The sequence below is a fragment of the Neorhizobium sp. NPDC001467 genome, from assembly GCF_050275975.1.
Classification (GTDB): domain Bacteria; phylum Pseudomonadota; class Alphaproteobacteria; order Rhizobiales; family Rhizobiaceae; genus Neorhizobium.
In genome coordinates, this window is sequence record NZ_JBNNPS010000004.1 from 115344 (window position 1) to 228650 (window position 113307).

Annotated in this window: 108 protein-coding genes (2 of these 108 running past the window's edge); 71 read left to right on the forward strand and 37 right to left on the reverse strand. The window is 61.1% G+C overall.

Translation table 11 applies throughout. The annotated features are described in order from the left end of the window. Positions 1-128: the 5' portion of a ubiquinone biosynthesis hydroxylase gene (locus ACQKKX_RS10865; protein ID WP_427570705.1), read on the reverse strand. 1087 nt of this gene lie to the left of the window's left edge; only the first 128 of its 1215 coding nucleotides appear in the window; its start codon is at positions 126-128; its stop codon lies beyond the left edge, outside the window. 80 nt (positions 129-208) lie between these two features. On the opposite strand from ACQKKX_RS10865, the gene tesB reads away from it, so the two are divergent. From tesB to ACQKKX_RS10895, 6 genes are all read left to right on the forward strand, one after another. Beyond that, positions 209-1096: an acyl-CoA thioesterase II gene (tesB, locus tag ACQKKX_RS10870; RefSeq protein WP_427570706.1), complete on the forward strand. Its 888-nt coding sequence runs from the start codon at positions 209-211 to the stop codon at positions 1094-1096. Positions 1097-1309: 213 nt separating this feature from the next. Next, positions 1310-1660 (forward strand): P-II family nitrogen regulator, encoded by a 351-nt coding sequence (locus tag ACQKKX_RS10875; protein WP_427570707.1) that lies wholly within the window; start codon positions 1310-1312, stop codon positions 1658-1660. Between the two features lie 28 nt (positions 1661-1688). Further along, positions 1689-3050 (forward strand): ammonium transporter, encoded by a 1362-nt coding sequence (locus tag ACQKKX_RS10880; protein WP_427570708.1) that lies wholly within the window; start codon positions 1689-1691, stop codon positions 3048-3050. A gap of 231 nt (positions 3051-3281) precedes the next feature. Next, positions 3282-5912 carry a DNA translocase FtsK 4TM domain-containing protein gene (locus ACQKKX_RS10885; protein WP_427570709.1) on the forward strand — a complete coding sequence of 877 codons (2631 nt, stop codon included), beginning with the start codon at positions 3282-3284 and terminating at the stop codon, positions 5910-5912. A 73-nt stretch (positions 5913-5985) separates the two neighbouring features. Next, positions 5986-6630, forward strand: coding sequence for an outer membrane lipoprotein carrier protein LolA (locus ACQKKX_RS10890; protein WP_427570710.1), 645 nt, complete (start codon positions 5986-5988; stop codon positions 6628-6630). A 109-nt stretch (positions 6631-6739) separates the two neighbouring features. Continuing rightward, positions 6740-7540, forward strand: coding sequence for an exodeoxyribonuclease III (locus tag ACQKKX_RS10895; RefSeq protein ID WP_427570711.1), 801 nt, complete (start codon positions 6740-6742; stop codon positions 7538-7540). A 208-nt stretch (positions 7541-7748) separates the two neighbouring features. Here the strand turns inward: ACQKKX_RS10895 and ACQKKX_RS10900 are convergent, their stop codons facing one another. Next, on the reverse strand, positions 7749-8204 hold the full coding sequence (locus ACQKKX_RS10900; RefSeq protein WP_427570712.1) for a cyclic nucleotide-binding domain-containing protein: 456 nt from the start codon (positions 8202-8204) through the stop codon (positions 7749-7751). Positions 8205-8217: 13 nt separating this feature from the next. Next, entirely contained in the window at positions 8218-8901 is a 684-nt protein-coding gene (locus ACQKKX_RS10905; protein ID WP_427570713.1) for a response regulator transcription factor, read from the reverse strand. A gap of 137 nt (positions 8902-9038) precedes the next feature. On the opposite strand from ACQKKX_RS10905, the gene ACQKKX_RS10910 reads away from it, so the two are divergent. Then, positions 9039-9587 (forward strand): L,D-transpeptidase family protein, encoded by a 549-nt coding sequence (locus tag ACQKKX_RS10910; RefSeq protein ID WP_427570714.1) that lies wholly within the window; start codon positions 9039-9041, stop codon positions 9585-9587. 89 nt (positions 9588-9676) lie between these two features. Here the strand turns inward: ACQKKX_RS10910 and leuC are convergent, their stop codons facing one another. The 8 genes from leuC to ffh form a co-directional block, all read right to left on the reverse strand. After that, entirely contained in the window at positions 9677-11083 is a 1407-nt protein-coding gene (gene leuC / locus ACQKKX_RS10915; protein ID WP_427570715.1) for a 3-isopropylmalate dehydratase large subunit, read from the reverse strand. A gap of 388 nt (positions 11084-11471) precedes the next feature. Beyond that, a complete protein-coding gene (locus tag ACQKKX_RS10920) occupies positions 11472-12293 on the reverse strand; it encodes a BA14K family protein (RefSeq protein ID WP_427570716.1) in 822 nt (273 codons plus the stop codon). Between the two features lie 208 nt (positions 12294-12501). After that, a complete protein-coding gene (rplS, locus tag ACQKKX_RS10925; RefSeq protein WP_427570717.1) occupies positions 12502-13044 on the reverse strand; it encodes a 50S ribosomal protein L19 in 543 nt (180 codons plus the stop codon). A gap of 254 nt (positions 13045-13298) precedes the next feature. Next, positions 13299-13973, reverse strand: coding sequence for a tRNA (guanosine(37)-N1)-methyltransferase TrmD (trmD, locus tag ACQKKX_RS10930; RefSeq protein WP_427570718.1), 675 nt, complete (start codon positions 13971-13973; stop codon positions 13299-13301). A 3-nt stretch (positions 13974-13976) separates the two neighbouring features. Next, on the reverse strand, positions 13977-14540 hold the full coding sequence (gene rimM / locus ACQKKX_RS10935) for a ribosome maturation factor RimM (RefSeq protein ID WP_427570719.1): 564 nt from the start codon (positions 14538-14540) through the stop codon (positions 13977-13979). A gap of 152 nt (positions 14541-14692) precedes the next feature. Then, positions 14693-15073, reverse strand: coding sequence for a 30S ribosomal protein S16 (gene rpsP, locus ACQKKX_RS10940; protein ID WP_112728913.1), 381 nt, complete (start codon positions 15071-15073; stop codon positions 14693-14695). A gap of 55 nt (positions 15074-15128) precedes the next feature. Further along, a complete protein-coding gene (locus ACQKKX_RS10945; RefSeq protein ID WP_427570720.1) occupies positions 15129-15446 on the reverse strand; it encodes a chorismate mutase in 318 nt (105 codons plus the stop codon). A 14-nt stretch (positions 15447-15460) separates the two neighbouring features. Further along, complete coding sequence (gene ffh / locus ACQKKX_RS10950; protein WP_427570721.1) at positions 15461-17044, reverse strand: signal recognition particle protein; 1584 nt, start codon at positions 17042-17044, stop codon at positions 15461-15463. A 309-nt stretch (positions 17045-17353) separates the two neighbouring features. On the opposite strand from ffh, the gene ACQKKX_RS10955 reads away from it, so the two are divergent. The 11 genes from ACQKKX_RS10955 to ACQKKX_RS11005 all read left to right on the forward strand — a co-directional run bounded on the left by ACQKKX_RS10955 (position 17354) and on the right by ACQKKX_RS11005 (position 26144). After that, positions 17354-17599, forward strand: coding sequence for a type II toxin-antitoxin system VapB family antitoxin (locus tag ACQKKX_RS10955; RefSeq protein WP_427570722.1), 246 nt, complete (start codon positions 17354-17356; stop codon positions 17597-17599). Next, positions 17599-17793, forward strand: coding sequence for a hypothetical protein (locus ACQKKX_RS10960; RefSeq protein WP_427570723.1), 195 nt, complete (start codon positions 17599-17601; stop codon positions 17791-17793). Before ACQKKX_RS10955 ends, ACQKKX_RS10960 begins: the two co-directional genes overlap by 1 nt. Beyond that, positions 17790-18035 (forward strand): hypothetical protein, encoded by a 246-nt coding sequence (locus ACQKKX_RS10965; RefSeq protein ID WP_427570724.1) that lies wholly within the window; start codon positions 17790-17792, stop codon positions 18033-18035. The genes ACQKKX_RS10960 and ACQKKX_RS10965 overlap by 4 nt, the downstream gene beginning before the upstream one ends. Positions 18036-18072: 37 nt before the next feature. Continuing rightward, positions 18073-19167 (forward strand): MBL fold metallo-hydrolase, encoded by a 1095-nt coding sequence (locus ACQKKX_RS10970; protein ID WP_427570725.1) that lies wholly within the window; start codon positions 18073-18075, stop codon positions 19165-19167. Between the two features lie 52 nt (positions 19168-19219). Further along, complete coding sequence (locus ACQKKX_RS10975; protein WP_427570726.1) at positions 19220-19807, forward strand: biliverdin-producing heme oxygenase; 588 nt, start codon at positions 19220-19222, stop codon at positions 19805-19807. Positions 19808-19900: 93 nt separating this feature from the next. After that, entirely contained in the window at positions 19901-20803 is a 903-nt protein-coding gene (gene dapF, locus ACQKKX_RS10980; protein WP_427570727.1) for a diaminopimelate epimerase, read from the forward strand. Beyond that, positions 20800-22086 (forward strand): tRNA (N(6)-L-threonylcarbamoyladenosine(37)-C(2))-methylthiotransferase MtaB, encoded by a 1287-nt coding sequence (gene mtaB, locus ACQKKX_RS10985; RefSeq protein WP_427570728.1) that lies wholly within the window; start codon positions 20800-20802, stop codon positions 22084-22086. The genes dapF and mtaB overlap by 4 nt, the downstream gene beginning before the upstream one ends. 15 nt (positions 22087-22101) lie before the next feature. Further along, positions 22102-23547 carry a signal recognition particle-docking protein FtsY gene (gene ftsY, locus ACQKKX_RS10990; RefSeq protein WP_427570895.1) on the forward strand — a complete coding sequence of 482 codons (1446 nt, stop codon included), beginning with the start codon at positions 22102-22104 and terminating at the stop codon, positions 23545-23547. Positions 23548-23616: 69 nt separating this feature from the next. Then, positions 23617-24264, forward strand: a complete 648-nt coding sequence (locus ACQKKX_RS10995; protein ID WP_427570729.1) for a septation protein A — start codon at positions 23617-23619, stop codon at positions 24262-24264. Between the two features lie 23 nt (positions 24265-24287). Then, a complete protein-coding gene (locus ACQKKX_RS11000) occupies positions 24288-24848 on the forward strand; it encodes a DUF2585 domain-containing protein (RefSeq protein WP_427570896.1) in 561 nt (186 codons plus the stop codon). 108 nt (positions 24849-24956) lie between these two features. Then, positions 24957-26144, forward strand: a complete 1188-nt coding sequence (locus ACQKKX_RS11005) for a GGDEF domain-containing protein (RefSeq protein ID WP_427570730.1) — start codon at positions 24957-24959, stop codon at positions 26142-26144. Positions 26145-26166: 22 nt separating this feature from the next. Here ACQKKX_RS11005 and ACQKKX_RS11010 read toward each other — a convergent pair whose 3' ends face one another. The 5 genes from ACQKKX_RS11010 to ccmA form a co-directional block, all read right to left on the reverse strand. Next, entirely contained in the window at positions 26167-26784 is a 618-nt protein-coding gene (locus tag ACQKKX_RS11010; RefSeq protein ID WP_427570731.1) for a DsbE family thiol:disulfide interchange protein, read from the reverse strand. Then, positions 26781-26954, reverse strand: a complete 174-nt coding sequence (gene ccmD, locus ACQKKX_RS11015) for a heme exporter protein CcmD (protein WP_427570732.1) — start codon at positions 26952-26954, stop codon at positions 26781-26783. Before ccmD ends, ACQKKX_RS11010 begins: the two co-directional genes overlap by 4 nt. Before the next feature lies 1 nt (position 26955). Further along, on the reverse strand, positions 26956-27729 hold the full coding sequence (locus tag ACQKKX_RS11020) for a heme ABC transporter permease (RefSeq protein WP_427570733.1): 774 nt from the start codon (positions 27727-27729) through the stop codon (positions 26956-26958). A 41-nt stretch (positions 27730-27770) separates the two neighbouring features. Then, positions 27771-28430, reverse strand: coding sequence for a heme exporter protein CcmB (gene ccmB / locus ACQKKX_RS11025; RefSeq protein WP_427570734.1), 660 nt, complete (start codon positions 28428-28430; stop codon positions 27771-27773). Positions 28431-28611: 181 nt separating this feature from the next. Then, complete coding sequence (gene ccmA, locus ACQKKX_RS11030; protein ID WP_427570735.1) at positions 28612-29256, reverse strand: heme ABC exporter ATP-binding protein CcmA; 645 nt, start codon at positions 29254-29256, stop codon at positions 28612-28614. 270 nt (positions 29257-29526) lie between these two features. Here ccmA and acnA point away from each other — a divergent pair, with 270 nt between their 5' ends. The 4 genes from acnA (at position 29527) to ACQKKX_RS11050 (ending at position 34700) form a co-directional block, all read left to right on the forward strand. Then, on the forward strand, positions 29527-32220 hold the full coding sequence (gene acnA, locus ACQKKX_RS11035) for an aconitate hydratase AcnA (RefSeq protein WP_427570736.1): 2694 nt from the start codon (positions 29527-29529) through the stop codon (positions 32218-32220). 89 nt (positions 32221-32309) lie between these two features. Further along, positions 32310-33047 (forward strand): TSUP family transporter, encoded by a 738-nt coding sequence (locus ACQKKX_RS11040; protein WP_427570737.1) that lies wholly within the window; start codon positions 32310-32312, stop codon positions 33045-33047. 191 nt (positions 33048-33238) lie between these two features. Continuing rightward, positions 33239-33988, forward strand: coding sequence for a DUF1223 domain-containing protein (locus ACQKKX_RS11045; protein WP_427570738.1), 750 nt, complete (start codon positions 33239-33241; stop codon positions 33986-33988). A gap of 322 nt (positions 33989-34310) precedes the next feature. After that, entirely contained in the window at positions 34311-34700 is a 390-nt protein-coding gene (locus ACQKKX_RS11050; RefSeq protein ID WP_427570739.1) for a DUF2794 domain-containing protein, read from the forward strand. A 15-nt stretch (positions 34701-34715) separates the two neighbouring features. Here ACQKKX_RS11050 and ACQKKX_RS11055 read toward each other — a convergent pair whose 3' ends face one another. The 4 genes from ACQKKX_RS11055 to ACQKKX_RS11070 form a co-directional block, all read right to left on the reverse strand. Beyond that, on the reverse strand, positions 34716-35273 hold the full coding sequence (locus tag ACQKKX_RS11055; RefSeq protein WP_427570740.1) for an N-acetyltransferase family protein: 558 nt from the start codon (positions 35271-35273) through the stop codon (positions 34716-34718). A 106-nt stretch (positions 35274-35379) separates the two neighbouring features. After that, positions 35380-36114: a Bax inhibitor-1/YccA family protein gene (locus ACQKKX_RS11060; RefSeq protein ID WP_427570741.1), complete on the reverse strand. Its 735-nt coding sequence runs from the start codon at positions 36112-36114 to the stop codon at positions 35380-35382. Between the two features lie 177 nt (positions 36115-36291). After that, on the reverse strand, positions 36292-38838 hold the full coding sequence (locus ACQKKX_RS11065) for an ABC transporter permease (protein ID WP_427570742.1): 2547 nt from the start codon (positions 38836-38838) through the stop codon (positions 36292-36294). Continuing rightward, positions 38835-39545, reverse strand: coding sequence for an ABC transporter ATP-binding protein (locus ACQKKX_RS11070; RefSeq protein ID WP_427570743.1), 711 nt, complete (start codon positions 39543-39545; stop codon positions 38835-38837). The genes ACQKKX_RS11065 and ACQKKX_RS11070 overlap by 4 nt, the downstream gene beginning before the upstream one ends. 91 nt (positions 39546-39636) lie before the next feature. Between ACQKKX_RS11070 and ACQKKX_RS11075 the strand changes: the two genes are divergently transcribed. From ACQKKX_RS11075 to ACQKKX_RS11090, 4 genes are all read left to right on the forward strand, one after another. Beyond that, the gene (locus tag ACQKKX_RS11075) at positions 39637-40299 is read left to right on the forward strand and encodes an arylesterase (RefSeq protein ID WP_427570897.1); all 663 of its coding nucleotides are present in this window, start codon (positions 39637-39639) and stop codon (positions 40297-40299) included. 66 nt (positions 40300-40365) lie between these two features. Continuing rightward, on the forward strand, positions 40366-40953 hold the full coding sequence (thpR, locus tag ACQKKX_RS11080) for an RNA 2',3'-cyclic phosphodiesterase (RefSeq protein ID WP_427570744.1): 588 nt from the start codon (positions 40366-40368) through the stop codon (positions 40951-40953). A gap of 26 nt (positions 40954-40979) precedes the next feature. Beyond that, positions 40980-41279, forward strand: a complete 300-nt coding sequence (locus ACQKKX_RS11085) for a 4a-hydroxytetrahydrobiopterin dehydratase (RefSeq protein WP_427570745.1) — start codon at positions 40980-40982, stop codon at positions 41277-41279. A 62-nt stretch (positions 41280-41341) separates the two neighbouring features. Further along, complete coding sequence (locus tag ACQKKX_RS11090) at positions 41342-41746, forward strand: YkvA family protein (RefSeq protein ID WP_427570746.1); 405 nt, start codon at positions 41342-41344, stop codon at positions 41744-41746. A 146-nt stretch (positions 41747-41892) separates the two neighbouring features. On the opposite strand, the gene ACQKKX_RS11095 is transcribed toward ACQKKX_RS11090, so the two are convergent. After that, entirely contained in the window at positions 41893-42471 is a 579-nt protein-coding gene (locus ACQKKX_RS11095) for a sigma-70 family RNA polymerase sigma factor (protein WP_427570747.1), read from the reverse strand. Between the two features lie 325 nt (positions 42472-42796). Here ACQKKX_RS11095 and ACQKKX_RS11100 point away from each other — a divergent pair, with 325 nt between their 5' ends. Both ACQKKX_RS11100 and rlmN read left to right on the forward strand, forming a co-directional pair. After that, the gene (locus ACQKKX_RS11100) at positions 42797-43300 is read left to right on the forward strand and encodes an invasion associated locus B family protein (RefSeq protein ID WP_427570748.1); all 504 of its coding nucleotides are present in this window, start codon (positions 42797-42799) and stop codon (positions 43298-43300) included. A gap of 218 nt (positions 43301-43518) precedes the next feature. Beyond that, complete coding sequence (gene rlmN, locus ACQKKX_RS11105) at positions 43519-44763, forward strand: 23S rRNA (adenine(2503)-C(2))-methyltransferase RlmN (protein WP_427570749.1); 1245 nt, start codon at positions 43519-43521, stop codon at positions 44761-44763. 57 nt (positions 44764-44820) lie between these two features. Here the strand turns inward: rlmN and ACQKKX_RS11110 are convergent, their stop codons facing one another. Together ACQKKX_RS11110 and ACQKKX_RS11115 are read right to left on the reverse strand one after the other, a co-directional pair. Further along, complete coding sequence (locus tag ACQKKX_RS11110; RefSeq protein ID WP_427570750.1) at positions 44821-45462, reverse strand: LysE family translocator; 642 nt, start codon at positions 45460-45462, stop codon at positions 44821-44823. A gap of 66 nt (positions 45463-45528) precedes the next feature. Further along, a complete protein-coding gene (locus ACQKKX_RS11115) occupies positions 45529-46386 on the reverse strand; it encodes an SDR family NAD(P)-dependent oxidoreductase (protein WP_427570751.1) in 858 nt (285 codons plus the stop codon). 175 nt (positions 46387-46561) lie between these two features. Here ACQKKX_RS11115 and ACQKKX_RS11120 point away from each other — a divergent pair, with 175 nt between their 5' ends. Then, positions 46562-47779: an argininosuccinate synthase gene (locus ACQKKX_RS11120; RefSeq protein ID WP_427570752.1), complete on the forward strand. Its 1218-nt coding sequence runs from the start codon at positions 46562-46564 to the stop codon at positions 47777-47779. 97 nt (positions 47780-47876) lie between these two features. Here ACQKKX_RS11120 and ACQKKX_RS11125 read toward each other — a convergent pair whose 3' ends face one another. After that, positions 47877-48335, reverse strand: a complete 459-nt coding sequence (locus ACQKKX_RS11125; RefSeq protein ID WP_427570753.1) for a MarR family winged helix-turn-helix transcriptional regulator — start codon at positions 48333-48335, stop codon at positions 47877-47879. Positions 48336-48523: 188 nt separating this feature from the next. On the opposite strand from ACQKKX_RS11125, the gene ACQKKX_RS11130 reads away from it, so the two are divergent. The 7 genes from ACQKKX_RS11130 (at position 48524) to ppa (ending at position 58091) form a co-directional block, all read left to right on the forward strand. Then, entirely contained in the window at positions 48524-50614 is a 2091-nt protein-coding gene (locus ACQKKX_RS11130) for a M3 family metallopeptidase (RefSeq protein WP_427570754.1), read from the forward strand. A 113-nt stretch (positions 50615-50727) separates the two neighbouring features. Continuing rightward, entirely contained in the window at positions 50728-51843 is a 1116-nt protein-coding gene (locus tag ACQKKX_RS11135; protein ID WP_427570755.1) for an ABC transporter ATP-binding protein, read from the forward strand. Beyond that, a complete protein-coding gene (locus ACQKKX_RS11140; protein WP_427570756.1) occupies positions 51836-52795 on the forward strand; it encodes an ABC transporter substrate-binding protein in 960 nt (319 codons plus the stop codon). Before ACQKKX_RS11135 ends, ACQKKX_RS11140 begins: the two co-directional genes overlap by 8 nt. 306 nt (positions 52796-53101) lie before the next feature. After that, positions 53102-54781, forward strand: a complete 1680-nt coding sequence (locus ACQKKX_RS11145) for an ABC transporter permease (protein ID WP_427570757.1) — start codon at positions 53102-53104, stop codon at positions 54779-54781. 122 nt (positions 54782-54903) lie between these two features. Then, a complete protein-coding gene (gene typA, locus ACQKKX_RS11150) occupies positions 54904-56727 on the forward strand; it encodes a translational GTPase TypA (protein ID WP_427570758.1) in 1824 nt (607 codons plus the stop codon). Between the two features lie 200 nt (positions 56728-56927). After that, positions 56928-57434, forward strand: coding sequence for an N-acetyltransferase family protein (locus tag ACQKKX_RS11155; protein WP_427570759.1), 507 nt, complete (start codon positions 56928-56930; stop codon positions 57432-57434). A 123-nt stretch (positions 57435-57557) separates the two neighbouring features. Continuing rightward, positions 57558-58091 (forward strand): inorganic diphosphatase, encoded by a 534-nt coding sequence (gene ppa / locus ACQKKX_RS11160; RefSeq protein WP_427570760.1) that lies wholly within the window; start codon positions 57558-57560, stop codon positions 58089-58091. 179 nt (positions 58092-58270) lie between these two features. On the opposite strand, the gene ACQKKX_RS11165 is transcribed toward ppa, so the two are convergent. After that, positions 58271-58615 carry a YggT family protein gene (locus ACQKKX_RS11165; RefSeq protein ID WP_427570761.1) on the reverse strand — a complete coding sequence of 115 codons (345 nt, stop codon included), beginning with the start codon at positions 58613-58615 and terminating at the stop codon, positions 58271-58273. A 115-nt stretch (positions 58616-58730) separates the two neighbouring features. Between ACQKKX_RS11165 and ACQKKX_RS11170 the strand changes: the two genes are divergently transcribed. Next, positions 58731-59975: an MFS transporter gene (locus ACQKKX_RS11170; protein WP_427570762.1), complete on the forward strand. Its 1245-nt coding sequence runs from the start codon at positions 58731-58733 to the stop codon at positions 59973-59975. 267 nt (positions 59976-60242) lie between these two features. On the opposite strand, the gene ACQKKX_RS11175 is transcribed toward ACQKKX_RS11170, so the two are convergent. The 5 genes from ACQKKX_RS11175 to hemC form a co-directional block, all read right to left on the reverse strand. Next, a complete protein-coding gene (locus ACQKKX_RS11175; RefSeq protein WP_427570763.1) occupies positions 60243-60734 on the reverse strand; it encodes a TerB family tellurite resistance protein in 492 nt (163 codons plus the stop codon). Continuing rightward, positions 60734-62407, reverse strand: a complete 1674-nt coding sequence (locus ACQKKX_RS11180; protein WP_427570764.1) for a heme biosynthesis HemY N-terminal domain-containing protein — start codon at positions 62405-62407, stop codon at positions 60734-60736. Before ACQKKX_RS11180 ends, ACQKKX_RS11175 begins: the two co-directional genes overlap by 1 nt. 9 nt (positions 62408-62416) lie before the next feature. Beyond that, positions 62417-63961: a mitofilin family membrane protein gene (locus ACQKKX_RS11185; RefSeq protein ID WP_427570765.1), complete on the reverse strand. Its 1545-nt coding sequence runs from the start codon at positions 63959-63961 to the stop codon at positions 62417-62419. 208 nt (positions 63962-64169) lie between these two features. Beyond that, complete coding sequence (locus ACQKKX_RS11190) at positions 64170-64868, reverse strand: uroporphyrinogen-III synthase (RefSeq protein WP_427570766.1); 699 nt, start codon at positions 64866-64868, stop codon at positions 64170-64172. A 3-nt stretch (positions 64869-64871) separates the two neighbouring features. Continuing rightward, complete coding sequence (gene hemC / locus ACQKKX_RS11195) at positions 64872-65801, reverse strand: hydroxymethylbilane synthase (protein ID WP_427570767.1); 930 nt, start codon at positions 65799-65801, stop codon at positions 64872-64874. 73 nt (positions 65802-65874) lie between these two features. Between hemC and tsaD the strand changes: the two genes are divergently transcribed. The 5 genes from tsaD to ACQKKX_RS11220 are packed head-to-tail and all read left to right on the forward strand — an operon-like array spanning position 65875 to position 69386. Further along, positions 65875-66969, forward strand: coding sequence for a tRNA (adenosine(37)-N6)-threonylcarbamoyltransferase complex transferase subunit TsaD (gene tsaD / locus ACQKKX_RS11200; protein WP_427570768.1), 1095 nt, complete (start codon positions 65875-65877; stop codon positions 66967-66969). Then, entirely contained in the window at positions 66966-67955 is a 990-nt protein-coding gene (locus ACQKKX_RS11205) for an NAD(P)H-dependent glycerol-3-phosphate dehydrogenase (protein WP_427570769.1), read from the forward strand. Before tsaD ends, ACQKKX_RS11205 begins: the two co-directional genes overlap by 4 nt. 23 nt (positions 67956-67978) lie before the next feature. Beyond that, the gene (locus ACQKKX_RS11210) at positions 67979-68275 is read left to right on the forward strand and encodes a YciI family protein (RefSeq protein ID WP_427570770.1); all 297 of its coding nucleotides are present in this window, start codon (positions 67979-67981) and stop codon (positions 68273-68275) included. A 6-nt stretch (positions 68276-68281) separates the two neighbouring features. Continuing rightward, positions 68282-68722 carry an EVE domain-containing protein gene (locus ACQKKX_RS11215; protein ID WP_427570771.1) on the forward strand — a complete coding sequence of 147 codons (441 nt, stop codon included), beginning with the start codon at positions 68282-68284 and terminating at the stop codon, positions 68720-68722. A gap of 19 nt (positions 68723-68741) precedes the next feature. Continuing rightward, positions 68742-69386 carry a class I SAM-dependent methyltransferase gene (locus tag ACQKKX_RS11220; RefSeq protein WP_427570772.1) on the forward strand — a complete coding sequence of 215 codons (645 nt, stop codon included), beginning with the start codon at positions 68742-68744 and terminating at the stop codon, positions 69384-69386. A gap of 18 nt (positions 69387-69404) precedes the next feature. On the opposite strand, the gene ACQKKX_RS11225 is transcribed toward ACQKKX_RS11220, so the two are convergent. Next, positions 69405-69782 (reverse strand): hypothetical protein, encoded by a 378-nt coding sequence (locus tag ACQKKX_RS11225; RefSeq protein WP_427570773.1) that lies wholly within the window; start codon positions 69780-69782, stop codon positions 69405-69407. A gap of 304 nt (positions 69783-70086) precedes the next feature. Here ACQKKX_RS11225 and sdhC point away from each other — a divergent pair, with 304 nt between their 5' ends. From sdhC to lpdA, 13 genes are all read left to right on the forward strand, one after another. After that, positions 70087-70476, forward strand: a complete 390-nt coding sequence (sdhC, locus tag ACQKKX_RS11230; protein WP_427570774.1) for a succinate dehydrogenase, cytochrome b556 subunit — start codon at positions 70087-70089, stop codon at positions 70474-70476. 11 nt (positions 70477-70487) lie between these two features. Then, entirely contained in the window at positions 70488-70868 is a 381-nt protein-coding gene (gene sdhD / locus ACQKKX_RS11235) for a succinate dehydrogenase, hydrophobic membrane anchor protein (protein WP_427570775.1), read from the forward strand. Positions 70869-70874: 6 nt separating this feature from the next. After that, on the forward strand, positions 70875-72743 hold the full coding sequence (sdhA, locus tag ACQKKX_RS11240) for a succinate dehydrogenase flavoprotein subunit (RefSeq protein ID WP_427570776.1): 1869 nt from the start codon (positions 70875-70877) through the stop codon (positions 72741-72743). An 18-nt stretch (positions 72744-72761) separates the two neighbouring features. After that, positions 72762-73541 carry a succinate dehydrogenase iron-sulfur subunit gene (locus ACQKKX_RS11245; protein ID WP_427570777.1) on the forward strand — a complete coding sequence of 260 codons (780 nt, stop codon included), beginning with the start codon at positions 72762-72764 and terminating at the stop codon, positions 73539-73541. 199 nt (positions 73542-73740) lie between these two features. Then, a complete protein-coding gene (locus ACQKKX_RS11250; protein WP_427570898.1) occupies positions 73741-74265 on the forward strand; it encodes a protease inhibitor Inh/omp19 family protein in 525 nt (174 codons plus the stop codon). A gap of 32 nt (positions 74266-74297) precedes the next feature. After that, the gene (gene zapE / locus ACQKKX_RS11255) at positions 74298-75461 is read left to right on the forward strand and encodes a cell division protein ZapE (protein WP_427570778.1); all 1164 of its coding nucleotides are present in this window, start codon (positions 74298-74300) and stop codon (positions 75459-75461) included. A 175-nt stretch (positions 75462-75636) separates the two neighbouring features. After that, a complete protein-coding gene (gene mdh, locus ACQKKX_RS11260; RefSeq protein WP_427570779.1) occupies positions 75637-76599 on the forward strand; it encodes a malate dehydrogenase in 963 nt (320 codons plus the stop codon). A 21-nt stretch (positions 76600-76620) separates the two neighbouring features. Next, positions 76621-77814, forward strand: coding sequence for an ADP-forming succinate--CoA ligase subunit beta (sucC, locus tag ACQKKX_RS11265; protein WP_427570780.1), 1194 nt, complete (start codon positions 76621-76623; stop codon positions 77812-77814). A 17-nt stretch (positions 77815-77831) separates the two neighbouring features. After that, entirely contained in the window at positions 77832-78734 is a 903-nt protein-coding gene (gene sucD / locus ACQKKX_RS11270) for a succinate--CoA ligase subunit alpha (RefSeq protein WP_427570781.1), read from the forward strand. 212 nt (positions 78735-78946) lie between these two features. Further along, entirely contained in the window at positions 78947-81949 is a 3003-nt protein-coding gene (locus ACQKKX_RS11275; RefSeq protein WP_427570782.1) for a 2-oxoglutarate dehydrogenase E1 component, read from the forward strand. A 62-nt stretch (positions 81950-82011) separates the two neighbouring features. After that, positions 82012-83262, forward strand: a complete 1251-nt coding sequence (gene odhB, locus ACQKKX_RS11280; protein ID WP_427570783.1) for a 2-oxoglutarate dehydrogenase complex dihydrolipoyllysine-residue succinyltransferase — start codon at positions 82012-82014, stop codon at positions 83260-83262. Positions 83263-83289: 27 nt separating this feature from the next. Continuing rightward, on the forward strand, positions 83290-83703 hold the full coding sequence (locus tag ACQKKX_RS11285) for an MAPEG family protein (protein ID WP_427570784.1): 414 nt from the start codon (positions 83290-83292) through the stop codon (positions 83701-83703). A 31-nt stretch (positions 83704-83734) separates the two neighbouring features. Beyond that, positions 83735-85141: a dihydrolipoyl dehydrogenase gene (gene lpdA, locus ACQKKX_RS11290; protein ID WP_427570785.1), complete on the forward strand. Its 1407-nt coding sequence runs from the start codon at positions 83735-83737 to the stop codon at positions 85139-85141. 66 nt (positions 85142-85207) lie between these two features. Here lpdA and ACQKKX_RS11295 read toward each other — a convergent pair whose 3' ends face one another. The 3 genes from ACQKKX_RS11295 to ACQKKX_RS11305 all read right to left on the reverse strand — a co-directional run bounded on the left by ACQKKX_RS11295 (position 85208) and on the right by ACQKKX_RS11305 (position 89436). Then, positions 85208-87202: a BCCT family transporter gene (locus ACQKKX_RS11295; RefSeq protein ID WP_427570786.1), complete on the reverse strand. Its 1995-nt coding sequence runs from the start codon at positions 87200-87202 to the stop codon at positions 85208-85210. Between the two features lie 112 nt (positions 87203-87314). Then, on the reverse strand, positions 87315-88424 hold the full coding sequence (locus ACQKKX_RS11300; protein ID WP_427570787.1) for a TraB/GumN family protein: 1110 nt from the start codon (positions 88422-88424) through the stop codon (positions 87315-87317). 76 nt (positions 88425-88500) lie between these two features. Beyond that, complete coding sequence (locus ACQKKX_RS11305) at positions 88501-89436, reverse strand: tyrosine recombinase XerC (RefSeq protein ID WP_427570788.1); 936 nt, start codon at positions 89434-89436, stop codon at positions 88501-88503. Between the two features lie 134 nt (positions 89437-89570). Between ACQKKX_RS11305 and ACQKKX_RS11310 the strand changes: the two genes are divergently transcribed. From ACQKKX_RS11310 to ACQKKX_RS11385, 16 genes are all read left to right on the forward strand, one after another. Next, positions 89571-90497 (forward strand): GNAT family N-acetyltransferase, encoded by a 927-nt coding sequence (locus ACQKKX_RS11310; protein ID WP_427570789.1) that lies wholly within the window; start codon positions 89571-89573, stop codon positions 90495-90497. 101 nt (positions 90498-90598) lie between these two features. Further along, positions 90599-92821 carry a primosomal protein N' gene (locus ACQKKX_RS11315; RefSeq protein ID WP_427570790.1) on the forward strand — a complete coding sequence of 741 codons (2223 nt, stop codon included), beginning with the start codon at positions 90599-90601 and terminating at the stop codon, positions 92819-92821. A 58-nt stretch (positions 92822-92879) separates the two neighbouring features. Next, on the forward strand, positions 92880-93263 hold the full coding sequence (locus tag ACQKKX_RS11320; protein ID WP_427570791.1) for a DUF4345 domain-containing protein: 384 nt from the start codon (positions 92880-92882) through the stop codon (positions 93261-93263). A gap of 261 nt (positions 93264-93524) precedes the next feature. Beyond that, the gene (locus tag ACQKKX_RS11325) at positions 93525-94091 is read left to right on the forward strand and encodes a F0F1 ATP synthase subunit delta (protein ID WP_427570899.1); all 567 of its coding nucleotides are present in this window, start codon (positions 93525-93527) and stop codon (positions 94089-94091) included. Continuing rightward, entirely contained in the window at positions 94091-95620 is a 1530-nt protein-coding gene (gene atpA, locus ACQKKX_RS11330) for a F0F1 ATP synthase subunit alpha (protein WP_427570792.1), read from the forward strand. Before ACQKKX_RS11325 ends, atpA begins: the two co-directional genes overlap by 1 nt. A gap of 30 nt (positions 95621-95650) precedes the next feature. Next, positions 95651-96532, forward strand: coding sequence for a F0F1 ATP synthase subunit gamma (locus tag ACQKKX_RS11335; protein WP_427570793.1), 882 nt, complete (start codon positions 95651-95653; stop codon positions 96530-96532). A 23-nt stretch (positions 96533-96555) separates the two neighbouring features. Then, positions 96556-98013, forward strand: a complete 1458-nt coding sequence (atpD, locus tag ACQKKX_RS11340) for a F0F1 ATP synthase subunit beta (RefSeq protein WP_427570794.1) — start codon at positions 96556-96558, stop codon at positions 98011-98013. An 80-nt stretch (positions 98014-98093) separates the two neighbouring features. Then, positions 98094-98501: a F0F1 ATP synthase subunit epsilon gene (locus ACQKKX_RS11345; RefSeq protein WP_427570795.1), complete on the forward strand. Its 408-nt coding sequence runs from the start codon at positions 98094-98096 to the stop codon at positions 98499-98501. Positions 98502-98740: 239 nt separating this feature from the next. Beyond that, a complete protein-coding gene (locus ACQKKX_RS11350; RefSeq protein ID WP_427570796.1) occupies positions 98741-99634 on the forward strand; it encodes a LysR family transcriptional regulator in 894 nt (297 codons plus the stop codon). 158 nt (positions 99635-99792) lie between these two features. Then, positions 99793-100266 carry a formate dehydrogenase subunit gamma gene (locus ACQKKX_RS11355; protein ID WP_427570900.1) on the forward strand — a complete coding sequence of 158 codons (474 nt, stop codon included), beginning with the start codon at positions 99793-99795 and terminating at the stop codon, positions 100264-100266. Next, positions 100263-101819, forward strand: coding sequence for a formate dehydrogenase beta subunit (locus tag ACQKKX_RS11360; RefSeq protein ID WP_427570797.1), 1557 nt, complete (start codon positions 100263-100265; stop codon positions 101817-101819). Before ACQKKX_RS11355 ends, ACQKKX_RS11360 begins: the two co-directional genes overlap by 4 nt. Further along, on the forward strand, positions 101816-102031 hold the full coding sequence (locus ACQKKX_RS11365; protein ID WP_427570798.1) for a DUF4287 domain-containing protein: 216 nt from the start codon (positions 101816-101818) through the stop codon (positions 102029-102031). The genes ACQKKX_RS11360 and ACQKKX_RS11365 overlap by 4 nt, the downstream gene beginning before the upstream one ends. 11 nt (positions 102032-102042) lie before the next feature. Then, positions 102043-104922: a formate dehydrogenase subunit alpha gene (fdhF, locus tag ACQKKX_RS11370; RefSeq protein WP_427570799.1), complete on the forward strand. Its 2880-nt coding sequence runs from the start codon at positions 102043-102045 to the stop codon at positions 104920-104922. Between the two features lie 170 nt (positions 104923-105092). Then, positions 105093-105914 (forward strand): formate dehydrogenase accessory sulfurtransferase FdhD, encoded by an 822-nt coding sequence (gene fdhD, locus ACQKKX_RS11375; RefSeq protein ID WP_427570901.1) that lies wholly within the window; start codon positions 105093-105095, stop codon positions 105912-105914. Continuing rightward, on the forward strand, positions 105907-106197 hold the full coding sequence (locus ACQKKX_RS11380; protein WP_427570800.1) for a formate dehydrogenase subunit delta: 291 nt from the start codon (positions 105907-105909) through the stop codon (positions 106195-106197). Before fdhD ends, ACQKKX_RS11380 begins: the two co-directional genes overlap by 8 nt. Before the next feature lie 74 nt (positions 106198-106271). Then, entirely contained in the window at positions 106272-107930 is a 1659-nt protein-coding gene (locus ACQKKX_RS11385; RefSeq protein ID WP_427570801.1) for an OFA family MFS transporter, read from the forward strand. A 91-nt stretch (positions 107931-108021) separates the two neighbouring features. Here ACQKKX_RS11385 and ACQKKX_RS11390 read toward each other — a convergent pair whose 3' ends face one another. The 3 genes from ACQKKX_RS11390 to ACQKKX_RS11400 form a co-directional block, all read right to left on the reverse strand. Continuing rightward, positions 108022-109797 (reverse strand): methyl-accepting chemotaxis protein, encoded by a 1776-nt coding sequence (locus ACQKKX_RS11390; protein WP_427570802.1) that lies wholly within the window; start codon positions 109795-109797, stop codon positions 108022-108024. Positions 109798-110032: 235 nt separating this feature from the next. Next, on the reverse strand, positions 110033-110503 hold the full coding sequence (locus ACQKKX_RS11395) for a chemotaxis protein CheW (protein WP_427570902.1): 471 nt from the start codon (positions 110501-110503) through the stop codon (positions 110033-110035). A gap of 223 nt (positions 110504-110726) precedes the next feature. Next, positions 110727-113307, reverse strand: the 3' portion of a protein-coding gene (locus ACQKKX_RS11400) for a translocation/assembly module TamB domain-containing protein (protein ID WP_427570803.1). Its footprint extends 3842 nt past the window's final position; the window shows 2581 of its 6423 coding nt (coding positions 3843-6423); the start codon falls outside the window, past its right edge; its stop codon occupies positions 110727-110729.

Consider the following 113307-nt stretch of genomic DNA (forward strand, 5'->3'; position numbering starts at 1 on the left):
TCCTTCTCCCAAACGCCCGCGGGGGCGGCCTCGATCACCTCGACCGCAAGGTGCGGCGCTGCCTGCTTGATGGCCACCGCTGCGCTGAGGCCCACATAACCGCCCCCGACGATCAGCACATCCAGCATATCAGGCTCCGTTCTCTATTGCGTTGGATGGTCTATATAGAGCATGCCATACCGGCTTCCTATCACCGGGACCCATCAAAATGCCGCATGCCGAAGAAACAACCCGCTCCGCTATGGAAGGCCTTCTGGCCACGCTCGATCTCGAAAAGCTCGAGGAGAATCTCTTTCGCGGCAAGAGCCCGAAGGTCGGCTGGCAGCGGGTGTTTGGCGGCCAGGTGATCGCTCAGGCGCTGGTCGCGGCGCAACGCACCGTCGATGCAAATCGTTTCACCCATTCGCTGCACGCCTATTTCCTGCGACCCGGCGACCCGGCGGTACCGATCGTCTATCAGGTGGAGCGCCTGCGCGATGGCTCGAGCTTCACCACCCGCAGCGTCGTTGCGGTCCAGCATGGTCGGCCGATCTTCACGATGACGGCGTCTTTTCAGGTGGAGGAGCCGGGTTTCGACCATCAGACGGCCATGCCGAACGTGCCGCCGCCGGAACAGTTGCTCGGCGAGGCGGAATTTCAGGCCCAACTTTTGGCGCATGCGCCTGAAACGATCCGTCGTTACTGGGGCCAGAAACGCCCGGTCGAATTTCGTCCCGTTTCGCTGCGCCATTACATGACACGGGAAAAACTGGATCCGGAACAGCAGATCTGGGTCCGGACCACCGGTTCGGTGCCAGCCGAGCGCGGTGTGCAGGCGGCTGTGCTGGCCTATCTCTCGGACATGACCCTCCTCGATACCTCGCTTTACGCCCATGGTGCGACGATTTTCGACCCGAGCATACAAGCCGCCAGCATCGATCACGCCATGTGGTTCCACCGCGCGGTCGATTTCGATGACTGGCTGCTCTACACTCAGGATAGCCCGAATGCCTGCGGTGCTCGCGGAATGACGCGGGGCAGCCTTTTTACGCGTTCCGGCGCCCTGGTTGCCTCCGTCGCGCAAGAGGGTCTGATTCGCAAACGGGCAGATGACTAATTTGTAGTCTTTTTCGGAACTCAGGTGAAATAATGTGCATTTATTTCACCTGCCCGTTCTCTCGCGCGTGAAGTTCGTTAATTTTCTGTATCTGGAGCAATGACTTAGTCGTCGCTCACAAACTGGCACGCGCCTTGAATGGTGTGTGGCAGTCGATGAGCCTGATCAGCCCGTCGATCAGGGAACTCCGGCTTTTGAGCCGAGAAACGAAGGATGGGAAACCACATGAAAATCGTGATGGCCATTATCAAGCCGTTCAAGCTGGATGAGGTGCGCGAAGCACTCACGGCTGTCGGTATCCAAGGCCTGACCGTTACCGAAGTCAAAGGTTACGGGCGCCAGAAGGGACATACCGAAATCTATCGCGGCACCGAATATGCCGTCAGCTTCCTGCCGAAGCTGAAGATCGAAATCGCGGTCGCTGCCGATCTGGTCGAAAAAGCTGTCGAAGCCATCGCCACATCTGCCAAGACGGGTCAGATCGGCGACGGCAAGATCTTTGTCTATTCCATCGAGCAGGCCGTGCGCATCCGTACCGGCGAAACCAGCACCGAAGCACTTTAAGCAGGGCGGACAGGGGAGTTTTCCAGCTATGTCATTTATGAAGTTTTCTACCCTTGCGCGTGCGTTCGGTGCCGCATTGGCGCTTCTCGCGCCGGCTGTCGCTTTTGCTCAGGAAGCTGCAGCACCCGCCGCTGAAGCCGCTGCCGCTACGCCGGTTCCGGACAAGGCTGATACCGCCTTCATGTTCATTGCGACGCTGCTCGTATTCTTCATGATCATGCCGGGCATCGCGCTGTTCTATGGCGGCCTCGTGCGTATCAAGAACATGCTGTCCGTGCTCATGCAGTGCACAGTCGTTGCAGCGGCCGTCATGCTGATATGGGTCACCTACGGTTACTCCTTCGCCTTTGGCGGCAGCACGTCTGCCTTCTGGGGCGGCACGGCAAAGATGTTCCTCTCGGGCGTCACGGTTGATTCCACGGCTGCCACCTTCACCGACGGCGTCGTCATTCCGGAGTTCATCTTCGTGATGTTCCAGATGACATTCGCGGCCCTGACCCCCGCGCTGATCGTCGGCGCCTTTGCCGAACGCATCAAGTTCTCGGCTGCGGTTCTGTTCTGCATCCTGTGGGTTACCTTCGTGTATTTCCCGATCGCCCACATGGTCTGGGATTCGAACGGCCTGATCTTCGGCTGGGGCGCGCTTGATTTCGCCGGCGGTACCGTCGTTCACATCAATGCCGGTCTCGCCGGCCTTATCGGCGCGATCATGGTCGGCAAGCGTACCGGCTTCGGCAAGGACATGATGGCGCCGCATTCGATGACGCTGACGCTCGTTGGTGCCGCCATGCTGTGGTTTGGCTGGTTCGGGTTCAATGCCGGCTCCAACCTCGAAGCTTCCGGCGGCGCGATGCTCGCCACCGTCAACACCTTCGTGGCCACCGCCGCCGCCATTCTGTCGTGGTGCGTCGTGGAAGCCTTCACGCGCGGCAAGGCATCGCTGCTGGGTGCCGTTTCGGGCATGATCGCCGGTCTCGTCGCCATCACGCCTGCTGCCGGCATTGCCGGCCCGATGGGCGCCATCGTCATGGGCCTCATCGTTTCGCCGCTGTGCTACTTCTTCGTCGCCGTCGTGAAGAACAAGTTCGGTTACGACGACACGGCTGACGTCTTTGGCGTCCACGGCATCGGTGGTCTGTTCGGCGCGCTTGCCACCGGCATCTTCGCCTCCTCGTCGCTCGGCGGCATCGGTTATGCCGATGGCGTCACCATGGGTGGGCAGTTCATGACGCAGCTCTACGCCGTCCTCGTCACCATCGCATGGTGCGGTATCGGCTCCGTCATCCTCTACAAGATCGTCGATCTCGTCGTCGGTCTGCGCGTGACGGTCGAAGCCGAACGCGAAGGCCTCGACCTCGCATCGCATGGCGAAGCCGCCTACCACAACTGATCTCCGGGAAGCGCGTCGAGCTGACCAGCCGCGCCCTCCCACGGGGACAAAAAACGGAGAAAGGCCCGGAAACACCGCGTTCCGGGCCGTTTTTATGCGGTAAATATTGCCCTTACGGGTGTGGTTAAAGTTGCGTTAACCTGCTTTCGTTAGCCTGTTCTCATCTGGGCGCTTTGCGTGTCGAGCCGCCGATTCGACCGCATGCGCAAAACTGGTTACAGGCTGGTGGTAATGAGCAGAAGCAATTCGGCAGCCATGGCGCATCGCTCGACGCGCGTCGTGCTGACCGCCTTCGTCATGCGTCAGGTTCTGGCGCTTCTCGGGTTCGGGATGTTTATCGGGCTGGCGCTCGCCATCGCCGCGCTGGCGACGTGGAACGTTGCCGATCCGAGTTTCTCTTATGCGACGGATAACCAGCCCAGCAACCTTCTTGGTGCTGGCGGTGCAGCATTTGCCGATCTCATGATGCAGTTTCTGGGGCTTGCCAGCGTACTGGCTCTGCTGCCGGTTCTTGCCTGGGCCATGGCGCTCATCACCGGTCGTTCGATCGATCGTGTGCCCACCCGCATCGCCGCCTGGCTGGGCGCTGCGCTGGCCGGCGCCGCCACGCTCGGCTGTTTTCCGGCGCCGCTCACCTGGCCGATCCCCAACGGTATCGGTGGCGTGCTCGGTGACATGATGCTGCGTTTCCCAGCGCTTTTCGTTGGCGCCTATCCGACCGGCATGCTCGCCACCGTGCTGGGCTGCCTGTTTGCGCTGCCGACGGCATGGCTGCTGTTCTTTTCCTCCGGCCTGATCGGTCACCGAGACACCATCGAAATCGATGAGGACGATGTGCCTGCGCCACCGCGCCGAAATGCCGTGCAGGACGATGACGAGGAGGACGAAGGTGGTTTCGGCAGCTTCCTCGCTTTCGGTGCGCTTGCCCATTACTGGTACACCGCTCAGGCGCAGGTTCGCCGTATTTTCGGTATCAAGGCGCGTGCACGCACAAGCCATTATGAGCAGCCTTACGATTTCAATGAGGACGAATTCGGCGGTCTGAACGAGCCGGTACGTGCCAAGGCGATGAACCGCGGCGATCGGCGGGAGCCATCCATGGATGGCGGCGAATTCGCCAACCGCACCATGGCGCGCCGCGCCATGTCGGCACCGCCGCTGTCGCATGACGAAGATGAAGGCGATGTCGATGTGCGTCGCCCGGCCGGCATTCTCCCGGACGATGATGATTTCATCTCGGCTCCGCGCAGTCGCGGCAGTTCGCGCGTCACGCCGGCTGCCGCTCCGCCGAAGCCGGGCGCTCGTGTCGGCCGCGAGGCGCAGTCCTCCTTCATCGATCCCGAAGGGTTCCAGCTGCCCTCCGTCCACCTGCTGACCGAACCAAAGGCCGTCGCCCGCGATGCCACCCTGTCGGCCGACGCGCTGGAGCAGAATGCCCGCATGCTCGAAGGCGTGCTGGAAGACTTTGGCGTCAAGGGCGAGATCATCCATGTTCGCCCTGGCCCGGTCGTGACGCTCTACGAACTGGAGCCTGCTCCCGGCATCAAGTCGTCGCGTGTCATCGGTCTGGCCGACGATATCGCCCGCTCGATGAGCGCGATCGCCGCCCGTGTCGCCGTCGTACCCGGCCGCAATGCGATCGGTATCGAACTGCCGAATTCCACCCGTGAAACCGTCTATCTGCGCGAGATGATCGGCAGCCGCGATTTCGAGGGTAGCAAGGCCAAGCTCGCCATGGCGCTCGGCAAGACGATCGGCGGCGAACCGGTCATCGCCGATCTCGCCAAAATGCCGCATCTTCTCGTCGCCGGCACCACCGGTTCGGGCAAGTCGGTTGCCATCAACACCATGATCCTCTCGCTGCTTTACCGGCACAGCCCCGAAAAATGCCGCCTGATCATGATCGATCCAAAAATGCTGGAACTGTCGATCTATGACGGCATCCCGCATCTTTTGTCGCCGGTCGTCACCGATCCGAAAAAGGCAGTCGTTGCGCTCAAATGGACCGTCCGCGAGATGGAAGAGCGCTACAAGAAGATGTCGAAGATCGGCGTCCGTAACATCGACGGCTTCAATACCCGTGTCGAACAGGCGCTTGCGAAGGGCGAAGTGCTGACCCGCACCGTGCAGACCGGCTTCGATCGCCAGACCGGCGAGGCGATGTACGAGACGGAAGAGTTCGATCTGAAGCCGCTGCCCTATATCGTCGTCGTCATCGACGAAATGGCCGATCTGATGATGGTCGCCGGCAAGGATATCGAAGGCGCCGTCCAGCGTCTGGCGCAGATGGCGCGTGCCGCCGGTATCCATGTCATCATGGCGACGCAGCGCCCGTCGGTCGATGTCATCACCGGCACGATCAAGGCCAATTTCCCGACCCGCATTTCCTTCCAGGTCACCTCGAAGATCGACAGCCGCACCATATTGGGCGAACAGGGTGCCGAACAGCTGCTTGGCATGGGGGATATGCTCTATATGGCGGGTGGCGGCCGCATCCAGCGCGTCCACGGTCCGTTCGTGTCGGATAACGAAGTCGAGGAAATCGTCTCCTACTTGAAAAGCCAGGGTGCGCCCCAATATCTCGATGCAATTACGGCAGACGACGAGGATGACGACGAAGGCGGCCCGGCCGGCACGTCCAATCTCTCGGATTCGGACGACCCTTACGACCAGGCAGTGGCCATCGTGCTGCGAGATGGCAAGGCATCGACGTCCTACATCCAGCGTCGGCTGGGCATCGGTTACAACCGTGCTGCATCGCTGATCGAGCGGATGGAGCAGGAAGGTTTGATCGGTCCGGCCAACCATGCCGGCAAACGCGAAATACTGGTGCCGACGGAGAACGACATTCTCGATCGGTAACCGCGCTGTGAAGAGGCGTGGCCACGAAGCCGCCGCCTTTGACGGTGAGGAAGAGACCGAAGGAGAATAGTGAATGACACAGAAGACCATGCCGCAGATCCTGACGCCTTCCATCAGCCGCCGTGGTTTTGTTACCGGCGTCACGGCCATGGCGCTCAGCAGTTTTGCTGGCCTGCCGGCACTGGCGCAAGGCACGGCTTCGGCACAAAAAATTGCGGACCATTTCTCTTCCGTCAAAACCATGATGGGCGAGTTCGTACAGTTCGGCCCACGCGGCGAGCAGACTGGCGGGAAATTCTTCATCGAACGTCCGGGAAAACTGCGCTTCAATTTCGAGGATCCGTCGCCGATCCGCGTCATTGCCGACGGCAAGAATGTCGTCATCGGCAATCTCAAGCTCAAGACCTGGGACATCTATCCTCTGTCCAAGACGCCGCTCAGCCTGCTTTTGTCCGACAGGATCGACCTGCAGAACCAGACGGTGCGCGACGTCAAGGAAGAGTCCGATCTGATCACCATTGTTCTTGGCAACAAGAGCATCTTTGGCGACAGCACCATCACCATGATGTTCGACCCGAAGACCTACGATCTGCGCCAGTGGACCATTACTGATCTCCAGAACAAGGAGACCTCGGTGATGATCTACAACGTCAAGAACGGCACCCAGTTCGATGATAAGGTGTTCGAGATCGACTATCAGGCAGTTCACCGCCGATAAGCCGCATACGGCTCACGAAAATTCTCAAGGTCGCCGGTTTGGCGGCCTTTCTGCTTTTCAGGGCAGCGGAAATTGCCTAGATGCCTGAGCATCAGCAGGGAGCCGCCGCATGTCATTTTCCATCACCACCTGGAACATCAATTCCGTGCGGCTGCGCATGCCGATCGTCGAACAGTTCATTGTCCGCCATCAGCCAGACATTCTCTGTCTGCAGGAGATCAAGTGCCAGGAGCCGGAGTTTCCGCTGGCTGCGCTCAAGGCGCTCGGTTACGAGCATATCATTATCCACGGCCAGAAGGGCTATCACGGCGTGGCGATCGCCTCGCGCATTCCGCTTTCCGAAGATCATCGCCAGAACTACTGCAATGTCGGTGATGCCCGCCATATCTCGGCGATCTTCGAGCGGGGTTCGCGCCGCATCCGGCTGCACAATTTCTACGTTCCAGCGGGCGGTGACGAGCCTGATCGCAGCATCAACCCCAAATTCGGCCACAAGCTGGATTTTCTGGAGGAGATGAAGGTGTTGAAAGCCAATATGCCGGGCATTTCCTCCATTCTCGTCGGTGATCTCAATATCGCGCCGCTGGAACACGATGTCTGGTCGCATAAGCAGCTTCTCAAAATCGTCAGCCACACGCCGATCGAGACCGATGGGATGAAGGAGGTCATCGCTAAAGGCGGTTGGCTGGACCTGATGCGCCAGTACACGCCGGAGCCGGAAAAGATCTACACCTGGTGGAGCTACCGCGCCAAGGATTGGCAGGCCGCCAACAAGGGCCGTCGCCTCGACCACATCTGGTCGTCGCCGGAGCTTGGCCCGTTCCTGGACAAGATCGAGGTGCTGAAAGAAGCCCGCGGCTGGAACCAGCCGTCGGACCACGTGCCGGTGACGGCTACGTTCAAGTTTTGATGAAAAGGCCGCGGTTATGCCGGCTTAGAGCTCGTTGGCAAAACTCCAATTCAGCTTTTTGGTCATCCTAGGGCTTGTCCCTGGGATCTAATCACGTCGCTGATATCAAGACATTGCATATCCTCGGAACAGGCCCGAGGATGACGACAGAGGGGGACAGGACCCTCATTGATGGCCGGATCCGATTTTGCTGCCGGGCTCTCCTATCCTACTGGAACCGGTTTTCCATGGCGGCGGCCGCCTGGGCCATGCGCATGAGATTATCGCGGATGCGCGCCTGCAGTAGCTGCGCCGCACGTGGATACTCCTCCAGCAGGCGGTGAAACAGCGTGCGCGTGACCTTCAGAACATCGCTGTCTTGAAGCGCCACAGCCGTATATTTGCGCTCGACCATGGTGATCAGCGCCAGTTCGGATAGCAGCGTACCGGCGCTTACCTCCTTTTCGACCAGCACATGGCCGTCGCGTCCGAGCGTCGAGAGCTGAAACCGACCGCTCGCCACCACGAATGCGCATTCCGCCGGTGCATGTTCGCGAAACAGCACCTGTCCCGGGTTGATTGCGCGCTTTTCGGCGCCGAAGGCGATCAGCCGCAACTGGTCGCTATCCATGTCGGAAAACAATGGCACCTGCGACAGCAGGCGGATATCGTCGGCAAGTGCCATCGTGACAACGTCCTTACGGTACGATCTTGTAGCCGCCGTTTTCCGTCACGAGGATTTCCGCGTTGGACGGATCGCGCTCGATTTTCTGACGCAGGCGGTAGACATGGGTTTCCAGAGTATGGGTGGTGACACCCGAGTTATAACCCCAGACCTCTTCCAGAAGCACGTCGCGCGTGACCACTTTCTGGCCTGCCCGGTAAAGATAGCGGATGATCGCGGCTTCCTTTTCGGTAAGGCGGATCTTCTTGCCGTCGTCGGCGGTCAGCAGTTTCTGGCTCGGCTTGAACACGTAGGGACCGACTGTGAAAGTCGCATCCTCGCTCTGCTCGTACTGCCGCAGCTGGCCACGAATACGGGCAAGCAGGACTGCGAAGCGGAATGGCTTGGTAACATAGTCGTTGGCGCCGGCTTCCAGGCCGAGAATCGTATCGGAATCGGTATCATGGCCGGTGAGCATGATGATCGGCGCCTTGAAACCGCCCTTGCGCAGCAGCTTCACCGCCTCGCGCCCGTCCATGTCCGGCAAGCCCACGTCCATGATCAGGAGGTCGACCTGCGCGGTCTTGGCGGTCTGCATCGCCTTGGTAGCGTTGCTCTCCTGCATGAGGTTGAATTCTTCGTAGAAGGACAGCTGCTCGACCAGCGTCTCGCGCAGATCGTTGTCGTCATCGACCAGAAGGATGGTGCGTGCTGCCATAGGGAACTTGCCTCTTTGTTGTCGCGTGCCGTCAGGGGGAAAGCGCACGCGGCCGACTGTTTCGGGCACCTGATGTAAGTGCTAACTTGCTATGGAATCAAATAAAACCACGGGCAAAGCAAAAACTTGTGAGGAAAATGCGCGCCAACGGGCAAAAGAAAAGGGCTTGCCGCACGATTGTCGTCCGGTCCTCTCCCGCAGATCGCACGCGCGCGCTTGTCCGCTTCGGCGCGGTCACGCTTCCAGCCGCCATCGGCCGGGCAGGGGCCACGGCCCTGAAGCGGGAAGGCGATGGTGCGACACCCATCGCCGCCATGTCGGTTCTTCATGGTTTCTTCCGCGGCGACCGCGTGCGGTCTCTGCTCACAGCCTTGCCGATGCGTCGCATCCGTCCCGACATGCTATGGTGCGATGATCCGCACCATCCCAGCTATAATCGTCTCGTCAAAGCGCCATTCCGGCGCCGCCATGAGGAGATGAGACGCGAGGACTGTCTCTACGACGTCTGTCTCGTGCTCGACTGGAATATTTCCGCGCGCAAGCGCAATCGCGGTTCGGCGATCTTCCTCCACCTCACTCGTCCCGGTTACCAGCCGACCGCCGGATGCGTTGCGGTGACGCTCACGGATATGCAGCGCCTCTTGCGCTTCATTCGCAGGCGGACGATCGTCAAGGTTGTCGGGTAGGGATGCCGCGGCATGCCGCGGTCACCAGTAGCTGGAAGAGAAAAAGGTGCCGGCTGGTGGCTGATTCACCCCCCCCGCCGGCACCGCGTTCAGGTCCAATCGCGGATATCAACGAAATGCCCGGCAATCGCCGCGGCGGCAGCCATGGCCGGCGAAACCAGATGCGTACGGCCCTTGTAACCCTGGCGACCCTCGAAATTGCGGTTCGAGGTGGAGGCGCAACGCTCATAGGGGTTCAGGCGGTCATCGTTCATGGCCAGGCACATCGAGCAACCCGGCTCGCGCCATTCGAAACCTGCATCCTTGAAGATTCGGTCGAGGCCTTCGGCTTCCGCCTGTTCCTTGACGAGACCGGAACCCGGCACGATCATGGCATTGACGGTGGTGGCCACCGTCTTGCCCTCGACCATGGCGGCGGCGGCCCGCAGGTCCTCGATACGACCGTTGGTGCAAGACCCTATGAAGACTCGGTCGACGGCAATATCCGTCATCTTCTGGCCGGGCTTCAGACCCATATATTCCAGCGCGCGCCATTTGGAGGCCCGCTTGGTTTCTTCCTGTATGTCGTCCGGATTGGGAACCGTGCCCTGGACCGAGATGACGTCTTCCGGCGAGGACCCCCAGGAGACGATGGGCGGCAGGTTGGCGCCGTCGAGCACGATCACCTTGTCGTAATGCGCGCCTTCATCGCTGTGCAGCGTCTTCCAGTAGTCGATCGCCATGTCGAGTGCCGCACCCTTTGGCGCACGCGGCTTGCCCTTGATATATTCAAAGGTGGTTTCGTCCGGGGCGATCAGGCCGGCGCGGGCGCCGCCTTCGATCGTCATGTTGCAGACCGTCATGCGGCCTTCCATGGAGAGCGAACGGATTGCCTCGCCGGCGAATTCGACCACATGGCCGGTGCCGCCGGCTGTGCCGATCTCGCCGATGATGGCGAGGATCACGTCCTTGGCGGTGACGCCGTCCGGCAGCTTGCCGTCGACACGCACCAGCATGTTCTTGGCCTTCTTCTGCGGCAGGGTCTGGGTGGCGAGCACATGCTCGACCTCGGACGTGCCGATGCCATGCGCCAGCGCTCCGAACGCGCCGTGCGTGGACGTGTGGCTGTCACCGCAGACGATCGTCATGCCGGGCAGGGTAAAGCCCTGTTCCGGGCCGACGATATGCACGATGCCCTGGCGGACATCTTTTTCCGAATAATATTCAACCCCGAAATCAGCGGCATTCTGGGCCAGCGCCTCCACCTGGATGCGGCTTTCCTCATTCTTGATGCCGAGATGGCGGTCGGCGGTGGTCGGCACGTTATGGTCGACGACGGCGAGCGTGCGGTCCGGGGCACGCACCTTGCGGCCGGCCAGGCGCAGGCCTTCGAAAGCCTGCGGCGACGTCACCTCGTGGACGAGATGACGGTCTATATAGAGAAGACAGGTTCCGTTTTCCTCCGATACGACATGGTCGTCCCAGATCTTGTCATAGAGGGTGCGCGGTGCGCTCATGGCTGACATCCACTTCGAATGGTCATGTTTTGGAAAGGGGAATGCGGGCGGTGAATACCGCCAAGCCGGGCATGTCGGCCCGGTCAGCTAAGTCGGCTGCAAAGCGCCCCGGAAACGCGCGCGAAGAAGCGGGCCGGCAGACGCTTATGGTCCTGCAGCACGATGATCTCTCTCGCAAGGCATCCGAATTTCGATCCCATGGGGTCTTATATAGCAGTTCGAATGAATATGGGCAATCGCTGGCTCGAGGGCGGGAAGCCACTTGTTGCGTGCAGAGAGAGGCGCGGGCGGCAAGATGGGAACCATCTCCGCCCTTGCCCGAGCCGCGGGAATGTCGTCGGGCTTCTGGATGCAGACAGCTGGCTCGCTGCAGCGGGGGTGCAAGTTGTCAGTAGCTGCTGTCGCGGGGCACGCATTGGCGACGCGGTCCGCCGTCATAGGGCTGATAGCTGTTGTCCTCGGCCCTGTAGGAGCGGTATTGCGCAAAGCACCAGGCGGTATCGACGCGACCGGAATCCGCGACCATCTGCGGTTCCCTTTCGGCTACCAGCTCGCCCGTCATGCTGTCGGATGCGATGTCCCGGCCCGAGTTGTCAGCGTCTGCGACACCTTGGTCGAAGGCCCTGGTTCCCACCGCATCGCTACTGCCCATGTCCGACGACGCATCTGCGATGGGCGCGGCTGCCTCATGCGGGGACTGGCACTGCTGGCGTCCCGGCGCATCGAAGGGCTGGTAGCTGTTGTCCTCGATCCGGTAGGAACGATAACGGGCAAAGCACCAGTCCACATGGGCTGCAGTCAATTGCACCGGGGCCGCGGCGGCGTCGTTCATGCTCTGCGCGACAGCCATCTGTATCGAGGCGTCATCGCTGTCCACGTTGCCCGCGTTACCTTGCGAGACTTCGCCATCCATGCCCGAACGTACCGGTGATACGGCATTGGCGGCGCTGGCGATTTCGCCACCCAAAGGCACGTCCTGCGCCGGCAGGTCGGCGCTCGCTACCAATGGCGGCAGGCGTTCCAGTTCCTGCGCATGGCGATCGATCACGACCGGCCGGTCGGTCCATAGCGGCGCATCCATATGGGCAAAACGATGGGGTTCGTAATCGTCTGTCACCAAGGAAGCCGCATAGCTCGCGCCGATGACGCCGGCTATGCCCATGGTCAGGCAGGCTGCGAGTTTGAGAGGTACGGCGATGATCGGCTTCACGGGGTTTGGCTCCGGCTTCTGCAGTCGTTCCAAGAATGCAGAAAAGTTGCAAGAGTTCCCTGCTGCCGGGCTTTCCGCAGTCCGTCCGGTCCACCGTGCCTGCGCAGGTTGAAAAAAGTTTCGACGGTGCAGGCGACCGGAACAACAGGCTTAAACAAAAAAAGGCGGCCCCCGGGACCGCCTTTTCATCATGCCTTATAGGCAATTCTCATTCGGCAGAGCCTTCAGCTGCCTTTGCAGCAGCTGCTTCTTCAGCAGCCTTGGCTTCAGCGGCTTCCTGAGCTGCCTTTTCGGCGGCCAGTGCCTGTGCTGCTGCTACCTTTTCGGCTTCCAGACGTGCCTTTTCCTCGGCAGCTGCAGCGCGTTCGGCTTCGTTCAGCTTGCGAGCGCGCGTACCGGTGTTTTCAACGATACGAGCCGACTTGCCGCGACGATCGCGCAGGTAGTACAGCTTGGCGCGACGGACCTTACCGCGGCGAACGATTTCGACGCCTTCGACCAGCGGCGAATAAACCGGGAATACGCGTTCGACGCCTTCACCGTAGGAAATCTTGCGAACCGTGAAGCTCTCGTTGATGCCGCCGCCCGAACGAGCGATGCAGACGCCTTCGTAAGCCTGTACACGGGTACGGGCGCCTTCGCGAACGCGGACGTTGACGCGAACGGTGTCGCCCGGAGCAAATTCCGGAAGCGTGCGCTGGGCTTCGATCTTGGCGGCCTGTTCGGCCTCAAGCTGCTGGATGATGTTCATCGATCAAACTCTCTCGTTTTTCTGAAACAGCCAGAGCGCTCAATGATCATCCCTTGGTCACGACCTTTTCGATCATGCCTCCGGATCAGCCTCTTGGGCAGAGCGGGTTCGCCATTCTTTGCTTGTCGGTTACGGGCGTTTGCCCATGTCCGAGCGCGCCAATACACCAAAGGAAGGCGTTTGTCATCCCGTTGGTTGCGTTTTTATGGCCCTATAGCAGTCTTATGCCTGCAAGCGGTCTGCGGCCGGCAGCCTCAGTCCAGCAGGTCCGGCCGTCGTTCCCTCGTCAGCTTGAGGGCCTGTTCCTGTCGCCATTTCTCGATGGCCGCATGGTTGCCCGAGGTCAGAACAGCCGGAATTTCCTGGCCCTCGAAAACCGGAGGGCGCGTGTAATGCGGGTGTTCCAGCATGCCCGTCTCGAAACTTTCATGCGTGCCGGACAGAACATTGCCCATCACGCCCGGCAGGATGCGCACGACGGCGTCAAGCAGGATCAGTGCCGCCGGCTCGCCGCCGGACAGAATATAGTCGCCGATCGATACTTCCTCGAGTTGGCGACCATCGATCACCCGCTGGTCGACACCTTCAAAACGGCCGCAGACGATGACTACGCCATCGCCGGCCGCCAGTTCGCGCACGCGCGCCTGGGTCAACGGTTTGCCACGCGGGCTCATCAGCAGGCGGGGGCGGCTGTCTGTCGCGACAGAGTCGATCGCCTTGGCCAGGATATCCGGTTTCAGCACCATGCCGGCGCCGCCGCCAGCCGGTGTGTCATCGACCGTGCGGTGCTTGTCCTCAGCAAAATCGCGGATCTGCACAGCCTCCACTGACCATTCGCCACGTGCGGCGGCCTTGCCGGCAAGCGACGTGCCGAGATGGCCCGGAAACATTTCGGGATAAAGCGTCAGGATGGTCGCACGAAAGGTCATTTATCAGTTGCCGCCGGGAAAGCCGTCCTGGCCCTTGCCCTCGTCCGGATCATCGATCAGGCCGGCTGCCATCGGATCGATGAGAATGCGGCCGTTTTCAAGGTCGATTTCCAGAACCGCGGCTTCCGAAAACGGGATCAGCGCCGGGCGCCGGCCCGGGCCCTTGAGCTCCAGCAGGTCGCCGGCGCCAAAATCGTGAACCGAGGTCACCTTGCCATAGCTCTTGCCGTCGGCGTCGACAGCCTCCAGTCCTTCAAGGTCGGCGTAATAGAACTCGTCTTCTTCCAACTCGTCGTCCGGCAGGTTGTCGCGGTCGATGAACAGTTCCAGCCCGTTGAGCGCCTCTGCCGCATTGCGATCGTTGATGCCGCGAAACCGTACGACGACGACATTCTTGGCCTCGCGCAGGTCGAGAATCTCGAACATGCGGCCATCGGCGCTATGAAGGTTGCCGTAATCACCGATCGCCATAGGATCTTCGGTAAAGGCGCGCACCCGCACCTCGCCGCGCAGGCCTTGGGCTGCGCCGATCGTGGCCATCAGGATTGGGTTTTCAAGCTTTGCCATACGGGCGTGCCGATCCTTCGTGTTGTTTCCGGTCTTTTACGGCGGCGTTACCTGTCGGGCAAGCGCCGTTATCATGTCGCTGAAACACCAACGAAAACGGGCGGCATGTTGCCATGCCACCCGTGATCTTCAGACCTTGCGATCGGAAAAGATTATTCAGCAGAAGCGGCCGCTTCGGCAGCAGCTGCCTTGGCGTCTTCGATCTTCTGAGCCTTTTCAGCAGCGCGCTCGGTTGCCTTCTTGCCCGGCTTTGCCTTTTCCGGGTTGTTCTTGGCTTCGCGGGTCGCGATGTTGGCGTCGGCCAGGAAGCGCAGAACGCGGTCGGTCGGCTGTGCACCGTTGGCGATCCAGTGCTGGATGCGCTCGGCGTTCAGTTCGATACGGGCCGGGTTGTCCTTGGCCAGCATCGGGTTCCAGGAACCGAGCTTCTCCAGGAAGCGGCCGTCACGCGGCGAACGGGCGTCAGCCAGAACGACGGTGTAGTAAGGACGCTTCTTGGAGCCACCGCGGGCCAGACGAATCTTCAGGGACATTTCACTTCTCCTAGGTTTGGGCCGCCATCCGGCGGGCCGTGTCTCAAAAACTTGGTTATGCAGTCTCTCTGGTGCCGCCATGTTCGGCGGCAATCGCTTCATGATGCCTGATGACTTCCTTGATGACGAAGTTCAGGAACTTTTCCGCGAAATCCGGGTCCAGATTGGCATCCTTCGCCAGTTGGCGAAGACGCTCGATCTGGAATTCTTCGCGCGCCGGGTCGGCGGGCGGCAGATCGTATCGAGCCTTCAGGTGGCCCACTTCCTTGGTGCAGCGAAAACGCTCGGCCAGCATATGCACCAGCGCGGCGTCGATATTGTCGATCGACTGGCGGTAGCTTAAAAGCTTTGCCTTTACTTGCGGGTCAACCATCTACGCGCTCCCTCTTATTTCTTCTTGCCCGGCAGGCCGGGCAGGCCGGGAAAACCACCGAGCCTCGGCAGGCCACCGCCGCCCAGACCCGGAAGACTACCTGGAAGTCCGCCCAGGCCACCCGGCAGGCCGCCGCCGGGCTTCAGGCCGGCAGCTTCGGCCTGCTTCTGCAAGGCTTCGAGCTGTTTCGGGTCGAGCTTGGAAAGGTCGGGCATACCGCCCATACCACCACCGAGGCCACCCATGCCCATCTTGGAGGCAAGGCCGCCCATCATCTGCTTCATCATGCCGCCCTTGCCCTTGCCGCCCATCATTTTCATCATGTCGGCCATCTGGCGGTGCATTTTCAGAAGCTTGTTGATGTCGGACGCATCGGTACCCGAACCGGCGGCGATACGCTTCTTGCGGGAATGTTTCAGCAAGTCCGGGTTGGCGCGCTCGGCCTTGGTCATCGAGCCGATGATGGCGATCATCCGGTCGAACGTCTTGTCGTTCATGCCGGTTGCGGCGAGCTTGTCCTTCATGCCGGCCATGCCCGGCATCATGCCCATGATACCGCCCATGCCGCCGAGCGATTTCATCTGTTTGAGCTGATCGGCGAGGTCGTTGAGGTCGAACTTGCCCTTGGCCATCTTGGCGGCCATGGCCGCCGCCTTTTCGGCGTCGATGTTTTCGGCAGCCTTTTCGACCAGCGAAACGATATCGCCCATGCCGAGAATGCGGTCGGCGATACGGCGGGGATGGAATTCCTCCATCTCCGTCATCTTTTCGCCGACACCGATCAGCTTGATCGGCTTGCCGGTGACGGCGCGCATCGAAAGCGCTGCACCACCACGGCCATCGCCGTCCATGCGGGTCAGGACGAGGCCGGTAATGCCGACGCGCTCGTCGAAATTGCGGGCGAGATTGACGGCGTCCTGACCGGTCAGGCTGTCGGCAACGAGCAGGATTTCATGCGGATTGGATTTTCGCTTGATCTCGGCCATTTCGGCCATCAGCGGTTCGTCGATATGGGTGCGGCCGGCGGTGTCGAGGATGACAACATCATGCCCGCCGAGCTTGGCTGCCTGAACGGCGCGTGCGGCAATATCGGTCGGCGACTGGCCGGCGATGATCGGCAGCGTGTCAACGCCTGTCTGTACGCCCAACTGGCGCAACTGTTCCTGAGCTGCCGGGCGACGCGTATCGAGCGACGCCATCAGCACCTTTTTCTTGTCGCGGTCGGTCAGCCGCTTGGCGATCTTGCCGGTGGTCGTGGTTTTACCCGAACCCTGCAGACCGACCATCATGATGACGACGGGAGCGGCAGCGTGCAGGCTGATGCCCACGCCTTCCGAACCCAGCATCTCGACCAGTTCGTCATGAACGATCTTGACGACCATCTGGCCGGGCTTGATCGACTTCAGAACCTCGGCGCCGACCGCCTTTTCACGCACCTTGTCGGTGAAGGCGCGAACCACTTCGAGTGCAACGTCGGCTTCCAGAAGCGCACGGCGAACCTCGCGCAGGGCTGCGGAAACATCCGCCTCGCTCAACGCGCCACGGCCGGTCAGTCCATTCAGAATGGAGCCAAGACGGTCCTGCAGGTTCTCAAACATCGCCACTTCCTTCTTCGTTTCCGGATGCCCGGAAACGTCGGGTCTCTGACTGCTGAAAACAAGACGCCGAGAGCGCGCAAAGCCAAAAAGCACCCGAGGGCGCAACGCGCTGTCGGGTGTTGACCTCCGGGCTCAGTGTGTCGGCCCCGGTCGGCGGCTCCAAGTCGTGACTTGTCAGCAGATCGACGGGCTTAAACAGCAAATAAGGCGATGAGTCAAGGTGTGGCGGAATTCGCGGCCGTTGCGCGTTTGAATATCCAATGTCACTATGAGGAATATTCCGTCGCTCCCCGTCAGGAGGGGAAATCCATGTCCCTTTATATTCTTGACCCCAAGGTCAACGAACTTGCGGATGAAGTCATGCGTCAACTCGGCACAAAGACGAAGACGGAAGCCGTACGGTATGCGCTGGAAAGCGTGTTGAAGCAGGCAGACGAGAAACTCTCTGTCGAAGAACGGGTACGGCGTATTCAAGACCGGGTGGCCGCAAGGATGGGGCCATTAGCGGTCGATTTCGATCAGGAAGCCTGTATGGATGAAATGTGGGAGGACTGATGTTTCTCGACGCCTCGGCTGTTGTCGCCATCATGACCCGCGCAAAAGATGCGGACCTACTGCTTTCCAAGGTCGCCGCAGGCCGCACCACAATCCATTATTCGTCGGTTACGATGTTTGAAGCCGTCATTGCAGTTGCCCGCAAGAATGCCATCAGCATTCATGGTAACAGCGACCGACGCCACTGCAGATGATCGAGGACGCTCGTGAGGATGTGATCGCCTTTATGCGAAGCATCGGCGCTGCCGAAATCGACCTTCCCATAGGCCTCCACAATATCGCACTCGATGCCGCAAAGACTTACGGACGTTCTGTCGGCCACCCGGCAAAGCTCAATTTAGGCGATTGCTTTACTTACGCCGCCGCGAAAACGCTCAAATCGCCGCTTCTTTTCGTCGGCGGGGATTTTGCGCAAACGGATATCGAAACCGCCTGACCCTCTCCTTGAAAACCCCGACCATCGGACTGATCTCATGAACCGCCGCAAGTTTTTCAAATGGACCGGTCTTGCTGCCATCGCCGCGCTTGCAGGCGGTGTGACGGTTAGGAGCGCCATGGCTGGCAACAGATATTACAGTGGTCCCGTCTCGGATCATTTCGACGGCACGCATTTCTTCAATCCGAATGGCGAAGAACCGGCCGGAATGCTCAATCTGGTGCGCTGGAAGCTCGGCAACGGCAACATTCCATGGCCTGACACCTTCGCCAGTCCGTTTCCGCAGGCCGTGCCGGAAACCCGTATCGATGGCGATCGTATTGTCGTCACCATGGTCGGCCATGCCTCGATGCTGATCCAGGTCGCGGGCCTCAACATCCTTACCGATCCTGTGTGGTCGGACCGCACCAGCCCGTTCTCATGGACTGGTCCGAAGCGCGTCAATCCGCCCGGCATCCGCATCGGTGATCTGCCGCCGATCGATATCGTGCTCGTCACCCATAATCATTACGACCATCTTGATCTCGAAACGCTGTGGGTGTTGCAGGGCCGCGACAAGCCGCATTTCATCACCCCGCTCGGTAATGACGTGATCATCCGCGCGCGCGTGCCTGAGGCCAGGATCACGGTGATGGATTGGGGCGGGAAGCAAACCGTCGCGCCCGGCGTCATCTTCCATTGCGAACCCTGCCATCACTGGTCGGCACGCGGTCTTGGCGATCGCCGCATGGCGCTGTGGGCCGCCTTCGTGCTCGAGACGCCGGCGGGGAAAATCTATCACATCGGTGATACCGGTTTTCATGGCGGCATCAATTATCGCGCGGCCCGGCAGAAGCATGGCGGCTTTCGTCTTGCCAACCTGCCGTTCGGCGCCTACGAGCCGCGCTGGTTCATGAAAGCGCAGCACCAGAACCCGGAAGAGGCCGTGGAGGGCATGCAGCTGTGCGGCGCATCCTTCGTCGCCGGTCACCACTGGGGCACGGTCAAGCTCACCAATGAAGGCATCGAGCAGCCGGTCGAAGCGCTGCATGCGGCGCTCGATGCTCGCAATCTTCCCCGCGCGCGTTTCCGCCCGATGCGGCCGGGCGAGGTTTTCGACGTTCCGGCTGTCGATCCCGGCCCCCGCACTTGACGAACCCCATGATGATTTGCTTGAAGCAAAACATGAGTAGAGGGGACAAGAAATGCTGATCGAACTCGAACTTCCGACTGAGGCCACCCGCATCCAGAGGCTGAAAGCACAGACGACGGGAACGCACGACACGCTGGACAAGCGCATCATGCGCGCCGAGCCGTTTGCAAGCCGCGAACGTTACGCGCTTTTTCTCGAGGTCCAGCACCATTTCCATGCCGATGTGGCGCCGCTCTATGCTTCTGCCGAGCTCAATGCCAAACTTCCGGGCCTTGCCGATCGCTGCCGTCTGCAGGCGCTACGTGACGATATCGTCGATCTCGGCGGCACCGCCGAAACGCTGGTCTCCACCACCGGGCGCCTGAGCCCGGCAGTAGCGCTTGGCTGGGTCTATGTCGCCGAAGGCTCAAATCTCGGCGCCGCCTTCCTGCGCAAGGAAGCCGCCAAGCTCGACCTGTCGGACGAATTTGGCGCCCGCCACCTCGCCGGTCACCCGGATGGCCGCGGCTTACACTGGCGCAATTTCGTCGCCGCCTATAATGGCCTGCCGCTGTCGGAGGCGGAAGAGATCGAGGTCGCAGAAGGCGCCAGGGCTGCATTCCGCCGCGTGCATGGGCTGGTGGAACGGATTTTCGGGTAACTGTCGAGCATTCGCCACACTGGTAATTCCCGTTGGTTTCGGCCATATACGCCTTGAAGATGAGGGGCGTAGGCCCGGGAGTGGACCAGCATCATGACGGGACAGGTCGAATTTGCGCGGATGAACGGGCTTGGCAACAAGATCCTTGTCGTCGACATGCGCGGCCGTCCCGACATGGTCACGCCGCAAGCCGCGATCGCGCTCAATGCCGATCCGGCCACCCAGTTCGACCAGATCATGGCTATCCATGATCCGAGGGCTGACGGCACCGATGCCTGGATCGATATCCTGAACTGCGATGGCACCAAGGCGCAGGCTTGCGGCAACGGCACGCGCTGCGTCGTGCAGGCATTGGCCGCCGAGACCGGCCGCAAGACATTCACCTTCCAGACGGTCGCCGGCATTCTGAATGCGCAGGAGCATGCGGACGGCACGATTTCCGTCGACATGGGCAAGCCGGTTTTCGCCTGGGACCGGATCCCGCTGGCGGAAGAGTTTTTCGACACGAGCCGTATCGAGCTGCAGATCGGTCCTATCGATGCGCCTGTGTTGCATTCGCCCTCCGCAATGTCGATGGGCAATCCGCATGCGATCTTCTGGGTCGATCGGGACCCGATGACCTTCGATCTCGAGCGGTTTGGCCCCATGCTGGAAAACCATCCCATGTTTCCGGAAAAGGCCAATATCACGCTGGCACAGGTCATCTCCGACAGTGCGCTGCGCACCCGGACCTGGGAGCGGGGCGCAGGCTTGACGCTTGCCTGCGGCTCGGCTGCCTGCGCCGCCGGCGTGTCGGCTGCCCGCACCGGCCGTACCGGCCGCACGGTAACGATTGATGTGGCGTCCGCACCGACGCGCCAGCCGCTGGTCATCGAGTGGCGCGAGGATGATCACGTCGTTATGACCGGTCCGGCCGAATGGGAATGGTCGGGCAAGGTCGATCCGGTCACCGGCGCCTTTGTCCGTGATGAGGAACCCACGGCGAGGGCAAATTGAGCGGCGTCGAGGTCATCACATTTGGTTGCCGGCTGAACACCTATGAATCGGAAGTGATGCGGGCCGAGGCTGAAAAGGCCGGGCTCAACAACGCCGTTCTGGTCAATACCTGCGCAGTGACGGGTGAGGCGGTGCGTCAGGCGCGCCAGACAATTCGCCGGGTGCGTCGCGAAAATCCCAATGCCCGTATCATCGTCACCGGCTGCGCCGCGCAGACGGAAAGCCAAACCTTTGCCGATATGGCCGAGGTCGACATGGTGCTCGGCAACGAGGAAAAGCTGACAGCCAAGTCTTATCGCGCCCTGCCGGATTTCGGGGTGTCGGCCGAGGAAAAGCTGCGCGTCAACGACATCATGAGCGTCAAGGCGACAGCGCCGCAGATGGTCCGCCATATCGACGGCCATGTACGCGCCTTCATTCAAGTGCAGAACGGCTGCGATCATCGCTGCACATTCTGCATCATCCCTTATGGTCGCGGCAATTCCCGCTCGGTGCCCATGGGGGCCGTGGTCGAACAGGCGCGAAAACTGACCGAAAGCGGTTATCGCGAAATCGTGCTGACAGGTGTCGATGCCACCAGCTACGGCGCCGATCTGCCGGGCAATCCGACGCTTGGTTATCTCGCTAAAACGCTGCTGAAGCAGGTCCCGGACATCCTGCGCCTGCGCCTGTCGTCGATCGACAGTATAGAGGCCGATAATCATCTCTGGGACCTGATCGCCGACGAACCACGTTTCATGCCGCATCTGCATCTGTCCCTGCAGCATGGCGACGATTTGATCCTGAAACGCATGAAGCGCCGCCACAGCCGTGCTGATGCCCTGGCGTTCACGCAGCAGGCCCGTCGTCTGCGCCCGGAGATCGCTTTCGGTGCGGATATGATCGCTGGATTCCCGACCGAGACGGAGGAGATGTTCGAAGGCGCGGCATCCCTTGCCGAAGAGGCCGGTATTTCCTTTCTACATGTGTTTCCCTATAGCCCGCGCCCCGGCACCCCGGCCGCACGCATGCCGCAGGTCGATCGTGCCCTGGTGAAGGATCGTGCGGCAAGGCTGCGCACCCGGGGGGAGGCGCTGCACCGTGCCCATCTCGACCGCATGGTCGGCACCGAGCAGACCATCATCGTCGAGAATAACGGCATGGCGCACACGGAAAACTTTTCGCTGGTCGCAGCACCCGCCCTTATTCCCCGCGACTTCAAGCGCGTTATGATAACGGGGCATAACGGCAAGCATCTCGACATGGCCGTCATGGCCGACGCTCGCCACGAGCGCGCGGCCTGACCGGAACGGATTTTGATAATGGTAAGCTTCATCAAACGCGTCTTCACCTTTGGCGACAGGCCGGTGGACCAACCGGCACCGCAAGACGCGCCGGATCAGGTAGCCGACGCCTCCGTGCAGGCCGAGCTGGAGCCGAAATCGCGCGACGAGGATCTGCCGGTTGCTGCCGATCCGGTGGCGCCGGTGGAGATGGATACCGCCGGCGGGCCGTCCGATGATGTGGTGGCGGCTGTTGGGGAAACTGCTGACGTCGAGGAAGAGCCCGCGGCGATCCTCCCCGGTGTTGAGGAAACGTCTGATCTCGGTGTCGTGCCTTTGTCCTTGCTGGAAGCTGAGGCTGCGGCGGAAACCGCCCCTGTCGTGGCACACGGGGGTGAGCCCACGCCCCCCGAGGCCAGCGATGAACAACCGGCAGCAACGACCGCCCTGAGCGAGAGCGAAGAGCTGGCCGAAGACGCTTCATCCACCGCTCACGTCCTCCCGAAAGGTTTCTCTACCGCCAAGCCGGAAGCCGAACCGGTTGCCATCGTCGCCAAGCCGAGCCTTACCTGGTTTCAACGCCTGCGCGCCGGCCTTGCCCGCACCTCGTCGCAGCTCACCGGCCAGATTTCCGCTCTTTTCACCAAGCGCAAGCTCGATGAGCAAACGCTGGAGGAACTGGAGGACCTGCTGATCCAGGCCGATCTGGGCGTCGAGACCGCCATGCGCATCGCCGATACGCTGTCGTCGGAACGGTATGGCAGGGATGTGACCGGCGAAGACGTATCGCGCATCATGTCCGCGGAGATCACAAAGGTTCTGACGCCGGTCGCCCAGCCGCTGCAGCTCGATCTCGATCACAAGCCGCATGTCATCCTCGTTGTCGGCGTCAACGGCACCGGCAAGACCACGACGATCGGCAAGCTGGCGGCAAAACTTTCCGGTTCCGGCTTGAAGGTCATGCTTGCCGCCGGCGACACGTTTCGCGCAGCCGCGATAGAGCAGCTGAAGATCTGGGCGGATCGGACCGGCTCGGAATTCATCGGCACGAAACTCGGCGCCGATGCCGCAGGCCTCGCCTATGACGCCTTCGAACAGGCACGCGCGAAAAAATCCGACGTGCTGATCATCGATACCGCCGGCCGCCTGCAGAACCGTACGGAGCTGATGGCGGAACTGGAAAAAATCGTGCGCGTCCTCAACAAGCTCGATCCCGATGCGCCGCATACCGTTTTGCAGACGCTCGATGCCACAACCGGCCAGAACGCCATGAACCAGGTCGAGATCTTCCGCAACGTCGCCGGCGTCAGCGGCCTGATCATGACCAAGCTCGATGGCACCGCGCGCGGCGGCATTCTTGTGGCCATCGCGGCCAAGCACAAGCTGCCGGTCTATTTCATCGGTGTCGGTGAGGGCGTCGACGATCTCGAACCCTTCGAGGCGCAGGATTTCGCCCATGCCATTGCCGGCCTGACGCATTGATGCCACGAAATGCGTGTTTGGCTTCGCCGGCACGCGCAAATTGAAATTCGTCACGAGAAGTTGGAGCCGATGCAGATCGAAAGCGACACCACGCCGACCAGGGAAGAAAAGCAGCATCCCGGCCTCAAGCTGGCGCTGGAAATCGGGCCTCTGCTGGTGTTCTTTTTCGGCAATTTGCGCGGCGAATGGCTGGCTGAAAAATTTCCGGCTCTGACGGTGATCGGCGGCCCGCTGCTTATCGCCACGGCGCTGTTCATGGTCGCCACCGTGTTGTCGCTGATCGTCTCGAAAATCGTCTTCAAGCACCTGCCGGTCATGCCCTTCGTCTCAGGCGTCGTGGTCATGGTGTTCGGCGGGTTGTCGATCTGGCTGCAGGACGAAACCTTCATCAAGATGAAGCCGACCATCGTCAACACGCTGTTCGGCGTCGTGCTGCTCAGTGGTCTGCTGTTCGGCAAGTCGCTGCTCGGCTACGTCTTCAATGCCGCCTTCCGGCTCGACGAGGAAGGCTGGAAGAAACTGACGCTGCGCTGGGGCATCTTCTTCATCGTCCTTGCAGTCATCAACGAGATCGTCTGGCGTAATTTTTCCGATCAGTTCTGGGTCAATTTCAAGGTCTGGGGCACGATGCCGATCACCATCGCCTTCACGCTGTCGCAGATGCCGCTTATCATGCGCCACACGATTGAGGAACCGGCAACGGGTAACGGCAAGTGACGGTAACGGGCGCGTCCGAACCGATGTGGCAGTCGCGGCGCTGGCTCTGGGGCGCACTTGTTCTATTCATCGCTCAGATCGTTGTCCTGTATGTCATGGGGCGTATCCCCATCTGCGAGTGCGGCTATGTCAAGCTGTTCGAACCGGGCGTGAATTCTCCTGGAAATTCGCAGCACATCGCTGACTGGTATACGCCGTCGCACATCATCCACGGGTTTCTGTTCTACGGCCTCGGCTGGCTGATCCTGCGCCGCGCGCCGTTGTCTGCCCGCCTGTCGTTCGCAGTGTTGATCGAGGCGGCCTGGGAAATTCTCGAAAACTCGCCGATCATCATCGACCGCTATCGCTCGGCCACGATGGCGCTCGGCTATAACGGCGACAGTATCCTGAATTCGGCGATGGACACGGTGGCGATGGCTGCGGGGTTTTTCATCGCCGCGCGTCTGCCGGTCTGGGCGACGCTGGCCCTTGCCATCGCTTTCGAGCTGCTCACAGGATATCTCATCCGCGACAACCTGACCTTGAACGTGCTGATGCTGGTCTGGCCGGTGGACGCGGTCCGGGAATGGCAATCCGCACTGTAAAACCTGACCGTTTCCAATGCCGGTCAAGTTTCGTTAACGGTCGCGGCATAGAGCGTAATCGCAGTTCGCGAAGGGGTTTGAGCCTTCGGGCCGCGTTGCGAGGACGAGATGGAACCCCAGGATAATTTTGCCTATCTTCTGCCCTTCATCTTCGTGACTTTCGGTATGGTCTTCATTGCCGTCGCACGGGTGGGCGACCGCAGCGCCTCCGCCTGGGGTTTGGGCTATATTGCTGCTGCGTCAGGTTTTGCGGCGCCCCTGCTCCTTGGGTTTCTGCCGGTGCAGGCCCAGGCCATCCTTTCCAATGCCTGTTTCCTGACTGCCTTCTATTTTTACGGCGATGCCCTTCTGTTGCGCTTTTGCCGGCCGCGTCTGCGTAAGTCGCGGATGACTCTGTGGGCGGCGGGCATGGCGCTGATCATCTATGCCGTGCTTGTGGCCAACAGCTTGCGCGGCGAGCTTTTCGTCGGCGACCTCTTCTGCCTGTTGCTGCTGGCACTGCCGCTTGCGAAAGTCCTGCGTCACCTTCACCGCGCGATCGACATCGCACTTTTCGGGATCGTCGGCCTGGTCTTTCTCGAAACCCTCGTCCGCCTCGTCGTCATGACGGCGATGACGAGCGATGGGGCCGATCTCGGATTTGAACGGTTTCTCGCCTCTGACTATGCTTTTGTCATGCAGGTCGGAGCCAGCCTTATAGGCTTCCTGATGGCGCTGACGGCGCTGGCTGCCTGCGTTCTCGACGTCATTGGCGGTCACCGCGATGCCGCGCATCGGGATCCTTTGACGAATGCGCTCAACCGACGCGGTTTCGAGCGGGCCGTTGCCGATTTGAAAGACGGCGGCGAGCGCGGCGTGGTCATCTGCAGCGATGTCGATCACTTCAAGCGCGTCAACGACGATTACGGCCATGCGGCCGGTGACCTCGTTATCACACGGCTGGTCGACCTGCTCCGGCGTCAGCTGCCGGATGGCGCGCTGGTCGCCCGCTTCGGCGGTGAGGAATTCGTCGTCTTTCTGCCCGGCATGTCGCTGACGGAAGGGGGTGTGCTGGCGGACGTCATCTGTCAGGCCTTTGCAGGCGGGCGCTGGGAAACGACGGGCATCCGTCGCCCGATCACCGCCAGCTTCGGCGTGTCCGCCGTGTCGCGCGATGACCGCTCGGTGCATGAGGCGATCAGGCGCGCAGATGCCTGTCTTTATGCGGCGAAGGAAGCCGGACGCAACCGTGTGGTGATCGAAGGCCGTGGACGGACCGAGCGGTCAACGGCGCTTCACGCCATATCGGCGGCCTGAACGCCCGGCGGGGACGTACCTTTCAGGATTTTCCCAGCGCCTTCTCCATGGCCGGCAACAGCCCGTTGGTCAGGCTCTGGCTGTCGAACGGACCGACCTTCTTGTACAGGATCGTGCCATCGGCGCCGACCAGATAGCTTTCCGGGATCCCGTAGACACCCCAATCGATCGCCGCCTTGCCGGCGGGATCGACCCCGATTGCCCGGTAGGGATTGCCGAGTTCGCCCAGGAACCGCAGCGCATTGTCGTTGCGGTCCTTGTAATTGATGCCGACAATGTTCAACCGCCCGTCCTCAGCGAGGCTTTTCAGGATCGGATGTTCCTGACGGCACGGCACGCACCATGAGGCGAAGACATTGACCAGCGTCAGCTTGCCCCTGACGGCATCCTCTGTCAGGGCCGGAAGGTTCGATCCTTGCAGTGGCGGCAGGGACAGTGTCGGTGCGCTTTGGCCGATCAGCGCAGAGGGAATGGCGGACACGTCGCGGCCGTTCACGTCCTGGTCGTACAGCATCTTGCCGGCAACGGCAGCGAAGCCGGCAAACACCGCAAGCGGGATCAATGCCAGCGCATAGCGACCGAGACCGCGGTGCTCCCCTCGCGCGTGATCGCGTTCTGGCAGTTGCGGGCCGCCGGTCATGTGCGGTCGCCCTTCGCCACAGGCGACGAGCGACGGCGAACGCCCGACGCTTCCAGTTCCGCAAGCTCCCTGGCGCGGGCGCGACCGTCCAGCCATACCCAGGCAATGAGGCAAAGGCTGACTAGCGCGGCTATGCCGTAGGACATGGCAATGTAGAATGCATGGGTCATGTCACGCACCCTCTTTTTCTGTTGATTGGCCGGCCATCCGGGCGGCCATGCGACGCTGTGCGGTGACCCGCCGCCGCCAGATTTCGTTGCGCATAGCCGCGATATGCAGGGTGAAAAACAGCATGGTAAAGGCAATGGCCATGGTCAGCAGCGGCCAGAGAAACGTCCTGTCGATCGTTGAGCCGCCCATTCGGACGACGCTCGCGGGCTGATGCAGCGTGTTCCACCAGTCGACCGAGAACTTGATGATGGGGATGTTGACGAAGCCGACGAGGATCAACACGGCCGAGACGCGTGCCGCCTTGCCCGGGTCGTCCATGGCGCGATTGAGCGCGATCAGGCCCAGATACATCAGGAACAGCACGAAGACGGAGGTGAGGCGTGCATCCCAGACCCACCATGTACCCCACATGGGCTTGCCCCAGAGCGAGCCGGTGGCAAGGGCGATGAGCGTGAAGGCGGCGCCGAGCGGGGCTGCCGCCTTGTGACTGACATCGGCCAGCGGATGGCGCCAGACCAGGGTGCCGATGGCCGAGGCCGCCATGACAGAATAACACATCATCGACAGCCACGCCGCCGGCACGTGCACATACATGATGCGTACCGTCAGGCCCTGCTGGTAATCGCCTTCGCCCGAAAAGCTCAGATAAAGACCGATCGCAAACAGAAGGGTGGTGATGGCCGCCATCCAGGGAAGAATACGTGAAGTCAGAGCCACAAACCGCGTCGGGTTTGCAAGATCTGTCAGCTTGGTCAAAACGGCTATCTGGGGCATGGGCTTTCTACTCGATGGCGCGGACGCAGCCTTGCTTCTAGTCAATCACCGGCGTTTCTCAATGCTAAGGCCGCCCCAAGCGGGCCGAGAACGGCAAAAAACATCGTGATCGCCACCAGTATCAGGAAGGGCGGCAGGAAGGGAGCAGGATCTTGTACGGCGGCATAGGATGCACTGACGCCGAAAATCAGCACCGGGATCGCCAGCGGCAGCACGAGAATGGAGACCAGCAGTCCGCCGCGGGGAAGGGCGACTGCCACGGCCGCGCCGACCGCGCCGATAAAGGTCAGGGCGGGCGTGCCGACGAGAAGCGTCAGCATGGTGGCGCCTATCGCCCTCTCTTCCATGTTCATGAACAGGCCGAGCAGAGGCGATGCCATTACCAGTGGCAGGCCGTTGCCGACCCAGTGCGCCAGGCACTTGACGAGCACCGTCAGCACCGGCGGTTGCTCCTGCATCAGCAAGAGATCGAGCGAACCGTCATCGCGATCGGTCTGGAACATGCGGTCGAGCCCGAGCAGCGACGACAGAAGCGCGCCGATCCATACGATGGCCGGACCGATGCGCGAAAGAAGGTTGAGGTCGGGTCCCACGCCGAAAGGGATAACGGCAACGACGGTGGTGAAGAACAATACGCCGATCAGCGCGCCGCCGCCGGCGCGCACGGAAAGTCTGAGGTCGCGAAGGAGGAGGGCGATCATGGGAACAAGCCTTGATGGGCAGGTTCAGTCGCTTCCTTCCTGCCCTTGATGGAGAAGATCGGCAGGAGACGCGACGTTTGACCTGGGCCGCTATCGGTGCTTGCGCGACCGACGAACCGCTCGACTCTTGGGGCAGAGGGAAGGGAGCTACGTTCTGCAGGGAGGGCAACGACGACGACGTTCACCAGACCGCCTCCATCGCACCGGCAAACCCGGTCATCTGCAATTCCTGTGTCCCTTCCAGTCCGAGCGGCTGGTGTGTCGCGGCAAGTAGAATGCCGCCCTTGCCCAAATGCATCCTTATCAGCGCCGTGAACACACTCTCCGCGCTCCCATCGAGCGCGGCGGTCGGCTCGTCGAGGATCCAGACCGGCCGGTAGGCCACCAGGAGTTTTGCAAAGGCCATCCGCCGCTGCTGACCCGCGGACAGATAACCGAAGGGCAGATGCACAATGTCGCCGAGCCCGACCGATTCGGCTGCCGCGCCGACCGACATTCCATGCCCGCCGTCAAAATCGCCCAGAAATTCCTTCCAGAAACCGAGATTTTCGCCAACTGATAGTTCCGCCTTCATTGCGTTGCGGTGGCCAAGATAATGACAGGCTTCGGCCGCCCGCATATCCGCGTCCGCGCCCTTCGATTGCCAGATGACACGCCCGCCATCCGGGCGCAGCAGGCCGGCAACCGTGCGCAGCAGCGTCGATTTGCCGGAGCCATTGCGGCCCGTCAGGATCAGGCTTTCGCCGGCGGTAAGTGAAAAGGAGATAGCTCTGAAGATCAGGTCTTCCCCGCGCCGGGCGCTCAGGCTTTCGGCTGTCAGCCGCATGATCGGGACTTTCGTTAAGTTTTTAATCATCTAGACGCAAAAAAATGTTTCTTGGCCTGCGTCAAAGTGTCTGGAACGCTTCTTAGAAATTATCTATAAGCATCGCAACCACGCCAGCGGCCGGCGTGATTTCCACCTAGCGCCGGACCTGAAGACAAACTCTTCTCGTGCGGACAGCGGAAATGGCCGTACCCGCATCCTATAGTGCATTCCAGTGCATAGGCGTCCGCACGCGCGTGTTGGCTCTTGATATCAGCGGGGTTACTTTCCGTGGCTAAATCTATCGACAGTTTCAATTGTCGCTCCGTCCTTACCGTAGGCGGTAAGGACTACGTCTATTACAGCCTGCCGAAGGCCGAAGCGAACGGCCTTGCCGGCGTTTCCAATCTGCCTTTCTCGATGAAGGTTCTTCTGGAAAACCTGCTGCGCTTCGAAGACGGCCAGTCCGTCACGAAAGAGCAGATCGTGTCGGTTGCCGAATGGCTGAACAATAAGGGCCTCACCGAGGCTGAAATCGCCTATCGTCCGGCGCGCGTGCTGATGCAGGACTTTACCGGCGTCCCGGCGGTTGTCGATCTCGCTGCCATGCGCGACGGCATCAAATCGCTCGGCGGCGATCCGGAAAAGATCAACCCGCTCGTGCCCGTCGACCTCGTCATCGACCACTCGGTCATTGTCGACGAATTCGGCACGCCGACTGCTTTCGCCAAAAACGTCGAACTGGAATACCAGCGCAATGGCGAGCGTTACCGCTTCCTCAAGTGGGGCCAGCAGGCGTTCAAGAATTTCCGCGTCGTTCCTCCGGGCACCGGCATCTGCCACCAGGTGAATTTCGAGTATCTTGGCCAGACCGTCTGGACCAACGAGGAAGACGGCGAAGTGACCGCTTACCCGGACACCTGCGTCGGCACCGATTCGCACACCACGATGATCAACGGTCTCGGCGTGCTCGGCTGGGGCGTTGGCGGCATCGAGGCGGAAGCGTCCATGCTTGGTCAGCCGGTTTCCATGCTTCTGCCGGAAGTCATCGGCTTCAAGCTGACCGGCAAGCTCAAGGAAGGCGTCACCGCCACCGACCTCGTGCTCACCGTCGTGCAGATGCTGCGCAAGAAGGGCGTCGTTTCCAAGTTCGTCGAATTCTTCGGACCTGGCATGGATAACATGCCGGTCGCAGACCGTGCCACGATCGGCAATATGGGCCCGGAATACGGCGCGACCTGCGGCTTCTTCCCGGTCGATGCCGAAACCGTCAACTATCTCAACATGTCCGGCCGCACGAAGGAGCGCATTGCGCTCGTCGAAGCCTATTCGAAGGCGCAAGGCATGTGGCGCGACAATGACGGTTCCAACCTTGTCTTCACCGACACGCTGGAACTCGACCTCGGCGACGTCGTGCCGTCCATGGCCGGCCCGAAGCGTCCGGAAGGCCGTATTCCGCTGGAAAACATCGCCTCCGGTTTCGCCGGTTCGATGGACGCCGACTACAAGAAGCCCGGCCAGCTCGACAACCGTTACCCGGTCGAAGGCACCGACTTCGATCTCGGTCATGGCGACGTGGCGATTGCCGCCATCACGTCCTGCACCAACACGTCGAACCCGTCCGTTCTGATCGCTGCCGGCCTTCTCGCCCGCAACGCGGTTGCCAAGGGCCTGAAGTCCGCGCCGTGGGTGAAGACCTCGCTCGCGCCGGGATCCCAGGTCGTCGGTGAATATCTCGCCAAATCCGGCCTGCAGACCTCGCTCGATGCGCTCGGCTTCAACCTCGTCGGCTTCGGCTGCACGACCTGCATCGGCAATTCCGGCCCGCTGCCGGCGCCGATCTCCAAAACGATCAACGACAAGGGCCTGATCGTTTCCGGCGTGCTCTCGGGCAACCGTAACTTCGAAGGCCGTATCTCGCCGGACGTTCAGGCGAACTACCTCGCTTCGCCGCCGCTCGTTGTCGCCTATGCGCTCGCCGGTACGGTGCAGAAGGACCTGACCAAGGAGCCGCTCGGAACGGGCAGCGATGGCCAGCCGGTCTACCTCAAGGATATCTGGCCGACCTCTGCCGAAGTGCAGGAGTTCATCCAGAAATACGTCACCCGCGAACTGTTCGAGTCGAAGTATGCGGACGTGTTCAAGGGCGACGAGAACTGGCAGGCCGTGCAGATTCCGGAAGGCGATACCTATGCGTGGGACGACAAGTCGACCTATGTGCAGAACCCGCCCTACTTCGTCGGCATGGGCAAGACCGGTTCTGGCCTCAAGGACATCAAGGGCGCCCGCGTCCTCGGTCTCTTCGGCGACAAGATCACCACCGACCACATTTCCCCGGCCGGTTCGATCAAGGCTGCTTCGCCGGCTGGTGCCTACCTCACCGAGAACGGCGTTGGCGTGGCCGACTTCAACCAGTACGGCACGCGCCGCGGCAATCACGAAGTGATGATGCGCGGCACGTTCGCCAACATCCGTCTGCGCAACCACATGCTCGGCCCGAACGGCAAGGAGGGTGGCTACACCATCCACTATCCGTCCAAGGAAGAGATGTCGATCTACGACGCGGCCATGAAGTACAAAGACGAAGGCACCCCGCTCGTCATCTTCGCCGGCGTCGAATACGGCAACGGTTCATCGCGTGACTGGGCTGCCAAGGGCACCAACCTCTTGGGCGTCAAGGCCGTCATCGCGCAGTCCTTCGAGCGTATTCACCGTTCGAACCTGGTCGGCATGGGCGTCGTGCCGTTCACCTTCGAGGAAGGCACGACCTGGGCATCGCTCAACCTCAAGGGCGACGAGACCGTCACCATCGAGGGTCTGGAAGGCGACATCAAGCCGCGTGAATGGAAGACCGCCAAGATCAGCTATGCCGATGGAACGGAAAGGGACATCAAGATCCTTTGCCGCATCGATACGCTGGACGAGGTCATCTATATGAACAATGGCGGCATCCTTCAGACCGTTCTCCGCGATCTGGCGGCCTGAGGCCGGACCCTTTGACGCTCGCCGGGTTGACCGGCGGGCGTTGGTTCTCTGGCGCCTGCCGCGCCCTTATTCCTTCAGGTCTTCCGCCCGTGTCCCTCGTGATATTCATCGGCATGGCAGTCACCGTCTTCCTGACGTCGCTGCTGTCCGGCATTTTCGGAATGGCGGGCGGCCTGATCCTGCTTTGGGTTCTGCTCTTCCTCTACCCGGTCGGCACGGCCATTGCGATCCAGGGCGTCATCCAGATGGTGTCCAACGGGTCGCGGGCATGGTTCTCGCGCGCCTATATCGACTGGAAGATCCTGGCCTTCCTGTGTTCCGGCGTGGCCCTTGCCGCGTTCATCCTTTTTCTCACCAATTATACCCCAAGCCTGATCGTGGTTCTGATCGGGGTCGGCCTGATGCCGATCCTGGTGTGGTTGCCCGTCAACAGGCTGCAACTCGACGCTGCGCGACCGTCCCATGCCTTTCTGGCCGGCCTGCTCTCAGGCGCGATGACGATCAGCGTCGGCGTTGCGGGCCCCACGGTCGACATCTTCTTCATCCGTACCCAGATGGACCGACGCAAGATCATCGCCACCAAGGCGTCGATCCAGACCTTGTCGCATCTCGCAAAAATCACCTTCTATTGGCAGGCCGCCTTCGACCTTCCGACCATGGACGCCGTTTCCGTGTTACTTGCTGCACCGATCGCCATTTTCGGGGCGCGGGCAGGCAATGGTATCCTGCAAAAGATGACTGACGCCAATTTCCGCAGCTGGACCCGGTGGGTCGTGACAGCCGTCGGCGCCGTCTACCTAACCCAGGGCCTGCTGAAACTTGTTTGAAGTGGGTGCGATTTTCGATAAGTGACATATGGTCGTGATGAATATGATAGGTAGACCGATTTCGTGACTGTCCCTCACCCGGTTGTGACTTCCGTTTGACCAGATGCTTTGCGTATTTTGAGGAATGGAAAAGCGCGTGGCCGCGCCGTTACCTCCTCCTCCCGCCCGGTTCGTCCAAAAGGTTTTGTTCGATGTTTCCGACTGTCCGTAGCGCCGCATTCCTGATCGGCCTGTTGTCTGCCGGTCTTGCCAGCGCCGGCGAGGTTGAAAACCCAAAGGGTGTCGTCGAATTGTTCACCGCGCAGGGCTGCGCTTCCTGTCCGCCGGCCGATGCCGCACTGAAAAAACTGGTCGAGCAGGGGGATGTCGTCGCGCTCGCCTATCACGTCGATTACTGGAACTATCTCGGCTGGACCGATACGCTGAGTTCCAAGGAGAACACCGAGCGGCAATATGGCTATGCCCATTCCTTCGGCCGCAGCGGGGTCTACACGCCACAGGCGGTGGTCAACGGCCGCGACCACCTGATCGGAACGGATGTCGCCGCCATCAACCAGAAGATGGACGGAATGAAGGGTGCCGGTCAGGGCCTGACCGTTCCCGTCAAGGCGGACATGAATGGCGAGGAAATCGAGATCAGTATCGGCGCCGGTACCGGCAAGGCCGATATCGTAATCGCCTATTTTACCAAAAAGGAAAAGGTCGCCGTCGAAAAGGGCGAAAATACCGGCAAGCAGATGGAATACTGGCACAGCGTCTATGACGTGCAGACCGTCGGCATGTGGGATGGCAAGGACATGAAGATCACCGTGCCCGCGCGCACCATGGGCAAGGGTAAGAAGGATGGCTGCGCCATTCTTCTGCAATCGTCGAAGCCCGGCGGGGAGCCTGCCGCCATCGTCGGCGCGACGGTGCTGATGGCCGGACGCAAGCGCGACTGATACCGATTCATTCAATGAAATGTGTGAAGGACGGTCTCACGAGGCCGCGAGGATGTTGGCTGCCCGATCCGGAACGTTGGGGGGCTGGGGGTAAGGGTCAGCGCTCCGGATCGGGCTTGCTTGACGCGATGGCGTCAACCAACAATGCCAATCTCGCGCCGGATTCAGGCGCTGTTTTGACCGAAATGCGGCGATAAAAATAACCTTGTTCGATTGCATCTAAGGGTTTTGCGCAGCATCTCAGCCGCAACCGGCCGGGCTTGCATTTTCCTGGCGCTGAGGCACACTGTCATATGTCTGCAATCTTCGATCTGGAGCCATGATGACTGACCACCCGGATTTTCCGAGGGGATCGAACCCCGAAGACAGTGCCGTCGTTGTCGATCTCGACCATTACAGACAGAACCGCGATCCGCTGCCGATCACCTTTCACCGACGCGAGCTCGACGCCATCCTGTGGATTTATGGCCGCATGGTGGGCGAGGGGGAGTGGAAGGACTATGCCATCGATCACACCAGGGAAAAGGCGGTGTTTTCCGTCTTCAAGCGATCCGGCGAAATGCCGCTTTTCAGAATAGAGAAAAATCCGAAACTGGCGGCCAAGCAGGGTGCCTTTTCCGTCGTCAATACTCAGGGCAGGATCCTGAAGCGCGGCCATGACCTGCAACAGGTACTGAAGGTCTTCGACAAGGCGCTGAAGCTCGTCGATTGATCGGCCCTGCCGCTTCTAACCGCGAAAGAGCGAGCCGGGATAGGTGGCTGGGTCGGGCAGCGTTTCCGTTCCCTCACCGAGAGCAATCTGCATGAAGATCGTGTCCTGCCACTTGCCGTGCTTGAACCCTGCGCCCTTGATGGTGCCGGTCATTTCAAAGCCCAGACTTTTGTGGAGCGCCACCGATGCGGGGCTGACGCCGCCAATGACGGCGACCATCTGGCGAAAGCCCAGTGCCTCGCAGCGAGCCAGAAGCTCTTTCAGAAGCGCTTTGCCGACGCCCTGTCCGCGCGCGTCCGGGGCGAGATAGATCGAATCCTCCACCAGCCAGCGATAGGCCGGGCGGGTTCGAAAGGCGGAGGCATAGGCAAACCCGAGAATCCCGTTCCCTTCTGCCTCGGCGACAATATAGGGATATCCCTTCGCCCCGACGGCGTGGAAACGATCGCTCATCTCCGCCTGATCCGGCGGGATTATCTCGTAGCTTGCAGAACCATGAAGCACGCTGTCGCGATAAATTTCAGTGATTGCCGGCAGATCGGCGGGCGTTGCGTCGCGCAGGTGAACGGTCATGGGTAAGCCGGCCGGTATCAGTTTAGATTTACACTATGGCAGGCCGGGTATTCGGACAACAAAAAGGCGGCCCCGGGGCCGCCCCTTCGTCACGCTCGTGTTGTTCTCAGTCGCGGTTTCCGAGGAAACGCAGCAGGAACAGGAAGAGGTTGATGAAGTCGAGATAAAGCGTCAGTGCGCCCATAATGGCCATGCGGCCGGTCGTGGTCACGTCATTGCCTTCGTAGTACATTTCCTTGATCTTCTGCGTATCATAGGCGGTCAGGCCGGCGAAGATCAGCACGCCGATGGCCGAGATGGCAAAGCCGAGGGCGGAAGAGGCCAGGAAAATATTGACGATCGAGGCGATGATCAGGCCGAACAGGCCCATGATCAGAAACGAGCCCATCGCCGACAGATCCTTGCGCGTGCTATAGCCGTAAAGCGACAGCGCACCAAAGGAAGCAGCGGTGATGAAGAAGGTCTGGACGATGCTCTCGCTCGTGTAGACCATGAAAATCGACGATAGGGACAGGCCCATCAATGCGGCGTAGATCCAGAACGTCGTCTGTGCGGCAGAAACGCTCAGCTTATGGATGCGGAAGCTCAGGAAGAAGACGAGCGCCAGCGGCGCAAGCATCACCACCCAGCGAAGCGGAGAGCCGAAGATCGCCTGGGCAAAGGCCGGGCTGCTGATGGCAGCGCTATAGGTTCCATAGGCGGCCAGGCCGGTGATGGCCAAGGCGAGCGCCATCAGGTTGTAGACCTTGAGCATATAGGAGCGCAGGCCCTGATCGATCATCGCGCCTGACTGCACGCCGCCGCGTGCCATGCGGTGTTGATAGTTCTGGGGATCAGCCATGTTTTCCTCTCAAAGTTCCGAGAACGTTCGGTGTGCCGGCATGGCCGGGCGCCGCTGCGGAGCTCCAGCAGGCATGGCATGAATATGCTGGCAGTTGCGCCGGCATTCAAGGTTCTGACTCTGGATTCCCGACCATGACAGGAATTTAATGTTGCAAGGCTGCGCTCGTGCGCTGTTTCAAAGCTCGCGCAATACGGGAGCCGCCTTCTGGCCGAGGATACGCCATGTGCCGGCAAGCCCGATGCCGACCGTCAGCACCAGCGCGATCACCAGCGTCAGCAATGCCACATCCGGCATGAAGGCAGACTGCAGGCGCATGATTTTGGCGACCACATACCAGGCGGCTGCCGTCCCCGCGAACAGCGCGAATATGGCGGTCGCCGCGCCGAGGATCATGTATTCGTAGCTGAAGGCGCGGATGAGCATGGAACGTGTGCCGCCAAGCGTCTTCAGGATGACGGCATCGTGTGTGCGGGCGCGGTTGCCGGCCGCAAGCGCACCCGCCAGTACCAGCACGGATGCGATCAGCGCCACGGCCGCCGCCGCCCGGATCGCGGTGGCAAGCTGGCCGACCAACTGGTCGACGATATCGATCGCATCCTTGACCCGCACACTGGTAATGGTCGGAAAGGTGTTGGTCACTGCCTTCAGGATGGAGGCTTCCACCTGCGGCGACGCACCCGTATCGGTTAGCGTCGCCAGCCAAGCATGCGGGGCCCCTCGGAACGTATTGGGCGAAAACACCATGACGAAGTTGATCGAGAGGGATTCCCAGGCGATGCTGCGGAAATTGGCAATCCGAGCGGTGATATTGCGGCCGAGCACGTTGACGGTGACGGCATCGCCGATCTTCAGACCCAGTTCGCGCGCTTCTTCCGCGGAAAAGGAAACAAGCGGATCGCCGTCATAATCCGCGGGCCACCATTGGCCCTCGACCAGTTTGGAATTGGCGGGAAGGTCGGTATCGTATGTGATGCCGCGATCGCCGCGCAGAACCCAGCGGCCGGACGGCGGCACGTTCATTTTTCCGACGTCCTCTCCGTTAAAGGCGAGAATCCGGCCACGCAGCATCGGCACCTGCGTAATCGTGCCCTGCGGCGACTGCTGTTTGAGGACGTCGACGAAGCGCTCCCGCTCCGCGCTTTGAATATCGACGAAGAAAAAGTTCGGGGCATTCTGCATCATCGTGCCGTTCAACTGGCGACGCAGGTTGCCGTCGATCAGCGTAAGGGTGACCAGCAGAGCCAGACCGAGACCCAGCGAAAGGACGACGGACGGAGTAAGCGCACCGGGACGGTGGATATTGCCGATGGCGAGCCGCAGCGCCGGCGAGGCGACGCGCGGGCATTTTCGGGCAAGCACGGCGATGGCGGCTGCAACAAGGCGCAGAAGAACGAAGGCGAAAGCCACGGCGCCGAGAAAGACGGCGGCAATAAACCGGTCTTCGGCAGAGGCGATTGCCAACCCCGCAAGCGCTGCCAGGGCCACGCCGGCGGCAACCAGATAGGGCCATGACGGCAGGCGCGCCTGTTCGAAGCCCTGCTCGCGAAACAGGGCAGTGGCGGGCACTTCGCGCGCATGGCCAAGCGGCAGGATGGCGAAGGCAAATGTCGTCAGCAGACCGAACAGAGCGGCGAGCACCAGGGCCGAGGGATAAAGCGTCACTTCAGCCGGCACCGGCAGCGCGCCCTCAAGGAAGCGCAGAGCGACAAAGGGCGCGACGGCGCCGACGGCAAGGCCGAGCGCTATGCCGATACCGCCGAGAATGAGGATCTGGAACAGATAGGTGACGGTAATGACGAAGGCCGGTGCGCCGAGACATTTCAGCGTTGCAATGGTGGTGCGCTTGCTGTCGAGAAAGGCGCGAACGGCGTTGGCGACGCCGACGCCGCCCACGATGAGGGCCGTGAGGCCGACCAGGGTCAGGAACTGCGAAAAGCGCTCGACATTTTCGGTAAGCGACGGTGCTGCCCGGTCGCTGCTGCGGATCGACCAGCCGGCGCTCGGAAACTTCGTATTGGCATCGGCGACCACCGCCCGGCTCGTCGCGGGATCCGCCAGCTTGACACGATAGGCATGCTCGACGAGGCTACCGGTGGTGATCAGCCCGGAGGCCGCCAGCGCATCGCGGGCAATCAGCAGGCGCGGCGCAAAGCCGAAGCCTTCCGAAACCGCATCCGGCTCGGTGACGATCGTGCCCTTGATCTTGAGACGGGCGTTGCCGAGCAGGAGCTCATCGCCGACCGACAGACCGAGCCTTTCAAGCAGGAGAGGGGCTGCGATCGCGCCATAAACTCCGTCGTCATGGGTCAGGATGTTGGTCAAAGGCATATCGGGCTCGGTCTTCAGTTGACCGTAAAGCGGGTAGACGCCATCCACCGCCTTCACCTGCGCCAGCGTCTGGTCCGAGCCGTCCGGCAGACGCGCCATGGAACGGAGGTTGGTCGATACCGAAACCGTGCCGAGACTGTTGAGGAATGTCCTTTCCTCCTCGTTCGCCTCGCGATTGTTCAGCTCGAAACGGACATCTCCGGCAAGCAGGCTCTGGCCTTGCGTGGCAATCGCGCCGGTAATGGCCCGCGACACGGAATTGACCGATGCGATCGCCCCGGTGCCAAGCGCAATGCAGGCAAGGAAGATGTAGAAGCCCGAGAGACCGGCCCGCATTTCGCGAACGGCAAGGCGAAGGGCGATGGAGATACGGGCAGACGTGCTGCTTCTCATGCGCGGATCGCTTCCCCGGTGCCCGGTGCTGCCCCTTCGGCGACGATTTCGCCGGAGCGCACGCGGATCTGGCGCGAGCAGCGTGCCGCCAGCGCATTGTCATGGGTGACCAGCAGCATCGTCATGCCACGTTCGGCCTGTTTGGAAAACAACAGGTCGGCAATCTGCCGGCCCGTTTCGGTGTCGAGATTGCCGGTCGGTTCGTCGGCGATCAGCACCGATGGCGACGGCGCCAGCGCGCGGGCGATCGCCACGCGCTGTTGTTCGCCACCGGACAATTGCCCCGGATAATGGTTGAGGCGTTCGCCCAGTCCGACGGCGATCAGTTCCTGCCGGGCGATCTCGAAAGCATTGGCAACATTCGCCAGTTCCAGCGGCACGGCGACATTTTCGATTGCCGTCATGTTGGCGATCAGATGGAAGGACTGGAAGACGATGCCGATATTACGGCCACGAAAATCCGCCAGACCGTCTTCGGAAAGCTTGTGAAGCGGGGTGTTGAGAATGACGATCTCGCCGCTGTCGAGCCGCTCCAGCCCGGCCAGGACCATCAAAAGCGTGGATTTTCCCGAGCCGGAAGGGCCGACAATGCCGACGGCTTCGCCGCGGCCGATCTGGACATCGATGCTTTTGAGGACATGTACGGAAGCTGCGGCGCTGCCAAGAGTAAGATCGGCCTTCTTCAACTCGATAATGGTTTTAGTCACGCGCAGGCGTCCTATATTGGCATCTTGGCAGTCATGAATTGGAATGCCGGCGCAAGGCCCGGCGAACAGGCGGCAATCTAGGAAGGTCTTCATGAGTTGGAAAGCGGTCGCACTTCACTTCGTCGTCATAACCGCGCTGTCGCTGATGACCGTACCGGCGCTGGCGCAGGATCGGGCCGACAACCGGACCGTCGAACTCGTCGGCTTCGGCGACAGTCTGATGGCGGGTTATCAATTGGCGCCGAATGAATCCTACACTGCGCAACTTGAAGCCGCGCTGAAGGCGGCTGGTGTCGATGTGACGATCGCCAATGCCGGCGTGTCAGGCGATACGACATCGGGCGGGCTTTCGCGCATCGACTGGTCGGTGCCGGACGGAACGGACGGCGTGATCGTCGAACTCGGCGCCAATGACGCCTTGCGCGGTATCTCGCCCGAACAGAGCGAGAAAAATCTCGACGCCATGCTCTCCCGGTTGAAGGCGCGCAATATTCCCGTCGTGCTCGCCGGCATGCTGGCACCACCTAATATGGGCAGCGATTACGCCGACCGATTCAACCCGATCTACAAAAGGCTTGCAGAGAAGTACGACGTGCCGCTCTACCCGTTCTTTCTCGATGGCGTGGCAGGCCAGCAGTCGCTGCAGTTGGAGGATGGCATGCATCCCAGTGCGAAAGGAGTAGGCGTGATGGTCGAGCGCTCGCTGCCGGTTATGCAGGACTTTATTCGCTCTATTCTCATGGAGAAGAATTAGGAGCTTGCGCGGAACCAGCTTGCATGTTCCGCTGTTCTCATATCGCAGAGATTCGAGGAGGTCCCCATGCCGAGACTTTTTACCGCCCTCGAGATACCGCGCAATGTCGCGATGAGCCTGTCGCTGCTTCGCGGCGGAATACCCGGCGCCCGCTGGATCGATGTCGAGAATTATCACATCACGCTGCGCTTCATCGGCGACGTCGATAACCGCACGGCAGATGAAATCGTCGATCGGCTCGACCGGATCGACCGGCAGGAATTTCAGGTCAGTATCAGCGGTATTGGCTCCTTCGGCTCAAAGAAACCGCATTCGGTCTGGGCCGGCGTAACGCCTTCGCAGGAGATGTCGGCCCTGCAAGGGGAGATCGAACGCATCTGCCAGCGGATCGGCCTGCCTGCCGATCCGCGCAAATTCATGCCGCATGTGACACTCGGGCGGCTGAAGTCATGCCGTCTCGACGAGGTGGTTCATTATCTGGCGGGACGCGGCAATTTCCACGCCATGCCGTTTACGGCGAGCCGCTTCGTGCTTCTGTCCTCAAAGGAGTCCGTTGGCGGCGGCCCCTATGTGACGGAGGAGACGTTTGCGCTCACCGAGGCCTGGGGCACGGGCCATTCCGGCGGCGACGTTTACGAAACCAGCCGATACTGAGGCTTTCCCGACTTTGCAGGTGCAATATGCGACCTTCAGGAATGGACGCCGAACGCATCGAAAGCGAACTGGCAAAACTGCCGGACTGGACGTTGCGCGACGACAGAAACGCGATCTCCAGAACGTTCAGGTTCAAGACCTTCGTCGAAGCCTTCGGTTTCATGACCCAATCTGCGCTGGCGGCCGAAAAGCTCGATCACCATCCCGAATGGTCGAATGTCTACGCCCGCGTCGACGTGACCCTGTCAACCCATGATGCCGGTGGGCTGACCGCGCTGGACTTTCAGCTGGCCGCCTTGATGGACAAGTTTGCCCGTCGAGATTGAACCCCGGTCACGGCATTGCCATATGGGGTTTGCCCCGCCGGGCTTGCTTCGGAGACGCGTTTATGGACGATGTGAAAATCGGTGAAATACTGTTGCCGGGAGACGAGGCCACGCAAAACCGCCGTGAGGCGCAGGTCAGGCGCAGGTTCTGGCCGACGCTTCGCAAGGCTGCGCGCTATGTGCCCTTCTCGAGGGATCTCGTTGCGGCGTTCTATTGCGCGATCGATCCGAAGACGCCTGCGCGCGCCAAGGGGGTTCTTTTGGCAGCGCTTGGCTATTTCGTACTGCCGATCGACGTCATTCCTGACTTTCTCGTCGTTGCGGGTTTCACCGACGACGTCGCGGTTCTGGCTGCCGCTCTGAAGATGATCAGCGCTCATATCACCGACGAGCATTATCAAGCGGCCGAACTGGCGCTTGCCGACCAGCCGGATATTGCGGCGTCGGCCCAGGCCCAATCGCGGTAGACGTCCGAATTCGGGAAGGCTTGCCAGAACCGGTGGTGGCGGCGCTCCATCCTTACTCGAACCGATAAACTGCGCGACCGGATGATGGACAATACTGGCGGTGGATCCCATACAACGATGCCCGCGATAAGCTGTGGTGACGCGTTTCAGGCCTTGAGAGTGTCCAGCGCCTTGCGCAAGTGTTCGAACGCCAGCCTGATGCGGGATTTGACGGTTCCGAGCGGCAGGCCTGTGCAGGCCGCAATTTCGGTATGCGTGTAGCCCAGGAAAAACGAGGCGCGCACCAGTTCCATCTGCTCGCCCGGGATGCGTCCGAGCGCTTCGCGCACGCGGGCTTCGCGTTCGTCGGTGTCAAGCAAGGTTTCCATTCCCGGAACATCGTCGATCTGGATCAGTGGTTCGCGGTCGCGCGCCTGACGGATCTTGGCCCGACGCGCGAGATCGATATGGCGATTGCGGGCGATGCGGAACAGCCAGGTGGAGAGGGAGGATCTGCGCGGATCGTAAAGCTCGGCGCGATGCCACAACACCGTCATCACGTCCTGCACGATTTCCTCGGCCTCGTCGTTTGGAAGGCCGCGGCGATGGAGCCAGTAATTCAGTCGCGGCGCGAAATGATCGAACAATTGCCGAAACGCCAGCTGGTCGCGGTCATTCGCGACAGCCTTGGCCAAAGCGGCAAAGCGATCCTTCTGGTCACTGTCGCTGAGCGCGTCATGGGTCATGCATCGGTATCCGCCTCATATCGGACTATTCTAATGTCAAAATGGCGCATGGGAAGAGGACAAACTCTCGCCCTATTCCTTGTGTCAGTAAAATGTGAGGGGGTACGCAGGACCGCCGTCAAACTTCATTCGAGACCGAGGCTTGTTTTGCGCCAAAACGCGAATGGAACCCGGTTGCATGGCGCCCGGGGCGGTGTATCTTTTCGTTTCTACAGTCCGACCTTCACGGATTGGTAACCAAAATTTGGTCAAAATCGAGCGACCGCGACCGTACCCTGAGGGGTCCAGTAGTCGATCGCTATAATAGAAAATTGGCAGGAAACCCATGTTTGCAAGACAGATTGCCATCGCGCTGAGCCTTATGCTGGCGAGCACGAGCATTGCCGCTGCGCAGGCCCCGAACCGTATCCAGCAGTTCAAGGCATGGGGTGCCTATTCCTACAAGCAGGGCAGTGGCACGGTCTGCTATGTCCTGTCCGTTCCGACAACCAAGGAGCCGGCTTCCGTCGACCACGGTGATATCTTCTTCATCGTCTCGCAGCGGCCCGGCCAGAACATCTCCTACGAGCCGCAGGCCATGATGGGGTATACCCTGCAGGCCAATTCGAAGGTGACGGTCACCATCGACGGCAAGAACTTCGTCATGTTCACCAAGGATAAGGCCGCCTGGGTCGAAAATGCTGCGGAAGAACCCGCACTCGTCGCCGCCATGAAGACCGGCCAGAACATGAGCGTCAGCGCCGTCTCGGGACGCGGCACCAAAACCTCCTATGCCTATTCGCTTGCCGGCATTTCTGCGGCGTTGAAGCAGATCGAATCCTGCAAGTAAGAAAAGCGCTGAACGGATGAACGAAGGGCCGGTCCAAAGACCGGCCTTTCGCGTTTTTGCGAGACAGGGTGACGCGGCGGCATTTTGGTGATAAAGCCCGCCTCAACAGGGTCGGGCCATGCGTCGCCGCGATCGCTACAGGTTTCACGAACAGACATGCCCGTTCTTATCCTCGATTTCGCGGGTGGCGGTGGGCATGTGCTCGAACGGGATAGAACATGTCAGTCACAGCAGAGGTTTTCACGCCCGGCATCGTTGCCAAGAAGCCGCTCGTCGCCAATCCGGATCTTTTTGCAGCAAAGCCGTCGCTGATCGGCATGACGCGCGAAGAGATGGCCGCCGCATTGAAGGAAAAGGGCGTGGCCGAAAAGCAGGTGCGCATGCGCGTCAACCAGCTTTGGCACTGGCTCTATATTCGCGGCGTTTCCGATTTCGACGCGATGACCAATGTCGCCAAGGATATGCGCGAAATGCTGAAGGCGCATTTTACCATCGCGCGTCCTGAAGTCGTCGAGGAGCAGATTTCGAACGATGGGACACGCAAGTGGCTTTTGCGTTTCCCGCCGCGCGGCGCCGGTCGTCCGGTCGAAATCGAAACCGTCTACATCCCTGAAGAGGGTCGCGGCACGTTGTGCATTTCCAGCCAGGTCGGCTGCACGCTGACCTGTTCCTTCTGCCACACCGGCACGCAGCGCCTGGTGCGCAACCTCACGGCCGAAGAAATCCTGAGCCAGCTTCTGCTTGCCCGCGATCGGCTGGGTGATTTTCCCGGCGCCGATACGCCCCCGGGTGCCTTCGTGCCGACCGGTGAACGAAAGGTCACCAACATCGTCATGATGGGCATGGGCGAGCCGCTTTACAATTTCGACAACGTCAAGACCGCGCTGCTGATCGCGACCGATGGTGACGGTCTGTCCTTGTCGAAGCGCCGCGTCACGCTGTCGACCTCCGGCGTGGTGCCGGAAATTTTCCGCACGGGCGAGGAAATCGGCGTCATGTTGGCCATTTCGCTGCATGCCGTGCGCGACGAATTGCGCGACATGCTGGTGCCGATCAACAAGAAGTATCCGTTGAAGGAACTCATCGACGCCTGCCGCAAATATCCGGGCCTGTCGAATGCCCGTCGGATCACTTTCGAATATGTGATGCTGAAGGACGTCAATGACAGTCTGGAGGACGCCAAGGCGATGGTTCAATTGCTGAAGGGCGTGCCTGCCAAGATCAACCTCATTCCGTTCAACCCGTGGCCGGGCACGAACTATCAATGCTCCGACTGGGCGACGATCGAAAAATTTGCCGATTTCATCAATCAGGCCGGTTACGCCTCTCCGATCCGCACACCCCGTGGCCGTGATATTCTTGCTGCCTGCGGTCAGTTGAAGTCGGAATCCGAACGCATGCGCAAAACGGATCGCCTTGCCTTCGAAGCGATGATGATTGCCGGCCACGGCGAGGACGATTGAACCTGAAGGCCACCGAAAACGGTAAAGGAAGCAATCCGGCTCGATTGGCTTCCCGGTTCAGCGCGCCTGAGTGAGGAAGATTTTGGCGGCGAAGACCGAAAAGACCCCGGCAAACGTATAGTCGATGCCGCGCAGAACCTTGGGATTGGCCTGCAGCCAGCCGGCCAGTTTGTCCGCGGCCAGAATGGCCGCGATGTTCACCGGCATGCAGGTGGCGATGAAATACAGGCCGAGAAAGATCAGCTTGCCGGTCACGTGCGGATCGTTGGCCGTTACGAATTGCGGCAGAAAGGTCATGAAGAAGATGATGACCTTGGGGTTGAGAAGGTTCACCCAAAAGCCGACCGATATATTGGCAAGAACGCTGCTTTCGGCCCGGTCGACCTTTTCGACAGAAAGACTGGAGCCGAAGCGGATGGCCTGGATGGCCAGCCAGAGCAGATAGGCAGCCCCGCCGGTCTTGAGAATGAAGAACGCCGTCGGTGACGCGGTGATCAGAGCCGAAATGCCGAAGGCGACGAGCAGCGTGTGGCAGACAACCCCCAGACTGGTGCCGATGACCACATAGAGTGCCGGCCTGCGCCCTTGGCCGAGGGCTCGGCTGATCGACAGCGTCATGTCCGGGCCGGGGGTCAATGCAAGAAGAAGCCCGGCAGCGGAAAAGGCAAGCAGGGTTGCGGCGCTTGGCAGGAAATCCATGGGTGCACTCGAAAGCCGGATGATCGATCCTCGTGTGTAACCGGCTTTAGCGTTTCTGCCAATGGATCAACCGCCGCTGATGAACGTCTTCGAGGCCTGCGCATATTCGGGGTGCCAGCGCGACAGGGGCGGCCGGTTTTCGATGATGTCGCCGATCGCCCAGGCCATCCGGCGTTCATCGGTGGCGCGGTCGACATCATTGTCGGGGCACAGGATGTAGAAATCTCCGCGCTCGATACTCTCCAGCATGAATGCAACGGTCTGTTCGGCCGTCCATGCCCCAGCCGGCTTGTCTGAGCGCCCTCCTGCGGCAAGCGGCGTGAACACGAAGCCGGGGATCAGCAGATGGGCTTCGACATTGCATTCTGCGGTATTGCGCAGTTCATGCTGCAGGGCTTCGGTGAAAGCCTTCACTCCCGCTTTCGAGACATTGTAGGCCGGATCGCCCGGGGGCGTGGTAATGCCCTGCTTGGAACCGGTATTGATGATCAGCGCCGGTTCCTTGTGCGCGATCATCCCCGGACCGAAAACGCGGCTTCCGTTGACGATCCCCATCAGGTTGACGGCCAGCACGCTGTCCCAGTTTGCCTGCGGCCCGAAAATGCTGCTGCCGGGCTGTATCCCGGCATTGTTCATGAGGACATGAACCCGGCCGAAGCGCTGGATGACGGCGCGTTCCAGCGCTTCTAGCTGGTCGATCCTCGAGACATCGGTGGGGATTGCCACGATATCGGTGTCGCCGTTTTCCGATAGAGCCGCAACGTCGCGTGCCGCCTGCGACAACCGGTCGCCTTCGAGATCCACCAGAACGACGCTGAGGCCGAGCCGCGCGAACTCTTTCGCAGCTGCAAGCCCGATGCCGGAAGCAGCCCCGGTCACGACAGCGACATTGTCTTTCTTGAAAGCAGGATGGGAAAGGGTCACGGGCGTTCTTCCTCTATCGATCACGGCGCCGGGTTCGCCCGGATATGGTTCGATGGTCCTTCGGCGTCAACATGGCCGGGTTTCCCTTGCGTGCCCCGCGAAACTCGCTAAAAAGTTCGGCAATCCAATTGGGCGGAATTCCCTTCGCCATCACCCGCAGACGGATCAATTCGACATGGCTCTCCCCAAAGACGTAAAAAAGGTCGTTCTCGCCTATTCCGGCGGTCTCGACACCTCCATCATCCTCAAATGGCTTCAGACCGAACTGGGCGCCGAAGTCGTGACCTTCACCGCCGATCTCGGCCAGGGCGAAGAGCTTGAGCCGGCGCGCAAGAAGGCCGAAATGCTCGGCATCAAGGAAATCTATATCGAGGACGTTCGCGAGGAATTCGTCCGCGATTTCGTCTTCCCGATGTTCCGCGCCAATGCCGTTTACGAAGGCGTCTACCTGCTCGGCACCTCGATCGCCCGTCCGCTGATTTCCAAGCATCTGATCGACATTGCCAAGAAGACCGGCGCCGATGCGATTGCGCATGGCGCCACCGGCAAGGGCAATGACCAGGTTCGTTTCGAGCTTTCCGCCTATGCCCTGAACCCGGACATCAAGATCATCGCACCGTGGCGCGACTGGTCGTTCAAGAGCCGCACGGATCTCCTGAACTTTGCCGAACAGCACCAGATCCCGGTCGCCAAGGACAAGAAGGGCGAAGCACCGTTCTCCGTCGATGCCAACCTTCTGCACTCCTCCTCCGAGGGCAAGGTTCTTGAAGACCCGGCCGTCGAAGCACCGGAATATGTGCACATGCGCACCATTTCGCCGGAAGCGGCGCCGGACAAGGCGACGATTATCAAGGTCGGCTTCCGCAAGGGTGACGCCTGCTCCATCAACGGTGTCGAAATGTCGCCGGCAACGCTTCTGGCAGAACTCAACGCTTACGGCCGCGACAACGGTATCGGCCGTCTTGATCTTGTAGAAAACCGCTTTGTCGGCATGAAGTCGCGCGGTGTTTATGAGACGCCCGGCGGCACGATCCTGCTTGCCGCCCACCGTGCGATCGAATCGATCACGCTCGACCGTGGCGCAGCGCATCTCAAGGACGAGATCATGCCGCGCTACGCCGAGCTGATCTATTACGGCTTCTGGTTCTCGCCGGAACGCGAAATGCTACAGGCGCTGATCGACAAGAGCCAGGAGCATGTGGAAGGCGAAGTGACGCTGAAACTCTACAAGGGCAATGTCATGGTGATCGGTCGCGAGAGCGACAAGTCGCTCTATTCCGACACGCTGGTCACGTTCGAAGACGATCAGGGCGCCTACGATCAGAAGGATGCTGCCGGCTTCATCAAGCTGAATGCCCTGCGTCTGCGCACGCTCGGCAAGCGCAACGGATAATTTCTGGGGCTTCGACCGCTTCTATCATGACAAAACCCGCTCTGCCTTGCGGCAGGGCGGGTTTTGTTTATGCCTTGATACAGCTCTGGTCCAAGTTTCACGAAAGGCCTTGGGGTGTATCCATCGCCAGATTGTCGTGAACGCTTTCAAGCACGCGCATGAAGACCGCCACGTCCTCTTCGGCCAGGCCGTCGGTCGCCTGCGCGATCAACCGGTCGAGTTCGTGGCGGATGCGTTTGATCAGATCATGCGATTTCGGGGTCAGAACGACCTGTTTGGCGCGACGATCGCTTGGGTCCGGTTGACGTTCGATCAGTCCGGCGGCCTGCAGCTTGTCGAGAAAGGCGCAGACCGTCATCGGTTCGATGCCCATGCGGGCGGCGATGTCGAGCTGGCGGCCGTCCTTGAGAATTTCGACATTGAGCAATGTGCGGGCTTCGGCAGGCGTCACCTCCAGGCCCGCCTGAATGATGCGCCGCTCGAAAGCTGCCCGCAGCACCCGGGCGCTGTCGGAAATCAGAAAAGTCAGGGTGTCGGTATTATCTCTTAAATCCATCGATCATGCTGCCTTTGTCGCGGCACCCATACTAAAGTTCCAGCAACAAGGAAAACCCAAAAAGCCGGCAAAGTGTGGCGCAGGACGCCAGGTCCCGAAAGCTGCCGCACTCGAAGCCCTCCCAATTGTCGGTCGCTTCTCCTATCTAGTGGTCGAGAGACTCATACCAATGCAGAGGACATGCGCGCATGGCAATCGAACAGAATATCAATCCCGCCCTTGTCGAATGGAATGGCAAAAACGGCCTGCCGGAATTCGAACGGGTGAGGGATGAGGATTTTGCCGTCGCATTCGACGTCGCGCTTGCCGCCCATGAGGCGGAGATTGCGGAGATTGCCGAGAACCCGGAAACTCCGACCTTCGAAAACACCATCGTTGCGCTCGAGATCGCCGGCGATGCGCTGTCGCGTGTATCCGCCCTGTTCTGGAACAGGGCCGGCGCCCATACGAATGAGGTGATCCAGGCGCTTGAGCGCGAGATCGCGCCGAAAATGTCGCGCCACTATTCGAAGATCGGCATGAATGCCGCTCTCTTTGCCCGGGTCGATGCCCTTTGGGACGCCCGTTCGACGCTCGATCTCAACCTTGAGCAGACCCGCGTACTCGAACGGCACTGGAAAGGGTTCGTCAAGGCGGGTGCAAAGCTCGTTGGGGCCGAGCAGGAGCGCCTTGCCGCCATCAACGAGACGCTGGCAAGCCTCGGTGCCCGTTTCGGCCAGAACGTGCTGGCCGACGAGAAAGACTGGTCGCTTGTCCTCAAGGATGAGGCGGATCTTGCGGGCCTGCCGCCCTTCGTCCGCGATGCTATGGCGTCCGCGGCGGAAGAGCGCGGTTCCGCGGGCGCCTATGCGGTGACCCTGTCCCGATCCATCATCGAACCCTTCCTGACCTTTGCCGAGCGACGGGACCTGCGCGAGCAGGCGTTTTCCGCCTGGGTGGCACGTGGCCGCAAGGGCGGAGCCACGGATAATATCGGCATCGTCAAGGAGACCCTCGCGCTCAGATCCGAAAAGGCAAAACTGCTCGGTTACGCCGATTTTGCCGCCTTTAAGCTCGACGATACCATGGCAAAAAGGCCCGAGGCGGTAAATGACTTGCTCCGTCAGGTCTGGGACAAGGCTAGGGCGAAGGCGCTGGAGGAAGAGCAGAGCCTGTCTGGCCTCATCGCCGAAGAGGGCAAGAACCATCCTGTCATGCCATGGGATTGGCGGTATTATGCAGAGAAACTGCGCGAGCGCATGTTCGATTTCTCGGAATCGGAATTGAAGCCCTATCTGCAGCTGGAAAAGATCATCGAAGCCTGTTTCGACGTCGCCAGGCGGCTCTTTGCAGTCGAGATCAGGGAAGTCTCCGGTATCAAGGCCTATCACCCCGACGTGCGGGTATTCGAGGTGCGCGATGAAACGGGCGGGCTGAAGGCCATGTTCTTCGGCGATTATTTCGCCCGCCCTTCCAAGCGTTCGGGCGCATGGATGAGCGCGTTTCAATCGCAGCATAAGCTGCCCTTGAAAAACGGTGCACAAGGCGAGCTGCCGATCATTTACAATGTCTGCAATTTCGCCAAGCCCGCCGCCGGCAAGCCGGCGCTGCTGTCGCTCGATGATGCCCGCACATTGTTTCATGAATTCGGCCATGCGCTGCACGGCATGCTGTCCAATGTTACCTACCCCTCGGTATCGGGAACCGGCGTGTCGCGCGATTTCGTCGAACTGCCATCGCAGCTTTACGAACACTGGCTGACCGTGCCGGAAATTCTCGAAAAATACGCCCTGCATCACGAAACTGGCAAGCCGATGCCAAAGGAACTGCTCGACAAGGTTCTGGCGGCAAACACGTTCAATGCGGGCTTCGCCACGGTGGAATTCACCTCTTCGGCGCTCGTCGATATGGCGTTTCACACGCGTGGTACGGTGGAAGATCCACTGGCCGTCGAAGCGGAAGTCCTCAAGGATATCGGCATGCCGGCGTCCCTCGTCATGCGCCATGCGACCCCGCATTTCCAGCACGTGTTTTCCGGTGACGGCTATTCCGCCGGCTATTACTCCTACATGTGGTCGGAAGTGCTCGATGCCGATGCCTTTGCGGCTTTCGAGGAAACCGGCAATGCGTTTGATCCGGTGATGGCGCGCAAGCTGAAGAACAACATCTATTCGGTCGGCGGCTCGATCGATCCGGAAGACGCCTACAGGGCCTTCCGCGGCAAACTGCCGGATCCGACGGCGATGCTGAAAAAGAAAGGCCTGGCCGCGATGGCTGAGCTTTCGGGAAGCGACGGATGACCCAGGTCCAGGGCAAACTTGTGGCTGTCATCTGTCTGTCGCAAAACGGTAACAGCACTGTCATGAAGCGTTAATATGGGAACCGGCATCGTTTCCTGTCGACGCCGGTTCCCATGACAATCGAATTGCCCGCCAATGATGCTGCCGTTTCGACGGCTGGACTGGAGTTGCATTACAGTGCAACGCCGGTTTTGAAAGGCATCGATATTGCTCTTGGGCAGGGCAAGACGCTTGCCCTTCTCGGACCCTCCGGCTGCGGCAAGACCACGCTTCTGCGGCTGGTCGCCGGCCTTCTGGCGCCCAGCAAGGGTTCCGTATCGATCGCGGGCCAGATCGTTGCCGATGCCGCATCCGGTGCCTTCGCCCCGCCGGAAAAGCGCAATCTTGGCATGGTGTTTCAGGATTACGCGCTTTGGCCGCATATGACGGTCGGCGGCAATGTCGCCTTTCCTCTCGAAATGCGGGGTCTCGCCCGGGCCGAGCGTGAACGTCGGACGATGCGGGCGCTCGATCGGGTGGGCCTTTCTACTTACGCCGATCGTCGCCCGAGTGATCTTTCCGGAGGCCAGCAGCAGCGTGTGGCCATTGCGCGCGCCATCGTCGCCGAGCCGCAACTGATCCTGTTCGACGAACCGCTTTCCAATCTCGACCGCGAACTGCGCGAAAACATGGTGGGTGAGCTGGCGGAATTGATTGCCTCGCTTGGCCTGACCGCCATCTACGTCACCCACGACCATAGCGAAGCCTTGACGCTTGCCGATCAGGTGGCCGTCATGCGCGGCGGCCTGGTTGAACAGCTGGCATCACCGGACGCATTGATCGCCGCGCCGGCAACGCCGGAAGTCGCCGATTTTCTGCGTCTGGGCGGTATCGCCGAATTGCAGCGCCGCGGCGAAACGCTCGTTTTCAAGGGCAGCGACGCGGTGCTGATGCAGGCGCCTGACGGTGTTTCCGATGCGGAGCGGGTGCTGATCCCCGTGTCAGCCATCACGACAGGTGCAGCCGAAACCGGCCGCCCGGCCGCAACGGTGCTGCGCTCGCAATTCCGTGGCGATGGTCATCTGGCGACAGTATCGCTTGCCGGCGCAGACCATGTCGAACTGCAGCTTCTCAGCCGCACCAAATTGCGGCCCGGCGATCGTGTCGGGCTTGTCATCGATCTCGACCAGATCCGCTGGTTTGGAAATTCTGCACATTCAGCCCAAAAGGAAAGTCTGCACCATGCTTAAATCGCTGAAGAGCATCACCCTCGGCGTTGCCGCCGCTGTCTTGATGGCTGGCGTTGCTCACGCCGACATCACCGTCTACACGGCGGGTCCGCAAAGCCTGATCGACAAGATGTCGGAAGGGTTTACCAAGGAAACCGGCATCAAGGTCAACGTCTTCCAGGCGACGACCGGCAAGGTTATGGCCCGTATCGAGGCCGAGGCTTCCAACCCGGTTGTCGACGTTCTGATTTCCGCCTCCTGGGATACCGCAACCGATTTCGCCAAGCGCGGCTGGCTGGTTTCCTACACCAGCCCGAATGCAGCAAAAGTTCCGGATTTCCTGAAGTCCGACACCGCCGTCGCGCAAGGCATTTCGGCACTCGGTATTGCCTGGAACACCAAGAGCGGTACGCCCAAGCCGGCCGAATGGTCCGACCTGACCAAGGCCGAATACAAGGACATGGTCAACATTCCGGATCCCGCCCAGTCCGGTTCGTCCTTCGACCTGACCGCAGCGCTTGCCGGCCAGGACGACTTCAAGATGTTCAAGGACCTGCAGGCCAACGGCGCCATCATCGCCGGTGCCAATGCCGAAGCGCTCAACCCGGTTCTGCAGGGCGCCAAGGCTGCCGTTTTCGGCGCCGTCGATTACATCACGCTTGCTGCCGCCAAGAAGGGCGAAAGCGTTGAAGTCATCTTCCCTGCGTCCGGCACGGTCATCGCTCCGCGTCCGGCCATGATCCTCAACTGGTCCAAGAACCAGGAAGAAGCCAAGAAGTTCATCGACTACATGCTGTCGGATGCCGGCCAGAAGATGGTTGCCGCCCAGATGCTGATGCCGGCCCGCACCGACATCCCGGCCGACCGTCCGCTGATCGGCGACCTGAAGCTGCTGAAGTTCGACAGCGCCGCCGTCTATGGTAAGCGCAAGGAAACGCTCGCTGAAATCACCAGGATCTTTGGCGGCAAGTAAACAAGGGCAGCCTCGCGTGTTTGCGAGAATGCGCTGAGGCCTCTCTGCCGTCATGCTCGGGCTTGTCCCGAGCATCTACCGACGCACGATTTTACTGGCGTGGTCGCATCCTCGGGACAAGCCCGAGGATGACGGCATGCGGTGAGGTTGTCGGCCGATAAGCCGGCGCTCCGAGGCTTTTTAATTTTACGCAGTCGCAACGAAGCCGTTTCGTCGGGACCGATCCGGATGTCTGGACGATGCTGACGCTGGTGACGGCTGGCCGCGATTTTTCAAACCGGTCTCGCATGACGGTGGAGATGCAAAATGACAGCGAAAAACGTGGGGAAGTCGGTGCCGGCCGCCTGGTTGGCGATAGCGGGGCTGGTACTCATTGTCGCCATTCCGTTTGCAGCCGTTGTTCTGCAGGGTATCTTTCCCGATCTCGGGCAGGGCTCGTTCAAGGCGCCGTTTACCGCGCTTGGCGCGACGCTCAACGACGGCGCGCTGATCGGCATGGCCGGTAATACCATCCTGCTTGGCGGCTGCGTGGTGCTGGTTTCTGCGCTCGTTGCCGTGCCGCTCGGCGTATTTCGCGCTCTCTATCGCATTCCATTTGCGTCGCTCTTCGATGTGCTGCTGCTCGTCCCTTTCATGATCCCTCCCTATATCGCCACGCTCGGCTGGATCATGACCTTGCAGCCGCGCGGCTATCTGCAGCAGATCGCCGGCTTCAATCTGGCACCCTTCCTGTTCTCGCTGGCTGGCATGACCATGGTCATGGCGTTCAATACGTTTCCGGTCGTCTATTTTGCGGTGTCGCGCACGGTGGAGGCTGTGGGTGCGCGTTATGCCGATGTCGGCCGGGTGTTCGGCGCAACGCCCTCGCGCGCGTTCTGGCGGATCACGCTGCCTCTGTCTGCGCCGGGTCTTGCCGCCAGCCTGATGCTGGTGTTTGCCGCTGCCATCGAGGAATACGGCACGCCGGCAGCCCTTGGCCGTCGTGCCGGGTTTCAGGTTCTGGTCACCGGCATCGATCTACGCATCAGCGACTGGCCGATCGACCTGCCAGGCGCTTCGATCATGTCGCTGCTTTTGGTGGGACTGTCCCTGATCACCTTTCTCGGGCAGCGCTGGATTTTGGCGCGCCGCTCCTACCAGACCGTCAATGGCAAGCCGACCGCCAAGGACAAGCGTCCGCTCGGGGCCATGAAGCTGCCGGTCCTTCTGGCATTCGCCGCTGTTTCTTTCCTCGCGACCGGCGTGCCGCTTCTGTCCATTCTCGCCACAGCTTTATCGCGCACGATTTCCGGCGGGTTGGCAATCGACAATATCAGCGTCGACAATTTCCTCTCGGTGTTTCAGAACAGTGCCGGCGCGCTCGGCGCTCTTTCCAACAGTTTTTCGCTTGGCATCGGCACGGCTCTCATCACCGGGCTGATCGGCGTTACCGCTGCCTATACGGTGGTGAAGACGAATATCCGGGGACGTCTGGCGATCGACAGCCTGACCATCATTCCCAATGCCCTGCCGGGCATTGTCGTCGCCGTCGGCCTGATCCTTGCCTGGAACATGCCGTGGTTGCCGCTGACGCCCTATAATACGCCGGTCATTCTGCTGCTCGCCTATTGCTGCATCCTGCTGCCGCAGCCAATGCGCTATACGACCGCTGCCTTCCAGCAGATCGGCGACAATCTGGAAGCGGCCGCGCGGGTCTTCGGCGCGTCCAGCTTCACCGCCTTCCGACGTATTCTTCTGCCGCTTGTCTTCCCGAGCCTCGCCTCGGCCATGCTGCTGGTCTTCGCGCTGGCCTCGCGTGAACTCGTCGCTTCTGTCGTCATTGCCCCCGTCGGCATGCAGACGATCGCCACCTTCATATGGCGTCAGTTCGAGCAGGGTTCGATCGGGCTTGGGATGGCCATGGCCTTCATTGCAATTCTCATCACGACGCTTCTTCCTCTGGCCCTGATCGCGCTTTTAAGGAGGAGCGGCCTCGTTGCCGAATGAGAGGCGAAAATGCCCATGCGCTCGGCCCCCCTTTCGCGATTGCAAAAAACGGGGTATGAGCGCGCCAACGAAATTGGCGTGGCCCCATGATTGTTGCGCCCCAACTTCAGAGAACCCCAAATATGGCACTTCGCAACATCGCGATCATCGCGCACGTTGACCATGGCAAAACGACGCTTGTCGACGAGCTTCTGAAACAGTCCGGCTCGTTCCGCGAAAACCAGCGCGTTGCAGAACGCGTGATGGACTCCAACGACCTCGAAAAGGAACGCGGTATCACCATTCTCGCGAAGGCGACTTCGGTTGAATGGAAGGGCGTTCGCGTCAACATCGTCGATACCCCTGGCCACGCCGACTTCGGCGGCGAAGTCGAGCGCATTCTCTCGATGGTGGACGGCGCGATCGTTCTGGTCGACTCGTCGGAAGGCCCGATGCCGCAGACCAAGTTCGTTGTCGGCAAGGCGCTGAAGGTCGGTCTTCGCCCGATCGTCGCGATCAACAAGATCGACCGTCCGGACGGCCGCCACGAAGAAGTCATCAACGAAGTTTTCGACCTGTTCGCAAACCTCGATGCCACCGACGAACAGCTCGACTTCCCGATCCTCTACGGTTCCGGTCGCGATGGCTGGATGAACTTCAACCCGGAAGGCCCGAAGGACGAAGGTCTGGCACCGCTGCTCGACCTCGTGCTCAAGCACGTTCCGGAGCCGAAGGTCGAAGAAGGCCCGTTCCGCATGATCGGTACGCTTCTCGAAGCCAACAACTTCCTCGGTCGTATCATCACCGGTCGCGTTGCGTCTGGCTCGATCAAGCCGAACCAGGCCGTCAAGGTTCTGTCCCAGGACGGCAAGACGGTTGAAACCGGCCGTATTTCCAAGATTCTTGCATTCCGCGGTATCGAGCGTCAGCCGATCGAAGAAGCCGTTGCCGGTGACATCGTCGCCATCGCCGGTCTCTCCAAGGGCACCGTTGCCGACACGTTCTGCGATCCGTCGGTTACCGAAGCCATGCAGGCCCAGCCGATCGACCCGCCGACCGTCACCATGTCCTTCATCGTCAACGACTCGCCGCTCGCCGGCACCGAAGGCGACAAGGTTACCTCGCGCGTCATCCGTGACCGCCTGTTCAAGGAAGCCGAAGGCAACGTTGCGCTGAAGATCGAGGAAGCCGAAGGCAAGGATTCGTTCTACGTGTCCGGTCGCGGCGAACTTCAGCTTGCCGTTCTGATCGAAACCATGCGCCGTGAAGGCTTCGAGCTTGCCGTTTCGCGTCCGCGCGTCGTCATGCACAAGGACGAAACCACCGGTCAGACCATGGAGCCGATCGAGGAAGTGGTCATCGACGTCGATGAAGAGCATTCCGGCGTCGTTGTCCAGAAGATGTCCGAGCGTAAGGCCGAGATGACCGAACTGCGTCCCTCGGGCGGCAGCCGCGTTCGTCTGAAGTTCTTGGCTCCGACCCGCGGCCTGATCGGCTACCAGTCGGAACTGTTGACCGACACGCGCGGTACGGCGATCATGAACCGCCTGTTCCACGACTACCAGCCGTACAAGGGCGAGATCTCCGGCCGTACCAACGGCGTTCTGTTGTCCAACCAGGCCGGTGAAGCTGTTGCCTACGCCATGTTTAACCTCGAAGACCGCGGCCCGATGATCATCGAGCCGGGTGACAAGGTTTACATGGGCATGATCATCGGCATCCACACCCGTGACAACGACCTCGAAGTCAACGTCTTGAAGGGCAAGCAGCTGACGAACATCCGTTCGGCCGGCAAGGACGAGGCCGTTCGCCTGACGCCGCCGATCCGCATGACGCTCGATCGTGCGCTCTCCTGGATCCAGGACGACGAGCTGATGGAAGTGACGCCGAAGTCGATCCGCCTGCGCAAGATCTACCTCGACGCCAACGACCGCAAGCGCTTCGATAAGTCGAAGGCCGCTCTCTGATCGAGCGTCTTAACCAAGATACGAAAACCCGGCCTTTGTGCCGGGTTTTTCATGTGCGTTGCTTTTGTACAGGCTTGTCGTTTCCATTAAAAAAGCGTTAACCTTCCGGCATATTGAATAGGCGATTAGCCTGTGGGCAAGCCAAGCCGGACACGCTGCCGGGATTGGCGAATCAGCCCCGGCCGGACCAGAGTGGCGTTATGAAAACGTTATCCATCGATGTGCGGCGGGCCGAGCCCAGCGACGCCCGGGAGATTTCCGAGGTCCATCGTGCCGCATGGGCGCAGGCCTATACGGGCCTCATTCCGCATAAGCCCTTGACCCAGATGCTGGAGCGACGCAACGAACATTGGTGGCACAAGGCGGCGAAGGGGCCGGCCACATTGCTGGTTCTGGATGTTGCCGGGACCATTGCCGGCTATGCGACCGTCGGTCTCAATCGCGCCAAGGCGCTGCCGCAGGACGGCGAGATTTACGAAATCTATCTGCGCCCGGAATATCAGGGTGTCGGTCTTGGCCGTCGGCTTTTCGGTGAAACGCGCCGACTGTTGAAATCGCTGGGCTGCAATGGCCTCGTCGTCTGGTGCCTGGAAGATAGCGAGAACGCGACCCGCTTCTTCCGCCGTCACGGCGGCCATGACATGGCCGAGGGCATGGAGGATTTCGACGGCGCACATTTGCGCAAGATCGGTTTCGTCTGGGGATGATCAGCCGTTGCCGTTGCATCCGGCATGGCCCGGATCACGGAGCGTTCGGCAAATGGCAGGTTGCCTTGCCCCTCAAATCCCGATATCCAGAATCCCGAATGTTCAATGTTTTCGAGGATCAGAATGCGTATCGACGCCATTTCCATCGGCAAGAACCCGCCTGATGACATCAATGTCATTGTTGAAGTGCCGGTTGGCGGCCAGCCGATCAAGTACGAGATGGACAAGGATGCCGGCGCGCTGATCGTTGACCGCTTCCTCTACACGCCGATGACCTATCCGGGCAATTACGGTTTCGTGCCGCACACGCTTTCGGAAGACGGCGACCCGGTCGACGTGCTGATCTGCAATACGCGTTCGCTTATCCCGGGCTGCGTCATCAATGTGCGCCCGGTCGGCGTGATGATCATGGAAGACGACGGCGGCAAGGACGAGAAGATCATCGCCGTACCGGTTCCCAAGCTGACCCGTCGTTACGACAAGATCGAGAACTATACCGACCTGCCGGAGATCACGCTCAAGCAGATCGAGCACTTTTTCGAGCACTACAAGGATCTGGAGCCCGGTAAGTGGGTGAAGATCGGCGGCTGGCAGGGTGTTGACGTTGCCAAGAAGCTGATCGTCGAAGCGATCGAACGCTACAACGCTCAGAAGTAATCAAGGCGCTGCAAAGCTGTTCAAGCCTTTTCGAAAACCTCCGGGTCGCCTGCGATCCGGAGGTTTTTCTATGCGCCGTTTTGCGGAACCGATCGGGACGGCGCTCTGGGCGCGCGGATTCTCGCAAAAAAAATCTCGACGACCCGCAGGCTCGCGGACGCTGTTGCGCGCCGATGGCCTCAGGAAACCAGCGCAATCAACGCCGGCGCGATCGGGTTGGCGATGATCATCTGCAGGAAGTAGATGATCAGGATGAGAATGATCGGTGAGATATCGATACCCCCGAGATTGGGCATCATGCGGCGGATCGGACGCAGAACGGGTTCGGTGACGTTATAGAGGAACGAGCCGATCGCGTTGACGAACTGGTTGCGTGAGTTGATGACGTTGAACGCGTAGAGCCAGGAAAAAATGGCACTGGCAATCAGGATGTAGACGAAAAGCGTCAGTGCCATCTGTATGACTTGGATCAGAGCGAAAATAATGCCCGCCATCGAGTTCTCCATTTCGTGGTTGACAGACATGTAGACATAGGGACCTTAACGAGCAAGTACCGTGCCGTTGTCAGCCAGAAAACATGTTTAACGGCCGTTCGTGACGTCCCGCCGGATTTCCCGGCACTTGTGAAAGTGCTTCTTGATGAGCATCCCGACCCCGGGTGACCGGTTTGCCGCCTTCCGGCACCGTTCCTATGCCCTTTTCTTCTCCTCACGTTTCCTGGCCGCCTTCGCCATTCAGATCGTTAGTGTCGCAGTCGGCTGGCAGATGTATGATGTCACGCGCAACACGCTCTATCTCGGCCTGATCGGCCTCGTGCAGTTCCTACCAGCGCTGTTGCTTATCCTCGTTACAGGTTCGGTCGCCGACCGCTATAATCGGCGCGTCATCGTGTCGGCCTGCATGGTGCTTGCCGCCATCTCGGCCGCAGCGCTTCTAGGCCTGACGCTGGCGGGTGCCTTCGAGCCGCTGCCTGTCTTCATAATTCTCGTCCTGTTCGGCATCGAGCGCGCCTTCATGGGCCCGGCGGTGCAATCGCTCGCGCCCAATCTCGTGCCGGAAAAGGATTTGGCAAACGCCATTGCCTGGAACTCCTCCTCGTGGCAGACCGCCTCCATCATCGGTCCGGTCGCCGGCGGTCTTCTTTATGGGCTCGGCGCATCGATCGCCTATAGCGTGGCGCTTGCGATGTTCGTTCTCGGTGCGGTCCTTGTTTCCATCATCCCGAGGCCGGCGCAAAGAACCTCGTCCAGAGCTACGAGCTGGACCGAAATTCTTGCAGGCTTCAGCTTCATCCGACGCGAAAAGGTCGTGCTCGGCGCGATCTCACTCGATCTTTTTGCCGTGCTTCTCGGCGGGGCCGTGGCGCTGATGCCGGTCTTTGCCACCGATGTTCTGGCGCTCGGTCCCCTGGGTCTCGGCCTGCTGCGTTCTGCGCCCGGCGCCGGTGCCATCATCGTGGCGATCTGGCTGGCCTTCCGGCCCATCCAGCACAATGCCGGTATTGCCATGTTCGTCGGCGTGGCGCTGTTTGGCGCCGGTACGGCGGTTTTCGGCCTGTCGCAGACAGCCTGGATCTCGATTGCGGCATTGGCCCTGATGGGTGCCGCCGACATGATTTCCGTCTATGTTCGCGAAACCCTGATCGCGCTGTGGACGCCCGACGAGGTGCGCGGCCGGGTCAATGCCGTCAACAGCGTGTTCATCGGCGCATCCAACGAACTTGGCGAGTTTCGCGCCGGCACCATGGCACATGTCATCGGCGCGGTGCCGGCCGTGGTGATCGGCGGGTTCGGCACTCTGGCGGTGGCGGTTATCTGGTCGTTGGGCTTTCCGCAACTGCGCAAGATCGACAGTCTGCAGGCGCCCGATCGATCATCAGAGTAACGGCTGACTGTAAAAAAGGGGAGCGGCTGTTTTTCGCGCAGCCGGCCCTCCGGTGTTTTGCGGGTTGGACCCATGGCAATGAACCGCCCCTGGCATTGCCTTCGGCCAGTTGCAGCGCGCCGGGCGCTACCTTGATGCTTTTCGAAGGGCATGAGAACCGTGATCCGCCGACGTTTCAGTCGCCAGACTTTGTCATCCTGAGCGCAGCGGACACCCATGACCCCGGTACCGCATCAAACCATTCTCGCGGATCATGGGCAAACGCGATCAGGTTTCGCTCTCGGTTTCCCGGACCATGGTCTGCGAACTGGCGCGGGACGCCGCTTCCTGCCGCAACAGAACGCGATCGCGTGACGAGACGCCGAGCAGATCGGCGATCCGCCAGATCACATGGTCTTCCATCTCGCTGCGGTCTCCGTCGGCATAGACAAGATCCCAGAGAATCCCAAGCAGTTCGAAGCATTCTTCCTCGCCCAAATGCCGTTTGAGATCGGACGTGAAGCGGTAGTAGTCGACCGCTTCCATACCGGCTTCGTGACCGGCTTCGATCAATGCATGGAGCTGGCTTCGACCAAGATTGTAATGGTGGCCGAGCAGATCCTTCAGCCTTTCCATTTCCGGGCGGGAGACTTGTCCATCCGCTTCCATCACCTGGAAACAGAGAGCGGCGAAAGCGACGCGCGGATCGTCAGGGGGAAAATCGTTCCCGGCGCGACCGACGGTCAGGTTCTGAAGGAAGGACTGAATGCGGTCCAGCATCAGAAAAGCCTCAGACGGGTGGGGGGCTCCGCCGGCGCGTCGTGATCCTTGACGCCGGGATCATCGGGCGGCCGGCCGTTGAACGGATCGATCACGGCTTCCTTCTCGCCGGCGGTCTCGCTACCCTTGCCGGAGGCCGGACCGACCGGCTTTTCGTCCGTGGCGCGAACGACGGCAGGAGGTGCTGGTTTTGTGGGCTCCGGTTCCGCCGGTTTGGGGAAAGCCACGATCGCCGTGGGCGTGGGCTCCTCGTCCGGGGCGGCGGAAAGCTGTGAAGCCGGTTCGCTGTCGTTCAACTGCTCGTCATGGTGTGAACGGTCGGCAACGCGCGGCAGGCTGGCGATTGCCGTTTCGGCAAGGCTGCCCTCCTCGATCGGGCCTTCGAGCTGGCCGAACGGCGCCTTCCATTCGAAAGCGTCAAGACGACCGGTGGCGGGTGAGACCGGCAGCCAGTGGTCGGAAACGATGCCGTCCGCTACCCAGCTCGGGTCGCGCGGCGCGCGCAGGGCCTGCCCCAGCCAGTGGCGCACGCGGCCCTGATCGCCGGTATCGGCCTCCTCGATATCGGCCAGAAGCAGGAACACACCCTCGCGGGGCTCGATGCGTGCCGCAGCCTCCGCCTTGATGCGGGCCTTTGAAAAGTCCTGCGTGTCGAGCGCTGCCCGGGCAACGGCAATCAGCGATTCCACATTGTTGGGCCGAAGCGCCTCCAGCTTTTCGGCGCGTTTCAGGCGGTCGGTTGTGCTGTCGCCGCTGCGTGCGCGGATATAGGCCTGCGCCACGTCTGGATGGGGGCTGAGCTTCCACAGGCTTTCGAGCACGGACGCTGTCTTGCGCAGGTTGTTTTCCCGGGCGTAGGCGCGCGCCGCAATAACGCCGGCCGGGACCAGGTCCTTGGCCAGTTTCAGAGCGGCCATGGCATCGTCGCGGGCACCCTTCGGATCGCCTTCCAGCCGTTCCGTTGCCTTGGCGGTCAGAAGCACTGCCTTCCAGCGATCCGCCTGGGCGCGCTCGATAGCGCCGGCTGTGCGTTGCTGATCAAGAAGGCGGATAGCATCATCCCACCTGCCGGCCTGACAGCGATATTCCAGTGTCGCCTGCGCCGCCCATGGCAAATAGGGTGCGTTTTCGGCAGCGTTTTCGGCATATTGCCGGGCGGCCTCGTCGGCGCCGAGCCGTCGCGCTTCCATGTAAAGGCCACGCAGGCCGATTTCGCGGGTTTCCGGATCCTGCGACATGGCTTCGAAGATCGACCGAGCCTCGTCATGCTTGCCTTCGATCAGCGCCGTCTGCGCCTCGAGAAGCAGGATCAGCGGTTCCTGATCGGCACGGATCAGGCTGCGGCTGCGCAGGCTCATCTTGCGGGCAAGATGCGCATTGCCGGCACCAGCGGCGATCAGCCCGGTGGAAAGCGCCTGGTAGCCCCGGTCGCGCTTGCGGGCTCGGAAGTGGCGTTGCACGAGATGCGGCGATGTCCAGATGACACGCACCACCCAGCCGATTAGCATCATTGCGGCAACGATGGCCACGAGCAGCGTCGCAGCTACCATCAGGCTGGTTTCGATCAGTTGACCCTGCCAGGTAATCGAGATCAGACCGGGCCGGTCGGCGAGCCATGAAAAGCTCCAGCCCAGGCCGAGAATGACAATGGCGAATACGAATAAACGGATCATCGATGAACCTCAGCCTGCATTGCTGGCGCCGCTGATGGCGCGATTGAGCGTGTTGTCGACGAGGCCATCGACTTCGATCCTGGCATCCAGGGCCTGCTTATAGGCAATCGACGCATCCTTGGCCGGTTGCGGCAACCTATCCCATTCCGTGGCTGCGCCCTTGAGATCTCCCTTGCGCAGCTTGTCCTCGGTGCGCGCGACGATGGCTTCCGGCGTATCACCCTCGACATTGCCGACCGGTCGAACCTTGACCATTTGCATGGCACTGGACAATAGCCGGCTACCGACGCCGGCCTGCATGTCCGTTGCGTGAGCGGCATCGAGGATGGCGTCGGTGGTGCCTGCAAAATTCTGGATGAGGTTGGATGCCGATGGCACGCCGCTTTCGGCAAATTTCTGGAGTGTCCCCACGGCCGGATCATCCCCGGCGAGCCCGGCGAAAGTTTGCAGTTCCCCGGTGAAGGGGCCGCCACGATCAATCGCGGTCTTCAGCGCCGAAGCGGCAAGCGCGGTGGCGACCGCGTTTTCCCGACCGGGCTGTTCGAAGCGTGTTTCCAGAGCAGCCAGCCGCTGTGTCAACGCGTCGAGTGCTGCCGCACCGGACCCGGCCTCGCCGGCCTTCGCTTCCAATGCAGCCAGCCGTGCTGCGATGTCCGCACCCACGCCGCTGTCTGTCGGCGCTGCCTTCAAGGCGTCGATGGCAGCGTTACTCGCCGCCAGTTGTTGTCCAAGGCTGTCGATCTGTTGCTGCATGGCGGCCGTATCATCCGCCGCGCGCTCGGAGCCGCCCGGGATGACCCCGGCATAATACATGCTGCCGGCCAGCAGCAGAGCGACCAGACCACCTACGATCCCGGCAGCGATCAGGCCGCCGGTCGTGGTCGATTTGACCGGTTTGGGCGCGCTAGGAGCAGCGGAGGTGCCGGCTGCCGTCCCGGTTTCGGAAGCCCGTGCTGCCGATGACGAGCGGGAAGAGGTACCCGAACTGGCGCTTGGACGGGATGAGATATCGGCGGTGCCAGCGGCTGCACCCGACATTTCGGACGCCCTGCCCCGGGCGTCGGCGCTATCGCTTGCGGTCGAAGCAGCGGATGCGCTCGGTGGCGCTTTGGCTGCTGCCGCTTGCGTTGATGGGGTCGGTCGTGCCGAAAAGGGTGGCGTCTTGGCGCCAGCAGTACGGTCCGTCTCCTCACTTGAACCCTTATCGGCCAAGGGGGAGGCAGCCGTCCTTTCCGCCTCGGCGGTGGTGACCGTGGCGGCGATCGCAGGCTTTGCTTCGCCGGACTTGCCCTTGCCCGGTACCGTGGCGGCATCCGGGCCTATGGAAGCGGGCTCCGTCCTCGCTGCCGTTCCGGGAGCGGTCGGCTTTTCCTCGTCCGCAGCGGGGTTCGGTGCCCCGGAAACCGCTGTGACCTTTTCTACTGCTGCCAGCGGCACGTCGCTGTCATCGCTGCGCACGGGCGTCGCGATCGCGGTGACGTCTTTGGCTGCGAGATCGATCGTGACAGGAGACTTGTCCGATTTTGAACGGCGGGGGGGCTTGTCCGAAACCATGGCAACCTCGTTTCTGGCGGTACAGCGCCGCGCGGCTTAGAGCGCAACAGCACGCTGTCATTGATAAAGTCCTGCACATCGGCTTTGCGGAAACATGCCTGTTTTCCAGATGATGCACTGAGGACAGAAGTAGATAGGAGGGGCTGGGAAGGGAAGGGGCTTTCCCGGAAATAGGTCCGGCGCGCCGTCTTGTGACCGGTCGTGAAGATTACAAAAGCGCCAGCAAGCTGTCTTCATCGGGCTTTCGCGCCACTTTCACCTGAGCCTGCAAGGACGGCGGCACGACTTCGGCGACCCGCGCGCTGAGACAGGCAATCACGCAGGACTGAAGAGCCTGAGCACCACTGAAAAACACAGGCAGTTCAAAAAACAGGCGGGCGGTTTCGCGCGAATGAAACAGGATGGCAGCCGGAGTGAAAGCGAGAAAAGCCTGCAGCTCGTCAGTCGATGGCTGCAACGGCACCATCTCGTAACATTCGATGACGGCAAGGCGAATGTCCTCTTCTCGCAGTGCTGCTTCGAATGTCGGCGACCGTGGTCGTCCGGTCAGGTAAACCACGTCGGTGGGAGCATGTCGGGCGATGAGCGCGGCCAGAGAGGCGCCGTCGCCGCCGGCAATGGCAATCGTCTTGAAACCTGCCTGTCGGGCGGCGGCGGCTGTCTTGCGGCCAACGGCGTAAAGCGGCGTTGTCAGATGCGCGGAAAAATCGACGGTGTCGAGCGCCCGCAACGCTTCGGCACTGGTGACGGCGATGGTGGAAAACGCAGCGGGAATGGCCTTTTCGATCTGGTCCGTGAGATGCCGAGCCTCGCTCAGCGGCAGAAGCATCGGTTCATGCCCCATGCCGCGAAGGGTTGCGGCGGTGGTTTGTCCCCTGTCCAACGGCCGTGTGACAACCACCCGCATCGGTCAGCGCCAGCTGTCGAAAAAGCCGGGACCTGCAGCTGCCCGCACCGTCGCGCCCGCCTGCTTGCCCAATGCGACGGCGTCCTTACGGGCACCGTCAATGCTGACGGCATGTTCGCGGCGACCATCTGGCGTAAGGATCAGGCCGTGAAACTGCAGGTGATCGCCATCGAGCAGCGTATAGCCGGCGATCGGGGTGCGACAGGAACCGTCCAGCACTTCCAGGAACGCCCGCTCGCAGGATACCGCGTCATAGGTCGGCTTGTGGTTGATGCCTCCGAGCAGGTCGAGCACCCGGCGGTCACCGATCCGGCTTTCGATGCAGATCGCGCCTTGTGCCGGAGCCGGCGGAAAGTCCGTCGGGTCGAGCAGTTCGGTGACCACATCCTCCCGGCCGAGGCGTTTCAAGCCGGCGAGCGCCAGAAGCGTGGCGTCGACCTGGCCCTCGTTGAGCTTGCGCAGACGGGTTTCGACGGAGCCGCGAAAAACGATGACTTCGATATCCGGGCGCATGCGGCGGATCAAAGCCTGTCGACGCAGCGATGCGGACCCGACGATGGCGCCGTCGGGCAGGGCGGTGAGGCTGGGGGCCGTGCGGCCGACCACGGCATCACGGAAATCCTCGCGCGGCAGATAGGCAGAAATTTCCAACCCTTCCGGCAGCCAGGTCGGCATATCCTTTGAGGAGTGAACGGCGAAATCCAGTTCGCCGGACAGAAGCTGCTGTTCCAGTTCCTCGGTAAACAGGCCCTTGCCGCCGATTTCGCTCAAGGCGCGGTCGGTGATGCGGTCGCCCATGGTGGAAAGCACCACGACTTCGAACATTTCCTCGGGCAGGCCATGGGCCTGCATCAGCCGGGAACGGGTCTCGGCGGCCTGGGCAAGCGCCAGCGGGCTGCCGCGCGTGCCGATCCGGAAAGGTTTTGTTTGCATCCGCAGTCATCCATTGTTAGGCGGTAGCTTCGTAACCGGCTTCTAGCCCCATCGCAATCAATCCGACAGACCCATGGCACCGTTTCTGCGTATTCTCGGCATCGAAACAAGCTGCGACGAGACCGCTGCGGCGGTGGTCGCGCGTCATGCAGACGGGCGCGGCGAGATCCTCTCGGACGTTGTTTTTTCGCAGCTTGAAGAGCATAGCGCTTATGGTGGCGTCGTGCCCGAGATTGCAGCACGTGCCCATGTCGAGGCTGTCGACGGGCTGATCGAGGAGGCGCTTGCCCGCGCCAATCTGTCGCTGTCGGATATCGATGCAATTGCCGCAACCTCGGGTCCGGGTCTGATCGGCGGTCTGCTGGTCGGTCTGATGACGGGCAAGGCGATTTCGCTTGCTACCGGCAAGCCGCTTTATGCGATCAACCACCTTGAGGGCCATGCGCTGACGGCGCGGCTGACGGATGGTCTGAGCTTTCCCTACCTGATGCTGCTTGTGTCAGGCGGTCATACCCAGCTTATTCTGGTCAAGGGCGTCGGTGAGTACGAGCGTTGGGGCACAACGATCGACGATGCGCTGGGAGAAGCGTTTGACAAGACGGCCAAACTGCTCGGCCTGCCTTATCCCGGTGGTCCGGCCGTGGAAAAGGCAGCAGTTTCCGGCAACCCGGATCGTTTCGCCCTGCCGCGTCCGCTGGTTGGCGAAGCCCGTCTTGATTTCTCGTTTTCCGGCTTGAAGACGGCCGTACGGCAGGCGGCCACCGAAATCGTACCGCTCTCCGATCAGGATGTCGCCGATATATGTGCCTCGTTCCAGAAGGCGATCTCGAGGACCCTTCGCGATCGTATCGGTCGCGGTCTTGCGCGCTTCAAGACGGAATATCCCGACGTGGCGCAGCCGGCGCTGGTGGTTGCCGGTGGGGTTGCGGCCAATCGGGACCTGCGCCGCACCCTTCAATCCCTGTGCTCCGAACACCGTTTCGATTTCGTCGCGCCGCCGATGAACCTATGTACCGATAACGCCTCCATGATCGCATGGGCCGGGCTGGAGCGCATGGCAAGCGAAGTCCCGCCTGATACGCTGGATGTGGCGCCACGTTCGCGCTGGCCGCTCGATTCGCAAGCGCAGACACTGCTCGGCTCCGGCAAGAGGGGAGCCAAGGCATGAGCGCGCGGCAACATATCGCTGTTATCGGTGCCGGCGCTTTTGGCACCGCGCTTGCCGCCGTCATGGCGCTGGACGGCCGCTCGAACGTCACCCTGATCGGTCGCGACCTGGCGCTGATGGCCGATTTGCGCGCGGACCGCGTGCATGATGCGGCGCTGCCCGGCGTGCCCCTGCCGGACAATCTCCACTTTTCGGCCGAGCCGGACGCGCTGGAGCAGGCGGGCCTCGTCCTGTTTGCGATGCCGGCGCAGGCGCATGATGCGGCGGCGCATTACTACGGCCCCTATCTGTGCAGCGACGTCGTTGTCGTGACATGCGCCAAGGGCATCGAACGCTCGACCGGCCGCCTGCTGACCGATGTACTGAAAGCCTCCCTGCCGAACAATGCCGTTGCCGTTCTGTCCGGTCCCGGTTTCGCTGCCGACATTGCGCGGGGCCTGCCGACGGCCATGTCGATCGCCGCTGAAGATCTGAATGTGGCCGAACATCTGGCGCAGACCATTTCCAGCCCGACCTTCCGTCTTTATGCCTCGAACGACCGCATCGGCGTTCAACTGGGTGGTGCGTTGAAAAATGTGCTGGCGATTGCCTGTGGCGTCGTCGAGGGTGCCGGACTGGGCGACAGCGCCCGCGCCGCGCTGATCGCCCGAGGTCTTGCGGAAATGTCGCGTCTGGTCGTGGCGCTTGGCGGATCGGCGGATACGGTACGGGGCCTTTCCGGCCTTGGCGATCTCGTGCTGACGGCCACCAGTCACCAATCGCGCAATCTGCGTTTCGGCATAGCGCTCGGCGAGGGCATTCCGTCAGAAACCGCGGCCGGAGGTCTGGTCGAAGGGGCGCATACCGCTTCCATCGCTGTCCGGCTGGCACGCAAAAACGGGATCGAAATGCCGGTGGCCGAAGCGGTAGCGGCCATTATCGATGGCCGTCTGGGCGTACGCGCTGCCATGGAAGCGCTGATGACGCGGCCGATCACCACGGAATGATTTCTCACGGGAGTTCTGACACGATGCCTCTCTTCTCCTTCGTCTGCACAGACAAGCCTAATTCGCTCGACCTGCGCATGGCCACACGTCCGCCGCATATCGAGCATCTGACGGCACTCAACGAAAAGGGCATCGTGAAGATGGCCGGCCCGTTCCTCGATGGTGAGGGCAAGCCGAATGGCAGCCTGGTGATTGTCGAGACCGCAACGATCGAGGAAGCGAGGGCTCTTGCCGATGCCGATCCTTACGCGAAGGCCGGCCTGTTCGAGAAGGTCGAGGTGAAGCCATTCAACTGGGTTTTCAACCCGCCGAAGGCTTGATCGCATATGGCTTACTGGCTTTTCAAATCCGAGCCTGATGTCTGGTCCTGGGAGCAGCAGAAGGCCAAGGGTGCCGCTGGCGAGGAATGGACCGGTGTGCGCAATTATCAGGCGCGCAACAACATGCGCGCCATGAAGATTGGCGACAAGGGGTTCTTCTACCACTCCAACGAGGGGCTGGAGATCGTCGGGATCGTCGAGGTTTGCGCGCTGTCGCATCCGGACTCCTCCGCCAAGGGTGATCCCAAGTGGGACTGCGTGGATATCCGCGCCGTCACCGATGTGCCCAGGCCGATCACGCTCAAAGATGTCAAGGCCAATCCGAAATTCGAGAAGATGTCTCTGGTGACATCGATGCGGCTTTCGGTGCAGCCGGTCACGGACGAGGAATATTTGGAGATTTGCCGGCTGGGCGGTCTCGATAATCCGCCCAGATCTCCGGATTGAGCTGAGAAGACATTGCGGCGTGAAGAGCGATCCGAAAGCCTTTATCCTGGCCAATACCGATCTCATGCGCCCGCCGCATGTGCCGGAAGTATCGCTGCACCTTGCCAGCGAGGCGCATGATCTCTGGCTGAAGACCGAGGACGAGTTGCAGGAGATCGGCCTGCCGCCACCCTTCTGGGCCTTTGCCTGGGCGGGCGGGCAGGGGCTTGCCCGGTATGTGCTCGATCATCCTGAGGTGGTCGCGGGCAAGCGTGTGCTGGATTTTGCCACGGGTTCGGGACTGGTGGCGATTGCGGCGATGAAGGCCGGCGCCGCGAATGTTCTAGGTGCCGATATCGATCCCTGGGTGGAGACGGCAGTCTTATTGAACGCTGGTGCCAACGATGTAAGGCTCGACTTCACGCGCGAAAACCTGATCGGCGTGGCTGTGGAGGCCGATGTCGTCCTGGCAGGCGACGTGTTTTACGATCGCGTTTTCGCGGCGGCGCTTCTACCCTGGTTCAGAAAGCTTTCGGCAGAGGGAAAAAGGGTCATCGTCGGCGATCCCGGCCGCGCTTATTGTCCCAAGGAAAGTCTTGTCGCGCTCGCAACCTATGAAGTTCCGGTCACCCGTGCGCTGGAAGATAGCGAAATCAAGCGAACCACCGTCTGGCAGTTCGCCTGAACGCATGCGCCCCCTGAATCAACGGTGGCCGCGAATGACGCAGACTCCCATTTCCATGGCGCAGCCGGAACGCGGCGTAAACGCATCATCATAAGCGACAGCGTTGACGTCTATGATCTTGGCCTTCGGGGACAGAACGATGCGGGCTTTCGAATTTTCCGGTCGACCCCCAAGCGCGGGGAGGTCGCCCAAGATGCCGATCAGGACCAACGACGGATGAGCCGCGCGAACGGTGCCGCTGCCCTGGCTGTCATGGCCATAGGATCGAATGCTGGCCGTGCTGCCGAACGACCCGTTACCGCTGCCCAGCGACCGGTCGCTGCCATAAGCAACGGATGCAGTGGCTGTCACTAGGAGAGCGGCGATCATGCCGCGGCAGATGCTGTTCGCCATCATGGCGGATCCTCCAACGCGTTACGGTTAACGGAGGGTTAACACACAACGCGGCAGAATGCGCCAGCGCTTTTTCCCTTTCGTCGAAAACTGACTGAAATGGTTAACTTTCTCCGGGGCGGAACGGCACACCGAGCCTCATTCCCCCAATCGATTAAATTTGAAAACGCTCTGAAATAAGCTTGTCGTCGTGGCATTCGACGATTAAAGCAACGCATGATGCAATGCACATTTCTTCGGCATGGTGCATTGCCGGGATAGCGCCAGGAGGTTCAGCGCGCTTCCGGATATACGCCGCGAGGATATGATGGCGAATGTGACGAATAAGCGGCCCCTGTCGCCGCACCTGCAAATCTACAAGCCCATTCCCACTATGGTTATGTCGATTGTTCACCGTATTACCGGTGGAGCACTGGCCGTGGGAACCATTATTTTGGCATGGTGGCTAATTGCCGCAGCCTCGGGCAAGCCGTATTTCGACTGGATCAGCTGGTTGCTGGGCACCTGGATCGGCCTCATCGTGCTGTTCGGCTATACCTGGACGCTGGTGCACCACATGCTGAGCGGTCTCCGCCATTTGATGTGGGACATGGGCCGCGGCTTCGACAAACATTTTACCACCAAGCTGGCAATTGCCCTGCCGATCGCTTCGATCTGTCTCACCGTGGTGATCTGGATCGTCGGTCTGGCGATCTGAGGAAAACGATCATGGATATGCGCACGCCTTTGGGCAAAGTTCGCGGCCTCGGTTCCGCCAAGGAAGGCACCGAGCATTTCTGGGTCCAGCGGATGACCGCCGTGGCCATGGTGCCACTGGTCATCTTCTTCCTGATTTTCCTGATCCGATATGCCGGGGCTCCATACGAGGACGTTGTCCGCGCACTCTCCAATCCGATCGTCGCTGTCCTGTTCGGTCTCATGGTGGTCGCAGGCCTCGTTCACATGCGCATCGGTCTGCAGGAAATCATCATCGATTATGTTCATAGCGAAGGTTTGAAATTCCTCGCTCTGATGTTCACGACCTTTTTTGCAATGCTGATCGGTGGCCTCTGTCTTTTCGCCGTTCTGAAGATTGCGTTCGTAGGATAACCCGCCATGGCATCCGTTACACCTATCGCCACCCCTGGCGCCAATGGGGCAGCTCAGAACGGCAAAGCATACACCTATGTCGATCATTCCTATGACGTGATCGTCGTCGGCGCCGGTGGTGCCGGCCTGCGTGCCACGCTCGGCATGGCCGAACAGGGTTTCAAGACCGCCTGCATCACCAAGGTTTTTCCGACCCGTTCGCACACGGTCGCGGCACAGGGCGGCATCGCCGCCTCGCTGCAGAACATGACGCCGGACAGCTGGCAATGGCATCTTTACGACACTGTCAAAGGGTCCGACTGGCTCGGCGATGTCGATGCCATGCAGTACATGGTCATGGAAGCGCCGAAGGCCGTCTACGAACTCGAGCATTACGGCGTGCCTTTCTCCCGAAATGAAGAAGGCAAGATCTATCAGCGCCCGTTCGGCGGCCACATGCAGAATTTTGGCGCCGGCCCGCCGGTACAGCGCACCTGTGCCGCTGCCGACCGTACCGGTCACGCCATCCTGCACACGCTCTACGGCCAGTCGCTGCGCAACAATGCCGAATTCTTCATCGAGTATTTCGCGCTCGACCTGATCATGTCGCAGGACGGCAGCCGTTGCGAAGGCGTTGTCGCCTGGAACCTCGATGACGGTACGATCCATCGCTTCGCCGCCAAGATGGTGGTTATGGCGACCGGCGGTTACGGACGCGCATACTTCTCCGCAACGTCCGCTCATACCTGCACCGGAGACGGTGGCGGCATGGTAGCGCGCGCCGGCCTGCCGATGCAGGACATGGAATTCGTTCAGTTCCACCCGACCGGCATTTACGGTTCAGGCTGCCTGATCACCGAGGGAGCGCGCGGCGAAGGCGGTTATCTCGTCAATTCCGAAGGCGAGCGTTTCATGGAACGCTATGCGCCGTCCGCGAAAGATCTTGCCTCGCGTGACGTGGTTTCGCGCTGCATGACGATGGAAATCCGTGAAGGCCGCGGCGTCGGCAAGAACAAGGATCACATCTTCCTGCATCTCGATCACCTCGATCCGGCCGTTCTGCACGAACGCCTGCCGGGTATTTCCGAGAGCGCCAAAATCTTTGCCGGCGTCGACGTGACCCGCGAACCTATCCCGGTCCTGCCGACGGTTCACTACAATATGGGCGGCATTCCGACCAACTACTGGGGCGAAGTGCTGAACGCCGATGCCAACAATCCGGAACGCATCCTGCCCGGCCTGATGGCCGTGGGTGAAGCCGGTTGCGCCTCCGTCCACGGTGCCAACCGCCTCGGCTCCAACTCGCTGATCGACCTCGTGGTCTTTGGCCGCGCCGCCGCGATCCGCGCAGGTCAGGTCATCGACCGCAATGCACCGATCCCGGCGCTCAATGTGGCTGCCTGCGACAAGATCATGGATCGTTTTGACGGTCTGCGTCATGCCTCCGGCGGCACGCCGACGGCTGTATTGCGTGACCGCATGCAGCGCACCATGCAGGAAGACGCGGCAGTGTTCCGCACCCAGGAATCGCTCGAATCCGGCTGTCGCCGCATGAGCGAGATCTGGGGCGAGATGAAGGACGTGAAGGTCACCGACCGTTCGATGATCTGGAACTCCGATCTCGTCGAGACACTGGAACTCCACAACCTCATGGCCAACGCCATTACCACGGTCTACGGCGCCGAAGCCCGCAAGGAAAGCCGCGGAAGCCACGCCCGCGAGGACTATACCGAGGGCGCATTCGCCGGCCGTGACGACGTCAACTGGCGCAAGCACACGCTCGCCTGGGTCAATGATGCAGGCGAGGTCAAGCTTGATTATCGCCCGGTCCATACCGACCTGATTGCCGAAGGCATCGATCCCTACAAGATCGAGCCCAAGGCCCGCGTCTATTGATCTGAAGGGAATTGGACAATGGTTGAACTCGCTCTCCCAAAAAATTCCCAGATGACAGAAGGCAAGGTCTGGCCGAAGCCGGATGGTGCCACGAACGTTCGGGAATACCGCATCTACCGCTGGAACCCGGATGACGGCCAGAATCCGCGTATCGATACCTATTATATCGATATCGACGATTGCGGCCCGATGGTGCTCGACGGTCTTCTCTATATCAAGAACAAGATCGACCCGACGCTGACGCTGCGCCGCTCCTGTCGCGAGGGCATTTGCGGTTCCTGCGCGATGAACATCGACGGGACCAACACGCTTGCCTGCACCAAGGGCATGGATGACGTCAACGGTACGGTAAAAGTCTATCCGCTGCCGCATATGCCGGTCGTGAAGGATCTCGTTCCGGACCTCAACAACTTCTACGCCCAACACCGCTCGATCGAGCCCTGGCTGAAGACGGTTTCGCCGACGCCGGCCAAGGAATGGAAGCAGAGCCATGAGGACCGCCTCAAGCTCGACGGTCTTTACGAGTGCATCCTGTGCGCCTGCTGCTCGGCCTCCTGTCCGAGCTACTGGTGGAATGGCGACCGCTATCTCGGTCCAGCCGTTCTTCTGCAGGCCTATCGCTGGCTGATCGACAGCCGCGATGAAGCCAAGGGCGAACGCCTCGATAATCTCGAGGATCCCTTCCGTCTTTATCGCTGCCACACGATCATGAACTGCGCCCAGGCGTGCCCCAAGGGCCTGAACCCGGCCAAGGCAATTGCCGAGATCAAGAAAATGATGGTCGAGCGCCGCGTCTGACAGGTCCGACCATGACGGCCGCGAACGCGTTTCGCGGCCGTCACGACGATAGCCCGGCCCGCCCGCGCACATGTTCTTGATCACCGCTCGGGTTGAGGTTAGGGCGATTTGCCTGTCTACACTTGATTAACCAAGGGCGTTTACGATATCCCGCGCAGATTGGGATGCAGTGCGAAATGATCCGGACAGGAGCTTGATGATGCAGTTGAAATATGTGGTGACGGGACTTGTGGTCGCGGTCTCTCTCGCTGGCTGCCAGAGAACATCCAATAATCCGTATAGCAATCTGCAGTCTCCGCCGCCCTTGCAGGCGCAGCCCGTTCCGTCCGTTCAGTCCGGCCAGCTGCCGCCTCCGGGTGCCGGGGGCCAGCAGTTCCCTAACGCGCCGACGGGCAACCAGAACATGGCGTCGCTCGATCCGGGGTCGGCGCCGGCCAACGCCATGGATGTCACAAAGGAGTCCATGGTCGGCAACTGGCGCGTTTCCAACGGCGGCGCTTCCTGCGACATGTTCCTGACGCTCACCAATCTTGGCAGCGGTTCGCGTGGCGGCACGCGCGGTTGTTCGGGCGAACTCACGGCCATGGGTTCGTGGGAAGTGTCCGGCAAGATGGTTCAGTTCAAGAACCGCAACGGCGATGTCATCGGCCGCGTCTACAAGAGCGCCGACAACCGTTACGACGGCACCACCAATTCCGGCCAGCAGGTCAGCCTCAGCCGCTAAGGCCCGACAGGGTTGTCGGCGGGGAGGGCTGATTGGAACGCATACCGGACTATACGTCGAGCGTCGGCGAGGAACTGAAATCGCTAACGGCGTCTGGCAGGCTGCAGGCGGATGCCGCGCAGCTTGGCGTTGCGGCAAAGCTCGACCATATCCTGACCTGTTTCAAGGAAACCCGTCCGGCCAAGAAAAAAAGCGCTCTTGGCTGGCTGTTCGCCCGCGGCGCCGGCAGGCCGCGGCCCATCCGCGGCCTTTATGTTCACGGCAGTGTCGGACGCGGCAAGACCATGCTGATGGACATGTTCTTTGCCAAGGCGCCCGTCGAGCGCAAGCGTCGGCTGCATTTTCATGAGTTCATGGCCGATGTGCATGGCCGCATTCACGCGCACCGGCAGAAGCTCAAGGCGGGCGAAACCAGGCAGGCGGATCCGGTTCCGCCCGTGGCGGCCGCGCTGTTTGCCGAAGCCGAACTGCTATGCTTCGACGAGTTTGCCGTCACCGACATTGCCGATGCGATGATCCTCGGGCGCCTGTTTACCGAGCTCTTTTCGCTCGGCTGCGTCCTGATCGCAACCTCCAATGTGGAGCCGGAAAATCTCTACCGGGAGGGGCTCAACCGTGGTCTCTTCCTTCCGTTTATCGCGCTTTTGCAGGATCACGTCGATGTCGTGACGCTCGACTCGCCGACCGATTACCGCATGGAAAAACTTGCGAGCCTGCCCGTCTATATGACGCCTGCGGACGCGCGCGCGGATGCAGCGATGGAATCCGCCTGGCATCACGTCGCGAATGGGGTCCAATCCGCGCCTGACGAGATCGGGATGAAGGGGCGAAGCATCCACGTGCCGGAGGCGGCGGGTCGCGCCGCGCGCTTCCGTTTTGCCGATCTGTGCGAAAAGCCGCTGGGCGCCAGCGACTATCTTGCGATCGCCGATCGTTACGACACGGTCTTTATCAATCATGTTCCCAGGCTTGGTCCGGAGAAGCGAAACGAAATCAAACGCTTCATAACCCTGATCGATGCCCTCTACGATCACGCCGTGCGCCTCTATGTCACCGCAGATGCGCCGGCGGAAGAGCTTTTGACCGAGCGGCGGGGTACGGAAGGCTTCGAATTCGACAGGACCGTATCGCGCCTTTTCGAAATGCGCAGTGCCGATTATCTCACGCTGCATCGGCAGCGACGTGCTGAAGGCTAACACAAAGATGACATCGTCTCTTACGTTTACGTAAGAATCTGCATAGTTAAACGATTGAAAAATATGGCGATCAATTAATCGGTTGCCAATTTGTCGCAGCAGGTTTATGTCCTCTCCCACATCGGTCGACAAAGTTCGTGCCGGCCATGGATTTGAACGGAGAGGAAGCATCTCGATGGCACGCAAGAAGATTGCACTTATTGGTTCCGGCATGATCGGCGGCACGCTGGCGCATCTCGCCAGCCTGAAGGAACTGGGCGACATCGTCCTGTTCGACATTGCCGACGGCATTCCGCAGGGTAAGGGCCTCGATATTGCCCAGTCCGGTCCGGTTGAGGGCTTCAATGCCAAGCTTTCCGGCGCCAGCGACTATGCTGCCATTGAAGGGGCGGATGTCTGCATCGTCACCGCCGGTGTTGCCCGCAAGCCGGGCATGAGCCGCGACGATCTGCTCGGCATCAACCTCAAGGTCATGGAGCAGGTCGGCGCCGGCATCAAGAAATATGCCCCGAACGCCTTCGTGATCTGCATCACCAATCCGCTCGATGCCATGGTTTGGGCGCTGCAGAAATTCTCCGGCCTGCCAAAGAACATGGTTGTCGGCATGGCCGGCGTTCTCGATAGTGCCCGCTTCCGCCATTTCATCGCCGACGAATTCGACGTTTCCGTTCAGGACGTAACCGCCTTCGTTCTCGGTGGCCACGGCGACACGATGGTGCCGCTCGCCCGTTACTCGACCGTTGGCGGCATTCCGCTGACCGATCTGGTCAAGATGGGCTGGACCTCCAAGGAGCGTCTTGAGGAAATCATTCAGCGTACACGCGATGGCGGTGCGGAAATCGTGGGCCTGCTCAAGACCGGCTCGGCCTATTACGCGCCGGCCGCCTCTGCGATCGAAATGGCCGAATCCTACCTCAAGGACAAGAAGCGCGTTCTCCCGGCTGCTGCCCACCTCTCGGGCCAGTACGGCGTCAACGACATGTATGTCGGCGTTCCGACGATCATTGGTGCCGGCGGCATCGAGCGCATCATCGAGGTCGAATTCACCAAGGACGAAGAGGCAGCCTTCCAGAAGTCGGTCGGCGCTGTCGCCGGTCTGTGCGAAGCCTGCGTCAACATCGCGCCTTCTCTGAAGTAATTCAAACAGGGACATCGCCCCATGAACATTCATGAATACCAGGCCAAGGCTCTTCTGAAGGGTTTTGGCGCTCCGGTCGCCGAAGGTGTGGCCATCCTCAAGGTGGAGGAAGCCGAAGCTGCCGCCAAGTCGCTTCCGGGCCCGCTTTACGTCGTCAAGAGCCAGATCCATGCCGGTGGTCGCGGCAAGGGCAAGTTCAAGGAACTCGGCCCCGATGCCAAGGGCGGTGTCCGCCTGGCGAAGTCGATCGAGGAAGTCGTGGCACATGCCAAGGACATGCTCGGCAACACGCTGGTCACCGCCCAGACGGGCGATGCCGGCAAGCAGGTCAACCGTCTCTACATCGAAGACGGCGCCGACATCGAGCGCGAACTTTATTGCTCGCTTCTGGTTGACCGTTCGGTTGGTCAGGTTGCCTTCGTCGTTTCGACGGAAGGCGGCATGGATATCGAAGCCGTTGCTCACGATACGCCTGAGAAGATCCACACGATCGCCATCGACCCGGAAACCGGTGTGACGGCTGACGACGTGGCCAAGATCTCCAAGGCTCTCGAACTCTCGGGTGCTGCCGCAGAAGATGCCAAGGCTCTGTTCCCGGCGCTCTACAAGGCGTTCGGCGAAAAGGACATGGCGCTGCTTGAGGTCAACCCGCTGATCGTCATGAAGGACGGTCATCTGCGCGTGCTCGACGCCAAGATGTCCTTCGACGGCAATGCGCTGTTCCGCCACGACGACGTCAAGGCGCTGCGCGACGAGACCGAAGAAGACGCCAAGGAAATCGAAGCCTCCAAGTGGGACCTCGCCTACGTTGCCCTCGACGGCAATATCGGCTGCATGGTCAATGGCGCCGGTCTCGCCATGGCGACGATGGACATCATCAAGCTCTACGGCAAGGAGCCGGCAAACTTCTGCGACGTCGGCGGTGGCGCCGGCAAGGAGAAGGTTGCGGCTGCCTTCAAGATCATCACCGCTGACCCGAAGGTCGAGGGCATCCTCGTCAATATCTTCGGCGGCATCATGAAATGCGACGTCATCGCCGAAGGCGTTGTCGCCGCCGTTCAGGAAGTCGGTCTCAAGGTTCCGCTCGTGGTGCGCCTCGAAGGCACCAATGTCGAGCTCGGCAAGAAGATCCTCAACGAGTCCGGTCTGGCGATCACCGCTGCCGACGATCTCGATGACGCGGCGAAAAAGATCGTCGCTGCGATCAAAGCCTAATCCGGGGAAGTTGATACATGTCTATTCTCGTCAATAAAGACACCAAGATCCTCGTTCAGGGCCTGACCGGCAAGACCGGCACGTTCCATACCGAACAGGCGCTTGCCTATTACGGCACGCAGATGGTCGGCGGTATTCACCCGAAGAAGGGTGGCGAAACCTGGACCGGTTCCAAGGGCGAAAGCCTGCCGATCTTTGCGACCGTTGCCGAAGCCAAGGAACGCACCGGCGCTGACGCATCTGTCATCTACGTGCCGCCGGCAGGTGCCGCCGACGCGATCATCGAGGCGATCGACGCCGAAATCCCGTTCATCACCTGCATCACCGAGGGCATCCCGGTCATGGACATGGTGCGCGTCAAGGCCAAGCTCGACAAGTCGAAGTCGCGCCTGCTCGGTCCGAACTGCCCGGGTGTGCTCACGCCGGAAGAATGCAAGATCGGCATCATGCCGGGCTCGATCTTCCGCAAGGGTTCGGTCGGTATCGTTTCGCGCTCCGGCACGCTGACCTACGAAGCCGTTTTCCAGACGTCCAACGAAGGCCTCGGCCAGACGACGGCTGTCGGCATCGGTGGCGACCCGGTCAAGGGCACCGAATTCATCGACATGCTGGAAATGTTCCTCGCGGACGACGCCACGCAGTCGATCATCATGATCGGCGAAATTGGCGGCTCTGCTGAAGAGGACGCGGCCCAGTTCCTGATCGACGAAGCCAAACGAGGCCGCAAGAAGCCGATGGCAGGCTTCATCGCCGGTCGTACCGCTCCGAAGGGCCGCACCATGGGCCATGCCGGCGCTGTCGTTTCCGGCGGCAAGGGCGATGCGGAATCCAAGATCGCTGCCATGGAAGCAGCCGGCATCAAGGTATCGCCTTCGCCGGCACGCCTCGGCGCTACGCTGGTTGAAGTCCTCAAAGGCTGAAGCCACTTAGGGATCGCGTCCGGTGTCGAACCGGATGTGGCCTCAAAAATCCGGGAAGGCGGCTTTGTCGCCTTCCGCTTCGGCGCTTTCAGGCGCTGCCGCTCTTGGGAAAATCCTTGGGCGGACGACAAAAGACCCAAGCGGCGGCCGGCGCTTTGTTTTCCCCGGCCCTCAATTACGTGAGGAGGCGGGCGCGGCGCCCGCGGGACATCATGGCACGGCAAGAAGCCAACGAGCAGTTTCTCATCACTTCGTTCCTCGATGGCGCGAATGCTCCCTATATCGAGCAGCTTTACGCCCGTTACGAAGAAGACCCGAAATCGGTAAACGAGGAGTGGCAGGCCTTTTTCAAGGCGCTGGGCGATAGTTCGGAAGATGTGAAGAAGGCTGCCCAGGGCGCGTCCTGGAAGCGGGCAAACTGGCCGCAGGCCGCCAGCGGGGATCTCGTTTCGGCGCTTGATGGCAACTGGCCTGTGGTCATCGAAAAGGCGGTCGAAACCAAGGTCAAAGCCAAGGCCGAAGCGGCCGCTGCAGCGACCGGCCAGCCGGTCAATCCGTCCGATGTCAACCAGGCGACCCGCGACAGCGTGCGCGCCATCATGATGATCCGCGCCTACCGCATGCGTGGTCACCTGCATGCCAAGCTCGATCCGCTCGGCATCGCAAGCCCGGTCGAGGACTATAACGAATTGTCGCCGAAGTCCTACGGCTTCGAGGAAAGCGACTACGACCGCAAGATCTTCATCGATAACGTGCTTGGTCTGGAATACGCCAGCGTCCGCGAGATGATCGACATTCTCGAGCGCACCTATTGCTCGACCATCGGCGTCGAATTCATGCACATGTCCAACCCGGAGGAAAAGGGCTGGATACAGGAACGGATCGAAGGTCCGGACAAGGGCGTCGACTTCACGCCGGAAGGCAAGAAGGCGATCCTGTCCAAGCTGGTCGAAGCCGAAGGCTTTGAGCAGTTCATCGACGTCAAGTACAAGGGCACCAAGCGTTTCGGTCTCGACGGCGGTGAATCGCTGATCCCGGCGCTGGAGCAGATCATCAAGCGCGGCGGCCAGGAAGGTCTGCAGGAAGTCGTGCTCGGCATGGCTCACCGCGGCCGTCTGAACGTCTTGACCAACGTCATGCACAAGCCGCACCGCGCCGTGTTTCACGAGTTCAAGGGCGGTTCGTTCAAGCCGGACGAAGTCGAAGGTTCGGGCGACGTGAAGTACCATCTCGGTGCTTCCTCCGACCGGGAGTTCGACGGCAACAAGGTTCACCTGTCGCTGACGGCAAACCCGTCGCATCTGGAAATCGTCAACCCTGTCGTCATGGGCAAGGCCCGCGCCAAGCAGGACATGCTGACCAAGGTCTGGGACAAGGACAACATCATCCCGCTGTCGGAGCGTGCAAAGGTTCTGCCGCTGCTGCTGCACGGCGATGCGGCCTTTGCCGGTCAGGGCGTTGTTGCCGAAATCCTCGGCCTGTCGGGCCTGCGCGGTCACCGCGTTGCCGGCACGATGCACGTCATCATCAACAACCAGATCGGTTTCACCACCAATCCCGGTTTCTCGCGTTCGTCGCCCTATCCGTCCGACGTCGCCAAGATGATCGAAGCGCCGATCTTCCACGTCAATGGCGACGATCCGGAAGCGGTCGTCTACGCGGCCAAGATCGCCACCGAATACCGGATGAAGTTCCACAAGCCGGTCGTCATCGACATGTTCTGCTATCGCCGCTTCGGTCACAACGAAGGCGACGAGCCGGGCTTCACGCAGCCGAAGATGTACAAGGTCATCCGCGCCCACAAGGCCGTGGCCGAGCTCTATGCCGAGCGCCTGATCGGCGAAGGCGTGATCTCCGATGGCGATTTCCAGAAGATGAAGGCCGACTGGCGCGCGCATCTGGAAACCGAGTTCGAAGCAGGCCAGGCCTACAAGCCGAACAAGGCCGACTGGCTGGATGGCCAGTGGTCGGGCATGCGCTCGGCCGACAACGCCGACGAACAGCGTCGCGGCAAGACCGCCATGCCGATGAAGAGCCTCAAGGAAATCGGCCGCAAGCTGTCGACGATTCCCGAAGGCTTCAACGCTCACCGTACGATCAAGCGCTTCATGGAAAACCGGGCGCAGATGATCGAGACGGGCGAGGGCATCGACTGGGCGATGGCGGAAGCACTTGCCTTCGGTTCGCTTGCCGTCGAAGGCACGAAGATCCGCCTGTCGGGTCAGGATTGCGAACGCGGCACCTTCTCGCAGCGTCACTCGGTTCTTTACGATCAGGACAGCGAAGAACGTTATATCCCGCTTGCCAACCTGCAGGCCGGCCAGGGCAAATACGAAGTCATCAACTCGATGCTTTCGGAAGAGGCCGTTCTCGGGTTCGAATACGGTTACTCGCTGGCCCGCCCGAGCGCCTTGACACTCTGGGAAGCCCAGTTCGGCGACTTCGCCAACGGTGCGCAGGTCGTGTTCGACCAGTTCATCTCGTCAGGCGAACGCAAGTGGCTGCGCATGTCCGGTCTCGTCTGCCTTCTGCCGCATGGCTATGAAGGTCAGGGTCCGGAACATTCGTCCGCACGTCTCGAGCGCTTCCTTCAGCTTTGCGCCGAAGACAACATGCAGGTCGCAAACTGCACGACGCCGTCGAACTACTTCCACATCCTGCGCCGCCAGGTGAAGCGCGACTTCCGCAAGCCGCTGATCCTGATGACGCCGAAATCCCTGCTGCGTCACAAGCGCGCCACTTCGACGCTTGCCGAAATGGCCGGTGAGTCGTCCTTCCACCGCCTGCTGTGGGATGACGCCGAGGTTATCAAGGACGGCCCGATCAAGCTCCAGAAGGATGCCAAGATCCGCCGTGTGGTGATGTGCACCGGCAAGGTCTATTACGATCTGCTCGAAGAACGCGAAAAGCGCGGCATCGACGATGTCTACCTGTTGCGCGTCGAACAGCTCTATCCGTTCCCGGCCAAGGCTCTGATCAACGAGCTTTCCCGCTTCCGCCATGCCGAAATGGTCTGGTGCCAGGAAGAGCCGAAGAACATGGGCGCATGGTCCTTTATCGACCCCTATCTGGAATGGGTGCTGGCACATATCGACGCCAAGTATCAGCGCGTGCGCTATACCGGCCGTCCGGCCGCCGCCTCGCCGGCAACGGGCCTGATGTCGAAGCATCTGCAGCAGCTCGAAGCCTTCCTCGAAGACGCACTGGGCGGCTGATCTTATCAGCCTCCCGCCTTATCGCCCATTCAACGAACACCTGACAAAAACGGAAACAAGTCATGGCCACCGAAATCCGCGTTCCCACCCTCGGCGAATCCGTCAGCGAGGCGACCGTCGGCACCTGGTTCAAGAAGGTCGGCGACACCGTCAAGGCCGATGAGCCGCTGGTCGAACTCGAAACCGACAAGGTCACCGTCGAAGTGCCGGCCCCGGCATCCGGCGTGCTGACCGAGATCGTCGCCCAGAACGGCGAAACCGTTGGCCTCGACGCCCTGCTCGGCCAGATCGCCGAAGGCGCTGCCGGCTCTGCCTCCACTGCACCGGCTGCACAGCCGGCTGCCGCGGCTCCGGCGGCTGAACCTGCCGCTGCGGCGCCTGCTGCCCCGGCTCCGGCCGCACCGGCTTCCGCGTCCTCCATGCCGGCAGCACCCGCTGCCGCCAAGGTTGCCGCCGACAACAATATCTCGACTTCGGACATCGATGGTTCCGGCAAGCGTGGCCAGGTCCTGAAGGGCGATGTGCTTGCTGCCATCTCCAAGGGCACGTCTGCTCCGGCAGCATCGGCCGCTGCGCCGGCTGCACCGCGCCCGGTTTCTTCGGCTGACGATGCTTCGCGCGAAGAACGCGTAAAAATGACGCGTCTGCGCCAGACCATTGCCAAGCGCCTGAAAGATGCCCAGAACACCGCGGCCATGCTGACCACCTATAACGAGGTGGACATGTCGGCCGTGATGGACCTGCGCAACCGTTACAAGGACGTGTTCGAAAAGAAGCACGGCGTAAAGCTCGGCTTCATGGGCTTCTTCACCAAGGCCGTCACGCACGCGCTGAAGGAACTGCCGGCCGTCAACGCTGAAATCGACGGCACCGACATCATCTACAAGAACTACTGCCACGTCGGCATGGCCGTCGGCACCGACAAGGGCCTCGTTGTGCCGGTCATCCGTGACGCCGACCAGCGCTCGATCGCCGGCGTCGAAAAGGAACTCGGTCGTCTCGCCAAGGCAGCGCGCGACGGTTCGCTGTCCATGGCGGATATGCAGGGCGGCACGTTCACCATCACCAATGGTGGCGTCTACGGTTCGCTGATGTCTTCGCCGATCCTCAACGCGCCGCAGTCGGGCATTCTCGGCATGCACAAGATCCAGGAGCGTCCGGTTGCGATCGGCGGTCAGGTCGTCATCCGTCCGATGATGTATCTGGCGCTCTCCTACGATCACCGCATCGTCGACGGCAAGGAAGCGGTTACCTTCCTTGTGCGCGTCAAGGAAAGCCTGGAAGATCCGGAACGTCTGGTTCTCGATCTGTAATAGTCCGTTCGAAACCCGGAGAGCAAAATGGACGCCGCTTCAGCCCACGCAACATACCTGTTGACGCTGCTTTGCCTGAGCGTCGTCCTGCTCATCGTGCATATCCTCCTGCAGGGGAACTTCGCCACCAAGGAACGTGGGCGGGCATGGAATGCCGGTGCCCGCGATGGTGACAATGAACCCAAGGGCGTGCTGGCCGGACGTTCGGCCCGCGCCTCGAAAAACTACCAGGAAACTTATCCGGCCTTTATCGGCCTGCTGCTGGCCATGATCCTGACCGGCGACATGTCCGGCTGGGGCCTCACAGGCGGCACGGTCTGGCTGATTGCCCGTATCGTCTACATTCCCCTTTATCTCGCGGGCATTCCCTATGTCCGTTCGCTCGTCTGGCTGGTCAGCATCGTTGGTCTCGTGATCATGATGGTCGGTCTGTTCCTGTGACCGCCGGCAGCCCAATCAAAAGGATTTTCTGATGTCTTATGATGTTGTCGTCATCGGTTCCGGCCCCGGCGGTTATGTATGCGCGATCAAGGCGGCGCAGCTCGGGCTGAAGGTTGCGGTTGTCGAAAAGCGCGCCACCTATGGCGGCACCTGCCTCAATGTCGGCTGCATTCCCTCCAAGGCGCTGCTGCATGCGTCGGAAATGTTCCATCACGCTGCCTACGGCATGGATTCGCTCGGCATCGAAATCGCGGCGCCGGTGCTGAACCTCGAAAAGATGATGGGCCACAAGGACGCCACGGTGAAGGCGAATGTCGACGGCGTGTCCTTCCTGTTCAAGAAGAACAAGATCGACGGCTTTATCGGCACCGGCAAGATCGTTTCGGCCGGCAAGGTTTCCGTCACGGCTGAAGATGGCCAGGTGCAGGAACTGGAAACGAAGAACATCGTCATCGCCACCGGTTCCGACGTGGCCGGCATTCCGGGCGTCAATGTCGAGATCGACGAGAAGATCGTGGTTTCCTCCACGGGCGCAATCGCGCTCGAAAAGGTACCGCAGAACCTGATCGTTGTCGGCGGCGGCGTTATCGGTCTTGAGCTCGGTTCGGTCTGGATGCGTCTCGGCGCCAAGGTGACCGTGATCGAATATCTCGACAAGCTGCTCGGCGCGATGGATGCCGACGTGTCGAAGCAGTTCCAGCGCCTGATCGCCAAGCAGGGCATGGACATCCGCACCGAAGCCAAGGTGACCGCTGTCGAAAAGACGGAAACCGGCGCCAAGGTTACCTATGAACCGGTCAAGGGCGGCGAAGCGGTTGTTGTCGAAGCCGACGTCGTGCTGATCTCCACCGGACGCAAGCCCTACACTGAAGGCCTTGGCCTCGAAGGTGCAGGCGTCGCACTCGACAACCGTGGTCGCGTCGAGATCGACGCTGGGTTCAAGACCAATGTTGCCGGCATCTATGCGATCGGCGACGTGGTCAAGGGTCCGATGCTGGCCCACAAGGCCGAGGATGAAGGTGTAGCGCTCGCGGAAATTCTCGCCGGCCAGCATGGCCATGTGAACTATGACGTCATACCGGGCGTCGTCTACACCCAGCCGGAAGTGGCCTCCGTCGGCAAGACCGAGGAAGAGCTGAAGGCTGCAGGCGTCAACTACAAGGTCGGCAAGTTCCCGTTCACGGCCAATGGTCGCGCCCGCGCCATGCAGGTCACCGACGGTTTCGTGAAAATCCTGGCCGACAAGGACACCGACCGTGTGCTCGGCGGCCATATCGTCGGCTTCGGCGCCGGCGAGATGATCCACGAAATCGCCGTGCTGATGGAATTTGGCGGCTCGTCGGAAGATCTCGGCCGCACCTGCCATGCGCACCCGACCATGTCGGAGGCGGTCAAGGAAGCGGCGCTCGCCACTTTCGCCAAGCCGATCCATATGTGATCGGCATAACGCTCCAACGAAAAAGGCCGGCTCCCCGCGAAGCCGGCCTTTTTCGTTTTGTCGTCGTCAGCGGACGGCGTGCAGGTATTGGAAATGCCGGTCGTACTGGGCAAGAACGTCCTCGATCAGCTCGTCGCGGCCGAAATCCATCACGTCGTAATCCTGGCTGCCATCCGACAGGAACACTTCGGCGCGGTAGTATTTCTCTCCGGCCTTTCGATTGCTCTGGCTCTCGATGAAGCTGTAGCTCGGCATGTCGTATGGGCGCATGCGGATGCCGTAGGAGAATTCCTCCGCCGTGCCGGGCGAGACGACCAGTTTCAGCCGCTGATCGTTCTCCTCTACGGCAGCGTCGAGCGAGCGCTTGCGCAGTTCGGCGGCGACGTCCGCCAGCGCCGGGGTCGCCACCGTGGTCATGAAGGTCGAAACCTCCGCCTTGCGCGGATAGCTGATGATGCCGTGCAGTTGCCGCTGCCAGCTCACCGTCTTGCGCGGACGCAGGCTCTGCACCAAGGCGTTCTGGCGAACACCCTCACGCCGCAGTCCCTGCAGCAGACCCCAGCACATCAGCAGCATCACGAAGGCGAAGGGCAGGGCCCCGGCAATCGAAGCGGTCTGGAGTGCATCAAGACCGCCGGACGAAAGCAGGATCATGCCGATAAGCCCCGATACGATCGCCCAGAACACGCGGCGCAGCGCCGGCCCGTCGTCGCGTCCGCCGGAGGCCAGCGTATCGATCACCAATGCGGAGGAATCGGCGCTGGTCACGAAAAAGCAGACGATCAGCGCGATCGCCAGCCAGGACGCGTAGGTGCCCAGCGGAAACTGTTCCAGGAACGCAAACAGCGCCAGCGTCACGTCGCGGCCCACCGCTTCGGAGACAGCGGTGGTCGCGCCCGTAAGATGCATGGCCAAGGCCGTATCCCCGAATACCGTCATCCAGGCGAAGCTGAAGCCGGTCGGTACGAGAAGGACGCCGAGGACGAACTGCCGAATGGTGCGGCCCCGCGAAATGCGGGCGATGAACATGCCAACAAAAGGCGACCAGGCGATCCACCAGCCCCAGTAGAAAAGGGTCCAGTCTCCCAGCCACTGTCCCGGCTCCTCGTTCGGCGCATAAGCATACATGTAGAAGGTGCGCAGTACGAAATTATCGAGATAGGTGCCGAGATTCTGGACGAAGGCGCGCAGTAGAAAGGTTGTCGGTCCAAGGATGAGAACGAAGATCATGAGCGCGGCGGCCATGATCATGTTAAGGTTGGACAGAAACTTGACGCCCTTTTCCAGGCCGGTGGCAACAGAAATGGCAGCAATGCCGACAATGCCGACGATCAGGACCAGTTGCACCCCGAAATTGATCGGAACGCCGGCCACGTGGGAAAGCCCGGAATTGATCTGCAACACGCCCAGTCCAAGCGATGTCGCCACGCCGAAAATCGTGCCGATGATAGCGAATGTATCGACGGCGTTGCCGATCGGACCGTAGATGCGATCGCCGATGATCGGGTAGAGCGCCGAGCGCATGGTGAGCGGCAGGCCGTGGCGATAGGAGAAGTAGGCGAGTGAAAGGCCGATCAGGCCGTAAACGGCCCAGGCGTGCAGGCCCCAGTGGAAATAGCTTATTTCCATCGCCGTGCGCGCGGCCTGAACGGTAGCAGGATCACCGACCGGTGGCTTGGTGAAATGGTTGACCGGTTCGGCAACCCCGAAGAACACCAGGCCGATGCCCATGCCGGCGGCAAACAGCATCGAGAACCAGGCTGGATAACTGAAATCGGGCTCCGAATGGTTGGGACCAAGCTTGATGTTGCCGTAGCTGGATACGCCGAGATAGAGCATCACCATCAGGAAGATGGCGACGGCCAGAAGATAGAACCATCCGAGTTCGGTGATGATCCAGCTCTGGACGGCCGCAAATGCCGAAGCGGATGCTTCGGGCGCCAGCACGCCCGACAGAACGAAGACCAGCGTCAGGCCGGCCGACCAGAGAAACACGGGGCGATTGACCCCCTCGGTCAAACCCACTTTTCGATCAGCTTGCATTTCGTCTGTCTCTGGCATGTCACGTCCTTGTCCTTACCCGCTCGGGTCGGTCCATGTGGGCCGACCGCATGGCGGGATATGGAAGCACCCTCGGCGATGCCAAGGGTGCGGGTGCGTAACCGACAGGGGATCAGATTGCGGGCGTCACGGTGAAGCCCTGCTTGCGTAGCAATTCGATCAGGCCTTCCTGGCCGGGCAAATGAAGTGCGCCGACCGCCAGGAATAGCCCGCCTTCCTTCATGAGAGGCGCCGCCCGTTCCGCCATGACGTGATTGCGTCGGGTGACGATCATTTCTTCGAACGCGGCATAGCCGGCATCGGCTTGCGTGTCGTCTTCCGGGCTCAGCGCCCTTAGCATTGGAACGGTCACTCCGACATCGCCGGCAAGGTAGAGATCGGTCATCGTCGCGGTCACGTCGTCCATGCGCGCGCCCAGCGAGAGCGTGTCCTCCAGAGCCTTCACGTGCAGATCGAGCGGAAGTGCCGCCATTGCCGAAAGTTGCTCCTCCATCGTCTCCAGGCCCTTGACCGGCTTGCCGGCGGCGATGGCGTCGAGCGCGATCTTCTTGTCGAGGAAGGGGGTGCCGTCCTTTTTGCGCGCCAGTTCGCAGGCGGGTACGGCGATCATGCCTGAAATCATCCAGGGCTTGAAGCTCTGCACGGCCCCAAGTGGAATGCCGCGTTCTGTCAGCGCGGCTTCCAGCTTGGCCAGCTGATCGTCGGGCAACAGCGTCCTGATCGTGTTGCCGTCCGTGAACATCAGCAGGTCGGGCTTTGCCATCAGGCCCGCCATCGCCTTGGCCTCGTCGAGGATTTCGTCGGATTCGATCGCAATGGTCTTTGCGTTCTGAAGCGCCGGAGCGGCGCCTGCCGGCATCGCGAGCACCCGAGGATCCGTGACATGCATCGTGCCAAGGAGATAGGATGGGGCAACGCCCGGCTTTTCGATCCGCCAGAAGAGGCCTTTGCCGTTCGGTACCTTTTCCGCATCGCCCAGAACCTGGGCATAGCGCTGCGGATCCCGGCTTTTCATCTCTTCCAGCAGGTTGGCGCCCGTGCACGCGGTCGCTTGGGCGTCCTGCGCATCCTGCGCACGCGCGGGCGAGAGGGATGCCAGGACGGCCATGAACGAAACGATGACGATGACATGGATCGCTGCCAGCAGCCAGAGGGCGATATCGCTGGACGGGCGGGGCAAGGCGAAGGGATGGCCGGACGGGAAGCGCGCAAATTTCTTCATGCTTTCGATCTAGCGCTTCGACGTCGAAAAGCCCTTAACGGACATGGTTAACGCCGCCGATCCCTATCCGGTCGCATCACGCGCGCGGGTGGGCGCGGTCGTAGACGTCCAGCAGGCGGGCGGCATCGACGCCGGTATAGACCTGTGTGGTCGAGAGACTGGCATGTCCCAGCAATTCCTGGATGGTGCGCAGATCGCCGCCGCCGGCCAGAAGATGGGTGGCAAAGGAGTGACGCAAGGCATGCGGCGTCGCCGTTTCCGGCAGGCCGAGCGCGCCGCGCAGCTTTCGCATCTCGCCCTGGATGATTGCCTGCTGCAGTTTGCCGCCACGGGCGCCGCGAAACAGCGGCTCGTTGTCGGGCAGCTGATAGGGGCAGAGATGCCGATAGGTTTCCACGGCCTTAAGCGCTGCCGGTAGAAGCGGCACGACCCGTGTCTTGTTACCCTTGCCGGTGATGCGCAGCGCGGTCGTACCTGCCGCCAGTGCGGATGGGGTGAGGTCGAGCGCTTCGGAAATGCGCAGGCCGCAGGCGTAAAGCAGTGTCAGAACGGCGGCGTCACGCGCGGCGATCCATGGTTCCTCGTGCAGCTGCTGGTCCTGCGCGACAACGGCGATGGCCTGAATGTCGGAAAGCGGTTTCGGCAGTGATTTTGGTTGTTTCGGCGTGCGGATCGCCGAAGCGCCGGCGGCGTTGATCAGGCCGCGGCGTTCGAGATACCGGAGGAACGACCGGATGCCCGCCAGATGGCGACCAAGCGAGCGGTTGCCGGAACCGTCCCGGCGGCGTGCCGCCAGAAAGGCACGCAGATCCGCAGGGCGCAGCGTGTGAATATCCGCCAGCCGGGCAGGTTGAGCGAGATGGCCGGTGAGGAATTTGAGGAATTGCCGCGTGTCGCGCTCGTAAGCCGTGAGCGTATTGTCCGACAGCCGGCGCTCGCCCGACAGGCTTTCAAGCCATTCGCGACGCATTTCCAGAAGTTCGGGTGCCGCAATGATCAGGATGTCGTTCATCACAGACCTGTTGAATTCGCGTGTCAAAATCCCACATTGCCGATGGTTCCGTTACGAATTCCCTAAAGCAAGGCACAATGTCGTTTTGACATCGCGAGGGACTGCGATATACGGCAAGTGGTAATGGAGTTTGCATGACGCGCCGCGATAATTCGACCGCATTCGGTCACTTTGCCCAAACGATCGCGCTCGTCTCACAAGGTCGCCCCGGACATATCGTCGATACCCTGATTGCCGAACGCGGGAAGCGCATCGTCACGCACCCGCTATGGCCGCTGATGCGCCCCTTCCTGTATTCTCTGCTGCGTTATGACCGCGCCATCGGCTTTGCCAATGATGTCGCCAATCTGAGCGGTTTCGAATCCTTCGAATATATGAGCGATCTGCTGCATCTCGACGTGCAGGCCAGGCATACGGATCGCATTCCGGCTTCCGGCGGCTTTATCCTTGTCAGCAATCATCCGACCGGCATCGCCGATGGAGTGGCCGTCTTCGATCTCCTGAAACCGAAACGTCCGGATCTGATGGTGTTTGCCAATCGTGATGCGGTGCGGGTCAATCCGCGTTTTGCCGAAACGATCATTCCGGTCGAATGGCGCGAGGAGCACAAGAGCAAGCTGAAGACCCGCGAAACGCTGATCCTCACCAATCAGGCGGTCGAGGCGCAGAAGGTCATGGTCCTGTTTCCCTCCGGTCGTATCGCCTACTGGGAAAACGGCGGCCTGAACGAGCGGCCGTGGAAGACCTCCGCGGTCGGGCTTGCCCGCAAGTACAATCTGCCGATCCTGCCGATCCACATGACAGCACGCAATTCCGGCCTGTTCTACTGGTTCGCCAAATGGTCGACCGAGTTGCGCGACATGACTGTCTTTTACGAACTGCTCAACAAGAAGGGTAACCGTTTCGAGATGACCGTGGGTCACCTCATTCCGCCGGAAGCGCTGGAAGGTGACATCAACGAGGTGACGCAGGCGCTGGAGCGACACACGGTGCATCATCTGGCGCGGGATGCGGATACCCGCTTCGCCGCTCATGTTACCGGCAGCTCTGCGGCCGCGTGACGTTGCCGACCTCTCTGACCGTATCCGGCACTGGCCACAACAAGAACAAAGATCGGTAGAGGGTTCACTTTTGTTCTCTCTTTGGGCATGGTGCGCCACGCATGGGCACAGATAATTCCAGCCTTTTCGGTTCACTGTTTGAAGCACCACCGTTGAAGCGGGTGGTGCCCGTTCTCGTGCCGCTTCCGGTGCCCGGCCCTTACAGTTACGCGGTGCCGGAGGGCATGCATGTCGCGCCCGGTTCGGTCGTGCAGGTGCCGGTTGGGCCCAGACAGGTGATCGGAGTCGTCTGGGAGGGCGACAGTGGAGAAGGGCTCGACCCGAAGAAGCTGCGCCCGATCACACTTGCCTTCGATTGTCCGCCGCTTTCCCGGGAAATGCGGGATTTCGTCGATTGGGTGGCCGCCTATACGCTGTCGCCGCCGGGTCTGGTGGCGCGCATGGCGGTCAGGGCGCCCGCCGCTCTCGAGCCCGAGCCGATGGTCGAGGCGGTGCGGCATGTCGGCGGCCAGCCCGAGCGTCTTACACCTGCGCGCGTGCGCGTTCTCGATATCGTTCGCGAACAGGACATCCCATGGACCCGCAGCGGCCTGGCACATGCCGCCGGCGTTTCCATGAGCGTGATCGACGGGTTGACGGCACAGGGTATTTTCGAGACGGTTTTTCTTCCGCCCCCGCCCGTGGTTGCGATGCCGGAACCGGATTATACCGCCCCACGTATCGAGGGGGTCCAGAAGGATGCCGCCGCCGAGATCGTCGCCTCCATTCGGGAAGGCGGATTTTCCGCGTCGCTGATCGACGGCGTCACGGGCTCGGGCAAGACCGAGGTCTATTTCGAGGCCATTGCCGAAACGCTGCGGCGCGGCAAGCAGGTGCTCATCCTTCTGCCGGAAATCGCTCTCACGCCTGCGTTTCTGGAGCGCTTTCAGAACCGGTTCGGCGCCAAGCCGGGGGAATGGCATTCCGATCTTTCGCCGCGCATGCGCGAGAAGGTGTGGCGTGGCGTGGTGACAGGCGAGGTCCGTGTCGTGGCCGGCGCGCGCTCGGCGCTGTTTCTGCCCTTCGAAGAGCTGGGTCTCATCATCGTCGATGAGGAACACGATCCCGCCTACAAGCAGGAAGACCGCGTTTTCTACAACGCACGCGACATGGCGGTGGTGCGCGGCCGCATCGGCGATTTCCCGGTCGTGCTGGTGTCGGCGACGCCATCGGTGGAAAGCCAGGTCAATGGTCTGTCGGGCCGCTACAATCTGGTGCAGCTGCCGACGCGCTTCGGCGACGCGGCGCTGCCGGACCTGCACCTCATCGACATGCGCCGGCATGCGCCGGAGCGCGGTGGCTTTCTCTCACCGCTGCTGCTGCGCGCCATGGGGCGCACGATCGAGCGCAAGGAGCAGGCGCTACTGTTCCTCAATCGCCGCGGCTATGCGCCGCTGACACTGTGCCGGGTCTGCGGCCACCGCTTCCAATGCCCGCAATGTTCCAGCTGGCTGGTCGAGCACCGGTTTCGCAACCAGCTTCAATGCCATCAATGCGGCTATTCACAACACACGCCGGAGCACTGCCCCGATTGCGGCACGTTCGATCACCTTGTTGCCTGCGGGCCGGGCGTAGAGCGCATCGCCGAAGAGGTGGAAAGGCATTTTCCCGACGCTCGCACGATCGTCATGTCTTCCGACATTCTCGGTGGCGTCAAGCGCATGCGGCTGGAACTGGAGGCCATCGCCAATGGCGAGGCGGATATCGTCATCGGCACGCAGCTGGTTGCCAAGGGGCACAACTTTCCACTGATGACGCTGGTCGGCATCGTCGATGCGGACCTGGGTCTTGCCAACGGCGATCCGCGCGCCGCCGAACGCACGTTTCAGCTCCTCAGCCAGGTGACGGGCCGTGCCGGCCGTACCGGTTTGAAAAGCCACGGTCTGCTGCAGACCTATCAGCCGATGCATCCTGTCATGCAGGCGATCGTCTCGGGTGACGCTTCTGCGTTCTATGAGCGCGAAATCAGCGAACGGGAAAAGGCCATCCTGCCCCCATTCGGGCGCCTGGCCTCGATCATCGTATCCGCCGACACGCGTACTGACGCGGAAAGCCACGCACGGGGCCTTCGCGCGGCCGCACCTCAGGTCACCGGCATATCCGTGCTCGGCCCGGCCGAAGCGCCGCTTGCGCTCGTGCGGGGCCGGCACCGTTTCCGCCTGCTCGTGCATGGCCGTCGCAATTCCGACATGCAGGCCTTCCTGCGGGTCATGCTCAACGCGGGGCCGAAACAGCGCGGTTCCGTTCAGGTGCAGCTCGACGTCGATCCGCAGAGCTTTCTTTAACCATGACCGGTTAGCTGCTACACAACCCGATAACACGCCTGCCTGGAGCGTAAGCCCGATGGAACTCTATTTTCCGACCGAACTGCCTGAACAGATCGCCTTCATTGCTGGTGTGTTGACCATGCTTGTCGGCCTGTTGCTCCTCCTATCGCCGGCAACGGCCCTGCGGCTCGGCGGGTTTCAGGTTGGGCAGATCACGCCGGAAGGCTACGGCGCCACGCGCTCGACCGGTGGCCTCTATCTCGGCCTGCCGCTATGCGCGCTGCTGCTGGCGCAGGAATACTATTATTTCATGATCGGCGTGACGCTGGGTTTCGGCGCTCTTGGGAGGCTTTTGTCACTGCTCCTCGACCGTGGACTGGGCGGCCGCAACGTCGCGCTTTTCATGCTGCAGCTGCTGCTCGCGGCCGGGCCTCTCGCATATTCGCTCAGGTATTTCTAAGCGCTTCTCTCTGCCGGGATGACGGGCGGCAACCTGCGCTGCGGTGGAAAGCGCTTCAAAAACGCGCAAACCCGTCGTGCAGAGGGTGATTTGCGGCCCCGCGCGTGTTGCGAGTCTAAACGGCGTATGCTAGACGAACCCCGAATTAAAAAGAACGGCGGGGGGAGGTTCCCTGTTCGTCTCGTGAAAATGAAACGATTTCAAGCGTTTGCTTAGCTCCCTAAAAAGGGGCGCGGCGCTTGGATGACAATCAGGGAACTTGTGCCCGTGGCTGACACATCCCAGCGTGTTTCCGGCGTTGCCGAACGTTACGCATCCTCGCTCTTCGAGCTGGCTGTCGAGATGAATGCGATCGATCAGATCGCGGGCGATCTTGGCCGTTTTCAGGCGATGCTTGACGAGAGTGAAGATCTGCGTCGCCTGGTGGCAAGCCCGGTCTTTTCTTCCGGTGAGCAGGGCGCAGCCATTGCGGCGATCGCCCAGCAGGCTGCTTTCGGCCCCGTCGTCACGAATTTCCTCAAGGTCGTTGCCGGTAATCGCCGCCTGTTTGCAGTGCCGGGCATGATCCGTGCGTTCCGTGAAATTGCCGCTGAAAGCCGCGGCGAAATGGTTGCCGAGGTCACCTCGGCGCATGCGCTCACCGCAGCGCAGGAGACCGAACTTAAGACGGCGCTGAAGGGCGTCACTGGCAAGGATGTCACCATCAATGTGACTGTCGACCCGTCGCTTCTCGGCGGCCTGATCGTCAAGGTTGGTTCGCGCCAGATCGACACTTCCCTTCGCACCAAACTTTCCACCCTTAAGCTTGCACTGAAAGAGGTTGGCTGATGGACATCCGCGCCGCGGAAATTTCCGCAATTCTGAAAGATCAAATCAAGAATTTCGGCCAGGAAGCCGAAGTTTCCGAAGTCGGCCAGGTGCTTTCCGTCGGTGACGGTATTGCCCGCGTCTACGGTCTGGACAATGTTCAGGCCGGCGAAATGGTCGAGTTCCCCGGCGGCGTCCGCGGCATGGCCCTCAACCTCGAAGCCGACAATGTCGGCGTGGTTATCTTCGGTTCCGACCGTGCCATCAAGGAAGGCGACACCGTCAAGCGGACCGGCGCGATCGTCGACGTTCCGGTTGGTCCGGAACTGCTTGGCCGCGTCGTTGACGCGCTCGGCAACCCGATCGACGGCAAGGGCCCGATCAATGCGACCCGTCGCGCCCGCGTCGATGTCAAGGCTCCCGGCATCATTCCGCGCAAGTCGGTTCATGAGCCGATGTCGACCGGCCTCAAGGCTGTTGACGCGCTGATCCCGGTTGGCCGCGGCCAGCGCGAGCTCGTCATCGGCGACCGCCAGACCGGCAAGACCGCCATCATTCTCGACACGATCCTCAACCAGAAGGCCATTCACGACAACGGCCCGGACGGCGAAAAGCTGTTCTGCGTCTATGTCGCCATCGGCCAGAAGCGTTCGACCGTTGCCCAGTTCGTCAAGGTTCTGGAAGAGCGCGGCGCCCTGCAGTACTCGATCGTCGTTGCCGCCACGGCTTCCGACCCGGCTCCGATGCAGTATCTCGCACCGTTTGCCGGTTGCGCCATGGGCGAATACTTCCGTGACAACGGCCAGCACGCCCTGATCGGTTACGACGACCTTTCCAAGCAGGCTGTTGCCTATCGCCAGATGTCGCTTCTGCTGCGCCGCCCGCCGGGCCGCGAAGCTTACCCGGGCGACGTTTTCTACCTCCACTCCCGTCTGCTCGAGCGCGCCGCCAAGATGGGCGACGAAGCCGGTGCCGGTTCGTTGACGGCTCTGCCGGTCATCGAAACGCAGGGTAACGACGTTTCGGCCTTCATTCCGACCAACGTGATCTCGATCACCGACGGCCAGATCTTCCTTGAAACCGACCTGTTCTATCAGGGCATCCGTCCGGCCGTTAACGTCGGTCTGTCGGTTTCGCGCGTTGGTTCTGCCGCTCAGATCAAGGCCATGAAGCAGGTTGCCGGTTCGATCAAGGGCGAGCTTGCCCAGTATCGCGAAATGGCCGCGTTTGCCCAGTTCGGTTCCGACCTCGACGCCTCGACCCAGCGCCTGCTGAACCGTGGTGCCCGTCTGACGGAACTCCTGAAGCAGCCGCAGTTCTCGCCGCTCAAGACGGAAGAACAGGTTGCTGTGATCTTCGCAGGCGTCAACGGTTACCTCGACAAGATCGCGGTTTCCGACGTCGGCAAGTTCGAACAGGGTCTGCTGTCCTACATGCGTGGCGAAGGCAAGCCGGTTCTCGATGCGATCCGCAACGAGAAGCAGGTCTCCGACGACACCAAGGCAAAGCTGAAGGCTGCGCTCGACGCCTACGCCAAGTCTTTCGCCTGAAACCGGAACGAGCCCGAGGACCGATAACGGATGCCTTCACTTAAGGATCTGAAAAACCGGATCGCCTCCGTCAAGGCGACGCAGAAGATCACCAAGGCGATGAAAATGGTCGCCGCGGCAAAGCTGCGTCGCGCCCAGGAGGCTGCCGAAGCCGCACGCCCCTATGCGGAACGCATGGGCAAGGTTCTGGCCAGCCTTTCGGCTGCCAATGCCGGCAACGCGGAAGCACCTCTGCTTCTGTCGGGCACCGGCAAGGATCAGGTTCATCTTCTTGTGGTCGCCACCGGCGAGCGCGGACTGGCAGGGGGCTTCAACTCCTCCATCATCCGCCTTGCCCGCGATCACGCGCTGAAGCTGCTCAAGGAAGGCAAGACGGTCAAGATCCTGACGGTCGGCCGCAAGGGCAACGACATCCTGCGTCGTTCCTTCCGCGAGAACATCGTCGACTACATCACCTTCCGCGAAGTGAAGCAGCTCAGCTTCGTTCAGGCGGATGAGGTGGCGCAGAAGGTGCTGACCATGTTCAACGCCGGCGAGTTCGATATCGCCACGTTGTTCTATGCCCGGTTCCAGTCGGTCATCTCGCAGGTGGCGACGGCCCAACAGATCATTCCGGCCAAGTTCGATGAGGTCTCGGAAGGCGACAACGCGTCCGCAGCCCTTTACGAATACGAGCCGAGCGAGGAAGAGATCCTCGAAGACCTGCTGCCGAAGAACGTGGCAATGCAGATCTTCCGGGCGCTTCTGGAAAACAACGCTTCCTTCTACGGAGCGCAGATGTCCGCGATGGACAACGCGACCCGTAATGCTGGTGAGATGATCAACAAGCTGACCTTGTCCTACAACCGTCAGCGTCAGGCGCAGATCACCAAGGAACTCATCGAAATTATCTCCGGCGCGGAAGCGCTCTGACGTCCTTAGAAAGGGTAAGAAACATGGCTAGAGCAGCTACCCTGAAGACCAGCGCCAAGAGCGCTCCTGCCGCTGCCGGCAAGGTCACCCAGGTTATCGGCGCCGTCGTCGACGTCTCGTTCGAAGGCGCACTTCCGCCGATCCTGAACGCACTTGAAACCGAAAACAACGGCAACCGCCTCGTTCTCGAAGTCGCTCAGCATCTTGGCGAAAACTCGGTCCGCACGATCGCCATGGACTCGACCGAAGGTCTGGTTCGCGGTCAGCCTGTCTCCGACACCGGTGCGCCGATCTCGGTTCCGGTCGGCGACCATACGCTGGGCCGTATCATGAACGTCATCGGCGAGCCGGTTGACGAAGCCGGTCCGCTGGACCGCACCCATCTTCGCGCCATCCACCAGGATGCCCCGGCCTATGTCGATCAGGCTACCGAAGGCCAGATCCTCGTCACCGGCATCAAGGTCGTCGACCTTCTCGCTCCTTACGCAAAGGGCGGCAAGATCGGCCTGTTCGGCGGCGCCGGCGTCGGCAAGACGGTTCTCATCATGGAACTGATCAACAACGTCGCCAAGGCGCATGGCGGTTATTCGGTCTTCGCCGGCGTGGGTGAACGGACCCGCGAAGGTAACGACCTTTACCACGAAATGATCGAATCGGGTGTCAACAAGCACGGTGGTGGCGAAGGCTCCAAGGCCGCTCTCGTTTACGGCCAGATGAACGAACCGCCGGGCGCACGCGCGCGCGTCGCGCTGACCGGTCTGACCATCGCTGAAGACTTCCGCGACAAGGGCCAGGACGTTCTGTTCTTCGTCGATAACATCTTCCGCTTCACGCAGGCCGGCTCGGAAGTGTCCGCTCTGCTCGGCCGTATTCCTTCGGCCGTTGGTTACCAGCCGACGCTCGCAACCGACATGGGCCAGATGCAGGAACGCATCACCACGACCACGACCGGTTCGATCACCTCGGTTCAGGCCATTTACGTCCCCGCCGACGACTTGACCGACCCGGCACCGGCAACCTCGTTCGCCCACCTGGACGCAACGACGGTTCTGTCTCGCTCGATCGCCGAAAAGGGTATCTACCCGGCCGTTGACCCGCTCGACTCGACCTCGCGCATGCTCGACCCGATGATCGTCGGCGAAGAGCATTACGAAGTCGCCCGTAAGGTTCAGACGACGCTGCAGCGCTACAAGTCGCTTCAGGACATCATCGCGATCCTCGGCATGGACGAACTGTCGGAAGAAGACAAGCTGACGGTTGCCCGCGCCCGCAAGATCGAGCGTTTCCTCTCGCAGCCGTTCTTCGTTGCAGAAGTCTTCACCGGTTCGCCGGGCAAGCTGGTTGCGCTCGAAGACACGATCAAGGGCTTCAAGGGCCTCGTCAACGGCGAGTACGATCACCTGCCGGAAGCTGCCTTCTACATGGTCGGTTCGATGGAAGAAGCCATCGAAAAGGCCAAGAAGCTGCAGGCCGCTGCCTGATCCGATCGATGCCTCGACGGCGCGTTAAAGAAAACGCGCCGTCGGCTCTTGCCTGCAACATCATCTGAAAGTGGACCGTCATGGCCGACACCTTCAAATTTGAACTCGTATCGCCCGAGCGTCTTCTCGTCTCCGAACAGGCGAGCGAAGTCGTCATTCCGGCGACGCTCGGCGAGATGACGGTGCTGGTCAATCACGCCCCGACGATGACCACCATCAGACCCGGCGTCGTGACCGTCAAGCTCGCGTCCGGCCAGACGGAAAAATACGTCGTCTTCGGCGGTTTTGCCGACATCCTGCCGACCGGTTGCACGCTGCTGGCGGAATCGGCAGTCGTCGCCACCGCACTGACGCGCGAAACCCTTCAGAAGCGTATCGAGCATGCGCAGAAGGAAATCGACAATGCCGACAGCGACGAGCACAAGACCAAGCTCGAACAGTTCCTTTCCGAACTGACGCATCTCAACCACACCGTGATTGCTGCCTGAACAAGGCGCAAGCGACGGGTGAACAGGCGGCTTCGGCCGCCTTTTTCATGCACGGTTGGTCGCGGAAGAGGGTGGGATAGACCCGGAGTTGGTGATGCCGGCGGCCTCGTATGGTGCAGCAACACGCCACCCGCCGCCAAGCGTCAGCCGGGAGCATGTCCCGGACCCGGCCTATGGGCGAGCAGCGGCTGTTGAATTGCGGGCCCGAAACCGCTAGCGCTTGTCGCAAAGGGGTTGCCATGATCGACAAGCTGGAATTTTTCATCGCACTCGCGCGCGAACAGCATTTCGGGCGCGCTGCCGAGGAATGCGGGATTTCCCAGCCGACGCTGTCGGCGGCGATCCGGCACCTGGAGGAAAGCCTCGGCGTGGGCCTGGTGGTACGCGGGTCGCGTTTCCAAGGACTGACCCCCGAAGGGCAGCGCGTGCTGGAATGGGCGCGCCGCATCGTCGGCGATACGCGCACCATGCGAGAAGAGATGCGCGCCGCGCGTAAAGGCCTTGCCGGTCATATCCGCCTGGCCGCCATTCCAACCGCGCTTGCGATGGTGCCCAAGCTGACCGAACCGTTTCAGGCCAAGCATCCCGAAGTGACCTTTTCCGTCGTCTCGCGCACCTCGCTTCAGGTCTTGAGCCAGTTGGAAAATTTCGAGATCGATGCCGGCCTGACCTATCTCGACAACGAGCCGCTTGGGCGCGTCACCAGTGTGCCGCTCTATGCGGAACACTACACGCTTGTCACGGCGGAGGGCACGCCGCTTTCCGATCGCAAACAGGTGACATGGAAAGACATGGCGGGGCTGAAGCTCTGCCTGCTCACCCCGGACAACCAGAACCGTCGCATCGTCAACCAGCATCTGGCCGATGCCGGCGTGAATGTCCGCACAATGCTGGAATCGAATTCCATGGTCGTCCTGCTCGCACATGTCGGCACGGGCCACTGGGCCAGCATCATGCCGCGGAACGTGGCGCTGACATTCGGTTTTTCTGCCCGTGTCCGCACCATCCCGATCGTCGAGCCGGCGGCAAGCCATAGGGTGGGCCTGGTCGCGACGCATCGCGAACCCTATACCCCGCTCGTCTCCGCGCTACTCCACGAAGCCCGGAACCTCGGCGCCATCGATCCGGATTGATAGAAATGTTCTATCGCGTCATGTGAAGGAGTTATTGACGGCTGCAGCCCCCTGCTGCGACAATTGCCGCGTGCAGGCGGAGGAGGATGCCTATCTGCTGCGGCAATAGACGTCGCGCTGGCATGACGGCAAGTCGGTTGGGAGGCTGACGCATGGATATGCATCTTGCATCGGCCGAGAGGGCTGCGCGTTTCCGTGATATCGTGAAAGCGCATACACATCTCGAAGGGCCTCTGCTACCCATCCTGCACGCGATCCAGGCGGAGTTCGGTTATGTGCCGGATGAAGCGAAGCTGGTCATTGCTGCCGAACTCAATCTGTCGCGGGCCGAAGTGCATGGGGTCGTGACTTTCTACCATGACTTTCGCAATCATCCAGCCGGCCGGCATGTGCTGAAACTCTGTCGTGCCGAGGCTTGCCAGGCCATGGGCGGTGACCGCGTCGCTGAGAGCGCGAGGCAGATGCTCGGCATCGATTTCCACCAGACCACGCCCGACGGCAGGGTGACGCTGGAGCCGGTCTACTGTCTGGGGCTGTGTGCCTGCGCGCCCGCAGCCATGCTGGGCGACAGGGTGTACGGGCGGGTGGATAATCACCGTCTGGCCGACCTCCTTGAGGAGGCCTGCAGATGACGGTGAGAATTTTTGTGCCGCAGGATGCGGCGGCATTGGCGCTCGGCGCCGAAGACGTGGCCGCCGCAATCGCTGCCGAGATCGCCGACCGCGGTCTTGACGCCCGGATCGTGCGCACCGGGTCGCGCGGATTGTTCTGGCTGGAACCGTTGGTCGAGGTGGATACCGGGCTTGGCCGCACCGCCTATGGACCGGTTGCGGTCTCGGACGTGACATCGCTCTTCGACAGCGGCTTAGTTTCCGGCCATGGCCATGCGCTCTGTCTGGGTCTGACGGAGGATATTCCCTTCCTTCGCCAGCAGACCCGCCTGACCTTTGCCCGTTGCGGCATCATCGATCCGCTCTCGCTCGACGACTATCGCGCTCATGGCGGATGGAGCGGGCTGGAAAAGGCACTCGCCATGCGGCCCGCCGAAATCGTCGCACAGGTGACCGATAGCGGTCTGCGCGGACGGGGCGGGGCCGGCTTTCCGACGGGCATCAAGTGGAAAACGACGATGGAAGCCGCCGGGCCGCAGAAATACATTGTCTGCAATGCTGACGAGGGCGACAGCGGAACCTTCGCCGACCGGATGATCATGGAGGGCGATCCCTTCGTTCTGATCGAGGGCATGGCGATCGCGGGCGTCGCGACAGGCGCGACCCGAGGCTATATCTATATCCGTTCGGAATATCCGCATGCGATCGACAGCATGACCCGGGCGATCGCAATCGCCCTGAGGGCCGGCATTCTAGGTGCAGACGTGCTGGGTTCGAAGCATGCCTTCGAGATCGAGGTTCGCAGCGGCGCAGGTGCCTATGTCTGCGGCGAGGAAACATCGCTGCTGAACTCGCTCGAAGGCAAGCGCGGCGTGGTTCGCGCCAAGCCGCCGCTTCCGGCCTTGCAGGGGTTCTTGGGGCGACCGACGGTGGTCAATAACGTCATCTCGCTGGCGTCCGTACCCGTCATCATGGCTAAGGGAGCCGCTTTCTTCCGGGATTTCGGCATGGGGCGCTCGCGTGGCACGATCCCGATCCAGCTTGCCGGCAATGTGAGGCATGGCGGCCTGTTCGAGACCACCTTCGGCCTGACGCTTGGCGAGATCGTCGATCAGATCGGCGGCGGTACGGCAAGTGGCCGCCCCGTCAAGGCGGTGCAGGTGGGTGGCCCGCTCGGCGCCTATTTCCCGCGCGCCCTTCTCGATACGCCTTTCGACTACGAAGCCTTCGCAGCAAAAGGCGGGCTCATCGGCCATGCCGGCATCACCGTTTTCGATGATACCGCCGATCTCCTGAAGCAGGCGCGTTTCGCCATGGAATTCTGCGCCATCGAAAGCTGCGGCAAGTGTACGCCCTGCCGGATCGGTTCCACCCGCGGCGTCGAGACGCTCGACAGGATCAGGGCAGGCATAGAGCCGGAAAAGAACCGGGCGCTGATTTCGGATCTCTGCAACACGATGAAATACGGCTCGCTTTGCGCGCTTGGCGGCTTCACGCCCTATCCGGTGATGAGCGCGATGACCCATTTTCCCGAGGATTTTTCACCAGCACGGATCGTGGAGGCGGCGGAATGACGGAGACCAAGAGCAAGGGGCCGGCAAGCTATTTTCCTTCGATCGAGAAGACCTATGGGAAGCCGATCGCGTACTGGACGGATCTGATCCGGCAGCAATCCGGCAAGAAGCATATGGAAATCGTCGGATGGTTGAAGGCCGAGCACGGCCTCGGGCATGGGCATGCCAATGCGCTCGTGGCGCATACGCTGGCCGAGGGAAACAGGCGCTGAGGAGATCCGCCATGTCGCTTGTGCATGAAATCGACTATGGTACTCCCGCCTCGCGGGGTCAAAATCCGGTCACGCTGACAATCGACGGCCGTGCGATCACGGTGCCGGAAGGCACATCGATCATGCGCGCCTCGATGGAGGTCGGCATCCGGATTCCCAAACTCTGTGCAACCGACATGGTCGATGCCTTCGGCTCCTGCCGCCTCTGTCTGGTGGAGGTTGAGGGGCGAAACGGCACGCCGTCCTCCTGTACCACCCCGGTCGCACCGGCCATGGTCGTCCACACGCAAACGGCGCGGCTCAAGGATATCCGTCGCGGCGTGATGGAACTCTACATTTCCGATCACCCGCTCGACTGTCTTACCTGTGCCGCTAATGGGGACTGCGAGCTTCAGGACATGGCGGGCGCGGTCGGCCTGCGCGATGTCCGTTACGGCTACGGGGGAAGCAACCACGTGCGGGCGCGCGACGAGGGCACGCCCAACGCCCGATGGATGCTGAAGGACGAATCAAATCCGTATTTCACCTATGACCCGTCGAAATGCATCGTCTGTTCCCGCTGCGTGCGTGCTTGCGAGGAGGTGCAGGGCACGTTCGCGCTGACGATCGAGGGGCGGGGTTTCGAGAGCCGCGTTTCGCCGGGCGCGCATGAGCCATTTCTGGAATCCGAATGCGTCTCGTGCGGCGCCTGCGTGCAGGCCTGTCCGACCGGAACGCTGACGGAAAAATCGGTGATAGCGATCGGCCAGCCGGAGCATGCTACCGTCACCACCTGCGCCTATTGTGGTGTCGGCTGTTCGTTCAAAGCGGAAATGCGCGGCGAGGAACTGGTGCGCATGGTGCCGTTCAAGGACGGCCAGGCGAACCGCGGCCATTCCTGCGTCAAAGGCCGGTTTGCCTATGGCTATGCCACGCACCGGGACCGCATTCTCAACCCGATGATCCGCGAGAGAATTTCCGATCCTTGGCGGGAGGTGACATGGGAAGACGCTTTTTCGTACGTTGCCTCGCAATTCCGGCAGATCCAGTACCAGTATGGTCGCGAGGCGATCGGCGGTATCACCTCGTCACGCTGCACCAACGAGGAAACCTTTCTTGTGCAGAAACTGATCCGTGCCGGTTTCCGCAACAATAATGTCGATACCTGCGCGCGTGTCTGCCATTCGCCGACCGGTTACGGTCTGGGTCAGGCCTTCGGCACGTCGGCTGGCACGCAGAATTTCGACAGTGTCGAGCATACGGATGTGGTGATCGTCATCGGCGCCAACCCGACGGATGGGCACCCTGTGTTCGGGTCACGGCTGAAGAAACGGTTGCGGCAGGGCGCCAAACTGATCGTTATCGATCCGCGCCGCATCGACCTCGTCCGCACCCCGCATGTCGAGGCGGCCTATCACCTGCCGGTGAAGCCCGGCACCAATGTCGCACTCCTGACGGCACTGGCGCATGTCATCGTCACCGAGGGCCTGTTTGCCGAAAGTTTCATCCGCGAGCGGTGTGACTGGTCCGAATTTCAGGATTGGGCGGGCTTCGTTGCGGATGACGCCCGCAGCCCGGAGGCCACCGAGATTTTCACCGGCGTTGCTGCGGATCTGGTGCGCGGCGCTGCCCGGCTGTTTGCCACCGGCGGCAATGGCGCGATCTATTACGGCCTCGGCGTCACCGAACACAGCCAGGGTTCGACAACGGTAATGGCAATCGCCAACCTTGCCATGGCGACAGGCAATATCGGCCGTCCCGGAGTGGGCGTAAACCCGTTGCGCGGCCAGAACAACGTGCAGGGATCCTGCGACATGGGTTCGTTTCCGCACGAATTGCCGGGCTATCGCCATATCTCCGACGATGCCACGCGCGACATCTTTGAAAAGCTCTGGGGCGTGACGCTCAGCAAGGAGCCGGGCCTGCGCATTCCCAACATGCTGGACGCTGCGGTCGAAGGATCCTTCAAGGGTCTTTATATCCAGGGCGAGGATATCCTGCAGTCCGATCCGGACACAAAGCATGTGTCGGCCGGGCTGGCCGCGATGGAATGTGTCGTGGTGCACGACCTGTTCCTGAATGAAACGGCCAATTACGCCCATGTCTTCCTTCCCGGCTCCACCTTCCTTGAAAAGGACGGCACGTTTACCAATGCGGAGCGGCGCATCAACCGGGTGCGCAAGGTGATGACGCCGAAGAACGGTTATGCCGATTGGGAAGTCACCCAGAAACTGGCGCAGGCCATGGGGCTGGAATGGTCCTATACGCATCCATCCCAGATCATGGACGAGATTGCCGCAACGACACCGAGCTTTGCGCTCGTCTCCTACGATTACCTCGAAAGGATGGGTTCGGTTCAGTGGCCGTGCAACGAAAAATTCCCGCAAGGCTCGCCGGTGATGCATGTCGACGGATTCGTGCGCGGCAAGGGCAAGTTCATCCGCACGGAATACGTCGCGACCGACGAGCGCACCGGACCGCGCTTTCCGCTGCTGCTGACCACCGGCCGCATTCTTTCCCAGTACAATGTCGGCGCCCAGACCCGGCGAACGGAAAATATCGTCTGGCATGCAGAGGACCGGCTGGAAATCCATCCGCATGATGCCGAGCAACGCGGCATCAAGGATGGCGACTTCGTCAAGCTGGCCAGCCGTTCCGGCGATACGACATTGCGGGCCCTGATCACCGATCGCGTGGCGCCGGGCGTGGTCTACACGACCTTCCATCACCCGGACACGCAGGCCAATGTCATCACGACCGATTTTTCCGACTGGGCGACCAATTGCCCGGAATACAAGGTGACGGCGGTGCAGGTGTCGCCCTCCAACGGTCCAAGCGAATGGCAGTCGGATTATGAAGAACAAGCCCGCCGCTCCCGTCGGATCGCTACGAGGATGGAGGCGGCCGAATGAATGCAGGCGAGGGTTCAGCGCAAGCAGGGACGATCGCTGCGCGGCCAGTTGCGCGCCAAGCGGCGATGACTATTTTGGTGGGCATCAGAAATGCGGAGACCAACGGCCGTGAAAGGCGGTTTCCGGCGCAAAGGATGCCCTGCATGTCGATAACCGAACTCGCCCCGAAGATCCGGATTGCAACGACGGCCGAGGCGCCGCAGACGATCCGCCGTGACGGCGTGGTGCGAGCGGCTGTCCGATCCGTTCCCGAGGAAGTGCCGATCGCGTTTTCCTATGGCGGTTCCAGCCATGCGGTCATGATGGGCACGCCGGATGATCTGGAAGATTTCGCCACCGGATTCAGCCTGACGGAAGGCATCATCACCTCACCTGACGAAATCGAAACGATCGAGATCCTTCAGGAGGGGGATGGTCTCGACGTTCAGGTAACGCTGGGCGAAGACAAGGAAGACGCCCTTCGCGCCCGTCGCCGCCATATGGCCGGGCCGGTCGGGTGCGGCCTTTGCGGTATCGAATCCATCGAACAGGCGATGCGGCCGGTGCCGGACGTCTCCACGGTTAAGGTGGTCCTGTCGCCGTCGCAGATCGCAACGGCCAGCGCGGCACTCAATCAGGCGCAACCGCTGCACGCGCAAACGCGCGCGGTCCATGGCGCCGGCTTTTTCATTCCGGGCGAGGGCCTGGTCGCGGTGCGGGAAGATGTCGGCCGGCACAATGCGCTCGACAAGCTTTCAGGCGCCGTGCTGCGGTCGGGCCGGCGGGGCAGTGATGGCGTGGTTGTGGTGACCAGCCGTATTTCGGTTGAGATGGTACAGAAGACCGCCATTCTCGGCGCCCCGGTTCTCATCGCCATCTCCGCCCCGACCGCTTTGGCAATCCGCACCGCCGAGGCCGCCGGCATGACCCTGATTGCCCTTTCGCGCGGCGAGGATTTCGAGGTCTTCACTCATCCCGAACGTGTCGGATTCGAAGCGGAACCAGATGTCTGACGATCGCCATGGGAACGAAAAAACGCCGGAAAAGCTGATTCGCATGGCTAATCAGATCGGAATCTTCTTCATGTCCCAGCCCAAAAATACCCAAATCGAGGGGGTGGCGCAACATATCAACAGATTTTGGGCGCCGCGCATGCGCCGGCAGCTTTTTAATCATATCGAGAACGGTGGAGACGGTTTATTGGCAGTCGTCAAGGACGCGTCTGCGCTGATCCGTCGCACGGGGTGCGACGATGAGGCGCCCGATCATTCCCAGTCGCCGGGGGACACCGCATGAAATCATGCGGCCGGCATGGAAAGCAGCGGTCGCGTCCGTGACCGAAACATCATTCCCAGAGGGAGGAAGTGCGCATGGCAGTTGCAACTTCTGCAGACGGCACGTCCGCAGGCAATGCCGGTCTTCTCGACCGCGAACGCATTATCGCAAAACCCGGTTTCAATCGCTGGCTGGTACCGCCGGCAGCCTTGGCCATTCATCTTTGCATCGGCATGGCTTACGGCTTCAGCGTGTTCTGGCTGCCGCTGTCGCGCGCCATTGCTGGCACACCTGACGCCGCATGCGCCAGCATGAACCTCGTCACCGCCCTGTTCACTACGGAGTGCAACTGGCGCGTTTCGGATCTCGGCTGGATCTACACCCTGTTCTTCGTCCTGCTTGGCTGCTCGGCAGCCATCTGGGGCGGCTGGCTCGAAAAGGTCGGTCCGCGCAGGGCAGGCTTCGTATCGGCCCTGTGCTGGTGCGGTGGTATTCTCGTGGCTGCTCTTGGCGTCATGACCCACCAGCTGTGGCTGATGTGGGTGGGTGCCGGCGTCATCGGCGGTATCGGCCTTGGCCTCGGCTACATCTCGCCCGTCTCCACGCTCATCAAGTGGTTCCCGGACCGCCGCGGCATGGCAACCGGCATGGCCATCATGGGCTTTGGTGGCGGCGCCATGATCGGCGCACCGCTCGCCAACCTGCTGATGAACTATTTCAAGACCGATGTTTCGGTCGGCGTCTGGCAGACATTCGTCGCCATGGCTCTGATCTACTTCGTCTTCATGATGGCAGGCACCTTCGGTTACCGCATCCCGCCGGCCGGGTGGCGCCCGGAAGGCTGGACGCCTCCGGCTTCCAAGTCGACGATGATCACCAGCAAGCACGTCCACCTGCGCGATGCGCACAAGACGCCGCAGTTCTGGCTGATCTGGGCCGTGCTTTGCCTGAACGTGTCTGCCGGTATCGGCGTCATCGGCATGGCTTCGCCGATGCTGCAGGAAATCTTCGCCGGTTCGCTGATCGGCCTTCCCGACCTGACCTTCTCGCAGCTCGACATGGCGCAGAAGACGCAGATCGCAGCAATCGCCGCCGGTTTCACCGGCCTGATCTCGCTGTTCAATATCGGCGGCCGTTTCGTCTGGGCGTCGCTGTCGGACAAGCTGGGCCGCAAGAACACCTATTACACGTTCTTCATCCTCGGCATCATCCTCTACACGCTGGCTCCGACCTTTGCCGACATGGGCAACAAGGCGCTGTTCGTGCTGGCCTTCGGCATCATCCTGTCGATGTATGGCGGCGGCTTTGCCACCGTTCCGGCCTATCTGGCCGACATCTTCGGCACGCAGTTCGTCGGCGCCATCCACGGCCGTCTGCTGACCGCATGGGCAACCGCCGGCATCCTTGGCCCGGTCGTCGTCAACTATATCCGCGAAGCGCAGATCAGCGCCGGCGTGGCACCGGGTCCGGAACTTTACACCGGCACGATGTATATCCTGGCCGGCATGCTGGCTCTGGGGCTCGTCGCGAACTTCCTGGTTCGCCCGCTGGGTGACAAGTGGTTCATGTCGGACGAGGAAGTTGCCTCGCTCCAGGCCAAGACCGCTGCTGCCAGCACGGGTCCGACCGGTTCCTTCGGCATCGGCACAGGTGGTCTCGACGCCAAGGCCGCGCTTGCCTGGGCGGCTGTCGGCATCCCGCTTCTGTGGGGTGTCTGGGTGACGGTGAAGAGCAGCCTTGCGCTGTTCGGCTGAACGATCTGAGATGACATAAAAAAGGGCAGCTTCGGCTGCCCTTTTCGTTTGTGTTATGCGATCCCAATGCGATCCCAATGCGGTCTTAGAACTAGAAATCTTCCCAGCCGTCGGCCGCCACAGCCACAGCCTGTCCGCCGCGTACGTGATGGACAGCCGGACGATGCGCGGCGCTACGTGGCGCGGATGAAGAAGTTTCGTGGCGCGGCGCGGTGCTTTTCGGCAGCGTCTTCCCGATCCGGAACTGCTGAAGCAGAAGGCGCAGATTGTCTGCCTCCGACGACAGCGAATGGCTGGCGGCGGTCGTTTCCTCCACCATGGCGGCATTCTTCTGCGTTGCCTGATCCATGATGTTGACGGCCTGATTGATCTCCTTGAGGCTAGCCGACTGTTCGCGCGAAGCCTCGACGATGGCCGCAACATTGGTATGGATGGCGGCCACCTGATCGACGATCTCACCCAGCGCCGATCCGGTCTGGCCGACCAGATGCACGCCGTTGGAGACGTAACTGCTGGAGGCATTGATCAGGGTCTTGATCTCCTTGGCGGCGGTGGCGGAGCGCTGGGCCAGTTCGCGCACTTCCTGCGCGACGACGGCAAAGCCCTTGCCGGCTTCACCCGCGCGTGCCGCCTCCACGCCGGCATTGAGCGCCAAAAGGTTCGTCTGGAAAGCAATCTCGTCGATGACGCTGATGATACTGGTGATCTCGCCGGAAGACTTGGCGATCTGGTCCATCGCCGCGATCGCGTCCCGCACGATCTGCCCCGACTGCTCGGCATGTCCCTTTGTCAACGTCACCAGACGCCCGGCCTCGTCGGCCCGGTGGCTGGAATCGGCAACCGTGATGGTGATTTCCTCAAGCGCCGCTGCCGTCTGCTCCAGAGAGGCGGCCTGCTGTTCCGTGCGGCGCGCAAGGTCGTCGGATGCAACGGCAATCTCGCCAGAGGAGGCCGCGATCCCGACAGCATTTTCGGCAACCGTCTGCATGGCGGCGCGCAGCTTGGCGACAACCTCGTTGAAATCGCGGCGGGTCGCTTCCATGCTTGGCACGAAAGTCATGTCGAGACGCTGCTCGAGATCGCCATCGGCCAGCGCTTTCAGGCCGTTGCCGAGGCTGGAGATGGCGCTCATGCGTGGGGTCACGTCGGTTGCAAACTTGACGACCTTGTAGACCTCGCCCTTGAGGTTGCGGATCGGGTTGTAGGCCGCCTGGATCCAGATTTCCTTGCCGCCCTTGCCGAAGCGGACGAATTCGTCGGCGATGAAGTCTCCTGCCGCAAGCCTTTGCCAGAAGACGGCATAGGCGGGAGAGGCGGCATAGGCAGGATCGCAGAACATGCGGTGGTGCCGGCCCTGGATCTCGGCCAGGGCGTAGCCCAGACCTTGGCAGAAATTGTCATTGGCGTTCAGAATTTCGCCCTGCGGCGTAAATTCGATCACGGCCTGGGAGTGAGAGATCGCCAAAAGTTTGGCGGCGTCCTCGGTGGCTTTCGCTTTGGCGGCGGTAATATCGGAAGCGATCTTCACGACCTTGATCGGTTTGCCCCCGCTGAGGACCGGGTTATAGGAGGCCTGGATCCAGATTTCTTCGCCGGTCTTGGTCAAGCGCTTGTATTCGCCGGCATCGAAACGGCCGGCACCGAGATTGCTCCAAAACTGCCGGTATTCGGCACTGGCCGCATAGTCCGGATCGCAGAACAGGCGATGATGCTGGCCCTTGATCTCTTCCAGCCGATATCCGAGCGCCCGGCAGAAATTCTCGTTCGCGTAGAGAATGTTGCCACGCAGATCGAACTCGATAATGGCCTGCGATCTGGACAATGCGTCGACGACCTGCTGCGCGCCCGACGTTCCGAAACCAAACATTCTTCGCTCCCCAAGGATATGCGTCCTCGTCGGTCCGGCTGGCGCCCAGTCGAATATTACCGGCGATTCATTTCGGGGTTATTTTAGACATTTAAAACTTAATAATAAATTGAAGCAATATGAATGCAAATCATCATAACTTGGCAAAGAAAAATCCCGCGTCGGGCGAAGTCATGACATGCAAACGGTCATCGTACCGATACGATGACCGTTTCCATTCTGACAAAAGCTGAAATCAGGCCGCGAGATCCTCTGCTTCTGTACCCTTGAACATCTTGGCAAGATTCAGGAAGCAGATCATCCCGTGCTCGTTGGCGATAACGCCTTCGGAAAACGACTTGTCAAAGGAAGCCGATACTTCCGGGACCGGCTGGACCTGGCTGGCGGAAATCGTCAGGATGTCGGAGACCCGGTCGACCAGCATGCCGATGACCATATTGTGCACCTCGGCAACGACGATGGCACTGCGTTCATTGGCGACCGTGCTCTTCATGCCAAGCTTGTAGGCGAGGTCGATGATCGGAATGACGGAGCCGCGCAGGTTCATGACGCCAATGACGTCGGCTGGCGCGTGCGGGATCGGCGTGGACGGCGCCCAGCCACGAATTTCGCGAATGGTCGTCGTCTTGACGCAGAATTCCTGATCATGAAGACGGAAAGCGATAATTTCCAGGTTCTCATCGCCATAGCTGACGGAATTGATCATCGTAGCCACTAAACTTTTACCCCATTGCCCCTGCCGGAGGACCGTCGATGCGCCTGTGAACGGGCGCGACCCTGCCGAAAACGTGTCGCCGATGGCACGGGATGTGCTGTCGATCGAATTGGGGTTACTTTAGTGGAAGAGTATTTCTTAAATCTAAACCGGTGACCGAAGTCGGCACGTAATCAGCCGCTTAGCCTTGATCTCCGCCGGAGACGTGCAGCTGTCAATATTCCTTTTCGTAGAACACCCCGGCCGAGCCGCCATCGCCGCCGGCACCAGCCTTCAGCTTCACGCCGCGGCCGACATCGAGATTGATCACGGCCCGTGCGCCGGCCGTGCCGCCCTGTTCGATCTGCAGATAGGTGCGATCGTTCAAATATCTGCCGACGGACACGGTCGTCTGGCCGGTGCTGTCGGTGTTGATGTCGAGATCGTCGACACCAAGATTGGCGCGCAGGGTTTCAAGAAGGGAGTTCGACCCGCCGCCCGCGAGCTGGCTGACGGCATCGGCCAGCTGCGCGATCTGAAGCGGCGACAGTTTCGACATCGACTGTCCGAAGACCAGCCGGGCGAGAACTTCGTCCTGCGGCAGGGCGGGGGAGGAGGAGAAGCTGATGTCGGGATCGTTGGCGACGCCCGTGACATTCACCGTAATCGTCGTCTGCTGCGAGGTGGTCGTCGCTTCCATGTCGAGCACGGGGATAAGACCTCCGCCGAAGGTGATCTTTCCCTCGGTAAAGTCCAGACGCTTGGTCAAAATGATGATGCGACCGCGGCGCATTTCAAACCCGCCGGCCACATTCGGCGCTGCCGAGGTGCCGGTGACGGTCAGTTCGCCGCCAAGCTCGGCATCGATGCCGCGGCCGCGCACGAAAATGCCGGTCGGCGCGCTAATAACGAGGTCGAGGCCAAGGGCGGATGTCGTGCCCTTGCCGCCCTTGGGCTGGATCGCGGCCATCTGGCGGCGGACGTCAGCCGGCGCGTTCTTCTGCCGGATATTGATTTGCGCAAGCGACGAGGGAAGCTTGGCCGGTACCGTGATCGAGGTTTTCGACAGGTTCAGGCGACCGCCAAGCACGGCGTTGGACAGAAGCGGGCCGGTTACAGTCAGCTGGCCATCGGCGGTTGCCGAGAGAAGCTGGCCATCGACATAGGTCGCTTTTGCAAGCGTCACCGTCAGGTCGGCGGGCAGGCCGGCTGCGGGGTTGATACCGATTGTGCCGCGTGCTGAGACGGTGCCACCGGTCGACAGGCTTGCCGTTGCGGAGGAGATCGTTGCCTGGTCCCGGTTGAAATCGATGCTCGCGTTAAGGTTTTCGAGCGCAAGGTTGCGGCGAACGTCGATTAGCCGTGAACCGGACGTTCTAGCGGAACCGGTGATCAGCGGTGCGGCGACGGTTCCGCCGACTGTAACGTCGATCGTGCCTTTGCCTTCAAGCACGAAACCCTGACCGGAGAGCTGCGCACCGAGCAGAGCAAAGGGCACACCGCCATTGATCTTGAGGTTCAGGGCACGGTCGCCGGCAAGGCCGACGGAGCCGCTGCCCGAAATTGCCAGGCCGGACTGACCGGAAAGACGGGTATCGACCGTGACGGTGTTGTTCTCAAAACGGCCGTTGGCGGTGATGCGGAACGGGGCAAGGCCGGCGGCGCGGGTCTGTTTTAACGCCGCGTCGTCCCAGGCAAGGTCGAACCTGACGCCGGGGGCGGCGGCGCTGCTGAGGGCGGTAACCTTGCCGGTAATCCGCCCGCCGGCTTCGAGATCGGGCAAGAAACCATTGGCAAGGCTTGCCGGCAGGGCCTTGATATCAGCGTTCACGTCGAGCACCGGACCCGCATTGCCGCCCAGAACCACGCGACCGCCGGCAACCAGCGACATGCCCTGCGGACCCGTCAGGCGTGTCTCGCCCAGTGTCAGCGTGTTGTTTTCGAACGTGCCCGCCGCTTTCAGATTCATGCCGGAAATGCCGGCCGCGCCCTGGCGGCGGATTTCCGCATTGCTCCACTGAAGATCGTAGCGGATCGCGGGAGCGGCTATCGTGCCGCCCGCCGCCACGGTACCGGTGACCTGCCCGCCCGCCTCGACGCCCGGCACGAAGCTTTGGGCAAGGCTCGCGGGCAGCGATGCGATATTCGCCGTGACGTCGATTGCACGTTCGCCGGCAAGACTGACGGAACCGTTGGCGTCCAGCGCAAGGCCGGAAGGGCCGGAGAGCCGGCCATTTTCCAGACGGAACGTGCCGTTCTCGAACGTGCCGCTGGCCGCAAGCTGCAGAGCATTGAGCCCGGCGGCGCGGGTCTGACGAACGGCAAGGTCCGCCCAGCGCAGATCGTAACGGATGGCCGGCGCTTCTGCCGTGCCGGTCGATGCGATCTTTCCCGACAGCATGCCGCCGGCATCAAGGCCGGGAACGAAGCCGTTTGCAAGATTGGCCGGCAGGGCGGCGATATCGGCATTGATGTCCAGCTGCGGGCCAGTACCGCCTTGCTGCGCATTACCAAGGATGACCCGGCCGCTAGCAGAGGCAGCAAGGCCGCCGGAGCCGGTTAAGCGGGTTTCCTCAAGCGTCGCCGTCGCGTTTTCGAAATGGCCCTTGGCCCTCATCTGAAGGCCGGTAACGCCCGCCTGACGGATCTGGCGTGTTCCGATCTCCGTCGTGGCTAGGTCGTAACGCACAGTCGGCGCATCGATCGTTCCCGAAGCAACGACCGAGCCGCTGATCGTGCCACTGGCTTCGAGATCGGGACGAAAGAGATTGGCAAGCGCGAGCGGCACGGAAGCCAGATCGGCCGCCATATCGAGC

Excerpts from the sequence above, each read along its gene's own strand:
- tesB (WP_427570706.1), top strand. The coding sequence starts at position 209 with ATGCCGCATGCCGAAGAAACAACCCGCTCCGCTATGGAAGGCCTTCTG.
- ACQKKX_RS10875 (WP_427570707.1), top strand. The coding sequence starts at position 1,310 with ATGGGAAACCACATGAAAATCGTGATGGCCATTATCAAGCCGTTCAAG.
- ACQKKX_RS10880 (WP_427570708.1), top strand. The coding sequence starts at position 1,689 with ATGTCATTTATGAAGTTTTCTACCCTTGCGCGTGCGTTCGGTGCCGCA.
- ACQKKX_RS10885 (WP_427570709.1), top strand. The coding sequence starts at position 3,282 with ATGAGCAGAAGCAATTCGGCAGCCATGGCGCATCGCTCGACGCGCGTC.
- ACQKKX_RS10890 (WP_427570710.1), top strand. The coding sequence starts at position 5,986 with ATGACACAGAAGACCATGCCGCAGATCCTGACGCCTTCCATCAGCCGC.
- ACQKKX_RS10895 (WP_427570711.1), top strand. The coding sequence starts at position 6,740 with ATGTCATTTTCCATCACCACCTGGAACATCAATTCCGTGCGGCTGCGC.
- ACQKKX_RS10900 (WP_427570712.1), bottom strand. The coding sequence starts at position 8,204 with ATGGCACTTGCCGACGATATCCGCCTGCTGTCGCAGGTGCCATTGTTT.
- ACQKKX_RS10905 (WP_427570713.1), bottom strand. The coding sequence starts at position 8,901 with ATGGCAGCACGCACCATCCTTCTGGTCGATGACGACAACGATCTGCGC.
- ACQKKX_RS10910 (WP_427570714.1), top strand. The coding sequence starts at position 9,039 with ATGCGCGCCAACGGGCAAAAGAAAAGGGCTTGCCGCACGATTGTCGTC.
- leuC (WP_427570715.1), bottom strand. The coding sequence starts at position 11,083 with ATGAGCGCACCGCGCACCCTCTATGACAAGATCTGGGACGACCATGTC.
- rplS (WP_427570717.1), bottom strand. The coding sequence starts at position 13,044 with ATGAACATCATCCAGCAGCTTGAGGCCGAACAGGCCGCCAAGATCGAA.
- trmD (WP_427570718.1), bottom strand. The coding sequence starts at position 13,973 with ATGACCTTTCGTGCGACCATCCTGACGCTTTATCCCGAAATGTTTCCG.
- rimM (WP_427570719.1), bottom strand. The coding sequence starts at position 14,540 with ATGGCAAAGCTTGAAAACCCAATCCTGATGGCCACGATCGGCGCAGCC.
- rpsP (WP_112728913.1), bottom strand. The coding sequence starts at position 15,073 with ATGTCCCTGAAGATTCGTCTGGCCCGCGGTGGCTCCAAGAAGCGTCCT.
- ACQKKX_RS10945 (WP_427570720.1), bottom strand. The coding sequence starts at position 15,446 with ATGGTTGACCCGCAAGTAAAGGCAAAGCTTTTAAGCTACCGCCAGTCG.
- ffh (WP_427570721.1), bottom strand. The coding sequence starts at position 17,044 with ATGTTTGAGAACCTGCAGGACCGTCTTGGCTCCATTCTGAATGGACTG.
- ACQKKX_RS10955 (WP_427570722.1), top strand. The coding sequence starts at position 17,354 with ATGTCCCTTTATATTCTTGACCCCAAGGTCAACGAACTTGCGGATGAA.
- ACQKKX_RS10960 (WP_427570723.1), top strand. The coding sequence starts at position 17,599 with ATGTTTCTCGACGCCTCGGCTGTTGTCGCCATCATGACCCGCGCAAAA.
- ACQKKX_RS10965 (WP_427570724.1), top strand. The coding sequence starts at position 17,790 with ATGATCGAGGACGCTCGTGAGGATGTGATCGCCTTTATGCGAAGCATC.
- ACQKKX_RS10970 (WP_427570725.1), top strand. The coding sequence starts at position 18,073 with ATGAACCGCCGCAAGTTTTTCAAATGGACCGGTCTTGCTGCCATCGCC.
- ACQKKX_RS10975 (WP_427570726.1), top strand. The coding sequence starts at position 19,220 with ATGCTGATCGAACTCGAACTTCCGACTGAGGCCACCCGCATCCAGAGG.
- dapF (WP_427570727.1), top strand. The coding sequence starts at position 19,901 with ATGACGGGACAGGTCGAATTTGCGCGGATGAACGGGCTTGGCAACAAG.
- ACQKKX_RS10995 (WP_427570729.1), top strand. The coding sequence starts at position 23,617 with ATGCAGATCGAAAGCGACACCACGCCGACCAGGGAAGAAAAGCAGCAT.
- ACQKKX_RS11000 (WP_427570896.1), top strand. The coding sequence starts at position 24,288 with ATGTGGCAGTCGCGGCGCTGGCTCTGGGGCGCACTTGTTCTATTCATC.
- ACQKKX_RS11005 (WP_427570730.1), top strand. The coding sequence starts at position 24,957 with ATGGAACCCCAGGATAATTTTGCCTATCTTCTGCCCTTCATCTTCGTG.
- ACQKKX_RS11010 (WP_427570731.1), bottom strand. The coding sequence starts at position 26,784 with ATGACCGGCGGCCCGCAACTGCCAGAACGCGATCACGCGCGAGGGGAG.
- ccmD (WP_427570732.1), bottom strand. The coding sequence starts at position 26,954 with ATGACCCATGCATTCTACATTGCCATGTCCTACGGCATAGCCGCGCTA.
- ACQKKX_RS11020 (WP_427570733.1), bottom strand. The coding sequence starts at position 27,729 with ATGCCCCAGATAGCCGTTTTGACCAAGCTGACAGATCTTGCAAACCCG.
- ccmB (WP_427570734.1), bottom strand. The coding sequence starts at position 28,430 with ATGATCGCCCTCCTCCTTCGCGACCTCAGACTTTCCGTGCGCGCCGGC.
- ccmA (WP_427570735.1), bottom strand. The coding sequence starts at position 29,256 with ATGCGGCTGACAGCCGAAAGCCTGAGCGCCCGGCGCGGGGAAGACCTG.
- ACQKKX_RS11045 (WP_427570738.1), top strand. The coding sequence starts at position 33,239 with ATGTTTCCGACTGTCCGTAGCGCCGCATTCCTGATCGGCCTGTTGTCT.
- ACQKKX_RS11050 (WP_427570739.1), top strand. The coding sequence starts at position 34,311 with ATGACTGACCACCCGGATTTTCCGAGGGGATCGAACCCCGAAGACAGT.
- ACQKKX_RS11055 (WP_427570740.1), bottom strand. The coding sequence starts at position 35,273 with ATGACCGTTCACCTGCGCGACGCAACGCCCGCCGATCTGCCGGCAATC.
- ACQKKX_RS11060 (WP_427570741.1), bottom strand. The coding sequence starts at position 36,114 with ATGGCTGATCCCCAGAACTATCAACACCGCATGGCACGCGGCGGCGTG.
- ACQKKX_RS11065 (WP_427570742.1), bottom strand. The coding sequence starts at position 38,838 with ATGAGAAGCAGCACGTCTGCCCGTATCTCCATCGCCCTTCGCCTTGCC.
- ACQKKX_RS11075 (WP_427570897.1), top strand. The coding sequence starts at position 39,637 with ATGAGTTGGAAAGCGGTCGCACTTCACTTCGTCGTCATAACCGCGCTG.
- thpR (WP_427570744.1), top strand. The coding sequence starts at position 40,366 with ATGCCGAGACTTTTTACCGCCCTCGAGATACCGCGCAATGTCGCGATG.
- ACQKKX_RS11085 (WP_427570745.1), top strand. The coding sequence starts at position 40,980 with ATGCGACCTTCAGGAATGGACGCCGAACGCATCGAAAGCGAACTGGCA.
- ACQKKX_RS11090 (WP_427570746.1), top strand. The coding sequence starts at position 41,342 with ATGGACGATGTGAAAATCGGTGAAATACTGTTGCCGGGAGACGAGGCC.
- ACQKKX_RS11095 (WP_427570747.1), bottom strand. The coding sequence starts at position 42,471 with ATGACCCATGACGCGCTCAGCGACAGTGACCAGAAGGATCGCTTTGCC.
- ACQKKX_RS11100 (WP_427570748.1), top strand. The coding sequence starts at position 42,797 with ATGTTTGCAAGACAGATTGCCATCGCGCTGAGCCTTATGCTGGCGAGC.
- rlmN (WP_427570749.1), top strand. The coding sequence starts at position 43,519 with ATGTCAGTCACAGCAGAGGTTTTCACGCCCGGCATCGTTGCCAAGAAG.
- ACQKKX_RS11110 (WP_427570750.1), bottom strand. The coding sequence starts at position 45,462 with ATGGATTTCCTGCCAAGCGCCGCAACCCTGCTTGCCTTTTCCGCTGCC.
- ACQKKX_RS11120 (WP_427570752.1), top strand. The coding sequence starts at position 46,562 with ATGGCTCTCCCCAAAGACGTAAAAAAGGTCGTTCTCGCCTATTCCGGC.
- ACQKKX_RS11125 (WP_427570753.1), bottom strand. The coding sequence starts at position 48,335 with ATGGATTTAAGAGATAATACCGACACCCTGACTTTTCTGATTTCCGAC.
- ACQKKX_RS11130 (WP_427570754.1), top strand. The coding sequence starts at position 48,524 with ATGGCAATCGAACAGAATATCAATCCCGCCCTTGTCGAATGGAATGGC.
- ACQKKX_RS11135 (WP_427570755.1), top strand. The coding sequence starts at position 50,728 with ATGACAATCGAATTGCCCGCCAATGATGCTGCCGTTTCGACGGCTGGA.
- ACQKKX_RS11140 (WP_427570756.1), top strand. The coding sequence starts at position 51,836 with ATGCTTAAATCGCTGAAGAGCATCACCCTCGGCGTTGCCGCCGCTGTC.
- ACQKKX_RS11145 (WP_427570757.1), top strand. The coding sequence starts at position 53,102 with ATGACAGCGAAAAACGTGGGGAAGTCGGTGCCGGCCGCCTGGTTGGCG.
- typA (WP_427570758.1), top strand. The coding sequence starts at position 54,904 with ATGGCACTTCGCAACATCGCGATCATCGCGCACGTTGACCATGGCAAA.
- ACQKKX_RS11155 (WP_427570759.1), top strand. The coding sequence starts at position 56,928 with ATGAAAACGTTATCCATCGATGTGCGGCGGGCCGAGCCCAGCGACGCC.
- ppa (WP_427570760.1), top strand. The coding sequence starts at position 57,558 with ATGCGTATCGACGCCATTTCCATCGGCAAGAACCCGCCTGATGACATC.
- ACQKKX_RS11165 (WP_427570761.1), bottom strand. The coding sequence starts at position 58,615 with ATGTCTGTCAACCACGAAATGGAGAACTCGATGGCGGGCATTATTTTC.
- ACQKKX_RS11170 (WP_427570762.1), top strand. The coding sequence starts at position 58,731 with ATGAGCATCCCGACCCCGGGTGACCGGTTTGCCGCCTTCCGGCACCGT.
- ACQKKX_RS11175 (WP_427570763.1), bottom strand. The coding sequence starts at position 60,734 with ATGCTGGACCGCATTCAGTCCTTCCTTCAGAACCTGACCGTCGGTCGC.
- ACQKKX_RS11180 (WP_427570764.1), bottom strand. The coding sequence starts at position 62,407 with ATGATCCGTTTATTCGTATTCGCCATTGTCATTCTCGGCCTGGGCTGG.
- ACQKKX_RS11185 (WP_427570765.1), bottom strand. The coding sequence starts at position 63,961 with ATGGTTTCGGACAAGCCCCCCCGCCGTTCAAAATCGGACAAGTCTCCT.
- ACQKKX_RS11190 (WP_427570766.1), bottom strand. The coding sequence starts at position 64,868 with ATGCGGGTGGTTGTCACACGGCCGTTGGACAGGGGACAAACCACCGCC.
- hemC (WP_427570767.1), bottom strand. The coding sequence starts at position 65,801 with ATGCAAACAAAACCTTTCCGGATCGGCACGCGCGGCAGCCCGCTGGCG.
- tsaD (WP_427570768.1), top strand. The coding sequence starts at position 65,875 with ATGGCACCGTTTCTGCGTATTCTCGGCATCGAAACAAGCTGCGACGAG.
- ACQKKX_RS11205 (WP_427570769.1), top strand. The coding sequence starts at position 66,966 with ATGAGCGCGCGGCAACATATCGCTGTTATCGGTGCCGGCGCTTTTGGC.
- ACQKKX_RS11210 (WP_427570770.1), top strand. The coding sequence starts at position 67,979 with ATGCCTCTCTTCTCCTTCGTCTGCACAGACAAGCCTAATTCGCTCGAC.
- ACQKKX_RS11215 (WP_427570771.1), top strand. The coding sequence starts at position 68,282 with ATGGCTTACTGGCTTTTCAAATCCGAGCCTGATGTCTGGTCCTGGGAG.
- ACQKKX_RS11225 (WP_427570773.1), bottom strand. The coding sequence starts at position 69,782 with ATGATGGCGAACAGCATCTGCCGCGGCATGATCGCCGCTCTCCTAGTG.
- sdhC (WP_427570774.1), top strand. The coding sequence starts at position 70,087 with ATGGCGAATGTGACGAATAAGCGGCCCCTGTCGCCGCACCTGCAAATC.
- sdhD (WP_427570775.1), top strand. The coding sequence starts at position 70,488 with ATGGATATGCGCACGCCTTTGGGCAAAGTTCGCGGCCTCGGTTCCGCC.
- sdhA (WP_427570776.1), top strand. The coding sequence starts at position 70,875 with ATGGCATCCGTTACACCTATCGCCACCCCTGGCGCCAATGGGGCAGCT.
- ACQKKX_RS11245 (WP_427570777.1), top strand. The coding sequence starts at position 72,762 with ATGGTTGAACTCGCTCTCCCAAAAAATTCCCAGATGACAGAAGGCAAG.
- ACQKKX_RS11250 (WP_427570898.1), top strand. The coding sequence starts at position 73,741 with ATGCAGTTGAAATATGTGGTGACGGGACTTGTGGTCGCGGTCTCTCTC.
- mdh (WP_427570779.1), top strand. The coding sequence starts at position 75,637 with ATGGCACGCAAGAAGATTGCACTTATTGGTTCCGGCATGATCGGCGGC.
- sucC (WP_427570780.1), top strand. The coding sequence starts at position 76,621 with ATGAACATTCATGAATACCAGGCCAAGGCTCTTCTGAAGGGTTTTGGC.
- sucD (WP_427570781.1), top strand. The coding sequence starts at position 77,832 with ATGTCTATTCTCGTCAATAAAGACACCAAGATCCTCGTTCAGGGCCTG.
- ACQKKX_RS11275 (WP_427570782.1), top strand. The coding sequence starts at position 78,947 with ATGGCACGGCAAGAAGCCAACGAGCAGTTTCTCATCACTTCGTTCCTC.
- odhB (WP_427570783.1), top strand. The coding sequence starts at position 82,012 with ATGGCCACCGAAATCCGCGTTCCCACCCTCGGCGAATCCGTCAGCGAG.
- ACQKKX_RS11285 (WP_427570784.1), top strand. The coding sequence starts at position 83,290 with ATGGACGCCGCTTCAGCCCACGCAACATACCTGTTGACGCTGCTTTGC.
- lpdA (WP_427570785.1), top strand. The coding sequence starts at position 83,735 with ATGTCTTATGATGTTGTCGTCATCGGTTCCGGCCCCGGCGGTTATGTA.
- ACQKKX_RS11295 (WP_427570786.1), bottom strand. The coding sequence starts at position 87,202 with ATGCCAGAGACAGACGAAATGCAAGCTGATCGAAAAGTGGGTTTGACC.
- ACQKKX_RS11300 (WP_427570787.1), bottom strand. The coding sequence starts at position 88,424 with ATGAAGAAATTTGCGCGCTTCCCGTCCGGCCATCCCTTCGCCTTGCCC.
- ACQKKX_RS11305 (WP_427570788.1), bottom strand. The coding sequence starts at position 89,436 with ATGAACGACATCCTGATCATTGCGGCACCCGAACTTCTGGAAATGCGT.
- ACQKKX_RS11310 (WP_427570789.1), top strand. The coding sequence starts at position 89,571 with ATGACGCGCCGCGATAATTCGACCGCATTCGGTCACTTTGCCCAAACG.
- ACQKKX_RS11315 (WP_427570790.1), top strand. The coding sequence starts at position 90,599 with ATGGGCACAGATAATTCCAGCCTTTTCGGTTCACTGTTTGAAGCACCA.
- ACQKKX_RS11320 (WP_427570791.1), top strand. The coding sequence starts at position 92,880 with ATGGAACTCTATTTTCCGACCGAACTGCCTGAACAGATCGCCTTCATT.
- atpA (WP_427570792.1), top strand. The coding sequence starts at position 94,091 with ATGGACATCCGCGCCGCGGAAATTTCCGCAATTCTGAAAGATCAAATC.
- ACQKKX_RS11335 (WP_427570793.1), top strand. The coding sequence starts at position 95,651 with ATGCCTTCACTTAAGGATCTGAAAAACCGGATCGCCTCCGTCAAGGCG.
- atpD (WP_427570794.1), top strand. The coding sequence starts at position 96,556 with ATGGCTAGAGCAGCTACCCTGAAGACCAGCGCCAAGAGCGCTCCTGCC.
- ACQKKX_RS11345 (WP_427570795.1), top strand. The coding sequence starts at position 98,094 with ATGGCCGACACCTTCAAATTTGAACTCGTATCGCCCGAGCGTCTTCTC.
- ACQKKX_RS11350 (WP_427570796.1), top strand. The coding sequence starts at position 98,741 with ATGATCGACAAGCTGGAATTTTTCATCGCACTCGCGCGCGAACAGCAT.
- ACQKKX_RS11355 (WP_427570900.1), top strand. The coding sequence starts at position 99,793 with ATGCATCTTGCATCGGCCGAGAGGGCTGCGCGTTTCCGTGATATCGTG.
- ACQKKX_RS11360 (WP_427570797.1), top strand. The coding sequence starts at position 100,263 with ATGACGGTGAGAATTTTTGTGCCGCAGGATGCGGCGGCATTGGCGCTC.
- ACQKKX_RS11365 (WP_427570798.1), top strand. The coding sequence starts at position 101,816 with ATGACGGAGACCAAGAGCAAGGGGCCGGCAAGCTATTTTCCTTCGATC.
- fdhF (WP_427570799.1), top strand. The coding sequence starts at position 102,043 with ATGTCGCTTGTGCATGAAATCGACTATGGTACTCCCGCCTCGCGGGGT.
- ACQKKX_RS11380 (WP_427570800.1), top strand. The coding sequence starts at position 105,907 with ATGTCTGACGATCGCCATGGGAACGAAAAAACGCCGGAAAAGCTGATT.
- ACQKKX_RS11385 (WP_427570801.1), top strand. The coding sequence starts at position 106,272 with ATGGCAGTTGCAACTTCTGCAGACGGCACGTCCGCAGGCAATGCCGGT.
- ACQKKX_RS11390 (WP_427570802.1), bottom strand. The coding sequence starts at position 109,797 with ATGTTTGGTTTCGGAACGTCGGGCGCGCAGCAGGTCGTCGACGCATTG.
- ACQKKX_RS11395 (WP_427570902.1), bottom strand. The coding sequence starts at position 110,503 with ATGATCAATTCCGTCAGCTATGGCGATGAGAACCTGGAAATTATCGCT.